The following is a 93412-nucleotide window of genomic DNA, read 5'->3' as shown; positions in this document are numbered from 1 at the left end:
GCCCCGCCGACAGCGCCACCACCCGCGGGGCCTCGACCACCCGGGTGGCCGCGGCGTGTACCGCGTCGACGTCGCGCTGATCCGGGACGACGACGAGCGCCGAGCGGCCCGCGTTCACCACCACGGCCGCGGCCTCGGCGATCCGGTCGGGCCACGACTCCCCCGGCAGCGCCTGCCAGACCGCCCGCGCGGCGCGGCCCTCCGCGAGAGCGCCGAGGAAGCCCGCGGCCTTGCCGTACGCCGACCACGCGGACAGGTCGGGTGCGGTCGGCACCAGCGCGGGCAGCTCCGGTGGGGGCTTCTTCTCGACGCTCGCGTGCCGCGGCGGGACGGCAAGGCGCAGCACGTCGGGGCGGGTGCCCGCATAGCGGGCGGCGACCGCCTCGGCGAGGCGTCGCACGTCCGGGGTGAGGACGGGCTCCGGGGAGACGACGCGGTCCAGCCAGCCGAGCTTGCCGACGTGGTCGGTGTCGGAGCGCCGTTCCAGGACGAACGCGTCGACGAGCCTGCCGTGGAAGCGCACCCGGGCCCGCACCCCGGGTTGGGCGTCGTCGGACTGGTCGGCGGTCACCAGGTAGTCGAACTCGCGGTCGAGGTGGGGTACCGACAGCATGGGCAGCACCCGCGCGATGGGCTCGTGCTCGGCGGCCCGGCGTTCGGCGGTCACTCTCGCGCGGCAGCGGCCCGCCCGAACAGCAGACCCGCGGTGATGAGCAGGATCGACGCCGCGTACGCCCACCAGATCGGGACGGCCAGCGCCTCGGAACCCAGCACGAACCGCCCGATGCCGATCATGGCGTCGGACACCGCGAAGCACACGGCGCCCAGCGCGGTCCACGGCGTCGGCAGCTCGGCGAGCAGCGCCGCGGCCACCATGGCGGCCAGGACTGCGATGTACACCGTGACGGGCACCGCCATGCCCTGGGCGCGCAGGCTCGGCCAGAACCACGCCAGCAGCGCGACGCACGCCACCACCACCCCGGCGCACGCCGCGAGGCGCGGCGGGCGGCGCCGCGCCAGCGGCAGCAGGGCGGCCAGGAAGCTCAGGTGCGCGACCAGGAACGCCCCGAGACCCAGCACGAACGACGGCGCCCACCACGGCATGGCCAGCAGCAGGTCACCCATCGCCGAGCACGCCAGCGCCGCCACCAGCCAGCGGCGCTCGCGCGGCACCCGGTGGCCCAGTGCCGCCACCGCGAGCAGCACCGCGGTCAGCGCCTTGGCGGCGGGCTGCAGGACGAACTGGCCGGTCAGTTCGGCGCCCGCCGGCACCCGGGTCGCCGTCACGATCAGGAAGCCGCCGTAGGCGACGGCCGTCACCGCGGCCGCGACCCACGCGGCCCGCGTGCGCACCGCAGCGGGCTCGCCGAGGGTCTCGGTGCCGGGGCCGGCCGTCGTCGACATTCCCAGCAACGTACTAGACGCCACCCACACCACTGCGGCTCCGCGGCGCTGGCTAGCGTGGGTGCCGTGACCGATCGCACACCGCTCGATCCCGTGCTGGAGCAGGTGCTCGCCGCCGTGCCCTTCCAGCTGACCACCGACGGCGGGGCCGAGGCCACGCGCCAGCGCTTCCGCGACCTGCCGCGGCCCCCGCTGTACCCCGACGTCCAGTCCGAGGACCGCACGATCGACGGGCCCGGCGGGCCGCTGCCCCTGCGGCTGTACCGACCCGCCGGCGCCGAGGGCCGACTGCCGGTGGTGCTGTTCTTCCACGGCGGCGGCTGGGTGGTCGGCGACCTGGACACCTACGACGTCACGGCGCGGCTGCACGCCGTCGAGACCGGCGCGCTGGTGGTCTCCGTCGACTACCGTCTGGCCCCCGAGCATCCCTACCCCGCGGCGGTCGACGACGTGTGGGCGGCCACGCAGTGGGTGGTGGCGCACGCCGACGAGATCGGCGCGGACGCCGATCGCGTTGCGGTGGCGGGTGATTCGGCTGGCGGCAACCTGGCCGCGGTGGTCGCGCTGCTCGCACGCGACGCCGGCGGACCCGCGCTGCGGATGCAGCTGCTGTGGTACCCGGCCACGACGTGGGACGTGACGTTGCCGTCGTTCGCCGAGAACGCCGACGCCCCGGTGCTGTCGACGGACGCCGTGGCGGGCCTGTCCCGCTGGTATGCCGGGCACGTCGACCTCGCGACGGCGCCCGCTACGCTGATCCCGGCACGCGCCGAGACCCTGGCGGGGGTGGCCCCGGCCTACGTGGCGGTGGCCGGTTACGACCCGCTGCGCGACGACGGCGTGCGCTACACCGAGATGTTGCGGGCCGCAGGCGTACCCGCGCAGCTGCACGTCGCCGACGCGCTGGTGCACGGCTACCTGGGGTACGCAGGGGTGGTGCCCGTCGCCACCGAGGCCGCCCAGGCGGCACTGGCCGCCCTGCGCGCAGCGCTGGCGTGACCCCATGACTAACCCGACGGCGCGGCCCGGGATCGATCCTGCGCTGCGGGCACTGCTGGATGCGGTGCCCATGGAGTTCACCATCGACGACGGTGTCGAGGTGGCCCGCGCCAAGCTGCGGGCCATGGCGCCGCCGCCGGACCGCTTGCCGCCGTTGCGCATCGAGAACCACACCGCGTCCGTCCCCGGCTTCCACGACGTGCCGGTGCGCGTCTACTGGCCTGCCACCGGCGGCGGAGACGACGATCGCGAAGCCCTGCCGGTCGTGGTGTTCTACCACGGCGGCGGCTGGTCGGTCGGCGACCTCGACACCCACGACCACGTGGCCCGTGCGCACGCCCTGGGGGCGGGGGCCATCGTGGTGTCGGTCGACTATCGGCTGGCCCCCGAGCATCCGTTCCCGCACGGTGTCGCAGACGCCTGGACCGCGCTGAACTGGGCCAGCGCCCACGCCGCCGACCTGGGGGGCGATCCCGCGCGCGTCGCGGTGGCCGGCGACTCGGCCGGCGGCAACCTGGCGGCCGTGATGGCGCTGCGGGCCCGCGATGCGGGCGGCCCGCCGCTGGCCTTCCAACTGCTGTGGTACCCGTGCGTGGTGGGCGACACCAGCGCACCGTCGTTCACCGAGAACGCCGCCGCCCCGATCCTGAACCCGGACGTCATCGCGGCCTTCCTGCACTGGTACGTGCCGGACTTCGACCTGTCCGATCCCGGGTGCCTGCCCACCGACTTCGCCCCGGCCAACGCAACGTCGCTGGCCGGGCTGCCGCCGGCCTACGTCGGCACGGCCGAACACGACCCGCTGCGCGACGACGGCGGTCGGTACGCCGAGTTGCTCGGTGAGGCAGGCGTTCCCGTCGAGCTGAGCAACGAGCCCACCATGGTGCACGGCTTCGTCAGCCTGGCCATGGCCTCCCCCGTCGCCGCGGACGCGACCCAGCGTGGCATCGCTGCCCTGCGGGCGGCGCTGCACCCGAAGGGATGACCCCATGACCAACGGCACCGGCGGCGCGGTCACACCCGACCACCACGTGGTGATCGTCGGCGCCGGCTTCTCCGGCATCGGCACCGCGATCGCGCTCGACCGGGCGGGCCTGTCGGACTACGTCGTGCTGGAGGCCGGTGACGCACCCGGCGGCACGTGGCATTGGAACACCTATCCCGGGATCGCCGTCGACATTCCGTCGTTCTCCTACCAGTTCTCGTTCGAGCAGAGCGCCGACTGGTCGCGCACCTACGCCCCGGGCCGGGAGCTGAAGCGCTACGCCGAGCACTGCGTCGCCAAGTACGGGCTGCGCGACCGCATCCGGTACGGCGTCCGGGTGACGGCGGCCAGGTACGACGAGGACGCGGCGGTGTGGCGGGTCGACCTCGACACGGGCGAGACCGTCGTGGCGCGCTTCCTGGTCAACGGCAGCGGCGTGCTCACCGTGCCGAAGCGGCCCGACATCCCCGGCGTCGACGACTTCGCGGGCATCACGATGCACACCGCCCGGTGGGACCACGACGTGGAGCTGGCGGGAAAGCGCGTCGGGATCATCGGCACCGGCGCCACCGCCGTGCAGGTCATCCCCGAGATCGCCCCCGTGGTGGGGCATCTGACCGTGTTCCAGCGCACTCCCATCTGGTGCTTCCCGAAGTTCGACGTGCGGTTGCCCGCCGCCGCGCGCTGGGCCATGCGGATCCCCGGCGGCAAGGCGGTACAGCGGGCGCTGAGCCAGGCGTACGTCGAGGTGACGTTTCCCATCTCGGCGCAGTACGCCACGTGGTTTCCGCTGGCGCGCTGGGCCGCCCGTATCGGCCGCGGCTACCTGCGGCGCCAAGTCGCCGATCCGGTGGTGCGCGACAAGCTCACCCCGCGCTACGCGGTCGGTTGCAAACGCCCGGGTTTCCACAACACGTACCTGTCCACCTACGGGCGCGACGACGTCGACCTGGTCACCGAACCCATCGAACGCATCACCGCCGGCGGTGTCACGACGGTCGACGGCGTCGCGCACGACGTCGACGTGCTGATCCTGGCGACCGGTTTCAAGGTGCTCGACACCGACGCCGTGACGTTCGACGTGGTCGGCCGCGGCGGCGTGGCGCTCGCCGACTTCTGGGAAACGCACCGGATGCAGGCCTACGAGGGCGTGAGCGTGCCGAACTTCCCCAACTTCTTCAACGTGATGGGTCCCTACGGTTACGTCGGCTCGTCCTACTTCGCGCTGATCGAGGCCCAGACCCGGCACATCGTGCGGTGCCTGCAGCGCGCTCGGGAGACGTCGGCGACGCGGGTCGAGGTGTCCCAGGAGGCCAACGACCGGTTCTTCGCCGAGATGCTCGGCAAGCGGCATCGCCAGGTCTTCTGGCAGGACAGCTGCACCCGGGCCAACAGCTACTACTTCGACCGCAACGGCGACGTGCCGCTGCGACCCGGCACCACGGTGCAGACCTACCTGCGCAGCCGCCGGTTCCCGCTCACGGACTACTCCTTCGGCTAGAACTGCACGCCGCGGGTCAACGCGCCGTCGACGAGCAGGTTGGTGCCGGTGATGAAGCCTGCGGCCGGGCTGGACAGGAAGACCACCGCGTTGGCCACTTCCTCGGCGGTGGCCATCCGGCCGGTGGGGTTGAGGGCGAGCGCCTTGGCGAACAACTCGGGATCGTCGCGTTCGATGGTCGGCCACACGCCGCCGGGAAAGTAGGTGTTGCCCGGGCTGACCGAGTTGGCGCGGACGCCGGTGGCGGCCTGGTTGAACGCGACGCCCTGCGTGTAGTGGATGATGGCGGCCTTCATGGTGCCGTACGGGCCTGCGGCGAAGTCGATCTCGCGGCCGGACACGCTGGAGATGGTCACGATGGATCCCGCGCCGCTGGCCACCAGATGCGGCAGCGCCGTCTCGACCAGCGTCACCGTGCCCATCAGGTCGACGTCGAAGCTGGACCGCCAGCTCTCCGGGGTGTCGGGGATGGCCAGCGCACTGACGTTGGCCACCACGCCGTCGATGCCGCCGAGGGCGTCGGCGCTGGCATTCACCCAATCGGCAAGGGCTGCACGGTCACCCACGTCGACCGCCGCGCCGAGCACGGTGGCGCCGTCGGCGGCCAGGTCGTCGCGGGCGGCCGCGACGGCGTCTGGCGTGCGGGCGCAGAACGCCACCGCCGCCCCCTCGGCCAGCAGGCCGGCCACGACGGCGCGGCCGATCCCGCGCGTGCCTCCGGTGACCAGGAATCGCTTGCCCGACAGCCCCAGATCCATGTCAGCCCTTCGCTTCAGTAGGAGATGGCGCCCAATGACCTTGCTGCGGAACGCAGTTCGTCGTGCACCGCACCGTACGCCGCTGCCGGCGGCAGCAGGCGCTTGTCGATCTTGGTGACCGCACTGTAGTTGGTGTCGACGACGTTCGCGATCGGAACCTGTGAGATCTGGGTCAGCAGCTGATAGGCGTCGAGTCGGTCGAGACCGTAGAGTTCCCCGAGCCAGGTGATCATCTCTACCTGGCCTGCGCGCCAGGCCTCCTCGAGGGGACGGCCCGATCCGATGGTCACCAGGTGCGTGTCGGTCTCCAGTCGGGGCCACGCCGGGCCGCCGCCCTTGATCAGGTCGACGATGGCCGTGACGTGCATGGCGCCCTCGACCGCGGTGCCGCACGACTCCCCCTCGCCCTGGCGGTAGTGGCCGTCGCCCAGGGAGAACAACGCGCCGTCGACGTTGACCCGCAGGTACGCGGTGGCGCCCGCCGTCATCTCGGGGGTGTCCATGTTGCCGCCGAAGTAGTCGGGCACCAGCGACGTGCGCACCTCCCGGCGGGCGGGCGCGACGCCGACGGTGCCCAGCATCGGGTTCGCGGGCAGCCGGACCGCGAAATCGCTGGCGTGCGCCTGGAATCCGACGGTATGGCTACCGGCGTCGTAGTCGTAGAGGTACGTGCGTTCGGGCAGCGGATCCTGCAGCGTGGGACTCACCGGGATGCTCGTCAGGCCCCCGAAGAACGGGATGAGCGTCGAGGCGCCCCACGTCCGCGCGGGCGTCAGGTCGACGAGGTGCACCGCCAGCGTGTCACCCGGCTGGGCGCCCTCGACGTAGAACGGGCCCGTCTGCGGGTTGAGGTCCTCGGTGTCCAGCGCGGTGCTGGCGACGTCGTCACGGCTGGTGATCCGGCCGCCATAGGCGTCCTCGGTCCACAGCTCGAGCACCGTGCGCGGCCGGATGCGCAGCACCGGCGCGGCGCCGCCGAAGGTGTAGTTCAGTTGGTCGACGGTCGGGACGAAGGTGACGTGCTCCATGCCCCCATCCTTGCCGAGCAGACACGAATGTGCCCGGACACTCGGCGTGTCCGGGCACTTCGTGTCTGCTCGCGGGGTTAGACGCTGGCCTTGAGGTCCTCGACCTTGTCGAGACGCTCCCACGGGAGGTCGACGTCGGTACGGCCGAAGTGGCCGTAGGCGGCCGTCTGCGCGTAGATCGGGCGCAGCAGGTCGAGATCGCGCACGATGGCGCCGGGGCGCAGGTCGAACACCGACGTGATGGCCTTCTCGATGCGAGCCGGATCGACGGTCTCGGTGCCGAACGTCTCGACGAACAGGCCCACCGGGGCCGCCTTGCCGATGGCGTAGGCGACCTGCACCTCGACGCGCTCGGCCAGGCCCGCCGCGACGACGTTCTTGGCGACCCAGCGCATGGCGTACGCCGCCGAGCGGTCGACCTTCGACGGGTCCTTGCCGGAGAACGCGCCGCCACCGTGGCGGGCCCAGCCGCCGTAGGTGTCGACGATGATCTTGCGGCCGGTGAGGCCGGCGTCGCCCATCGGGCCGCCCAGCACGAACTTGCCGGTGGGGTTCACCAGCAGCCGGAAGTCCGACGTGTCCAGGGTGTCGTGGTTCAGGTCGGCCAGGACCGTGTTGACGACCTTCTCCCGGATGTCGGGGGCCAGGGTCGCGTCCAGGTCGATGCCGTCGGCGTGCTGGGTGGAGAGCACCACGGTGTCGAGGCGGACCGGGGTGAACCCGTCGTACTGCACGGTCACCTGGGTCTTGCCGTCGGGCCGCAGGTAGTCGAGCACGCCGCTCTTGCGCACCTCGGTCAGCCGGCGCGAGAGCCGGTGGGCCAGGGCGATGGGCAGCGGCATGAACTCGGGGGTGTCGCGGATGGCGTAGCCGAACATCAGCCCCTGGTCGCCTGCGCCCTGCAGGTCCAGCGGGTCCGCGGCGCCCTCGACGCGCGTCTCGTGCGCGGTGTCGACACCTTGGGCGATGTCGGGCGACTGTGCGCCGATGCCGATGTTCACACCGGCGGTGGCGCCGTCGAAGCCCTTGTCCGACGAGTCGTAGCCGATGTCCAGGATGCGCTCGCGCACGGTGTTGGTGATGTCGGCGAAGGCCTCCTTGGCGCTCGTCGTCACCTCGCCCACCACGTGTACCTGGCCGGTGGTGACCAGCGTCTCGACGGCGACGCGCGACTTCGGATCCTGTGCGAGCAGAGCGTCGAGCACGGAGTCGCTGATGGCGTCGCAGATCTTGTCGGGGTGCCCCTCGGTCACCGACTCGCTGGTAAACAGCCGGGCTTTGCTCACGGTGTAATCCCTTTCCAATGCTTAGTCTTGCGAATCATATCGTCGCCCGGTAGCAGCCAAGCGTGCCACCGCGTCGCGCGCAACCCTTACGCGCAGTTGAGTTGGGTTGTCGGGTCACTCGCCACGGTGTCGAAGGAACGCTCCGATCGCGTCCACGATACGGCTTGCCATCAACGTCTTCGAGCCGTGCTCCAGCGCGACCTCGTTGCCGTCGGCCGAGAGCAGCCAGCCGTCGTTGTTGTCCACCTCGAAGGCCCGGCCCTCGCCGACGGCGTTGACGACCAGCAGGTCGCACCCCTTGCGGGCGAGCTTGGCACGGGCGTGGAACAGGACGTCGCCGTTGGCGTCGCCGGTCTCGGCGGCGAACCCGACGATGGCCCGCATGTTGGGCAGCAGGCCGTCGGCGCGGGCCGTGACGGCGCTGGCCAGCACGTCGTCGGTGCGGGTCAGTTCGATGACCGGCGCGTCGGTGCGGCCCGGCGTCTTCTTGATCTTGCTCGTCGCGACCTCGGTCGGACGGAAGTCGGCGACGGCGGCGGCCATCACCAACACGTGCGCCTCCGGCGCGTGCTTGGACACCGCGTCCTTGAGTTGGCCGGCCGAGCTGACGTGGACCAACTCGACGCCGGCCGGCGGGATGAGCCCGGCGGTGTGCCCCGACACCAGCGTGACCTCGGCGCCGCGCTGGGCGGCCACCCGCGCCACGGCATAGCCCTGCTTGCCGGAGCTGCGGTTGCCGATGAACCGCACCGGATCGAGCGGCTCCCGGGTACCGCCGGCGCTGACGAGCATCTTGACGCCTGCCAGGTCGTGCGGAAGCGCGTCCCCGCGTTCCAGCAGCAGCTCCGCGAAGGTGCTGATCTCCTCGGCCTCGGGCAGCCGGCCGGCGCCGCTGTCGGCGCCGGTGAGCCGGCCGCGCGCGGGCTCGAGGACCACGGCACCGCGGCTGCGCAGCGTCTCGACGTTCGCGACGGTCGCCGGGTGCAGCCACATCTCGGTGTGCATGGCGGGCGCGAACAGCACGGGGCAGCGCGCGGTGAGCAGGGTCGCGGTGAGCAGATCATCGGCGCGTCCGCTCGCGGCGCGGGCCAGCAGGTCCGCCGTCGCGGGGGCGACGACGACCAGATCGGCCTCCTGCCCGATGCGGACGTGCAGCACCTCGTCGACGCTCTCGAAGACGCCCGTCCGAACCGGGTGCCCCGAAAGCGCCTCGAACGTGGCGGCGCCGACGAACTTCAACGCGGCCTCGGTGGGTACCACCCGTACCGAATGGCCCGCCTCGGACAGCTGACGCACGACCGTGCAGGCCTTGTACGCGGCGATGCCGCCGGCGACACCGACGATGACTCGCTTGCGGTCGCTCACCTTCGCCCGCCCCCTCCGGGCCGCTACTCGCCCTCGGCGTGCTCGAGCAGGTCGGTGTGGATCTCGCGCATCGCGATCGAGAGCGGCTTCTCCTGCAGACCAGGTTCGACCAGAGGGCCGACGTACTCCAGGATGCCGTCGCCCAACTGGTTGTAGTAGTCGTTGATCTGACGGGCGCGCTTGGCCGCGTAGATCACCAGGGCGTACTTGCTCGACGCACGGCTCAGCAGCTCGTCGATGGGCGGATTGGTGATGCCCAGCGGCGTGTCGTAGGCGATGGCGGCGTCGGAGTCGGTGCTCTCGACAGGGGTGCTCACGAAGAATTCTCCTGCGTTTGGCGGTGGAGCCAAGTAGCTGTTGACATGGCGTGATGGGCTGGCGCGGCGGCCAGTCGCGGGGTGCTCAAGCGCCCGACGGTCGGTGGCCCACCAGCAAGGATAGCAATTCGGCGCAGGCCGACTCCAATTCCTCGTTCACGACCACGACGTCGAACGAGTCCTGAACCGCCAGTTCCTCGCGGGCGGTGCGGAGCCGACGCGCCTGAACGTCGGGGTCCTCGGTGCCGCGGCCGGTGAGCCGGGCCTCCAGCGCCGCCCAGCTGGGCGGGGCGAGGAAGACCGAGATGGCCTCGGGCATCGCGGCCTTGACGGCGCGGGCTCCGGCCAGATCCACCTCGATGAGGACCGGTCTGCCGGCCCGAACGGCCTCGCGGACCGGTCCGGCGGGCGTGCCCGAGCGGTGCAGACCACCGTGGATCTCGGCCCACTCGAGCAGTTCGCCGTCGTCGATCAGTTGCTGGAATCGACTCGGGCTGACGAATGCGTAATCCACCCCGTCGACTTCCCCGGGGCGGGGTGCCCGCGTCGTGGCGGACACGCTGAACATCAGGTCGGGAATGCGTTCGCGCAGACAGCGCACGACCGTCGACTTCCCGACGGCTGAGGGACCGGACAGCACGACCACGTTGGTCATCTCGACGCCGCGCTCACCGCAGCCTGGCTGCGCGTCACGGGGGCGCCGATCGCCGTCCGGCCCCACGGCCGGTCGTTCACTCAGCGGTGAAGTCGAACTTCTCCAGCAGCGCCTTGCGCTGCCGATCGCCGAGCCCGCGCAGGCGGCGGGTCGGGGCGATCTCGAGTTCGGTCATGATCTCCTGCGCCTTGACCTTGCCGACCTTGGGCAGTGCCTCCAGCAGAGCGGAGACCTTCATCTTGCCCAAGACCTCATCGGTCTCGGCGTCCTTGAGAACCTGCTTGAGGTTGGTGCCGCCGCGCTTGAGCCGGTCCTTGAGTTCGGCTCGGGCTCGACGTGCGGCAGCAGCCTTCTCCAACGCTGCCGCGCGCTGTTCGTCGGTCAACTGGGGAAGGGCCACGGGGTTCCTCCGTCTCTCGCCGTCATCTTCTGTGTCTTGACTGGTCGTTGAACCAGCCAGCGACGACGACCGTACCCACGCAGGCTGACGAAAGCTAACCCCACCCCCGCCGATGAGTGCCGTTTTCCCAGCGTGTAATGCATCAGCGAACTGCGGCGGTCGGTGCGCGCGCCCGCCCCGGACCCGCATCGTCACCACCGATCGGGCGGCTCACCAGCGGTTTTCCCAGCCGGCGGATGGTCGGCGCCGCGCCCCGGACGCGTCACGGACCCCCACGCCTGGCGTCGCTGCCCGCGGTGCGGAGAAATTTTCGCAGGTCACGGCGTGTCGGGCGTGTCGGAGGGGACCGTGCGACGCGTGCGACCCACCTCCGACCGACCCGAACGCGGTGCTCGGCCACCCCGGCGTCGTCTCGCGCGTCCCATCCGTCACCGAACGCTGCTTCCCACCGCCGCTCCAGCACCCTCACAGTGGCGCCGCCCAAGCTGGACTGCGCCGCACCCCGAGACCCGACACCGCGCGTGCGGCCGGTGACGAGCGTCGCCGGCCGCACGCCGCCCTCGCGGAGACGCCGCCTCGATGCCGTGACCGGTTCGTGATGGGACGCATAGCGGCCACCCACGTGGACCACAGAGCGCACCTAGAGCCGCTTCCTAGCGTCTGGTGCGTGCGGCGAACTCGCGCCGCACGCGGCCAGAGTGCAGAGATCAGAAAGTGGAGAGATCACGGTGAGAATCACGACAGCGCTGGGCACGACGATGACGGCCGCGGCGATCGGGCTGGCCGCCCTGTGCGGCGCCGGGACGGCGGCCGCCGATCCCGGGCCGCCGTGCAACGCCCCGGGCGCCCCCGCGTGCGTCAGCGGCCCGGGCGATCACGGCGGCGCCCCCGGCGACCACCCCGGCGACCACCCCGGCGACCATGGCGGCGGCAACCCCGGTGACCCCGCAGGCTGGCAGAACCGCGGCATCGACGCGGGCAGGCAGGATCACCAGCCGTTCAACTGGAACGGCCAGCAGGTGACGCCGATGCGCGCCGGTGACGGCAACGGATGGGGCTTCTGGTTCCTGGGGATGTGGATCCCGCTGTGATGTGGCCCGGTGGGTCACCGTGCCGGTGACCCACCGCAGGGTCGGGCGGGTGGTCAGGCCCGGTGGTCAGGCCAGGTGGTCAGGCCAGGTGGGCGACGGCGTCGCGCATCCGCCGGCCGGCGTCGCGCAGCGCGCCGACGTCCGGGCCCGCGCGCAGCACCTCACGGGACACCGCGGGCAGCAGCGTGCCCGGCGCGGCCCCGCCGAGTCCCGCCAGCGTGTCCGGCCTACCGCCCTGGGCACCCACGCCGGGCACCAGCACGGGCCCGCCGAGACGGCTCAGATCGGGCACCTCGGCCAGGGTGGCCCCGACGACCACCCCCACCGAGCCGGTCGCGTCCGCCGCCCCGGCGTTCCCCCCGGCGTTCTCCCTGGCGTTCTCCCTGGCGACCTGGTCGACGATGGACTGGGCCACCGACACCCCGTCGGCTCCGGAGCCGACGACGGCGCGCTGCACCGTCGCCCCCTCCGGATTGGACGTGGCCGCCAGGACGAAGACGCCACGGCCATGCGCGGCCGCGACGTCGAGCAGGGGCCGCAGCGACCCGAACCCCAGATAGGGCGACGCCGTCACCGCGTCGCACGCCAGCGGCGAGGACCCCGCCCACGCCGCCGCGTAGGCGGCCATGGTGGTGCCGATGTCGCCGCGCTTGGCGTCGGCCAGCACCAGCACCCCGGCGGCCCCCAGCGCCGCGATGGCGTCCTCGAGCACGGCGTAGCCCGCGGCGCCGTACGCCTCGAAGAACGCGACCTGCGGCTTGACGATCGCGAAGCCCGCGAAGGCCTCCACGCACGTCTCGGTGAACGCCCGCAGCCCGTGCGCGTCGCCCGGCAGACCCCACGCCGTCAACAGTTCGGGGTGCGGGTCGATGCCCAGGCACAGCGGGCCCCGATCCGTGGTCGCGGCGCGCAACCGCTCCCCGAACGGGGGCACCCTCAGCGCCCGTCCATCGCCGCGTGCAGTTCCTGCAGCGAGCGCACGCCGATGTCGCCGCGAATGCCCGCCTCGATGCCCTGCACCGCGGCCGACGCACCCTGCACGGTGGTGACGCACGGGATGTTCATGGCCACGGCCGCCGACCGGATCTCGTAGCCGTCGACGCGGGGGCCGGAGTTGCCGTAGGGGGTGTTGATCACCATGTCCACCTGACCGCCGCGGATCACGTCCACCGCCGACGGCAACGGCTGGTCCCCGCTGGGCTCCTCGTGCTGCTTACGCACCACGTCACACGGAATGCCGTTGCGGCGCAGCATCTCCGCCGTCCCCTCGGTGGCCAGCACGCGGAACCCGAGGTCGGCGAGCCGCTTGACGGGGAACACCAGCGAGCGCTTGTCGCGGTTGGCCACCGAGACGAACACCGTCCCGCTGGCCGGCAGCGAACCGTAGGCGGCGGTCTGGCTCTTGGCGAACGCCGTCCCGAAGTCGCGGTCGATGCCCATCACCTCACCGGTGGACTTCATCTCCGGGCCCAGCAGCGAATCGACCTGCGAGCCGTCGGCCTTGCGGAACCGGTTGAACGGCAGCACGGCCTCCTTCACCGCGATCGGCGCGCCCGCCGCGACGCTGGCCCCGTCGCCCGACGGCGCCAGCACGCCCTCGGCGCGCAGTTCGGCGATGGTGGCGCCCAACATGACCCGCGCGCACGCCTTCGCCAGCGGCACCGCCGTCGCCTTCGAGACGAACGGCACCGTGCGGCTGGCGCGCGGATTGGCCTCCAGCACGTAGAGCACGTCGTCCTTGAGGGCGTACTGCACGTTGAGCAGGCCGACGACGCCGACGCCGAACGCGATGGCCTCGGTGGCGCGCCGCACCGACTCGATGTCCTGGCGGCCCAACGTCACCGGCGGCAGCGCGCACGCCGAGTCACCGGAGTGGATCCCGGCCTCCTCGATGTGTTCCATGACGCCGCCGATGTAGACCTCGGTGCCGTCGCACAGCGCATCGACGTCGATCTCGATGGCGTCCTCCAGGAACCGGTCGACGAGCACGGGGTGCTCGGGCGACAGCTCCGTGGCCCTGCGGATGTACCCCTCCAGGGTCTGCTCGTCGTAGACGATCTCCATGCCGCGCCCGCCGAGCACGTAGGACGGCCGGACCAGCACAGGATAGCCGATGTCGGCGGCGATCTTGCGGGCCTGCTCGAAGCTCGTCGCCGTCCCGAACTTGGGTGCGGGCAACCCGGCGTTGGTGAGCACCTCGCCGAACGCGCCGCGGTCCTCGGCCAGGTCGATGGCCTTCGGCGGGGTGCCGACGATGGGGACGCCGGCGGCCTCGAGCCGTTCGGCCAACCCCAGCGGGGTCTGCCCGCCCAACTGGACGATGACACCGACGACGCCGGGGCCGCCTGCGCCCGAGAGCTGTTCGGCGTGGAACACCTCGAGCACGTCCTCGAACGTCAACGGCTCGAAGTACAGCCGGTCGGCGGTGTCGTAGTCGGTCGACACCGTCTCGGGGTTGCAGTTCACCATCACGGTCTCGAAGCCGGCGGCGCTCAGCGTCGTCGCGGCGTGCACGCAGCTGTAGTCGAACTCGATGCCCTGGCCGATGCGGTTGGGTCCCGAACCCAGGATGAGCACCTTGGGCTTCTCGGTCTGCGGGGCGACCTCGGTCTCGGCGGCGGGATCCAGCTCGTAGGTGCTGTAGTGGTACGGCGTGCGGGCCTCGAACTCGGCCGCACAGGTGTCGACGGTCTTGTACACCGGGTGGATGCCCAACCGCTGGCGCAGCGCCCGCACGCCCGCCTCGCCGGCGAGTTCGTCGCGCAGCGCGGCGATCTGGCGGTCCGACAGCCCGCTGTGCTTGGCGCGGCGCAGCAGGTCGGCGTCCAGGACCGGCGCCTCCCACAGTTCGGCACCCAACGTCACCAGGCCCGCGATCTGGTCGACGAACCACGGGTCGACGCCGGAGGCCTCGGCCACCTGCTCGACGGTCGCGCCGAGGCGCAACGCCAGCTCGATGTCGTAGAGCCTGCCGTCGACGGGGGTGCGCAGCCGGGCCAGCACGTCGTCGACCGCGAGGTCGGGGTCGGGCCCGGTCCAGAAACCGGCGCGGCCGGTCTCCAGCGAGCGCATCACCTTGCCCAGGGCCTCGACGAAGTTGCGGCCCAGCGACATGGCCTCGCCGACCGACTTCATCGTGGTGGTCAGCGTCGGGTCGGCGCCCGGGAACTTCTCGAACGCGAACCGCGGCGCCTTCACCACCACGTAGTCGAGCGTCGGCTCGAAACAGGCCGGGGTCTCCTTGGTGATGTCGTTGACGATCTCGTCGAGCGTGTACCCGATGGCGAGCTTGGCCGCGATCTTGGCGATCGGGAAACCGGTCGCCTTCGAGGCCAGCGCGCTCGAGCGCGAGACGCGCGGGTTCATCTCGATGACGATGAGCCTGCCGTCCTGCGGGTTCACCGCGAACTGGATGTTGCAGCCGCCGGTGTCGACGCCGACCTCGCGCAGGATCGCGATGCCCAGGTCGCGCATCGTCTGGTACTCGCGGTCGGTGAGGGTCATGGCGGGCGCCACGGTCACCGAGTCGCCGGTGTGCACGCCCATCGGGTCGAAGTTCTCGATCGAGCAGACCACCACCACGTTGTCGCGATGATCGCGCATCAACTCGAGTTCGTACTCCTTCCACCCGAAGATGGATTCCTCGATGAGTACGTTGGCGCTCGGCGACGCGGCGAGCCCGTCGCCGGCGATGCGCTCGATGTCCTCGGTCGAGTAGGCCATGCCCGAGCCCAGGCCACCCATCGTGAACGACGGGCGCACCACCACCGGCAGGCCCAGGTCGGCGACGGTCTCGCGCACTTCGTCCATCGTGAAACACACACGCGAGCGGGCGGATTCGCCCCCCACCTTGGCCACGATGTCCTTGAACCGCTGCCGGTCCTCGCCGCGCTGAATGGCGTCGAAGTCCGCACCGATCATCTCGACGCCGTACTTCTCCAGGATGCCCTGCTCGTGCAGCGCCACCGCGGTGTTGAGCGCCGTCTGCCCACCCAGCGTGGCGAGCAGCGCGTCGATCTTGTTGCCGCGCTCGGCCTGCTGCGCCAGCACCTTCTCCACGAACGCCGGCGTGATGGGCTCCACGTAGGTGTGGTCCGCGTACTCGGGGTCGGTCATGATCGTGGCCGGGTTCGAGTTCACCAGGCTCACCTCGAGGCCCTCGGCGCGCAACACGCGGCAGGCCTGGGTACCGGAGTAGTCGAATTCGCAGGCCTGGCCGATGACGATCGGGCCGGAGCCGATCACCAGCACGTGCTTGAGGTCTGAGCGACGCGGCATTACTTGCCCTCTCCCATCAGGTCGGCGAACTGGTCGAACAGATGGTTCGCATCGTGGGGACCGGCGGCGGCCTCCGGGTGGTACTGCACCGAGAAGGCGCGACCGTTGGCCAGCGTGATGCCCTCCACGGTGCCGTCGTTGGCGCAGGTGTGGCTGACGAGCGCCCGGCCGAAGGGCGTGTCGAACTCCTCGCCCGCCTCGCCCTGCAGCGCGAAACCGTGGTTCTGCGCGGTGATGGCGACGCGACCCGTGCGGTGGTCGATCACCGGGATGTTGATGCCGCGATGCCCGAAGACCATCTTGTAGGTCGAGCGGCCGAGCGCACGGCCCAGGATCTGGTTGCCGAAGCAGATGCCGAACAGCGGGATCCCGGCCTCCAGCACCTGTCGCGTGACGCCGACCATGTGGTCGGCGGTGGCCGGGTCACCGGGGCCGTTGGACAGGAACACGCCGTCGGGGTGGATCTCGGCGATCTGCTCGAACGTGGCGCTCGACGGCAGCACGTGGCTGCGGATGCCCCGCTGGGCGAAGTTGCGCGGCGTGTTGGTCTTGATGCCGAGATCCAGTGCCGCGATGGTGAAGCGACGTTCCCCGTCGGCCTCCACGACGTACCCGGCGTCGGTACTGACCTCACCGGCCAGGTCGGCGCCCAGCATCGACGGCTGGTTGCGCACCCGGCCCACCAACTCCTCGACGGGCGCGTCGGCGGCCGTACCGCTGAACACCCCGGCCTTCATCGACCCCGCGGTGCGCAGGTGGCGCACCAGCGCGCGGGTGTCGATGCCGGCGATCCCGACGATGCCCTGCCGGACCAACTCGTCCTCGAGGCTGCCGGTGGCGCGCCAGTTCGACGCCCGCGGCGAGGGATCGCGGACGGCATAACCGGCGACCCAGATCTTGTCCGAGCGGCTCTCCCCGTCCTCGTCGTTCCAACCCGTGTTGCCGATCTGCGGGGCCGTGGCCACCACGATCTGCCCGTGATAGCTCGGGTCGGTCAACGTCTCCTGATACCCGGACATGCCGGTGGAGAACACCGCCTCACCCAGCGTCTGTCCCACGGCGCCGAAGGCCGTGCCGGTGAACACCCGGCCGTCATCGGTCACCAGCACTGCGCGTTCCTTCATCATGCGCGATCCCGCTCCGCTTCTCGCTTTGGATGCCACTGCCACGTTCGCTCTGGATGCCACTGCCACCTCACGCGGCGTCCTCCTGTACCCACTTGGCCAATTCACGACGGTCGTCGCTGCGGAACCCGGTGTCGATCTCGGTGCCCGACGGCAGCGTCCAGCGGATCGCCAGGATGCCGTCGTGCGTCAGCGCCTTGCCCGCGATGCCCCGCTCGGTGCGGATGGCGGTGATGCACTCGTCGGGGATCCACAGCGGCCGGGCGCCGGTGCGCTGCATCATGATGCCCTCTGGGTACCGGGTCAGCACCGCCTTGCTGCGGAACCCCAGATCACCGACCGCGATCCGGTCCTGCCAGCTGGGGGCCATCGTGCTGCCGACGTAGAGCCCGCGGGTGGCGCCGATCAGCGTCGGGCCCACGGTGTCCGGCAGCGGGGGCAGGGTGCCGACGAGGTCGGCCTGCCGCTGCGCGCGGTGCAGCCATCCCCGCATCATCTGGCGGATCAGGAACGCGATGAGCACCGCGACCACCGCCGCCATCACCAGCGATCCGATCAGCGTCCCGGTGTTCACGCGCGGTCTCCATCCCGCGTCGCCACCTTGCCGTCGCGCGCCGTCACCGTGCCCCGCAGCATCGTCAGCGTCACCGTGGCCGGCAGCGTCATCTCCTCGAACGGGGTGTTGTCCGAACGGCTCGCGAGGTCGGGTCCGCTCACGGTCCACGTGGCGTCCGGATCAACCACGGTGAGGTTGGCGGGCTCGCCCACCTCGATGGGGCGGCCCTGGTCGGGCAGGCCCACGATGGTCGCGGGCGCCTCGCTCATCACGCGGGCGACGTCACGCCACGTCATCGCACCCGGGGCCACCATGGTCTGGACCACCACCGACAGCGCGGTCTGCAGACCCAGCATCCCCGGCCGCGCGGTGGCGAACTCGCACATCTTCTCGTGCTCGGCGTGCGGCGCATGATCGGTTGCCACGCAATCGATCACGCCGTCGGCGAGCGCTTGGCGCAGCGCCTCGGCGTCGGTGGCCTCGCGCAGCGGCGGGTTCACGCGGTTGCGGCCGTCGTAGCCCGACAGCCGGGTGTCGTCGAGCAGCAGGTGGTGCGGGGTCACCTCGGCGGTGATCGCGATGCCCTGTTCCTTGGCCCAGCGCACCAGCTCGACGGTGCCCGCGGTGGAGGCGTGACAGATGTGCACCCGGGCGCCGGCGTCGCGGGCCAGCAGCGCGTCGCGCGCGACGATGGACTCCTCGGCCGCCCGCGGCCACCCCGCCAGGCCCAGTCGCGCGGCGGTGGGACCCTCGTGCGCGACGGCACCGACGGTGAGGCGCGGCTCCTCGGCGTGCTGGGCGATCAGCACGCCCAGCCCGGTGGCGTACTCCAGTGCACGGCGCATCACCAGCGGATCCTCGACGCACACGCCGTCGTCGGAGAACATCCGCACGCGGCCGGCCCCGGCGGCCATCAGGCCCATCTCGGTGAGCTGCTTGCCCGCCAGGCCGACGGTGATGGCGCCCACGGGGTGCACGTCGACGAGCCCGACCTGCTGCCCGCGATGCCATACGTGGTCGGTGACGACGACGCCGTCGGCGACGGGGTCGGTGTTGGCCATCGCGAACACCGCGGTGTAGCCGCCCAGTGCGGCGGCGGCGGAACCGGTTTCGATGTCCTCGGCGTACTCGCGGCCCGGTTCGCGCAGGTGGGTGTGCAGGTCGACGAAGCCCGGCAGCAGCACGTGGCCGTGCGCCTCGACGACCTCGGCGTCGGCGCGCAGGTCCTGGCCGATCTCGGCGATCTGGCCGTCGGCCACCAGGACGTCGACGGGATCACCCTCGCCGTAGGGGCGCACACCGCGCAGCAGCACGCTCACGCGTTGACCTCCTGGTCCGCGCCGACCAACAAGTGAAACAGCACCGCCATCCTCACGTGAACTCCGTTGGAAACCTGTTGCAACACTGCCGAACTCGACGAATCGGCGACTGCCGACGCGATCTCCATGCCCCGCAGCATCGGGCCCGGGTGCAGCACCACCGCGCCGTCGGGCAGCTCGGCGAGGCGGCGATCCGACAACCCGTAGCGCACCGAGTACTCACGCGTCGACGGGAAGAACCCACCGTTCATGCGTTCGGCCTGCACCCGCAGCATCAGCACGGCGTCGGCGCCGGGCAACTCGGCGTCCAGGTCGTGCGAGACCGTCACGGGCCAGCCGGCGACGCCGGTGGGCAGCAGCGTCGGCGGCGCCACCAGCACCACCTCGGCGCCGAGGGTGTGCAGCAGCAGCACGTTCGACCGCGCCACCCGGCTGTGCAGCACGTCGCCGACGATCACCACGCGCCTGCCCTCGACGGACCCCAGCCGCTGCCGGATGGTCAGCGCGTCGAGCAGTGCCTGCGTGGGGTGCTCGTGCATGCCGTCACCGGCGTTGACGACGCACGGGCCGCCCGGCTCCCCCGAGGTGTGGGGTTCGGCCGTCCACTCCGCCAGCTGCTGGGCGGCGCCCGACGCGGGATGCCGGATGATCAGCGCATCGGCACCCGCCGCGCGCAACGTCAGCGCGGTGTCGCGCAGCGACTCGCCCTTGGCGACCGACGATCCCGACGAGCTGACGTTGATGACGTCGGCGCTCATCCACTTGCCTGCGACCTCGAAGGACACCCTGGTGCGCGTCGAGTTCTCGTAGAACATCGTGATGATGGTGCGCCCACGCAGCGTCGGGAGCTTCTTGACCTCGCGCCCCAGCAGCGCCTCGCGGAACCGATCGGCGTCGTCGAGGATCGCCGTCGCCTCGTCGCGCGTCAGGTCGGCGGCAGACAGCAGATGTCGACTCACCCGGGAAACCCTCCACTCATCGCGTGTCCGCCTCTCATCGCGCCGGTCCCCCGGTCCCGGCGATCCGCACGACGTCCTCGCCGTCGAGCTCGGCCAGCCGCACCGACACGTTCTCGCTGCGCGACGTCGGCACGTTCTTGCCGACGTAGTCCGCGCGGATGGGCAGCTCGCGGTGTCCGCGGTCGACGAACGCCGCCAGCTGCACCGCCCGTGGCCTGCCGACGTCGCGCAGGGCGTCCAGGGCCGCGCGTACGGTGCGGCCGGAGTACAGCACGTCGTCGACGAGCACCACGATGGCGTCGTCCACCCCGCCCTCGGGGATCGTGGTCGCGGCCAGCGCCCGCGGCGGCTTGCTCATCAGGTCGTCGCGGTAGAGCGTGACGTCGAGCGCGCCGTGTCCGACGGCCACGCCGGAGAACTCGGTGATCTGGTGCGCGAGCCGCGCGGCCAGGGTGACGCCCCTGGTCGGGATGCCCAGCAAAACCACCCGCGGGGCGTCGACGCCGCCCAGGGCGGTCTTCTCGATGATCTGATGCGCGATGCGCGAGATGGTGCGGTGCACGTCGGCGGCGGACAGCAGCTCCCGATCGGAGCCCGCGTCGGCGGCGCCGGCAGGTGTGGTGGGCACGGTGGAACCCGGACCTCCTTCTCCGCCTCTCTGGACGGATCGTTAAAGGACGTCGAACTGCGCCGAACTCTATCACCGCCGCGCGCGGCGACCCGACGGCGCCTGACTACCCTCGACCGGGTGAAGCTCGACGACAACCAGGCCTCGATCAAGGAGGTGATCGACGCCGGCGTGCTCGCCGGTGCCGTCACGCTCGTCTGGCAGGACGGGAAGATCCTGCAGGTCAACGAACTCGGTCACCGGGACGTGGCGGCCGGGCTCCCGATGCATCGCGACACGGTGTTCCGCATCGCGTCGATGAGCAAGCCGGTGACGGTGGCGGCCGCGATGGCCCTCGTCGACGAGGGCAAGCTCACACTCTCCGATCCCGTGGGCCCGTGGCTGCCGGAGCTGGACGGGCTGCGCGTGCTGGCCGACCCGGCGGGCCCGTTGGACCGCACCGTGCCGCTGCGCCGGCCGATCACCTTCGACGACTTGATGACGCACCGCAGCGGTCTGGCGTACGCGTTCTCCGTCGGCGCCCCGTTGAACAAGGCCTACGGCAAGCTGATGTTCCGGCAGAACCAGGATCGCTGGCTGGCCGACCTCGCCGCGCTGCCCCTGGCGCACCAGCCCGGTGAGCGCATGACGTACGGCCACTCGACCGACGTGCTGGGCATCGCGCTGTCGCGGATCGAGGGCAAGCCGCTCTCGGAGGTGCTCGTCGAGCGGATCACCGGTCCGCTGGGCATGTCCGACACGGGGTTCTCGGTGACGCTGGACGGTCGCCGCCGCGCCGCGACGATGTACCAGGTCCAGGAGACGGCGTCGGGTTTGGTGCTGCGCGACGACGCGATGGGTCCTCCCCACATCGTCGATCCCCCGTTCTGTGCGGGCGGGGCGGGACTCTGGTCGACGGCCGACGACTACCTGACCTTCGCGCGCATGCTGCTGTCCGGCGGAGCCGTCGACGGGGTCCGCGTGCTGTCGTCGGCGTCGGTGGCGGCGATGCGCACCAACCGCCTCACCGACGAGCAGAAACGCGTCCCGTTTCTCGGCATGCCGTTCTGGCGGGGCCGGGGTTTCGGGTTGAACCTGTCGGTGGTGACCGACGCCGAGCAGTCGCGGCAGCTCTACGGGCCGGGCGGGCTGGGCACGTTCAGCTGGCCGGGCGCCTACGGCACGTGGTGGCAGGCGGACCCGGAGGCCAACCGGATCATGCTCTACCTGATCCAGAACCTGCCGGATCTGAGCGCCGACGGTGCGGGCGCGGCGGTGGCCGGCAACACGTCGCTGCTGAAACTGCAAGCGGCGCAGCCGAAGTTCGTGCGCTCGACCTACCGGGCGCTGGAGGACTGACGCGCGGCGCCGGCGTGCCGCCGTTGCACCACGAGGCCGGCGACCACGATCACCACGGCCGAGATCGCCGAGGCCAGGATGGCCTGCTGCTGGTCCGGGTCGAAGGCCATCAGCACCAAGATGGCCACGATGCCGACGATGGTGGCGACGGTGAGGAACGGGAACAGCCACATCCGCACCGGCGCCCGCTCCCCCGCCGACCGCATGCGCTTGCCCAAGACCAGCTGGCTCGCCGCGATCGAGAGGTAGACGAACAGCGCCACGGCACCGCTGGTGGCCAACAGGTAGCCGAAGATCTTCTCCGGCAGCACGTAGTTGCCCGCGACGGCGAGGAAACCCACGACCATCGACGCCAGCACCGCGACCCACGGTGCTCCGTTGCCCGCGACGCGGCGCACGGTCGAGGGGGCGTCGCGGCGGGCCCCGAGTGAGTACAGCATCCGGGAGGCGGTGTAGAGCGCCGAGTTCAGGCACGACGCCACCGCGGTGAGGATCACCAGGTCCATGATGAGCTTGGACCCGGGGATGCCGATGGCCTCGAGGGTCGTCTGGTACGACCCGCCGGAGAGCTGATCGTACGGCATCAGCGCGACGATCACGAAGATCGAGCCCAGGTAGAACAGCGAGATGCGCCAGATGACGGAGTTCACGGCCCGTCCGATGCCCTTGACCGGGTTGGGCGACTCGGCCGCGGCGATGGTGACGATCTCGGTGCCCATGAACGAGAACATGGTGACCAGCAGGCCCGCGATCACGGCACCGAAGCCGTTGGGCATGAACCCGTCCGGTTCCCACAGGTGCTGGATGCCGCTGACCTGCGAGTCGGGGATGACCCCGAAGATGGCGGCGACGCCCACGCCGATGAAGGCGATGATGGCGACGACCTTGATCAGCGCGAACCAGAACTCGAACTCGCCGTAGTTCCCCACGCTGACCAGGTTGGTGATGGTGAGCAGCAGCGTCACCGCCAGCGCCCAGATCCACTGCTGGCCACCGATGAGGTTGGTGAGGATGGCCGCGGCGGCGGTCGCCTCCACCGGGATCACCAGCACCCAGAACCACCAGTACAGCCAGCCGACGGTGAAGCCCGCCCACCGCCCCAGCGCTCGGTCGCTGTACACCGAGAACGACCCGGTGTCCGGGTTCGCGGTGGCCATCTCGCCCAGCATGCGCATGACGAGCACCACCAGCGTGCCCGCGAGGAAGTAGGAGATGAGGACGGCCGGGCCGGCCTCCTTGATGGCGTTGGCCGAGCCCACGAAGAGGCCGGCGCCGATCACGCCTGCGATCGAGATCATGGTGATGTGACGGGATTTCAAGCTGGTTCCCAGCTGACTCCCAGGTTCCACGGCGGGCGCGACACCGGGTTCCGGACGCTCGGACACTCCACTCATGACGTCCCCCTCATCGGAAGCCGCGACCGTGGGTCGGCGTGGCCCACGACGACCTGGGATGCCCACGCGGGGGCGGGGCGAAACGCATCGTACGAGAGCCCCGCCGGATGTCTCGTCGCGGCCTAGTGTGTGCGCATGGGTGAGCGCATGACCGCACCGACGGTGCTCGTCAGCGGTGCGGGCATCGCCGGGCCCACGCTCGCCTTCTGGTTGCACCGGGCCGGCTACCGCACCATCGTGGTCGAGGCCGCCGACGGCATCCGCCCGGGCGGGCAGACCGTCGACCTGCGCGGCGCCAGCCGTGACGTCGTCGCGCGGATGGGCCTGCTCGACGCCATGCTCGACCGCACCGTGGATCAGGCCGGCGCCGCCTGGGTGCGCGCCGACGGCAGCCACCGCGCGGAGATGCCGGTGACGGCGTTCGGCGGCAACGGGCTGGTCAGCTCGGTGGAGATCCTGCGCGGCGACGTCGCCGAGGTGCTCTACGGCGCCACGGCCGCGACCACCGACTACCGCTTCGGCACCCGGATCATCGCGCTGGACCAGGACGACGACGGCGTGACGGCGACGCTGTCCGACGACTCGACCGTGCGGGCCGACCTCGTCGTCGGCGCCGACGGCACGCATTCGGCGGTCCGGCGGTTGGCGTTCGGCCCCGAGGACCGGTTCGTGCAGCGCCTCGGCGGCTATCACGCGTGGTTCAGCGCGCCCGACACCGTCGGCCTCGCGGGATGGTTCCTGATCTACCAGGAGCCCGGGCTGGTGGCTTCGCTGCGTCCCGACACCGTGCCGGGCTCGGCCAAGGCGGGCCTCGCCTTCCGCTCCGGCCCCCTGGACTACGACCGCAGAGACCTCGCCGCGCAGCGCAAGCTGCTCGCCGAGCGCTTCGCGGGCTGCGGGTGGGCCACGCCCGCCCTGCTCGAGGCCGCGGCGACCGCCGACGACTTCTACTTCGACGAGTTCGTCCAGGTGGTCGCGGACTCCTGGGCGCGCGGCCGGGTGACGCTGGTGGGCGACGCCGGGTACTGCGCGTCGCCGCTCAGCGGCATGGGCACGGCGTTGGCGCTCGTCGGCGCCTACCTGTTGGCGCACGCGCTGGGCCCGGCGGCGCGCGCCGGCGAGCACGATTGGCCGGGGCCTGCGCTACGGCGCTACGAGGCCGCCATGCGCCCGTTCGTGGCCAGGGCACAGAAGCTGCCGAACGGCCTCGACGGGTACGCCCCGAAGTCCCACGCCGACATCGTGATCACCGCCCAGGTGATGGCGTGGATGCAACGCTGGCCGTTCCGCATCCTCGCCGACCGGCTGTGGATGTCGAAGGCCGACGGCGTCGACCTGCCGGAATTCCAGCGTTAAGGCTGCGGCGTGGGCCCGCGCATGGCCGCGGCCGCCGCACGGATCTGCGGTGTCACCAGCATCACCTGGCCGAGCACGCCGTTGACGAACGCCGGCGAGTCGTCGGTGGACAGCTTCTTGGCCAACTCGACGGCCTCGTCGACCGCGACGGGCTCGGGCACGTCGTCGGCGTGCAGCAGCTCCCACACCGCCACGCGCAGGATCGCGCGGTCCACGGCGGGCAGCCGTTCCAGCGTCCACCCCTGCAGGTGCGCCGAGATCAGGTCGTCGACGTGGGCGGCGTGCTCGGTGACCCCGTTGACGACGGTCAGCGTGTAGGGATTGAGCGCCGAGACCTCCGGGTCCGAGCCGGCGAGCGCGTTGCGCGCGCCCGCCACCTCGGCGGCCGTCAAACCCCGGGCCTCGGCTTCGAAGAGCAGGTCGACGGCGCGCTTGCGGGCCTGGTGACGGCCCCGGTCCTGCCGGCGGTGTCCCCCGTCGTGTCGCTCGCCCTGCGGGTCAGGCATTAACCCTTCCCAGGTAGCTGGCGTCGCGGGAGTCGACCTTGATCTTGTCGCCGGTGTTGACGAACAACGGCACCTGGATCTCGGCACCGGTCTCGACGGTGGCGGGCTTGGTGCCCGCATTGGAACGGTCGCCCTGCAGGCCGGGCTCGGTGAAGGTGACCTCGAGTTCCACGGTGACGGGCAGTTCGAGGTACAGCGGCGCCCCGTCGTGGAAGGCGATCTGCACCGGCATGCTCTCCAACAGGAACTTGGCGGCGTCGCCGACGAGGGCCTCCGAGAGCGGATGCTGCTCGTAGTCCTGCGAGTCCATGAAGATGAAGTCGCTGCCGTCGCGGTACAGGTAGGTGGCGTCGCGGCGGTCGACGGTCGCGGTCTCGACCTTCACGCCGGCGTTGTAGGTCTTGTCGACGACCTTGCCCGACACCACGTTCTTGAGCTTGGTGCGCACGAAGGCCGGCCCCTTGCCGGGCTTGACGTGCTGGAACTCGGTGATCTGCCACAACTGGCCCTCGATCTGCAGGACGAGCCCGTTCTTGAAGTCTGCGGTCGATGCCACGTTAGGTACTACTCCTAGTTCTGGTGTGCCTAGAGAATCGCCAGGTCCTTGGGGAACCGGGTGAGCAACTCGGGAGCGGGTGACTCCACACCGCCCACCACGAGCGTGTCCTCGATGCGGACGCCGCCATGGCCGGGTAGGTAGACCCCGGGCTCTACGGTGACCGCGGAGCCAGCAAGCAGTGTACCGGCGGCGGACGCGCTGATTCCCGGCGCTTCGTGGATCTGCAGCCCCACGCCGTGCCCGAGCCCGTGCCCGAAGTTGTCGGCGAACCCGGCATCGGCGATGACCTGGCGCGATGCCGCGTCGACGTCGCGCAGCACCACCCCGGGCGCCAGCGCCTCCCGGCCTGCCCGCTGCGCGGTCGCCACCAGGTCGTAGACGTCGAGCTGCCACTGCGCCACCGGCGCCAGCACGAACGTGCGGGTCATGTCGGAGTGGTAGCCGGCGACCAGCGCACCGAAGTCGATCTTGACGAAGTCGCCCGCCGCCAGCACCGCGTCGGTGGGCCGATGGTGCGGGATGGCGGAGTTGGCCCCGGCGGCGACGATGGTCTCGAACGAGTTGCCGTCCGCGCCGTGGTCGAGCATGCGCGACTCGAGGTCGCGGGCGACGTCCTTCTCGGTGCGTCCGGCGCGCAGTCCGCCCGCGGCCACCAGATCGGCCAGCGCCGCGTCGGCAGCCTCGCAGGCCAGTCGCAGCAGCGCGATCTCCCCGGCGTCCTTGACCTCGCGCAGCGCCTCGACCGTGCCCGCGGCCCGCACGAACTCGACGTCGGCGCCCGCCGCGTGCTGCAGCCCCGTGAACGCGTCGACGGTGACGACGTGGCTCTCGTAGCCGAGACGACGGATGCCCGCCGCGGCGGCCCTGGCGGCGAGGTGCGGGCCCACCGCGCGCTCGATGACGCGCTCGGCGTCGGGTGCCTGGGCGGCGGCCTGGGTGACGTACCGTCCGTCGGTCGCCAGCACCGGCGTCTCGTCGTCGACACGCACGAGCAGCGCGCCGTTGGAACCGGTGAACCCCGACAGGTATCGGACGTTGACGAGGTCCGTCACCAGCATCGCGTCCAACCCGGCGGCGGCCAGCCTGCGCCGCAACGCCGCCCTACGATGGGAAATCGTCACAGCCCGTGACGGTACTCGCTACGCTGTGCCCCCATGAGCAAGTGGTTGCTGCGCGGACTGGTGTTCGCCGCGCTGATGGTCGTGGTCCGGCTGCTGCAGGGCGCCCTCATCAACGCGTGGGAATCCCAGGCCTTGGCGATCAGCATCACGCTGGTGGTGCTGTTCGCCATCGCGTCGTTCGTGTGGGGCAACCTCGACGGCCGGGCCGACGCCCGCGCCAACCCCGACCCCGACCGCCGTGGCGACCTGGCGATGACGTGGCTGCTCGCCGGGCTGTTCGCCGGCGTCGTCAGCGGTTTCGTGACGTGGTTCATCGCGTTGTTCTACTCGAACGTCTACGCCGAGTCGCTGATCCCCGAGGTCACCACGTTCGCGGCGTTCACCGCGCTGCTGATGTTCATCACCGCCATCGCGGGCGTGGCGCTCGGCCGCTTCCTGGTGGACCGCAAGGCGCCGCCGTTCACCCGGCGCGGCGCCGACGACGAGCGCGCGGACACCGACGTCTTCGCCGCGGTCGGCGGTGGCCGGACGGACGCGGACGCGCGCGACGAGCATCCCACCGAGACTCTGGGCAACGCCACCGAGACCACCGCCGAGCAGCCCAGGAATCAGGCCTGACCGGTCCCGGGCGTCACGCGCGGGGCTGGTCCGCCAGGTAGCGCAGCGCCAGCAGGTAACCCTGCACGCCGAGGCCGACGATGACGCCGGTGGCGATGCCGCTCAGGTAGGAGTGGTGCCGGAAGTCCTCGCGGGCATGCACGTTGGAGATGTGCACCTCGATCAGCGGCGCGGTGAGTTCCGCGCACGCGTCGCGCAGCGCGATCGACGTGTGGGTGAGTGCCCCGGCGTTGAGCACGACGGGCTCACCCGCGTCGGCGGCGTCGTGCACCCAGCCCAGCAGGTCGGCCTCGCTGTCGGATTGGCGTACCCGCACCGTCAGCCCCAGCTGGGCGGCCTCGCGTTCGATCAGCGCCACCAGGTCGTCGTGGGTGGTGTGGCCGTAGACGTCGGGTTGACGCTTGCCGAGCCTGCCCAGGTTGGGCCCGTTGAGGACGTTGACGGTGCGCACTACCGCGTCCCGATCTCGGAGTAGGCCGCCGCCAGCAGCGTCGGGTCGGGGCCCTCGAGCCGGCCCGGCTTGGCCAGCCCGTCGAGCACCACGAACCGCAGGATCCCGGAGCGCGTCTTCTTGTCGCCGGCCATGTACTCGACGAGCTGCCCGAAGGCGTCGCCATCGTAGGTGACCGGCAATCCGAGCGCGGTGAGCACGGTGCGGTGCCGGTCGGCGGTGGCGTCGTCCAGGCGGCCGGCGAGGCGGCCCAGTTCGGCGGCGAACACCAGCCCCACCGAGACGGCGGCACCGTGACGCCACCGGTACTGCTCGCGGCGTTCGATGGCGTGGGCCAGGGTGTGGCCGTAGTTGAGGATCTCCCGCAGCGCCGACTCCTTCTCGTCGGCGGCCACCACCTCGGCCTTGACCGCGATGGCGCGGCGGACGAGTTCGGGCAGCACCGTGCCCGCGGGGTCCAGCGCCGCGGCGGGATCGGCCTCGATGAGGTCGAGGATGACGGGGTCGGCGATGAACCCGGCCTTCACGACCTCGGCCATGCCCGCGACGATCTCGTTGCGCGGCAACGTCTCCAGCGTGGCCAGGTCGACGAGCACCGCCAGCGGTTGGTGGAACGCGCCGACGAGGTTCTTGCCGGCGTCGGTGTTGATGCCGGTCTTGCCGCCGACGGCGGCGTCGACCATGCCGAGCAGCGTCGTGGGCACGTGCACCACGTCGACGCCGCGCAGCCAGGTGGCCGCGGCGAACCCGGCGACGTCGGTGGCCGCACCGCCACCCAGGCTGACCACCGCGTCCTTGCGGCCGATCCCGATGCGCCCCAACACTTCCCAGATGAAGCCGAGCACGGGCAGGTCCTTGCCGGCCTCGGCGTCGGGGATCTCGATGCGGTGCGCGTCGATGCCGGTCTCGGCCAGCGCGGCCCGCACGGCCTCGGCGGTGACGGTCAGCGTCGGCTGATGCAGGATGGCCACCTTGTGCCTGCCCGCCAGCGTGCGCACCAGATCGTCGAGCAGTCCGGTGCCGATGATCACGGGGTAGGGCCGGTCGACCAGGACGTCGACGGTCACGGGTTCAGTCATTGCGCGCTTTCACTCGTGGCGGGATTCTGCTCGCCGGGCCAGCGCCGCGGGACTCGGCGGCGCCTCGGTGGTGGGTCCGGGGTTGAGGACGGTGGGCAGCCGACGCCACGACGGGCGGCGGCGGCGGCGCGACGACGTCTCGCCGGGTTTGCTCTCCAGGCGGTGCACGACGTGCCGCACCACCGCGCCCGGGTTGCGCCGATTGGTGTTCACCCGCATGGTGGCGACCTGGCGGAACAGCGGCACGCGCTGCGCCATCAGCGCGCGGTACTTGGCGGCGGGGTCACCCGCCAGCAGTGGGCGTCCGGAGCCGGTGGTGCGTCGAATGCCTTCGGAGGCACTGATTTCCAGGTAGATCACCACGTGGCCGGCCAGCGCCTCGCGCACCGCGGGTGTGGTCACCGCTCCCCCGCCGAGGGACACCACGCCGTCGTGTTCGGCCAGCGCCGCGCACACCACCTCGGCTTCGATGCGGCGGAACTCGGCCTCGCCGTCGACGAAGATGTCGGCGATGCTGCGCCCGGTGGTCTCGACGATCTTGACGTCGGTGTCGAGCAGCTCGACGCCGAGCGCCTTGGCCAACCGCCGCCCGATGGTGGACTTGCCGGACCCCGGCATGCCCACCAGAACGGCCTTGGGCGCCATCAGCCCGTGGCCTCGGCGGACTCCGCTTCGCTGCGGGTGTGCACCGCGTGCAGGTACGACGCGACGTTGGCGCGGGTCTCCGGCAGCGAGTCACCGCCGAACTTCTGCAGCGCCGCCCGCGCGAGCACCAGCGCCACCATGGCCTCCACCACGACGCCCGCCGCGGGCACCGCGCACACGTCGGAGCGCTGGTGGATCGCCACGGCCTCCTCGCCGGTCGCCATGTCGACGGTGGCCAGCGCGCGCGGCACGGTCGAGATGGGCTTCATGGCGGCCCGCACCCGCACGGCCTGACCGTTGGTCATGCCGCCCTCGAGACCGCCCGCGCGATTGGTGGACCGCAGCACGCCGCCGGGGCCGGGGTACATCTCGTCGTGGGCGACGCTGCCGCGACGGCGGGCCGTCTCGAACCCGTCACCGATCTCGACGCCCTTCATGGCCTGGATCCCCATGACCGCACCGGCCAGCTGGCTGTCGAGCCGCTCGGCGCCGCTGGTGAAGGAGCCCAACCCGACGGGCAGCCCGTCGGCGATCACCTCGACCACGCCGCCGAGGGTGTCGCCGTCCTTCTTGGCGTCCTCGATCTCGGCGATCATGGCCTGCTCGGCGTCCTTGTCGTACGCGCGCACGGGGCTGTCGTCGATGGCGTCGAGGTCGCCGGGCCCCGGCGGCGGCCCGTCGTAGGGGGCCGAGCCGCCGATCGAGATGACGTGCGAGAGCACCTCGACGTCGAGCGCCTGCCGCAGGAACGCGCGGGCAATGGTGCCTGCGGCCACGCGGGCGGCGGTCTCGCGGGCGCTGGCGCGCTCGAGGACGGGGCGCGCGTCGTCGAAGCCGTACTTGAGCATGCCCGCGTAGTCGGCGTGTCCGGGTCGCGGCCGGGTCAGCGGCGCGTTGCGGGCGACGTCGAGGTCCTCGGCGGGCACCGGGTCCGACGCCATCACGGTTTCCCACTTGGGCCACTCGGTGTTGCCGATCTGGATGGCGATGGGCCCGCCCATGGTGACGCCGTGGCGGACGCCGGCCAGGATGGTCACCTCGTCGGCCTCGAACTTCATCCGGGCGCCGCGGCCGTAGCCGAGGCGGCGCCGTTTCAGCTCGGCGGCGATGTCGTCGGAGGTCACGTGGACGCCCGCGACCATGCCCTCGATGACCGCCACCAACGCGCGTCCGTGTGATTCACCCGCAGTAGTCCAACGCAACACGCGCCCCATTCTCCCACGACGGGCCCCGGCCAGCGAAAACCACCGGCAGCGGCCCGCCGAGCGCGGGGGTTCCGCACGCGATTCGCGGGTCGAGGCGTCGAGAGACCACACCCTCGCCACCCTCGCCACCCTCGGCACCCTCGGCGCGCGGCGCTACACCAGGGCCAGCGTCACCGCACCGGCCGTCGCCACGCACATCGACAGCCCGTGCGGCACGGTGGTCCGGGCGCGGCGCAGCGCGGCGACGAGCGCCCACGCGCACGTCAGCAGCGGCGCGGCGACCGCGGCCACCGCCCAGACGTCGGCGCCGAACGCGCCGGTGAGCGCGCCCACGCCTGCGGCGAGCTTGACGTCACCCGCACCCAGGGCGGCCGCTGCCATCAGATGCACCGCGAGGTAGACGCCGAAGAGCGCGAGCATCCCCGCCACCGCAGGCGCGCCGCGGCCCTGGCACCCGGCGGCCACGGGGATCAGCACGGCGCCGGGCAGCGTCAGCCGATTCGGCAGCCGACGCGTGCGCACGTCCCAATGGCTCAGCGCCAACAGCCAGGCCGTCACTGCGACCAACTGCGCTGCGACCAACTGCGCCGCGACCGACTGCGCCACCCCCATGACTCCACGCTAGGACGCGTCGAGGGCCGCCCTCATCACCTCTTCGGGCGCGGGCCTGCCGGTGAACTGGGCCACCTGCGCGAACGCCTGGTGCAGCAGCATCTGCAGTCCGCCGACCGCACGCCCGCCCGCCGCCTCGACGGCCGTGGCCAGCGGGGTCGGCCACGGATCGTAGATGGCGTCGAGGAGCACGGGGGTGGTGGCCACCGACTCGGCGTGTGCCGCGGCGACGTCGGCCGGGACGGTGCTGACGACGACGGCGACGTCGCGCACCGGGGTGCCCAGCTCGACCCAGCGAGCGGTCACGTCCAGGCGCCGCGCCAGGGTCAGCAGGGGCGCGGCCCGCTCCGGGTTGCGCGCCACCACGGTGAGGTCGGTGACGCCGAGGTCGGCGAGCGCGACCACCGCGGCAGGTGCCGTGCCGCCCGAGCCCAGCACCGCGGCCGAGGGTCCGGCGACCCGGCCCAGCGCGCCCACGACGCCGTCGACGTCGGTGTTGTCGGCCCGCCAGCCCGCGGGGGTGCGCACCAGCGTGTTGGCCGACCCGACGAGGTCGGCACGCGTGGTGGTCTCGTCGGCGACGTGCAGTGCCGCGAACTTGCCGGGCATCGTGACCGAGAGGCCGACCCATTCCGGCCCCAGCCCGCCGACCAGGGTCGGCAGCTGTTCGGCCGTGCACTCGATGCGCTCGTAGGTCCAGTCGGTCAGGCCCAGGGCCCGGTAGGCGGCCAGGTGCAGCTGCGGGGATCGCGAGTGCGCGATGGGCGAGCCCAGGACGGCCGCCTTGCGGGCCGGCCCCGGCCCGGTCTGCGCCGGTTCAGCGGGCACTGTCGAGCACGCCGTTGCGGCGGGCGATCTCGATGTTGGCGAGGTGCTGCTGATAGTCGCGGGTGAACAGCGTCGTGCCCTGCAGGTCGACCGTCACGAAGTACAGCCAGTCCCCCGGTTCGGGACGTTCGGCCGCCGCCAGCGCCGGCGCGCCCGGCGAACAGATCGGCGAGGCCGGAAGCCCTTCGCGCACATAGGTGTTCCACGGCGTCATGCGTCCCCGGTCGGCGTCGGTGGTCGCCACTTCCTGCCGGTCCAGGGCGTAGTTCACCGTGGAGTCGAACTCGAGCCTGCGGTGCGTCGGATCGCCCAGCCGGTTGTAGATGACGCGGGCCACCTTGGCGAAGTCGGCGGGTAGCGACTCCTTCTGCACCAGTGAGGCGACGGTGAGGATCTCGTACGGCGTGAGGCCCTCGCCGGCCCCGGCGGTGAGCAGGCCGCCCGCCTCGTACTGGGCGACGCTGGCGCGGACGAGCGTGGCCAGGATCTGCGGCGCCGTCGAGGCCGGGTTGACGTTCCACGTGCCCGGTGCGATCAGTCCCTCGATGCGGCGGTGGTCGTTGGCGAGCGCCGAGATGGGCTGCACCGCCCACTGCGGGATGCCGAGCGCGGTCGGGGTACCCGTGGCGGCGGCCTGCTTGAGATCGTCGACGGTGACGCACTTCTGGTCGCCGTCGAGGTCCACGCAGGTGGCCTTCGAGATGAGCGAGAAGATGCCGTCGGTGACGGCGTTGGTCTTCACGTCGGTGGTGTCGTCGAGCTGTCGGCCCTCGGGGATGGTGAGCAGGCCGACGCGGTTGGCGGGGTCGGCCAGCCGGGTCACCGCGTTGGCCGCGGGGATCTCGGTGCGCACCTTGTAGAACCCGGGCTGGATGGCCGAGATGGCCGAGTTGCCCGACGCGGCCGAGACGAACGCCGACGCGGTGGCCACCACCTTGGCGTCCTGCAGCGTCTGGCCGATGGCGGTGGTCGAGTCGCCGTTGTGCACTTCGATGACGACGTCGTTCACGCCTGCCCCCGAGTAGTCGCCCTCATTGCCGAAGATGCCGTGCCACAGCCGCGACCCCAGGAACACCGCGCCGATCACGACCATGACGAGCGCCGCGATGGAGACGCCGGTGACCGTGCGCCGCCGGCGCTGGGTGCGCCGCGCGCGGGCCCGCTCGGTGCGGCTCATGGTGCGGCGCGGGCGCCCCACCGCGGTGGGTGCCGTGCGTTCGCTGCCCCACTGGTCTGTGTCGTCAGACATCCTCTGCTCCACGGTCGGTCAGCGCGTGTCGTCGTTGATCCAGCCAGTTCTGCAGGATGCCGACGGCGGCGGCCTGGTCGATCATCGCCTTCTGTCCCTTCGCGCGGATCCCGGCCTCGCGCAGTGAGCGGGCGGCGGTCACCGTCGTCAGTCGTTCGTCGGCCATCCGCACCGGCACGGGGTCGATGCGGGCGGCCAGGTCCTCGGCCAGCGCGATGGCGTCGCGGGCGGAGGACCCCGCGCGGTCGGCGAGGGTGCGGGGCAGGCCCACCACCACCTCGACGGCCTCGTGCTCGGTGACGAGCCGCGCCAGCCGTCGCACGTGCTTGTCGGTCTTGTCGCGGCGCACGGTCTCCACGGGGGTGGCCAGGATGCCGTCGGGGTCGGAGGCGGCGACGCCGATGCGGACGGTGCCGACGTCGATGCCGATCCGTCGCCCGCGGCCGGGGTCGGATGCCCCGGGCCGGTCGGGTTGACGATCCTGCGCGTCGCTCACCCAGCTAGCTCCGGCCTACCTCGGCACGCACGGCGGCCAGCGCCGCGTCGATCCCCGAGGCACCGGTGCCGGAGCCCTGAGCGAGGTCGGCCTTGCCGCCGCCGCGTCCGTCGACGGCCTGGCCGAGCACCTTCACCAGGTCCCCTGCCGACAGGCCCAGGTCCTGGGCGGCCGCGTTCACCGCGACCACGTAGGGCACCGTGCCGGTCTCGCCCGGTTCGGCGATCAGCGCCACGACGCCCGGCTCGGAGCCCAGCTTGCCGCGGATGTCGCCGACGAGGCTGCGCAGGTCGCCGCCGGACATGCCGCCGGCGATTCGTCGGGCCACCACACGCACCCTACCGACCAGCTCGGCGCCGGCCGCCGCGTCGGCCGCGGCCGCCCGGGCGTTGGCCAGGCGCATCTTGTCGAGTTCCTTCTCGGCGGCGCGCAGCCGGTCGACCAGGGTGGCGACGCGGGCGGGCACCTCCTCGGACGGCACCTTCAGCGACGACGCGAGCCCGGCCATCAGGGCACGCTCCTTGGCGAGGTGCTTGAAGGAGTCCAGCCCCACGTAGGCCTCGACGCGGCGCACGCCCGACCCGACCGACGATTCGCCGAGGATGGTGACGGGGCCGATCTGCGCCGAGTTGCGGACGTGGGTGCCGCCGCAGAGTTCCAGCGAGAAGGGACCGCCGATCTCGACGACGCGGACCTCGTCGGGGTAGTTCTCGCCGAACAGGGCCATGGCACCCATGGCCTTGGCCTGCTCGAGGGCGGTGTTGAAGGTGTGCACCTCGAAGTCGGCTTCGACGGCTTCGTTGGTGACCTCTTCGATCTGGGTCTTCTGCTCGTCGGAGAGCGCCCCCTGCCAGTTGAAGTCGAAGCGCAGGTAACCGGGACGGTTCAGCGACCCGGCCTGAACGGCGTTGGGCCCCAGCACCTGTCGCAGCGCCGCGTGCACCATGTGGGTGCCCGAGTGGCCCTGGGTGGCCCCGTGGCGCCACTTGGCGTCGACGGCGGCGGTCACGGTGTCGCCCTCGACGAACTCGCCGGACTCCACGTTGACGCGGTGCACGAACAGCGTCTTGGCGATCTTCTGCACGTCGGTGACGGCGGCCTTGGCGGCGTCCGAGGACCCGGTGCCCGAGATGGTGCCGACGTCGGCGATCTGGCCGCCAGACTCGGCGTAGAGCGGGGTGCGGTCGAGCACCAACTCGACGCGGTCGGCGGCGGTGGTCTCGGCGTCGTGCGACACCACCGGCACCCGCTTGCCGTCGACGAAGATGCCGAGAATCCGCGCCTCGGAAGACAATTCGTCGAATCCGGTGAACTCGGTGGGGCCGGCGTCCACCAGCTCGCGGTAGGCCGACAAGTCGGCGTGCGCGTGCTTGCGCGCGGCGGCGTCGGCCTTGGCGCGCCGGCGCTGCTCGGCCATCAGGCCACGAAAGCCCTCCTCGTCGACCGAGAGTCCGGCCTCGGCGGCCATCTCGAGCGTCAGCTCGATGGGGAAACCGTAGGTGTCGTGCAGCGTGAACGCGTCGGTGCCGGAGACCACGGTGGCACCGGCCGCGCGGGTGGCGTCCGCGGCGTCTTCGAAGAGCTTGGACCCCGCCGCCAGCGTGCGGTTGAAGGCCGTCTCCTCGGCGACCGCGATGCGCTGGATGCGGTCGAAGTCGGTGACCAGCTCGGGGTAGGACGGGCCCATGGCGTCGCGCACGGTGGCCATCAGGTCGGCCATGATGGCGCCCTCGATGCCCAGCAGCTTGGCCGCGCGGATGATGCGGCGCAGCAGCCGGCGCAGCACGTAGCCGCGTCCCTCGTTGCCGGGGCTCACCCCGTCGCCGATGATGATCGCCGCGGTGCGGCTGTGGTCGGCGATGATGCGGTAGCGGACGTCGTCCGCGTGGTTGCCCTGGCCGTACCCGCGTGGTGCGCGCGCCGCCATCAGGTCGATGGCGGGGCGCAGCAGGTCGGTCTCGTAGACGTTGTCGACGCCCTGCAGCAGACAGGCCACCCGCTCGACGCCCATGCCGGTGTCGATGTTCTTTCGCGGCAGCGGTCCCAGGATCTCGAAGTCCTCCTTGGAGGTGCCCTCGCCGCGCTCGTTCTGCATGAACACGAGATTCCAGATCTCGATGTAGCGGTCCTCGTTGGCCTCCGGGCCACCCTCGACGCCGTACTCGGGCCCGCGGTCGTAGTAGATCTCCGACGACGGCCCGCATGGTCCGGGGATGCCCATGGACCAGTAGTTGTCGGCCATGCCGCGGCGCTGGATGCGCTCGAGCGGCAGCCCGGCCACCTCCTGCCACAGCGCGATGGCCTCGTCGTCGTCCAGATACACGGTGGCCCAGAGGCGTTCGGGATCGAAGCCGTAACCACCCTGATCCTGCGGGTTGGTCAGCAGCGTCCACGCGAACTCGATGGCGCCCTTCTTGAAGTAGTCGCCGAAGCTGAAGTTGCCGGCCATCTGGAAGAAGGTGTTGTGCCGGGTCGTGATGCCGACCTCGTCGATGTCGGGCGTGCGGATGCACTTCTGCACGCTGACGGCCCGGTTCCACGGCGGGGTGCGCGCGCCGAGGAAGAAGGGCACGAACTGCACCATGCCGGCGTTGACGAACAACAGGTTCGGATCGTCGAGGATCACCGAGGCGCTGGGCACCTCGGCATGACCCGCCCTCACGAAGTGATCGAGGAACCGCTTCCTGATCTCGTGTGTCTGCACGTTGCCGTCATCCTTGATCGTGGGGTTTCTCGACCGCATCACAGTACCGGTCGGCGTCGGCGGGCCCGACATGCGTTCGCCTCGGCGGTGCGGGTGCGCCGATCGGCCCGCGCTCAGCCCGCGACGAAGCTCAGCCGCACCGACCGGCGCGGGTTGTCGCGGTTGAGGTCGACGAGCACGACGCTCTGCCACGTGCCCAGCAGCGGGGCGCCATCGGCGACCGGCAGCGTCACCGACGGCGCGACGAGGGCGGGTAGCACGTGATCGGCGCCGTGGCCCGGCGAGCCGTGGGCGTGCCGGTACAGCCGGTCGTCGCGGGGCAGCAGCCGCTCCAGGGCGTCCACCAGGTCGTCGTCGGAGCCCGCACCGGTCTCCACGATCGCCACCCCCGCGGTGGCGTGCGGCACGAACACGTTGCACAGCCCGTCGCCGCGGCCCGCGCAGAACTCGCGCACCCGGGCCGTGAGATCCACGGTCCGCCTGCGGGTGGTGTCCACGTCGAGAACGTCGCTCAGCACGCCTCGAGCCTACGTGCGGCTCGACGCTTGACGCCGGTGTTTATTCGGGTGTGGGTGCGGCTACTGCTGTTTCACCACTCACCCGCTGGAGGCAGACATGACCATCACCGGCATCATCACCGCGATTCTCATCGGCATCGTGGTCGGCGCACTCGGACGGCTCGTCGTCCCCGGCCGGCAGAGCATCGGCGTGCTCGTCACGATCGTCGTCGGCATCGTCTCGGCGCTCGTCGGCACCGCCATCGCCCGCGCGCTGGGCATCCCGACCGCGACCGGCGGGATCGACTGGATGGAGTTGCTCGTCCAGGTGATCGTCGCCGCGCTGGGCGTCGCCCTGGTGGCGTCGCTGATGGGACGCAGGCGCACCGGAGCCATCCGCCGCTAACCGTCGGAGAACCCCGACCGAGAACTCCGGTCCGAGAACCCCGGTCCGAGAACCCCCGTGCAGCCAGGCCCTCCCCAGGCTGGATGACTGCACCACCTCACGTTGCCGCCGGGATCCGTCGGGCGTGCGCTCCCCCGCACCGCCGACACCGATCCCGGCGGCAACGTCACGTCCGGGGTGGTTCGGGCCCCCGCGGCCATGTCCTGGCGGATGATGGTCGCCATGACGATGCGGGCGTGGCGGGTACGCCGACCCGGGCCGATCGCGGACCACCCACTGGAGTTCGTGGCCACCGACGTGCCGCGCCCCGGCAGCGACGAGGTGCTGATCGCGGTGTCGGTCTGCGGGGTGTGTCGCACCGACCTGCACGTGGCCGAGGGCGACCTGCCGGTCCACCGCCAGCACGTGACGCCGGGCCACGAGGTGGTCGGCGAGGTGGTCGCCCTGGGCGCCGAGGTGGCACGGCACCCCGGCGCCGGGGAGGCGGTCCGCGTCGGCGACCGGGTGGGCGTGGCATGGCTGCGACACACGTGCGGGCAGTGCAGGTTCTGCCGCAGCGGACGGGAGAACCTCTGCCCCCGATCCACCTATACCGGCTGGGACGCCGACGGCGGGTACGCCGAATTCATCACGGCGCCAGCCGCATTCGTTCACCGGCTGCCCTCCGGGTACACCGACGCCGAGCTGGCGCCGCTGCTGTGCGCGGGCATCATCGGGTACCGGTCGCTGATGCGGGCCGAGCTGCCGGCCGGGGGTCGCCTCGGCATCTACGGCTTCGGGGGCAGCGCACACATCACCGCCCAGGTGGCCCTGGCGCGCGGCGCCGAGGTACACGTGATGACGCGCGGCGCCGCCGCGCGCGACCTCGCGCTGGCCCTCGGTGCGGCCTCGGCGCAGGACGCGGCCGATCCACCGCCGGTGCCCTTGGACTCGGCGATCCTGTTCGCGCCGGTGGGCGATCTGGTGCTCCCCGCGCTCGAGGCACTCGACCGGGGCGGCACCCTGGCCATCGCCGGAATCCACCTCACCGACGTGCCCGCTTTGGACTATCAGCGCCACCTGTTCCAGGAACGGCAGCTGCGCTCGGTCACGTCGAACACCCGAGCCGACGCCCGCGAGTTCCTCGCCTTCGCCGAAGATCACCACATCGAGGTCACCACGCCGGCGTACCCGCTGGACCGGGCCGCGGCGGCCTTGGCCGACCTCGCGTCCGGCGAGATCTCCGGGGCCGCGGTGCTGCACGTGCGGCCGTAACCGGGTTGGCAGCGTCGGACGGGCTCGCTATCGTCGGCACCGTGCACATCCGAGTCGAGGAGGTCGTCGGCGCTCGCGCCGACATCAGATGACCGCGCCCCGTCGCCGTCCCCGCGGGGTCGGCGGCACTGTCGTGCCCTCGGTCAGCTGATCTCCCACTCGCCGCGCGCCTCGTCGTGCGTGCCCTCCCAGGATGGTGTCACCCATGCAGTCCCTCACCCGTGCCCAGATTCTCGCCGCGTTCCGCGGCGCCACCCGCAGCGAGGTCAAGAAGGTCACCTTCGCCGCCGACTTCGACGGCGTCGACTTCGACGCCTTGGACTACTACGGCTGGACGGACCCGAAGATCCCGCGGCGGGCGTACGTCGTCGTCGACGGCACACCCACCCGTCCGGACCACCCCGTCACCCTGCTGCTCGCCCGCGCCGCGGCCACCCCACGGGGCCGCGCCATGTGTTCGTGGTGTTCCGACGTGAACCTCACCGACGAGGCGGTGCTCTACACCGTGCGCAGAGGTGGTGCGGCAGGCCGCAAGGGCGACACCATCGGAACGATGGTGTGTGCGACGTTCGGCTGCTCCCGCAACGTGCGGGCGCTCCCGCCCGCCTTCCACGCGGGCACCGACCTGGCTCGCATCCGCGAGGAGCGGGTGGCGGACCTGCGCCGCACGGTGACCGCGTTCGTGGACAAGGTGCTCTCGACGGAGGACTGAGGCGGGGCCGGCGGTCGGTGCCGCCCCGACCGGCCGCCGGCGGTCAGTGCCGTCCCGACCGGCTGCCGCCGATCAGCGTCGCCTGCGGATGATGGCCCGCAGCCGCTCCACGCGGGTCGCGATGTCCCGTTCGGCACCGTGGGTGGTGGGCCGGTAGTAGTCCGTGCCCACCACCTCGTCGGGCGGGTACTGCTGCGGCACGACGCCGCCGGGATCGTCGTGCGGGTAGGCGTACCCCTGTGCATGGCCCAGCGCGGCCGCACCGGAGTAGTGCCCGTCACGCAGGTGCGGGGGCACCATGCCGGCCTTGCCCGCGCGGATGTCGGCCATGGCGGCCCCGATCGCGGTGGTGACGGCGTTGGACTTCGGCGCGGTCGCCAGGTGCACGGTGGCGTGCGCCAGCGTCAACCGTCCTTCGGGCATGCCGATCAGCGCCACCGTCTGCGCGGCGGCCACCGCCATGGGCAGCGCCGTCGGGTCGGCCATGCCCACGTCCTCGCTGGCGAGGATCATCAGTCGCCGCGCGATGAAGCGCGGGTCCTCCCCCGCGGTGAGCATGCGCGCCAGGTAGTGCAGCGCGGCGTCGACGTCGGATCCGCGCACCGACTTGATGAACGCACTGATCACGTCGTAGTGCTGGTCGCCGTCGCGGTCGTAGCGCACGGCCGCCTTGTCCAGCGACTGCTCGATGACCTCGACGGTGACGCGCTCGCCCGCCTCGGCGGCGACCTCGAGCGCCGTCAGGGCCCGCCGCGCGTCTCCGGCGGCCAGCGAGACCAGCAGCTCCACGGCGGCGGCGTCGACCTCGACCGCGCCGCCCAGTCCCCTCGGGTCCTCGATGGCGCGGGTGACGACGGTGCGCACGGCGTCGGGACCCAGCGGCTGCAGCTGCAGGATCAGCGAACGCGACAGCAGCGGCGCCACCACGGAGAACGAGGGGTTCTCGGTGGTCGCGGCGACCAACAGCACCACGCGGTTCTCGACGGCGGCCAGCAGCGCGTCCTGCTGCGTCTTGGAGAAGCGGTGCACCTCGTCGATGAACAGCACCGTCTGCTGTCCCCGCAGCAGCGCGACGCGGGCCTGCTCGACGACGGCCCGGACCTCCTTGACCCCCGCCGTCAACGCCGACAGCGCTTCGAACCGCCGGCCGGTGGCGCCCGAGATCAGCGACGCGAGCGTGGTCTTGCCGGTGCCGGGCGGTCCGTAGAGCACCACCGACGCCGCACCGGAACCCTCGGCCAGCCGGCGCAGCGGCGAGCCCGGCCGCAGCAGGTGGTCCTGGCCCACCACCTCGTCGAGGTTGGCCGGCCGCATGCGCACCGCCAGGGGCACCAGGCCGCCGGGTGCCGCGTGAAAGCCCGCGCCGGGGCCCGCGCCCCGGCCCGCGTCTGGGCCCACGTCTGGGCCCACGTCCAAGCCCGCGTGAACCCCCGAATGGGGCTCCGGGTCATCGAACAGGCTGTCGGACACGCCTTCTGCTTACCACGTCCGCCCCGCCGCCCGACGGGCGCGGGCGCGCGGTCAATCGGCGGGTGCGGTCACGAAGTCGATGAGTTCCTCGACGCGACCGATCAGTTCGGGTTCCAGATCGGTCCAGTCGCGCACGCGGCCGCGGATGCGTTGCCAGGCCCTGGAGATGTCGGCCTGGTCGCGGTGCGGCCACCGCAACGCCTCGCACACGCCGTGCTTCCACTCGGTGCCGCGAGGCACCACCGGCCACGCCGAGACCCCGATGCGGGCCGGCTTGACGGCCTGCCAGATGTCGATGAACGGGTGCCCGACGACCAGGGTGTGCGCCCCGCCCGGGCCGTTGGCCACCTCGGCGGCGATGCGCGCCTCCTTGGAACCGGCGACCAGGTGGTCGACGAGCACGCCGAGACGGCGTCCGGGACCGGGCTGGAATTCGTCGACGATGCCGACGAGATCGTCGACGCCGCCCAGGTATTCGACGACGACGCCCTCGACGCGCAGGTCGTGCCCCCACACCTGTTCGACGAGTTCGGCGTCGTGGCGGCCCTCGACGTAGATCCGGCTGGGCAGCGCGGTGCGGGCCCTCAGACCCTGCACGGCCACGGATCCGGACGCCGACCGCGCGGGTCCGGTCTGCGCGGGCCGGCGCAGCGGCTTGACCAGGATGACGGGGCTGCCGTCGATGAGGTAGCCCGGTCCCAGCGGGAAGGACTTCCGCCGCCCGTGGCGGTCTTCGAGGATGACGGTGGTGTACTCGACCTTGACGATCTCGCCGACGTATCCGGTCTGGGCGTCCTCGACCACCAGTCCGACGTCGGCGGCGCGATCCTTGGACTTCGGCCGCCTGCCGGCGTGGGGGTTGCTGGCGAGCACGTCGGAGCCGTAGCGATCTGTCACCCGAGCATCCTTGCCCGCACGGCGGTCGCGCCGGAAGCCGACACGCCGCGCGCCTGCGGCCTCAGCCGGTGGGCGTCAGGCCGCTCAGTTCGAACGTCGCGTATTCGCCTTGGACGTCCAGCACGGTCATGTGCGCCACGTACCTGGTGTTCTCGGGTCCGACGAACGTGCAGTCGAAGGTGGTTCCGGCCTTGGCCTCGAGGTTCTGCGGGCAGGTGACGCCGGTGGGCGTGAAGGCGTTCTGCTCCGACACCGTGTCGGTGACGAACTTGGCGGCCTCGTCGGCCTTGAGCGTGCTGGTGCCGCAGGCCGACACCATCTCCGTCACCACGGCCGTCACCGCCAACGTCATCGCCGCTGTTCGAGTTCGTCGTGGGCAACTCATGTGCGGTGATGGTGCGCGACGTGCCCGCCGAGGTCAAGCGTCAGCCCAACGCGTCGAGCACCTCGTGGACGAAACGCATCTTCTCCAGCACCGGCGGCGGCAGCACGAACGGGTAGAGATCGTCCTTGCCCATGGACCGGTTCACCATGTTGAGCGCCCACGCCAGCGGCAGCCACATGTCGATGATGGTGTCGAAGGCGCTGGGCCCCAGCACTCGCCGCTCCAGCGTGGCGCCCGAGGGGGCGAATCCGAAGGCGGCCGAGGTGTCCAGGGTGTCGCGGACGTGCAGGTAGTGCGCGAACGTCTCGGCCCAGTCCTCGGCGGGGTGCATCGTGGCGTACGAGGACACGAACCGGTCTTCCCATCCCGGCGGGGCGCCCTCGGCGTAGTGGCGGTCCAGCGCTGCCTGGTAGTCGGCGTCGGGGTCGCCGAACAGGTCGGTGAACCGGCCGACGTAGTCGGCCGACGGGCTCACCAGACGGTAGAAGTAGTAGTGGCCGATCTCGTGGCGGAAGTGGCCGAGCAGCGTGCGGTAGGGCTCGGCCATCTCGACGCGCAGCTGCTCGCGGTGCACGTCGTCACCCTCGGCGAGATCCAGGGTGATGACGCCGTTCTGGTGCCCGGTGAACACTTGCTCGTGGGCGCTGGACAGCAGGTCGAAGGCCAGTCCGTAGTCGGGATCCTCGTCGCGGCCGACGATCGGCAGCTTCAGCTCGCTCAGCTCGAGCATGAGGCGGCGCTTGGCGGCCTCGGCACTCGCGAACGCCGCCAGCGCGTCGCCGTCGTCGTCGCGGGGCCGGGTACGGGTCAGGCGGCACGAGGCGCACAGCAGCCCCGGTTCGCCGGGCGGGGTCACCGGCACCAGCCAGTTGCACGTGGCCAGGTGGCGGTTGGCGCACAGCTCGTAGTCGTCGGCGTCCACCGCACCGGCGTAACCCCCTTCCCGAGCCGGGGCGATCACCAGCAGCGCGCGATCCTCGAGCGAAAACCCCAGCGCGCTTCCGCAATTGAGGCAAAGCGAGTTCTCGAAGGACAATCGCTGACCGCACTTGGGGCAGGTGAAGTCACGCACTCGCGGCACCCTCGAGCGGCGCGACGTCCACCGAGACGTCGATGACGCTGCTGCTCGAGTCGGTGTAGATGATGCCGCGCAGCGGGGGCACGTCGGCGTAGTCGCGGCCGAAGGCCACCGCGACGTAGCGTTCGTCGATCAGCTGGTCGTTGGTCGGGTCCAGGGACAGCCACTGTCCCTGGGGTGTCCAAACCGCGGCCCACGCGTGCGTCGCGTCGATGCCCACCATGCGTTCCCTTCCTGGAGGTGGGTCCGTCGCGAGGTATCCCGACACGTAGCTCGCGGCCAGACCATGTGCGCGTAGGCAGGCGATCGCCAACCGAGCGAAGTCCTGACATACCCCGACGCGGGCCGCCAAAACGTCGGCGACCTGCGTCGACACCGTCGTCGACCCCGAACGGTAGGTGAAGTCGCGAAAGATCCTGGCGTTGAGGTCGGTGAGCACCTCGATGAGCGGGCGCTCCGGCTCGAAACTCGGTGCGGCGTAGGCGCGCACCTCGTCGGTGATCTCCGCGGGCCGCAGGTCGAGGACGAACTCGCATGCCAGCGCCCCGTCGGGGCCCACCGGCCGGGCCAGCTCCCACGGTGCACGCGCCGAGCCGCCGCCGTAGAGCTGCTCGGCCGGTGCGTCGACCTCGACCACCGAGCGGCTGGTGAGCGAGAGCCGGCGGTGTGGTTCGGTGACGTGGAAGTAGGTGCTGGTGTTGCCGTACGCGTCGGCACTGGTGGACAGGTCGGCGGGCACGGGGTCGACGGCCAGTTCATGGCTCAGGCAGCGCTGCCGCGCCAGGTCCCGCGGGGTGAGGAAGCCCCGCCCGTAGGAACTGGTCACCACGTCGGAGTACCGGTAGGTGGTGCGGTGGGTGATCTCGTAGCGCCGGGTCACGGCAGCACCCTGCGCTCGTCGGGACCCCACAGCGGCTGCATCCCCCCGGGCAACGCCAGATGCGTCGCGGTGATCGACCGGGACAGCTCGCACAGGTCGGCGTGGAGCGTGTCGAGCAGGGCCGCGAACTCGGCTCGGCGGCCCTCGGCGGTCACCTCCTCCAGCTCGGCCGGGTCGGTACGGCGCAGACGCCCCGCCGTCTCGTCGAGCAGTCGCTCGGGGCGCGAGGATCCCGAGGATGCGGGCAGGGCCTTGAGATCCGCACGCAGCCGGTCGAATTGGAAGGCCAGTGCCCGCGGGTTCTGCTCGTCGAACAGCAGCAGGTCGGCGACGGCGGCCACGCTGACGGCGCCCAGCGTCCGGCGCCGGTAACTCACCGACGACTCGCACGCCACCAACGTGGACTCGGTGATGGTCTGCTCGGCGCCGGGCGCACGCCGCACGGTGAGCGTGGCCCGCAGCAGTGCCGTCAACCAGATGCCACGCTCGAGCCGCCTGCCGATGTCCATCATGATCCAGCCCGCATCGCGCACCATCGACTCGCCGATCACGCCGGAGAGCGCCAGCATGCCCGCCAGCGTCTGGCTGTGCGCCGTCGCCAGGTAGGTCTCACCCTCGGCCTGCGAGTCGGGAGGTTCGACCGACGTCGTCGTCACGGCCCGTTCCACGGCGGCGAGCACCATCCAGGTGTCGTTGGACATCTGGTCGCGCACCGCACGCGAGACCTGCCCGAGGCGTTCGACCGACTGGGCGAGCGATCCCGCGCGGTTCCGGTCGGCCGTCAGGGACCACAGCGTGGTGGGCGTGGTGGCGACCACCTCGGCGGCGTCGGCCCCGGCCGCGGTGTCCTGTCCCGTGATCTCCCCGAGCGCGGCCAGCAGCACGGGCACGCACTCGCTGTCGGGCAGTGCCTGGCGGTATCGGAATTCGTGGTAGCGCTCGCGGGTCACCACGAGCAACCGGGCCATTGCCTCGGCGCGCTCGGCATAGCGGCCCAGCCAGAACTGGTCGGAGAGCACGCGGGGCGAGCTGACGGCGCGGATCGGGCTGGGCGACATGGCGGGCAGCTCGGGGGTGGCCGTGCGCTCGGTGAGTTCGGTCACCGCAGAGGCGGTGGTGCGCACCCAGACGTCCTTGGCGGCAACGGTCTTGAGCTGGTAGGCCGCGGCGCCGGGGGCCATGAGGTACCCGAGCCCGCCGATCATCGGCGCGTAGCCCCCGCGCTGGGCCACCGTGAACAACCGCATCCCCACCTTGGCCGCCGACAGTCCGCCGCGGCCGCGGGCGGTGGGGGCCGAGGAGAACTCCGGGAGGTCCTGACCGATGAATCGCCATGGTGCAGAGAGGATCTGGGCGGTGAGGTCGGCGAGTTCACGCTTGCTCAACGCAGGCCCGACGACGGGGGCGCCGCCGTCCACGCGCTTGATCACCAGCGCGTGCAGTCGGCTGAGCAGGTGCGAGCGCTCGACGTCGATGCCGCCCCAGTAGGTGGGCGCCGTGCGCAGCGAGGGCGCCTCGCCCAGCAGCAGTTCCGACAACTCGGGCAGGAACCGCAGCAGCGCAGGGCTTTCCAAGATGCCGCTACCCAGGGTGTTGACCACGGTCACCGCCCCCCGGCGCAGCACCTCGACCAAACCGACGACGCCCAGGCGCGAGTCGGGTCGCAGATCGAGCGGATCGAGATAGTCGGCGTCCACGCGGCGCAGCACCACGTCGACGCGCTTGAGCGTGCCCAGCGAGCGCATCCAGAGGGTGCCGTCTCGAACCACCAGGTCGGCGCTCTCCACCAGGGGGAACCCCAGCACGCTCGCCAGGTAGGCCTGGTCGAAGGACGTCTCGGAGTGGATGCCCGGGCTGAGCACGACCACCACCGGCTTCTCCGCGGCGGCGGGCGCGGCGTCGATGAGCGCCGACCGCAGCGCCTCGGCCCAGGGCGAGGCGGGCCGCGGGCCGATGCGTTCGTAGAGGTCGGGGAACGCGTGCGCCACCACGCGCCGGTCGGCCAGCGCATACCCCGCGCCCGACGGCGCCTGCGTCCAGTCGGCGTGCACCGTGAACTCACCGCGAGCGCCGCGGCTGACGTCGCAGCCATGCAGGAACAGTTGGTGCCTGCCGGTGGTCTCGATGCCCCGCGCGGCGTTGAGGTAGCCGGGGTGCGCGAAGACCAGGCGCGCGGGCAGCACGCCGCTGGTGATGGCGCGCCGCTCCCCGTAGAGGTCGGCGAGCACGGCGTCCAGCAGGCGCGAGCGCTGCACCAGACCGGCCTCCAGGGTGTCCCAGTCCGTCGCCGACAGGATCAGCGGCAGCGCGTCGAGGTGCCACGGTCCGGGCGCGGGCACACCGTCGCGGGACCTTTCGTCGCCGAGGACCGCCCCCTGCCCGTCGACGCGCACATAGGTGATGCCGTCGTTGTCGACGAGCCCACGCACGCCGGCGCGCAGGCGTTCCAGGCCGCCGTGGCCGCGCTCGGCGACGCATTCGGCGAGTTCCTGCCACGCGGGTCGGACGCCGCCGCCGTCGTCGATGAACTCGTCGTAGGTGCTGGCGGGTCCGCGCACGTCGAACAGCGCCGGTTGAGCACGGGCCGCGCGGTACCTCGCGAGTACGTCGCCTGCGGCCTCGGCCCTACCGGACGCAGCAGGGGCGGCCCCCGTCGGGCCGGTCGTTCCAAGCACCATCACCGCGAAACGGTACGCACTGCGACCGCGCTCGGCGCTCGGAGCACCCACCGGCGGTCAGTGGGGGCATCGGGGCCGGGTCGTCGGGTCGGCCGGCGGGGGCCGCCGGGGCGGCCGGGCGCCCCCGACGACCCGCCGAAATTGGTGCGAAGAAATTTCGTCGCAAGTGTGGGCAATCCACATGATGGTGTTATAGATTCACATCGCTTGCGGGTCCGGATGACCGCTTCGTGCATGTTTCGGGAATGTTTCCTGTCATTCCTGTGAATTTTCAACAGCAACGACGAGTGTTCGCCTCTCGGCGACCAGAACGGAGCGGCGGTCCAGGTGGATGCGAAGACGCGGCGGGACCGCATCGCGGCGCGGGTTCGTGCCGCCAGCGAGGTCGCATTCGCCGAATTGGCAGCCGAGTTCGACGTCTCCGAGATGACCATCCGGCGCGACGTCGAGTCACTGGAGTCCGCAGGCCTGGTCCGACGCGTGGTCGGTGGCGCCATTTCCCTGTCGCGCAAGGACTCCGAGCCGTCGTTCGCGACGCGCGTGGCGATCGCCGCCGAGGAGAAGCGGCACATCGCCGACGCCGTCGCCGCGCTCATCGGCCGCTCCGAGACCGTGATCCTCGATTCGGGGAGCACGGCGCTGGCCGTGGCGCGCTCGCTCAAGGGCCGTGAGCTGGGCCTGACCGTGGTGACGCCGAGCCTGCTCGTCGCCCTCGAACTGGTCGACGAGCCCGCGACCACCGTGGTCCTCACCGGCGGCGAACTGCGGCCGGGCGAGTTGAGCCTCAACGGCCCACTCGCCGAGGACTCCCTGAACAACTACAACTGCGACACGTTCGTCATGGGTGTCGCCGGCATCGACGGCGACCGCGGCATCTCCGACTACCACCAGGGCGAGAGCCGCGTGAAGCGGGCGTCGAGCAGGCGTGCCGATCGCGTCATCGTCGCCGCCGACAAGAGCAAGCTGGGCCGCGTCACGTTCGTCAGCATCGCCGCACTCGCCGACGTCGACGTGGTGATCACCGACGGCCCGAGTGATCACCCGACGTTGGTGGCGGCGAGGGCGGCGGGAGTCGAGGTGATCACCGTGGCGAGCCACGAGACAGCCGAAATGGCGAGCCACGAGACAGCCGACGCGGCGAGCCACGAGACAGCCGACGTGGCGAGCCACGGGACAACCGACGTGGCGAGCCACGAGACAGGCACCGTGGCGGGCGACGGGTCGCGGACCGCGCGGATCGAGGTGGCCCGGTGACGCACACCATCGGCATCGACATCGGCACCACCGGCACGAAGACCGTGCTGCTGGACACGGCGTCGGGCATCGTCGCGCAGGCCGGACGCGAGTCGGCGCTGCACTCCCCCATCCCCGGCGCCGCGGAGGCCGATCCGGCGCAGTGGCACGCGAACGTCGTCGACTCGATCCGCGAGGTGCTGCACACCAGTGGCGTCGCCCCGGCCGACGTGACGGCCATCGCGACGTCGGGCATGGTGCCCGCGGTCATCCCCGTCGACGAACACGCACGCCCGCTGCGGCACGCCATCTTGCAGAACGATGCACGCGCCACCGACGAGCTGCGCACGCTGGCGGCGGCGTTGGCGGACACCGATCTGGTGGCGCTCACCGGGTCGGCGCTCACCCAGCAGTCGGTGGCACCCACCATCGCGTGGCTGCGCACCCACGAGCCCGACGTCGAGTCCGCTACCGCGCACTACGTGGGGTCCTACGACTGGGTGCTGGCGGCGCTGGGTGCGGCCGTGCACGTCGAGCAGAACTGGGCGCTGGAGTCCGGCCTGTTCACCATCGACGGCGCCGTCGCCGCTCCGGTGCTCGCCGCGGCCGCGCTGGACCCGCAGACCCTGGCCCCGGTACACCGTCCGGGTACCGTGGTGGGCGAGTTGTCCACGGCGGCAGCCGAACTGACGGGACTGCGCCCGGGCACGGCGCTGGTGGTCGGCGGCGCCGACCACGTGCTGTCGGCGTACGCCGCCGGCGTGAACGGGCCGGGCGACGCGTTGGTGAAGCTCGGCGGCGCCGGAGACATCCTGGTCGCCACCGACAACCAGGTGGTCGACGAGCGGCTCTACCTGGACGCGCATCCCGTGCCCGGGCACTGGCTGCCCAACGGCTGCATGGCCACGAGCGGCAGCCTGATCCGCTGGTTCCAGACGCTGGTCGGCGGAACGGATCTGCTGGCGCTCGACGAGGAGGCCGCGGTGCGGTCGCCCGCCGAGGTGCTGTGCCTGCCGTACTTCCTCGGCGAGAAGAGCCCGTTGCACGATCCCGATCTGCGCGGCGTGTTCGCCGGCATGCACCTGGGCCACACGCGGGCGGACCTGTACCGGTCGGTGCTCGAGGCCATCGCCTTCGGGTTCCGCCATCACGTCGACGTGTTCGGCGACATCGGCCTGACTCTGAGCCGCGTCATGATCACCAATGGCGGCTCGAAGTCGACACTGTGGAAGCAGATCCACGCCGACGTGCTGGGGTTCGAGATGCGCCCGGTGCGAGGCCATCCCGGCGCCTCGCTGGGCGCGGCGGTGATCGCGGCCATCGGCGTCGGCGCGCTCGACGATTGGGCGGACACCGCGCGCTTCACCACGCTGGACGCGCCCGTGGTGCCGGACGCCGCCCGGCGGGCGGTCTACGACGACGCCTACGCGACCTGGCGCGAACTCGGCGACGCGGTGGCCCCGACGTCGCACCGCCTGGCCCGGCGCGGCCACCCCGAGTGACGAGAGAACCGATCGAGGAAGGGACCCGAGTATGAAAGGAACGTTGCCGCAGGTGAATACGACATCCACGACACGTACGTCCGCGCGGAGGGGGCCGACCCTGCGCACGGTACTACTGGCGCTGCTCGCGGCCCTCGCACTGGTGCTCAGCGCCTGTGCAGGCAGCGGCGGACCGGACAAGCCCGAGGCCACCGGAACCGGCGAGGTCGGCAAGGACACCTCGGGCACGGTGCGCATCCTCATGGAGAACGTCCCCGACACCGACATCGTCAAGTCGATGGTGGGCGAGTTCAACAAGGACTACCCCAACGTCAAGATCGACATCGAGACGCTGACCTACGACCAGATGCGCGACAAGCTGGTGTCGTCGTTCCAGTCGTCGTCGCCCACGTATGACCTGATCGTGGTGGACAACCCGTGGATGGTGGACTTCGCCGACGCGAAGTTCCTGCAGCCGTTGGACGCTCGCATCGACAGCACGCCCGACTACGACGCGGCCGACTTCTTCAAGCCGCTCACCGACATCACCACCGTCGACGGCGTGCGCTACGGCGTGCCGTTCTACAACTACGCCCTGGGCTACCTCTACAACGCCGACGACATGGCTCAGGCCAACCAGCAGGTGCCCACCACGCTGGATCAGCTGGTCGCCACGTCGAAGGCGCTGAAGACGGCCGATCGGGCCGGTATCGCCATGCAGCCGCAGCGCGGCTACAAGATCTTCGAGGAGTGGGGCAACTGGCTGTTCGCCGCGGGCGGTTCGATCTACGGCCCCGACGGCAAGCCGACGCTGAACACCCCCGAGGCCAAGCGGGCTCTGGAGGCCTACGTCGACACGTACAAGACCGCCGCGCCCGCCAACAGCCTGAACTGGAGCATGGACGAGGCCCAGCGTTCGGTGGCGGCCAACCAGTCGGCGTCGATGATCAACTACAACTGGCAGCTGCCCGCACTCAACGAGCCCGGATCCGGGCCCGCCGCAGGCAAGATCAAGCTGGCCACCATCCCTGGCGGCAAGCAGGTGCTGGGTTCGTGGAGCTGGGCCATCCCGGCCAACTCGGCGACCTCGGACGCCGCATGGGCCTTCGCGTCGTGGATCACGTCCAAGCCCATCGACGTGCAGCGCACCGAGAAGGGCGGCGCCGCCATCCGGCAGAGCACGCTTTCGGATCCCGCCGTGCTGGCCGGCCCGCTGGGCGCCGACTACTACGACGTGGTGAAGAAGCTGCTGGCCAACGCGGCACCGCTGAGCCAGGGCCCCAGCGGCGAGGAGATGATCCAAGCCGTCGGCACCGAACTCAACGAGGCCGTCGCCGGCACCAAGAGCGTCGACGACGCACTGGCCGCCGCACAGGCCGCCGCCGAGAAGATCCAAGGTTGAGCCCCTCCCCCCAGGGCTGAACCTCTCATGAAACCGACCACCCCGCGAAAGGAGCGCAGGCCATGAAGTTCAAGTACGGCATGGTCACCCCCCTCATCGCGCTGTTCGTCGGGGTGGTCGGTTTCCCCCTGGCGTACGCGCTCTACCTGTCCGTCACCGACTACAAGCTCACCGATCGCGGCACCCCCGCGATCGTCGGGGCGGACAATTACGCCGCGACGCTGACCAACTCGTCGTTCTGGCACGCCTTCGGCACCACCGCCACCTACGTGGTGGTGGCGGTGGGCCTGGAGTTGCTGGTCGGCCTGGCGTTGGCGCTGGCGCTGCAGAAGCAACGGTGGGTGCGCGATCTGACGCGCTCGATGTTGTTGGCGCCCATGTTCATCACGCCCATCGCGGTGGGCCTGGTGTTCCGGTTCCTGCTCAACGATCAACTCGGTGCCATTCCCCACATGCTGCAGGCAGTGGGTCTCGACTACGACTTCTTCGGGCCGGGCAAGGCCTTGTTCACGCTGGCGCTCATCGACGTCTGGCAGTGGACGCCGTTCATGGTGCTGCTGCTGCTCGCCGGCCTGCAGTCGATTCCGGCCGAGCCCCTGGAGGCGGCCCGGGTGGACGGCGCGTCCGGGTGGTACGTGTTCCGCCGCGTCACGCTGCCCCTGCTGGCCCCCGTGCTGGTGGTGGCGATCCTGCTGCGGTCGCTGGACGCCATGAAGGTCTTCGAGTACGTGTTCGCCACCACCCGCGGCGGACCGGGCACCGAAACCGAGACCATCCAATACTTCGTGTACCAGACCGGTATTCAGTTCTTCCGGCTCGGCTCGGCGTCGTCGATGGCGTTCGTCGTGCTGCTGGTGGTGCTGGCGATCATCGTGTTCGCGTTCCGGCGCATGGACAAGGCGCGTGCCGGAGCGGAGACGCGGTCATGAGCAAGACGGCGACGGGCAAGACGGCGCTGGGCAAGACGGCGCTGGGCAAGACGGCGCTGGGCAAGACGGCGCTGCGGGATTCCCCGCTGCTGACGGTGTGCCGCATCGCGCTGCTGTGGGCGGCCGCGATCACGGTGCTGTTCCCGATCGTGTGGGTGGCGCTGGCCAGTGTGAAGACGCCCGAACAGCTCAACGAGCCGTTCCTGCTCGCGTTCACGCCCACGTTCGAGAGCTGGCGCACGGTGTTGTCGTCGGACATCCTCGCCGCCGCGGGCCGCAGTGCGATCGTGGCGGGCACCACCGTCGCGGTCAGCGTCGTGGTGGGCAGCATGGGCGCCTACGCCATCGCGCGGTTCCGCGCGGGCGGGACGTTGACGCGGTTCGGCATGCTCGCCGCGCAGGTGCTGCCCCCGGCCGTGCTGGTGTTCCCGTTCCTCACGATGGCCTATGCGTTGCGGCTCAACGACACCCTGGTACCGGTCATCTTCGCGCACCTGAGTTTCGTGCTGCCGGTGGTCACCTGGTTCCTCATCGGCTTCTTCGAGGCGGTGCCCCGCTCGCTGGAGGAGCAGGCGCAGGTCGACGGCTTCACCCGCTGGCAGGCGTTCCGCATGGTGGTGCTGCCGCAGGTGCTCCCCGGTATCGGCGCCGCCGCGATCTTCGGTTTCACGCTGTCGTGGAACGACTTGTTCTACGGGCTCATCCTCGCCCCGGGCAAGGCGGCCATCCTGCCGGTGGCGATCGCCGGGTTCAACACGTTCCGCGGGGTGCAGATCGGCGCCATGAGCGCCGCGATCCTCATCGCCGTCGTCCCCGTCGTCATCGCGAGCTTCTTCATCCAGCGCAAGTTGGTGCAGGGCATCAGCGGCGGCGCGGTCAAGTTCTGAAAGGGATCATGTCTTCGGTTCGATTCTCCGGCGTCACGAAGTCGTATGGCACGACCTCGGTGGTGGCCGACCTCGACCTCGAGTTGCCCGACGGGTCGTTCACGGTCCTCGTCGGCCCGTCCGGTTGCGGCAAGTCGACGTCGCTGCGGATGCTGGCCGGTCTGGAGACCGTCACGTCGGGCACCATCACGATCGGCGACCGCGACGTCACGCACCTGCAGCCGCGCGACCGCGACATCGCCATGGTGTTCCAGAACTACGCGCTCTACCCGCATCTCACGGTGCGGGAGAACATCGCGTTCCCGCTGCGCGCCACGAAGACGCCCCGCGGCGACGCGCTCGCGCGCGCCGACGAGGTGGCCGAGTCGCTGGGGCTCGGCGCGCTGGTGGGACGAAAGCCCAAGGACCTCAGCGGCGGTCAGCAGCAGCGCGTCGCCATCGGCCGCGCCATCGTGCGTGAGCCGTCGGTGTTCCTGTTCGACGAGCCGTTGAGCAACCTCGACGCCAAGCTGCGCGTCGAGACCCGCACCGAGCTGCTGCAGATCCAGCGCAGGCTGGGCATCACCTCGCTCTACGTCACCCACGACCAGGAAGAGGCGATGACGCTGTCGGACCGCATGGTGGTCATGCGCGACGGTCGCGCGGCCCAGATCGGCACGCCCATGGAGGTTTACGCGTCACCGGTCGACACGTTCGTCGCCGCGTTCGTCGGCAGCCCCAAGATGAACCTCCTCGACGGTGAGCTGACGGGCGGCGAACTCGTCACCCCCGCGGGCCTGCGGCTGGCGGTCGACGGCGTGGGCGTCGGCGGGCGCGTGACGCTGGGCGTGCGCCCCGACGACCTGTTGCCGACGCCCGCCCCCGATGGCCGGGCCCGTGTCACGCTGATCGAGCTGCTGGGCCCACGCGCCATCGTCACGATCACCGCCGACGGTGCGGTGTTGACCAGTGTCGTGGAGGCACAACGCCTTTCCGGCATCTCCGAGGGCGCCACCGTGGCGCTGGCCGTGCGGCCCGGTGCCGCACACGTATTCGACGCCGAGACCGGCCGACGCCTCGTCGGCGCCAACGGGACGTCGGCGACTATCAAGGATGGGAAGAAGTGACCAAGACAGTGGTGGTGACCGGAGCGGGCTCCGGCATCGGGCGGGCCATCGCGCGCACGCTGGCCGAGCGCGGCTGGCGCGTGGTGGTGACCGACGTCGATGCCGACGCCGCGGCCGCCGTCGCCGCGGACCTGCCGGGCGCCGACGTGGGACACGAGTCGGCGGCGCTGGACGTGCGGTCGCCGTCGGACGCCACGGCGTTGGCGTTCGGCGTCACCGACCGTGTGGGGCTGGACGCCTGGGTGAGCAATGCGGGCATCTCGTTCATGCACCGCTTCCTCGACGCGCCGATCGAGCGCTACGACCAGACCATGGACGTGAACCTCAAGGGCGTGTTCGTGTGCGGCCAGGCCGCCGCGCGGGCCATGGTGCGCAGCGGGACCAAGGGTGCCATCGTGAACACCGCGTCGATGGCGGGCAAGCAGGGCCGCGTGCCGTTCCTGAGCGACTACGTGGCATCCAAGTTCGGCGTCGTGGGCCTGACCCAGGCCATGGCCTACGAGCTGGGCGAGCACGACATCACGGTGAACTGCGTGTGCCCCGGCTACGTCGCCACCCCGATGCAGTCCCGGGAGTTGCTGTGGGAGGCCGAACTTCGCGGCACCACCCCCGAGGGCGTGCAGCAGATGATGCTCGACGACACCCCGCTGCGGCGCCTCGAGCAGCCCGAGGACGTAGCCCGTGCCGTCGCATTCCTGCTGTCGGCCGATGCCCGCTTCATCACCGGGGAAGCGCTCGCCGTCAACGGCGGCGCCTACATGGACTAGCCCGCGCCGGCCCGCCCCACCACCCGGCCGCTGCCGGAACCGACCTCCCGCGACCGTCGTCACCGTCGCGAACCGCACAGAAGGGAACGACCTTGACCACCACCCACGACGCCACCCGCGCCGCCACCACCTGGCTCGACGAGGTGTTCGCCGTCCGCAAGCCCGTCATCGCCATGCTGCACCTGGCCGCCCTGCCGGGTGACCCCGGCTATGACGGTGCGGCGGGTATCGCCGCCATCGTCGACCGCGCCAAGGAGGAGCTGGAGGCTCTGCAGTCCGGCGGCGTCGACGGCGTGATGATCTCCAACGAGTTCAGCCTGCCCTACCTGACGAAGACCGAACCGATCACCGCGATCACGATGGCCCGCATCATCGGCGAGTTGTTCGACGACATCCGGGTGCCGTTCGGCGTCAACGTGCTGTGGGACGGCCGGGCGTCGATCGACCTGGCCGTCGCCACCGGCGCCCGCTTCGTCCGCGAGATCTTCACCGGCGTCTACGCCAGCGACTTCGGCTTGTGGGACACCAACGTCGGCGAGGTCGCGCGGCACCGCTCCCGCGTCGGCGGCGCCGGCGTCAAGCTGCTGTTCAACATCGTTCCCGAGTCCGCGGTCTACCTCGCCAAGCGCGACCTGGCGTCGATCACCCGCACCACCGTCTTCGCCACCGCGCCGGACGCGATCTGCGTCTCGGGCGCGACGGCCGGGTCACCGACCGACATCGAGGCGCTGCGCGTCGTGAAGAACGCGGCAGGCGACGTGCCGGTGTTCGTCAACACGGGGGTGCGGGCGGAGAACGTCGCCACCCAGCTGTCGATCGCCGACGGCGCCGTCGTGGGCACCTACTTCAAGAAGGACGGCGTCTTCGCCAACCGCGCGCAGCGCGGCCGCGTCGAGGAGCTGATGTCGGCGGCCAAGGAGTTCCGCGGCCAGTTGGGGTAGCGCCGCTCCCGGTCACGTCGGCGAACTCGGCGGGCGCCCCTCATAGCGCACGCCGAGTTCGTCGGGTGGCACCGGATGGCCCTTGCTGCACCGGATCTCGACGGTCGCGTCGGCGCCGCAGCCGACGTGTTGCAGGCGCAGCGGCGTGTCGCCGTCGGGCAGGTGTGTGCGGCCCCACTCGAACATCGCCCACACCACCGGCATGAAGTCGCGGCCGGCGTCGGTGAGCACGTACTCGTCGCGGCTGCGCTGCCCCGGTTCGCGGTAGGGACGTCGCTGGAGCATGCCCAGCTCCACCAGCTCGGTGAGCCGCGCGGACATCGCCGCCTTGGTCACGCCGACGCGGCGGGCGAAGTCGTCGAACCGCGTGGTGCCGTAGTACGCCTCGCGCATCACGAGCATGGCCGACTTCGTGCCGAGCACGCCCATGGTCTTCTCGACCGGACATCGCCCGATGGCCGACCAGGCGTCGCGGTCGGCGAGCACGCCCTGCAGCATTGTCATGCAGATCACTCCCCCAGCTGGGTTCTCGTTGGCATGTCTGGGTGTTACACCTGAGTATAGAAGGCAGTACTCAGCGACGAGTCACCAGGAGTGATCATGGCTCAATTCTCCGACCGCGACGCATTGATCGTCAGCGCCGTCCGCACGCCCGTCGGCAAGGGCAAGCCCAGTGGGGCCCTGCACGGCGTGCTGCCCGCCGACCTGCTGGCACACGGCCTGCGCGAGGTCGTCGAGCGCGCAGGCATCGACGCCGGTGACGTCGACGACGTCATCGCGGGCGCGGTGACGCAGGTCGGCGACCAGGCGGTCAACGTCGCCCGCAACGCGCTGTTGGGCGCCGGGTTCCCCGAGAGCGTGCCCGGCACCACCGTCGACCGGCAGTGCGGCAGCAGCCAGCAGGCGATCCACTTCGCCGCCCAGGGCATCCAGTCCGGTTCCTACGACGTCGCGATCGCCGCAGGCGTCGAATCGATGTCGCGCGTGCCGATGGGGTCGAACGTGCTGCCCGGCACCAACCCGTTCGGTGCGGGCATGGCGGCGCGCTACCCCGAAGGACTGGTGCCGCAGGGCATCAGCGCGGAGCTGATCGCCGCGAAGTGGGGCTTCTCCCGAGCCGAACTCGACGAGTTCTCCGCGAACAGCCACGACAAGGCCGCCCGCGCCACCAAGGAGGGGCGCTTCGACGCCGAACTGGCTCCCGTCGCCGGGTTGAGCACCGACGAGATCATCCGGCCGGGCACCACGGTCGAGACGCTGGCGGGACTGCGACCGGCGTTCTTCGACGAGGCCGTGGCACGACGCTTCCCACAGATCGGGTGGCACGTCACGCCGGGCAATTCCTCGCCGCTGTCGGACGGCAGCGCGGCGGTGCTGCTCACCAGCGGCGCCGCGGCCCGCCGCCTCGGTCTCACCCCGCTGGCCCGCATCCACACCATGACGGTGGTGGGCTCGGACCCGCTGTACATGCTCACCGGCGTCATCCCGGCCACCGAGAGGGTGTTGGCACGCTCCGGGCTGTCGCTGTCGGACATCGACCTGTTCGAGGTCAACGAGGCGTTCGCGCCCGTGGTGCTGGCGTGGGCGCGCGACACCGGTGCGGACCTGGCCAAGACCAACGTCAACGGCGGCGCCATCGCCATCGGCCACCCCCTCGGCGCGTCCGGCGCCCGTATCGCCACCACGTTGGTCAACGCCCTGCATCAGACCGGTGGCCGCTACGGCCTGCAGACCATGTGCGAGGGCGGCGGCATGGCCAACGCGATGATCGTCGAGCGGTTGTGACGGCGTGACGAACCGGTGACGTCGCGAAATCGGCGAGTTTGCATTCATTCTCGGCGGTGAACCTAGGACGCATGACGAACTCGCACCGCGCGGCTGCGGCGCTGGCGGCCCTGGCGGTCGCCGGCGCCGTGGTCGGCTGCAGCAGCAACGACTCCGACGCCCCGACCACCACGGAATCCAGCACGCCGACCACCAGCACCGAGGTCAGCACCGGCCCCGCCACCACCACCATGGCGCCTGCCCCGAGTTCGGCACCCGCCCAGAGCACCGCGCCCGGCGGCGCGGGCGGCGGCACCGAGACGGGCAGTCAGACCACGCAGCAGACCCCCGGCCCCAGCATGACGGTCAGCGGCGGGCCGTCGGCGTCGCCGCCGCCGGTGCAGGGCACGACGTCGCCGCCCACCGGCAAGAACCTACCCGGCGAGAACGCGGGCCCCCAGGGCATTCCGGGAGCCCCTGGCCGCAACTGATCGACGGTGCGGGAGGCCGAGTGTGCGTCCTCGGACGCGACACGCCGGGTGGGCGTTCCCATCCGCACACTCGCGCCCTCACCGGCCCGAGTTCCCATCGAACCGGGTGCGCCTCAGGCGCGCAGCAACTCGAACACCGGGATCACGCGGTCGGTCTTCGCCTGGTAGTCGGCGAACACCGGCGCCAGCTCCACGATCCGTGGGTAGATGGCGTCCCGCTCGGCGGCGGGCAGCTCGCGGGCGGTGACCGCGTATTCCTCGGTGCCCACCTCGACGCGCGCGGGACCGCCCGCGCGTAGGTTGTGCACCCACGCCGGGTCCTTGGGCGCACCGGCGTACGACCCGACGATCAGCATCTTGCCGTCGAGCGGCAGGTAGGCCAGCGGCGACAGCCGCGGCGCACCCGATTTCGCGCCCGTGGTGTGCAACAGCAGCATCGGCCGACCCTCGAACGGGCCACCGACCCGACCCCCATTCGCCCGGAACTCCTCCACCACGCCGCGGTTGAAGTCGTTGAGTGCCGCGGTGTCGGTGACCAGTCGGTCCCGGTCGGGTCGCTCGCTCATGGTGTCGCTCCCTCTTCTCGAGCGATTTCGGCGCGCTCGCGTTCGGTGAGCGAACGAATGCGCGCCGAAATCACGCCTTGGCGGCGGCCTTGGCGTTGGGCTCGTGATCGATGCCGGATTCCTTGCGCTGCTGCGCGGTGATGGGTGCAGGCGCATCGGTCAGCGGGTCGACGCCGCCGCCGGACTTCGGGAACGCGATCACCTCGCGGATCGAGTCGACGCCGGCCAGCAGGGCGACGATGCGGTCCCAGCCGAACGCAATGCCACCGTGCGGCGGGGCGCCGAAGGTGAACGCGTCGAGTAGGAAGCCGAACTTGTCGGCGGCCTCGTCGTGGTCGATGCCCATCATCGCGAACACGCGCTCCTGTACGTCGCGGCGATGGATGCGGATGGAGCCGCCGCCAATCTCGTTGCCGTTGCAGACGATGTCGTAGGCGTTGGCCAGGGCGGCGCCGGGGTCGGTGTCGAACGTCGCCTCCGAGGCCGGCTGCGGCGAGGTGAACGCGTGGTGCACCGCCGTCCACGCCCCGGAACCCACGGCCACGTCGCCGGACGCGGTGGCCTCGTCGGCGGCCTCGAACAGCGGCCAATCGACGACCCACGTGAACGCCCACGCGTTCGGATCGATCAGGTCGAGGCGCTTGGCGATCTCGATGCGGGTGGCGCCGAGCAGCGCCCGCGCCGCCTTGGCCGGGCCCGCGGCGAAGAACACGCAGTCCCCCGGCTGCGCGCCGACATGGGCGGCCAGCCCGTCGCGCTCGGCGTCGGACAGGTTCTTGGCGACCGGACCGCCCAGCGTGCCGTCCTCGCCGAGCAGCACGTACGCCAGTCCCTTGTGCCCGCGCTGCTTGGCGAACTCCTGCCACCCGTCGAGCGTGCGGCGCGGCTGCGACGCCCCGCCCGGCATGACGACCGCACCCACGTGCGGCGCCTGGAAGACGCGAAACGTGGTGTCCGCGAAGTACTCCGTGCAATCGACGAGTTCCACGCCGAAGCGCAGGTCGGGCTTGTCGGAACCGAAGCGGCGCATGGCGTCGGCGTAGCTGATCCGCGGCAGCGGCGTCGGCAGGTCGTAGCCGACGAGCGCCCACAGGGCCTTGAGGACCTCCTCGGAGATCGCCATCACGTCGTCGGCCTCGACGAAGCTCATCTCCATGTCGAGCTGGGTGAACTCGGGCTGACGGTCGGCGCGGAAGTCCTCGTCGCGGTAACACCGCGCAATCTGGTAGTAGCGCTCCATGCCCGCCACCATGAGCAGCTGCTTGAACAGCTGGGGGCTCTGCGGCAGCGCGTAGAACGAGCCGGGCTGCAGCCGGGCGGGCACCAGGAAGTCCCGCGCCCCCTCCGGCGTCGAACGCGTCAACGTCGGCGTCTCGATCTCCACGAAGTCGTGAGCGGCCAGCACGCCGCGGGCGGCGGCGTTGACCTTGGACCGCAGGCGCAGCGCGTGACCCGGGCCCTCGCGCCGCAAATCCAGGTAGCGGTACTTCAACCGGGCTTCCTCGCCCGCGGTCTCGTCGAGCTGGAACGGCAGCGGCGCGCTCTCCGAGAGCACCTGCAACGAGGTCGCGTTGACCTCGATCTCCCCGGTGGGGATGTCGGGGTTGGCATTGCCCTCCGGACGCACCTCGACGACCCCGGTGACGGCGACGCAGAACTCGGCGCGCAGCCGGTGCGCCTGCTCCAGCACCGCCGCGTCGCGGAACACCACCTGCGCGAGGCCCTGCCAGTTCCCCCCGTCGCTGCGCTCCTGCCCGCCGGACTGCCAGTTCCCCCCGTCGCTGCCCTCCTGCCCGCCGGCAGCGTCCCGCAGGTCGATGAAGATGACGCCGCCGTGGTCGCGGCGGCGCGCCACCCATCCGGCCAGCGTCACCGTCTGACCGGCATCGGTGGACCGCAACGAACCGGCGGCATGGCTGCGCAACACGAAGACTCCTCGAGAACGGGGGATGACCGGCTGTCGAGTCTAGTGGTGCCGGCATCGGCGGCATTCGCGCACCGGCGCGTACGTTCGCCATCGTGGACATCGCACTCGTGGGCCCTGGCGCCATCGGTTCGACCATCGCCGCGCTGCTGTACGACGCCGGCCACCACGTCGCGGCGTACGGGCGCAGCCCGCGCCCGGCGATCGAATTGCGGCCCGACGACGGTGCCGCCGTCACGGTGCCCCATCCGGTGCGTACCGACCTGGCCGACGCGAAGGGCCCCGTCGACGTGGTGCTGCTCGGCGTGAAGGACACCCAGAACGCCGCGGCGGCACCGTGGTTGCAGCGGTTGTGCGACGAGCGCACGCTGGTGCTGGCCTTGCAGAACGGCGTGGAACAGGTGCAGCGGGTGGGGCGGTTCTGCCCGGGTTCGACGGTGGTGCCTGCCGTGGTGTGGTTCTCGGCCGAGAACCAGCCGCAGGGCTGGACGCGGCTGCGGACGCCGGCGCGCGTCGTGCTGCCCGACGACGACGCGGGTCGCCGCCTGGCCGAGGCGTTGCGGACGCCGCGGTTGTCGATCGACGTCGACGCCGACTTCGTCACGGCGGCCTGGCACAAGTTGCTGGTCAACGCCGTGGCGGGGCTGATGGTGCTGACGGGTCGCACGTCGGGGATGTTCCGCCGCGCCGACGTGGCCGAGCTGGCGCGCGCCTACCTGCGCGAATGCCTGGACGTCGCCCGGGCGGAGGGGGCGCACCTCGCCGACGCGGTGGTCGAGGAGATCCTGAGCCTGTTCACCGAGGTGCCCGAGGACCTGACGACGTCGATCCTCACCGACCGGCAGCTGGGGCGTCCGCTGGAATGGGACATCCGCAACGGCGTCGTCGTGCGCCTGGCGCGGCGGCACGGGTTGGCCACGCCCATCGGCGACGTCGTGGTGCCGCTGCTGGCCGCCGCGGGCGAGGGCCCCGGCTAGACGTCACCGCATAGAGTGTCCACCCATGGCCCGCCGCTACCCCTGTGAACCCGTCGACGCATCGTTCGTGGAGTCGGCGCCGTTCCGCTTCATCAGCACCGCGGACCTCGCCATCACCCCGGCGCAACTGTTCGACGTGCTGGCCGACGCCGAGGCGTGGCCGCGGTGGGCAACCGTGATCACCGACGTCGAGTGGACCAGCCCCGAGCCGTACGGCGTGGGTACCACCCGCACCGTCACCATGCGGGGCGGCATCGTCGCCGATGAGGAGTTCCTCGCGTGGGAGCCGTTCTCGCGCATGGTCTTCCGGTTCAACACCAGCACGTCGAACGCCATCGCGGCGTTCGCCGAGGAGTACCGCGTGATCGACACGGGCACCGGCTGCCACCTCACCTGGATCATGGCAGTCGCACCGCGCGGCGCCGCCGCCCGGCTGGGCATGACCTACGGCGCCCCCGTCATGCGGTGGATGTTCCAGCGGTTCATGCACAACCTGCGCGTCCTCACCGACGAGCGGTACGCGGTGGGGCGCCCCTGACCGACCGGGCCCGGCTCTACGCGGCCCGGGACGACGCCCCTCGATCGCTGCCGGTCTGCGACGATGGGGCCGGGAGGAGGCCGATCGAGCATGCATCCTCGACTCGTAGACGCGGTCCAGGCACTGGTCGACCAGTTGGCCGAGCGCATTCGGCAGTCGGTCGCCGTGGACGACCCGGCCGGCAACCTGATCGTCGTGAGCCGTCACTACGGAGACGCCGACCCCTACCGCATGCGTCTGATGCTGGATCGCCGCATCCCGCCGGGCTACCGGGAGTACTTCACGAAGTTCACCCGTGATGCACACGGCGACGAGCCGATACACGTGCCTGCCAATCCCGACCTGGCCCTGTCTGCGCGGACGTGCTTTCCCATCCGGCACGACGGCGACATCATCGCCTTCCTGTGGGTCATCAAGCGATCGCGGCCGCTACCCGAGGACGTGATAGCGAAGTACTGCAGTCGCCTCGCCAATCACCTGGCATCTCGCCGTCAGGCACCGGCACTCGACCCCGGAACCACCATCGGGGCCACCGTATTGCGCCTGCTGTCCGGTCAGGCCGCCACGGCATCGCCGACACCTCTGGCCGTCGAGGAGCACGGCGACGCGGAATTCGTCGTGCTGGCGCGTTACGGCGTCGCCGCCCAGGACATCCACGACGAGGTGGTCGAGCGCGTCATCCGTCCGGCGGCCCGCAACGCCGCGGACGTCGGTGCGTCGTTGGCGTGCACCACCGAACGCGACGGCTGCACGGTGGCAGTCTTCCAGCTGACGGGGTCGAGTCATCGGGTGCGGCGCGACTCGGCCGGATGGCTGGAGGACGAGGTGCAGCGGATTGCCGGTGACTCCGATCTCGGCAGCGCCTTCGGCATCAGCCCTTCGAAACCGTTGCGCAACGTCAGACGCTGTTTCGCCAAGGCGGCGCTGACCGCATTCGTAGGAGCGCAGCTCTACCGCCAGGAAGGCGTGCTGACGTGGCGACAGGTCCGACCGTTCGCGATGGGTCTGCTTGCCTCCGATCACCTGGCCGGCGCGCGCGTCTCCTCGTTGAACGCCATGTTCGACGAGGCGGACGGCTTCGCCTTCGACACGGTGGCTGCCGTGCTGCGATCAGACCGCGGTTGCAGCCCCGCCGATCTCCTGCACGTCCACCGCACCACGCTGCACTACCGGCTGCAGCAGATCACCGAAACCACGGGTCTGGACCTAGCCGTGCCCGCCGATCGCTTCCTGGTGTTCTGCGCCTGGCTTCGGGCGGCGTTGCTGCGGTCGCCGGTGGGGGCACTCGTCGACGACGCCGGTCTGCACTAGTTCGCGCGACCCGCACGACCCGTGCGACCCGTGCGACCGATGTCGCAGAGACGTGTTCGGCATTCCGACGACGGCTGCAAGACCGGGCGGTCGATTCGTCCAATACTTGCTGGAGATTCCTCGGCCGCCCGCCCTCGTCACGGCGGAGCCGCCACGCATGGAGAGCGAGACGTGATGACATCACACGCTGGTCAGCAGGTCACCGGCCCACCCACCATGGACGACGCCAAGTGGAATCGGTTGCACACGCTCGCGGCCTTCTGCACGCTCGGCGGCACGGCACTCGACGGATACATCCTGGGCGTCGTCGGAGGCGCGATCGGCGCCGCCACCGACGAGATGCACTTCACCCCGCTTGGGCAGGGGCTGGTCGGTGCCAGCGCGTTGATCGGCATCTTCATCGGCGGCATGTTCTTCGGCAGGGCCGCCGACCGATGGGGACGCCGGGTCGTGTTCCGGTGGAACTTGATCGCGTTCGTCGCGCTGTCGCTCGTGCAGTACTTCGCGATCAGCACGTGGGATCTGACCGCCTATCGCATCCTGATCGGCGTCGCCATCGGCGTGGAGTACGCCGTCGGCGCGGCGCTGCTTGCCGAGTTCCTGCCAACCCGCTACCGCGGCCCACTACTGGCGACCTTGCAGACCACGTGGTTCGTCGGCTTCGTGGGGGCCAACTTCGTGGCGTTGGCGTGGGCTCAGGACAACTGGCGTCTGGTGTTGGCCAGCAGCGCGCTACCCGCCATCGTGATCGCGCTCGCCCGCATCCGATTGCCCGAGTCGCCACGCTGGCTGCGGTCCCGCGGCCGCGACGCCGAAGCACGGCGAATCGTCGAGTCCCACTTCCCACCTGGCACCGCGCTTCCCGAGATGGAGGCGTCCAGCGACGACGGCGGCATCAAGGAACTGTTCGGTAGGGCGCACCGGCGCAAGACCGCGTACGCCGGTGTGTTCTGGGCATGTCAGGTGGGGCCGCTGTTTGCGATCTTCACCTTCATCACCCCCGTCCTCGACGACCTGGGTTTGCCGTCGGGCTTCGCGCGCGACTTCATCATGAACATGCTCCAGTTCGCCGGCGCCCTGGTGTTCATCTGGGTGCTCGCGGTGTCCAAGCGCCGCAGCCTCGCCATCTGGACGTTCGGCGTGACACTGGCGGCACTGCTGCTCTTGGGCATCTTCCCCACCGCGCCGTTGATCGTGCTGGCGACCGTCATCGGCGTCTATCTCTTCGTCGCGTCGGGAGCCTCCAATCTGCAATTCGTCTATCCCTCCGAGATGTTCCCCACCCGGCTGCGGACGTCCGGCGTCGGATTCGCAGCCTCGATGAGCCGAGTCGGTGCTGCGCTGGCCACCTACCTACTGCCGGTGCTGATCTCGTCCATCGGCGTCAACGCGTCCCTGTTGGCCCTGGCCGCGTTTCCGTTGGTCGGTTTCGTGGCGTCCCTGGCCTGGGCCCCCGAGACCAGCAAGGCTGCGATCCATTGACCCCCGTCTCGACACCGCGTCGTCACGATCATCGAAGGGACCTCAACGTGACTCAGATCCTCAAGGGCACGGAGTTGCTCTACCTGTCCAAGGCCGACGTCGTGGGCCTCGACATCTCGCACGACACCGTCCTGGACGCCGTTCGCCGCGCCCTGATCGAGCACGGACACAAGCGCTATGAGATGCCGGCCAAGATCGGCGTGCATCCGTACGACGACGTCTTCTACCACGCCATGCCGGCGTTCCTGCCGGAACTCAACGTGGTGGGCGCCAAGTGGATCGAGTGTTACCCCCGCAATCCACGCGAGTTCGGTCTTCCGCAGACCACCGGCCTGCTCTGCCTGAACGACGTGGAAACCGGTGTGCCCCTGGCGATGATGGACTGCAGCTGGCTGACCGCGGTGCGCACCCCGGCCGTCACGGTACTGATGGCCGAACACCTGGCCGGAGATGCCGCACGTTTCGGGATGTTCGGTGCGGGGGTGCAGGGCCGAGAGCACGTCTCCTACGCGGCGCATCACCTGAAGAATCTCGAAGAGATCGTGGTGTTCGACAAGTTCCCGGACGTGGCGGAACGGCTGGTCACCGATCTCCAGCGACGAGTCGACGTCCCGCTCCGCGTCGGCGACTCGGTGGAGCAGATGGTCAAGGAGTGCGAGGTGCTGAGTTCGGCCACCATCGTCGTCCGCGAGCCCCAGCGCGTCGTCCGGGATGAATGGGTGTCCAAGGGACAGACCATCATTCCCTGCGACCTCAACTCGTTCTGGGATCCGGCGACCGCGTTGCGCGCCGATCGGTACATCACCGATTCCATCGACGAGCACGACCTGTTCGTCGAGATGGGTTACTACCCGGGCGGGTCACCGACGATCGCGGCCGAGACTGGCGAGGTCCTCGCGGGACTCAAGCCCGGTCGGACGTCCTCCGACCAACTGATCGTCAACAGCAACATTGGGATGGCGGTGTGCGACATGGCGGTGGCACAGGCGATCCTCGAGGCCGCGCTGGCCGCAGGCGCTGGAACCACCCTGCGGCTCTGAGCCGCGGTCGGTGGCCCCTAGATCAGGCCCTGCCAGGCCTCGCGCCGCTGGCGGTCCGGATCCAGCACGGTCTCGTCGCGGGTGGAGCGGATGACGCGCGTGGGCCGCTCGACGGTGTCGTAGAGCGGCCACATGCCGCCCTCATCGACGCCGAGGCGGCCCTTGGCGAACTCCAGCCAGGTGCGTTGCATGCGCCTGCCGACGGCGGGCTGCACGTGCCTGCCCAGCGGGTGGATCTTGCGGCCCAGGTAGGACGAGTAGCTGTGCTGGACGTGCACGATCTCGCTGCCGTGCGTGGCGCCCAGGCCCAGCGCCCGCAGCGTCCAGGTGGTGTGGTCGAAGCGGTAGACGTGGGTGGGCCCGCGGTCGGCGTAGGCGTCGGCGAACGCCCACGTGGGCGCGCCGAACATGGCATCCGAGCCGAAGCGCACCAGCGCGCTGCGGCGCGGGTAGGCCGGGTAGGCGGCCAGCACGCCGGGCTTCGCGTCGGGTGCGGTGCGCGCGAAGTAGGAGTCGACGCCCGCCACGGTGGTGGGCAGCATGGGCGGCTTGCCCCAGGCGAACATCGACGCCTCGTGGCTGTTGGTGCCGACGATCAGCGGCACGCCGGACACCGCCCCGGCGCGCGCCGCTTCGATCGGATGCTGCGGCAGCAGATCCGTACCGTGGGTCAAACCGTAGGCCAGCGTGGGGGTTTCGGCTGCGCTCTCGGCTTGCATCCGGCCCGCCGTGCGACGCAAGTGCCGCTGCGGCAGCGACGCCACGTCGGCGGCCGCGACACCGAGGCGGGCCAGGAACTCCCTGGCGCGGCGCGCCCGGGTCTCGCGGTCGGCGATCAGCGGCAGCGCGGGACTCTGCGCGATGGCACGGGTGAACAGTCCGCGGGCCGCCGGGCTGGCCAGCAGCGCCAGCACCGACGTCGCGCCCGCGGACTCGCCGAACACCGTCACCCGCTCGGGGTCGCCGCCGAAGGCCGCGACGTTGTCCCGTACCCACTCCAGGGCGGCCAGCTGATCGCGCAGGCACAGGTTGTCGTCGAAACCCGTTCCCAGGTCCCCCAACTCGAAGCCGCCGAAGACGCCGAGCCGGTAGGTGACGTTCACCACGACGACGTCGCCGTTGGCGGCCAGCCGCGACCCGTTGTAGAGCTGCAGCTGTCCCGCGCCGTAGACGAACGCACCGCCGGGAATCCACACCATCACCGGCAGCGACCCGTGGGGGTCCGGCGACCACACCGTCACCGTCAGGCACGCCTCGTCACGGATCTTCGGATCGTCGCGGCCACCACCCACGAACGAGCGACCCTGCGGCGGCAGCGGACCGTGGTCGACGGCCTCGCGCACGCCCGTCCACGAATCCAGGGGCGCAGGCGCCAGGAAGCGTCGCGCTCCCACCGGCTGCTGGGCGTACGGCACGCCGCGCCAGACGGTCACACCGCTCTCCACGGTGCCGCGCAGGGCCCCGTGCACGGTGTGCGCGACGGTGGCTTCGGGGGCTGATCGACGGGCTGGGCGGCGGGCTGGTCGGCGGGCGGTTTCGCGCTGTGCGGCCACCGGGCAATCCTAGTGTGGGAGGCTGGGAAAGCCGACCTACGGCCGGGCGGACGGAGCGTGGAATGACCTTCAACGAAGGCATGCAGATCGACACCAGCACCACCACCAGCAGTGGGCGCGGCGGCGGAGGCGGCCGGGGCATCGCGATCGGTGGCGGCGTCGGCGGACTGCTGATCGTGGTGGTGGCCCTGTTCCTCGGCGTCGACCCCGGCACCGTACTCAATCAGGGCGGCGGCGCCGGCCAGTACGACACCCAGGGCGTCCAGGCGCCCGGTTTCGACCTGAGCCAGTGCAAGACCGGCGCGGACGCCAACGCCATCGTGCAGTGCCGCGTGGTGGCGACCGGCAACTCGGTCGACGGCGTCTGGGCGCAGCTGATCGACGGTTACACCCGGCCCAAGGTGCGGTTGTTCGAGGGGCGGGTGGACACCGCGTGCGGTCCCGCCACCGCCGACGTCGGCCCCTTCTACTGCCCCGGCGACGGCACCGCCTACTTCGACACCTCGTTCTTCGACGTGCTGACCACGCAGTTCGGCTCCAGTGGCGGCCCGCTGGCCCAGGAGTACGTCGTGGCCCACGAGTTCGGGCACCACGTCCAGGACCTGATGGGCAATCTGGGCCGCGCGCAACGGGATCCGACCGGTCCCGAGGGTGGCGGCGTGCGCACCGAACTGCAGGCGGACTGCTACGCCGGGGTCTGGGCGCACTACGCGGCGATCACCAAGCAGGAGAGCACCGGCGAGCCGTTCCTGCAGCCGCTGACCGACAAGGACATCGCCGACGCGCTGTCGGCCGCGGCGTCGGTCGGCGATGACCGCATCCAGCAGGCCGCCACGGGCCGGGTGAACCCCGAGTCCTGGACGCACGGTTCGGCCGCGGGCAGGCAGTACTGGTTCACCGAGGGCTACCGCACCGGCGACCCCAACAAGTGCGACACCTTCACCGCCACGGACCTGCACCAGGGCTGATCGTCGCGTCAGGCGCGGTGGGCACCCCAGAACTCGGTGAGCAGGGCCGCCGCCCCCGCCGGATCCTGGGTCATCCACCAGTGCCCCAGCCCGTCGAGTTCGGCGATCCGCGCTCCGGCGCGTCCGGCCGCACGCCGCTTCTGCTCGGCCGTCCCCACGTAGTCGTCCTCGCTGGGCAGCAGGGCCAAACCTGGTCGAGCGGCGGCCCTTTCCAAGCCGTGACCGGCCTGCGCCGCCAGCGGCTGGGCCGCCGAGCGGTACAGCGTGAGGATGCACCGGCCCATGGCGTCGTCGACGCCGGGCGCCACCCGTTCGGCGATCTCGGGCGCCATTCCCGCGCCGGCCAGGAATGCCACGCGGTCGCCCAGCGGCGTCGCCGCGAGGCCGGCCACCACCTGCTCCCCCACCTCGGGGGTCTGCCACTGCTGGGCGAGGTCGTGCCAGACGTACTCGGCGTCGAAGACGCCCGGCACGTCCGAGGCCCAGGTGGCCACCAGCTCCGGTCGCGCCATCACCAGGTTCAGCACGTGACCCCCACCCCAGTCGTGGCCCACGAGGTCGACGGGCTCGCCGATCGCCTCGAGTTCGGCGGCCAGCCAGTCGCGGTAGCCGTGCATGGTGGCCACGAACCCGTCCGGCACCGGTGCCCCGAACCCGGGTGGCGACAGGCGCCGCACGTCCGTCTCGCCGAGCGCGGCGAGTTCATCCGCCAACGGGTCCCACACCGCGGCGGTCTCGGGCACCCCGTGCACCAGGACGACGGTCATGCGCACTCCTCGTCGAGTCGATCGGCAGTCGCGATCGAACTTAGCCCGCCTCAGCGCTGCCGGGTGGGGCGCACCACGATCTCGTTGACGTCGACGCCCTCGGGTTGCCCCACGGCGTAGGCCACCGCGTCGGCGATGGCCTCCGGCGGGATCGCGTTGCGCCGGTACTCGGCCATCGCGCGCTGCGCCTGCGGATCCGAGATCGATTCCGCCAGCTCCGAGTCCACGACGCCGGGCGAGATGGTGGTCACCCGGATGCCGGGAGGGGACTCCAATCGCAGACCTTCGGTGATGGCCCACGCGGCGTGCTTGGTGCCGCAGTAGACCGCGGCGGTGGCCACCACCTCGTGCGCACCGACGGAGGCGACGGTGACCACGTGCCCGCGGTCCTGGGCGGTGAAGTGCGGTAGCACCGCGGCGATCGAGTTGAGCAGGCCCCGCACGTTGACGTCGATCATGCGGTGCCACTCGTCGACCAACAGCGCGTCGAGCCGCGACAGCGGCATCACCCCGGCGTTGGCGACCAGCACGTCGACCCCGCCGTACCGCGCGACGACGTCGTCGACCACCGCGAGCACCGCCGCGGTGTCGGTGACGTCGAGGGTCACCGGTTCGATCCCGGGGTGCTCGTCGGCCAGCGCGCGCAACCGGTCCGTGCGGCGGGCCGCCGCGATCACGCGTTGCCCGTCGCCGGCCAGGCGCACCGCCACCGCGCGCCCGATCCCGCTGCTCGCACCCGTCACCACGGCCACCTGTCGGCGTGCTGTCATCGACTCTGCTCCTCCTCGATCGGCGTGTCACCCGAGTCTTCGCGCGCACCGCCCGTCGCGGCAGGGCGCGGCGTGCCCGGGTGCCCCACACCCAGGCACGCGGCCGGGCCGGGGCCTACGGTGGTGGCGTGGCCAGTGAACTCGGCGACTTCCTGCGCGCCGCCCGGGCGCGCGTCACCCCCGAGCAGGCCGGCGTGCACGACCACGGCACCCGGCGGGTTCCCGGCTTGCGCCGCGAAGAGGTCGCGCTGCTGGCCGGTGTCAGCGTCGACTACTACACCCGCCTGGAACAGGGCCGCGAGCGGCATCCGTCGACCCAGGTGCTCGACGTGCTGACCGTGGTACTACGCATGGACGCCGACGCCAGGGCGCACGCCTTCCGCATCGCCGGGGTGAGCGCACCCCCGCGGGAGGGCCCGAGCGGCGTCGTGGCACCCGAACTCGTCGACCTGATGGCGACCTGGCCCGACAGCCCCGCGATGATCTTCGACCGCGCCTACGACGTGCTGGCCTCCAACGTGATGGCCGATGCCCTGTTCTGCCGATGGCGGCATTCCCGCAACCTGCTGGGCATCGTGTTCACCGATCCCGATGCCCGCACCTTCTACCGCGACTGGCACGAGGTGGCCGCCGACGCGGTGGCCGGCTTCCGCCTGAACCACGGTCACGATCCCGGCCATCCCCGCGTGCAGGAGGTGCTCACCGACATGTTGGCCACCAGCCCGGCTTTCGCCGAGCTGTGGCAGACCCACCGGGTGCGCGGAAAGTCACTGCAACGCAAGCGCTTCCACCATCCCGAGGTGGGCGACCTGGAGCTGACGATGCAGGCGTTCGACGTCCGCTCGGGCGCCGGCCAGGAGTTGGTGGTCTATCACGCGGCCGCTGGATCCGACAGCGCTCGCGCGCTCGCCCTGCTGGGCTCGCTCGCGGCGACCAACGCGGAGTGACCCCCTCTCAGAACAGCGTGGCCTGCGCCGCAGCGCCAACCTGCCCGGCCACCGGCACCGCAGCGGGCGCCGGCCCGCGGAACGGACGCCGCTCCCCCGACAGCCCGTGGGCGGCCAGCAGCGGCGCCACGCGTCGCCGGAGGTCGTCGCGGTACCGCTGCGGCAGGTAGGCGCCGCGGCCGTACAGTTCGCGGTACCGCGGCACCAGATCGGGGCGGGTACGCCCCAGCCACGCCATGAACCACCCCCGCGTACTGCCCCGCAGGTGCAGGCCGAACACCGTGACCGCCGTGGCACCCGCGGCGGCGACGTCGCCGAGCAACGCGTCGAGATGGGCGTCGGAGTCCGTCAGGTACGGCAGCACCGGTGCCACCATCACGTGGCAGTCGAGACCCGCCTCGCGCACCGCCCGGATCAACGCCAACCGGGCCCGCGGGGCGGGCGTGCCCGGCTCGACGAGCCGGTGCAGATCCGCGTCACCGACGGCCAGCGAGATCGCGACGCCGACGTCGACGTGGCGCGCCGCATCGGTGAGCAACGGCAGGTCCCGCTGCAGCAGCGTGCCCTTGGTCAGGATCGAGAACGGCGTGCCGCTGTCCGCGAGCGCCGACACGATCCCCGGCATCAGCGCATACCGACCCTCGGCGCGCTGATACGGATCGGTGTTGGTACCCAGGGCCACCGTCTCCCTGGTCCACGAGCGGCGCGCCAGCTCGCGCCGCAGCACCTCGACCACGTTGGTCTTCACCACCAGCTGACCGTCGAAGTCCTCCCCGGGGTCGAAGTCCAGGTATTCGTGCGTCGGCCTGGCGAAGCAGTACCGGCACGCGTGACTGCACCCGCGGTAGGCGTTCACCGTGAACCGGAAGGGCAGCCGCGAGGCATCGGGCACCCGGTTGAGCGCCGACTTGCAGAGGATCTCGTGGAACGTGATGCCCTCGAACTGCGGGGTGCGCACCGAACGGACGAGGCCCAGCCGGCGCAGCCCCGGCAGCGCGCCGTCGTCGACGTCGACCGCCTGACCGTCCCATCGCATGCCCCTATTCGAACGCCTGTTCGACGTTCTGTCAAGGCGCGGCGGCCAGCGTCAGGACCACGACGTTGGTGAGCGTGCCCGCCACGATGGACAGCAGCGCGCTGCGGCGCCACAGGTGCACCCCGACGGTCACGGCCAGCGCCGCCACCGCCGCCCAGCGCGGCACGGCGCCGCTGCCGGGGATCTCGCGCAACGTGTAGATCGCCAGCACGACCATGATGCCGAGCGGCATGTGCAGGCCGAGATAGCGCACCGCAGGCGACCGTCGCATGGGTGCGAGCACCGCGAACGGCAACGCCCGCAGGGCCCACGTGATGGCCGCACCGACCACCACCAGCGCGGCCACGTGACCGGTGTCAGCCATCGGCACGACCCCGCCGGGCGGCGAGCCTTCCGAGCAGGATCGCGGTGTACGCCGCGAACGCCGCGGGCAGCATCGCGCCGGGCACGACGACGGCCGCCAACACCGCGCAGCCGGCCGCGCAGCCGGCGAACCAGGGCTCGGGGCGGGCCCGATAGGCGTCGATGGCCAGCACCACGAACAGTGCCGTCAACGCGAAGTCCACGCCGTGGACCCGCTCGATGGGCAGCACCGACCCGGCCAGCGCGCCGACCGTGCCACCGGCCACCCAGGCCACCTGGAACAGCACCTGGATGCCCACGATGGCGCGCGAGGACCAGGCGCGCGGCGCCACGGCGGTGACCGCGTATGCCTCGTCGGTGAGCGCGAACGTGGCGTAGGCCTTGGCCAGCCTGCCGTCGACGCGGTCGAGGGGGAACGACAGGGCATAGAACACGTGCCGCAGGTTCACGATGAGCGTGGTCGCGGCGACCAGCGGCAGCGGCGTCGCCGCGACCGCCATGCCCACCAACAGGAACTCCAGCGAGCCCGCGTAGACCACGGCGGTGAACACCGTCGCCCACCACCACGACAGCCCGGCGTGCACCACCACCAGACCGAAGGCCACCCCCAGGGAGAACAGGCCGAGACCTACGGGGGCGGCGACCGCCGGCATCCCGTCGCGTCGCGTCACCCAGGAGATCCTAGGGTCGGCGGATCACCACTTCGTCAGCTGGCACCGCGGGTTGTAGGGCGCGTCCTGCTGCACGGCGACCTGGCCGTCGACGGCGATGTCGCAGTGCGGGTTGGGGGCCGCACGGCCACCGTGGGTGGTGCTGCTCACCGAGAGGATGGCCCACTGCGGGTCGGCCAGCGCGGTCTCGAAGACCCACGGCTGCCCCGGTGCCAGCGGCACGGTCTCCCGCTTGACGAAGGCGTAGGGATCGGCGTTGTAGGCGTCCATGCTCGGCGGCTGATTCACCAGGTAGAACAGTTCGACGTCCGACGGGTCCGTCACCGTGACCGTGTATCGCACCTGCTGGCCTGCCGGCTCCGCCGAGGCGATCCCCGTCCCCACGCCGGCGCCGAGCGCCGCGGACGACATCACGACTGCGGCGCCCAGCGCCGCCATGACCCTTGCTCGTTCGGTTCGCATGATCGTCACATCGCCGGACGCTACCGGATCGTTACGGCGCGCCGGGGCGCCCGCCCACCCGGGCAGCGGGTGGCCGAACGCCGGGCCAACGGCTCCTTAATCTGATCGTGACGCCCAGACATCGCCTGGAAACAAAGCCTCTCTAACGTCCCGAGACGACGCTCGACCCGGTGCCCAACCCGGCGCCGCCATCGGTTGATGCGCCCCGAAAGGCACTCGGGGACGGCTCTTTTCGGTACGACGAGAGGTATTCCATGGGACGATTCACGCACGCTCGGCGCGGCCGGGGGGCCTTCGTCGTGACGAGCCTGCTGGCCACCACCGCGCTGGTCCTGGCGGGCTGCGGCAGCAAGGCCACCGAGACCGACGCCACCAACGCCCAGTCGTGCGTGGACACCTCCGGGCCCACGGTCAAGGTCGGCTCCCTGAACTCGCTGTCGGGCACCATGGCCATCTCCGAGGTCACCGTGCGGGACGCGATCAAGCTCGCCGTCGACGAGATCAACGGTGCCGGCGGCGTGCTGGGCAAGCAGATCCAGATCGTGGGCGAGGACGGCGCGTCGGAGCCCACGGTCTTCGCCGAGAAGGCCGAGAAGCTGATCAGCAGCGACTGCGTGGCCGCGGTGTTCGGCGGCTGGACCTCATCGAGCCGCAAGGCCATGCTGCCGGTGTTCGAGAGCAACGACGCGCTGCTGTACTACCCGGTGCAGTACGAGGGCCTGGAGTCCAGCAAGAACATCTTCTACACCGGCGCCACCACCAACCAGCAGATCGTCCCTGCCCTGGACTACCTCAAGGAGAAGGGCGTCAGGTCGCTCTACCTCGTCGGCAGCGACTACGTGTTCCCGCAGACCGCCAACCGCATCATCAAGGCCTACGCCGCCGCCAACGGCATCGAGATCAAGGGCGAGGACTACACGCCGCTGGGATCCACGGACTTCTCCACCATCGTCAACAAGGTGCGCACCGCCGGCGCCGACGCCGTGTTCAACACGCTCAACGGCGACTCCAACGTCGCGTTCTTCCGGGAGTACCGCAACGTCGGCCTCACCCCGGACGAGATGCCCGTGGTGTCGGTCTCGATCGCCGAGGAGGAGATCGGCGGCATCGGCGTGCAGAACGTCACCGGCCAGCTCACGGCCTGGAACTACTACGAGACGGTCGACAACCCCGTCAACGCCAAGTTCGTCGCCGCCTACAAGAAGGCCTACGGCGCCAACAAGCCGACGTCGGACCCGATGGAGGCCGCCTACACGTCGGTGTACCTGTGGAAGAACACCGTGGAGAAGGCGAAGTCGTTCGACGTCAAGGCCATTCAAGACAACGCAGGCGGGGTCACGTTCGACGCCCCCGAGGGCCTGGTCACCATCGACGGTGAGAACCACCACATCACCAAGACCGCGCGCATCGGCGAGATCCGGCCCGACGGCCTGATCTACACCATCTGGCAGTCGCCGGGCCCGATCCAGCCGGACCCCTACCTCAAGTCCTACCCCTGGGCCGCGGGCCTGTCGGGCTGACCCGGCTCGCGACGGGAGGTCGACGACGCAATGGACGTCCTCATCGGGCAGCTGGCAACGGGTTTGAGCCTGGGCTCGATCCTGTTGCTGGCCGCACTGGGCCTGTCCCTGACGTTCGGGCAGATGGGCGTCATCAACATGGCCCACGGCGAGTTCATCATGGCGGGCTGTTACACCGCGTACGTCACCCAGCAGGTGATCGCGAACACCGGTGTCGCGCTGCTGGTCTCGCTGCTCATCGGGTTCGTGGTCGGCGGCCTGATGGGCGTACTGCTCGAGACCACGTTGATCCGCCGGATGTACCACCGCCCCCTGGACACCCTGCTGGTGACCTTCGGCCTGGGCCTCATCCTCCAGCAGGTGGCGCGGGACGTGTTCGGTGCGCCCGCCGTCAACGTCGTCGCACCGTCGTGGCTGGGTGGAGGCGTCGAGATGTTCGGTGCCGTCGTGCCCAAGACGCGCATCTTCATCCTGGTGTTGGCCGCGGCGTGCGTGGTCGCCCTGGCCACCGCGCTCAAGGCCAGCCCCATGGGCCGTCGCATCCGCGCGGTCGTGCAGAACCGCGACCTCGCCGAAACCAGCGGCATCTCGTCCCGCACGACCGACGTCACCACGTTCTTCCTGGGCTCCGGGCTCGCCGGGATCGCGGGTGTGGCGTTGACGCTCATCGGGTCCACCAGCCCCACCACCGGGCAGAGCTACCTCATCGACGCGTTCCTGGTGGTCGTGGTGGGCGGACTGGGCCAGATCAAGGGCACCGTGATCGCCGCACTGGGCATCGGGTTCTGCAACGCCTTCATCGAATACAACACCACCGCCTCGCTGGCCAAGGTGGTGCTGTTCGTGATCATCGTGTTCTTCCTGCAGGTGCGCCCGCAGGGCCTGTTCACCGTGAGGACCAGGAGCTTGGCATGACGCGCACCAGATCTTCCGGCCTGGTGGGCCGCTGGCAGACGTGGGTCGGATTCGGCGCCGCCGCGGTGGCGCTGTTCGCGGTGGCGCCCGCCGTGCTGTCGGACTTCCGCCTGAACCTGCTGGCCAAGTTCCTGTGCTTCGCCATCGTCGCCGTCGGCATCGGATTGGCATGGGGCCGTGGCGGAATGCTCGTCCTGGGCCAGGGCGTGTTCTTCGGCATCGGCGGCTACCTCATGGGCATGCACCTCAAGATCGCCGACGCCGCGCTGGCCAAACAGGCGGTGCCGGATTTCATGCAGATCGCCGGCGTGCGCGAACTCCCCTCCTACTGGGAGCCGTTCGCCTCGCCTTTCGTGACGTGCGCGGCCATCGTGGTACTGCCCACCGGCATCGCCGCCCTGCTCGGGTTCGGCGTGTTCAAGCGACGGGTCAAGGGCGCCTACTTCGCCATCCTGTCCCAAGCCCTCGCCGCGGCGCTGGCCATCCTGCTGATCGGGCAGACCGGCCTGGGGGGCAGCAACGGCCTCACCAACTTCCGCACGTTCTTCGGATTCGCGCTCAAGGATCCGGTGAACAAGCAGATGCTGTTCTTCATCGCCGCGGGCGTCCTGCTCGTCGTCGTGGCCATCGCACGGCAGCTGATGCACAGCCGCTACGGCGAGCTGCTGGTCGCGGTGCGCGACGGCGAGGAGCGCGTCCGCTTCCTCGGCTACGACCCCGCCAACGTCAAGGTGGTCGCCTACACCGTGGCGGCGCTGTTCGCGAGCATCGGTGGCGCCCTGTTCACCCCCATCGTCGGCTTCATCGCCCCGTCGCAGGTGGGCATCCTGCCCTCGATCGCGTTCCTCATCGGCGTTGCCATCGGCGGGCGCACCACGCTGCTGGGTCCCATCCTCGGCGCCATCGGCGTGGCCTGGGCGCAAACACTGTTCTCCGAACGCTTTCCGTCGGAGTGGACCTACGCCCAGGGGCTGCTGTTCGTCGTCGTGGTGGGTTTCTTCCCCGCCGGCCTCGCGGGGTTGAGCGTGGTGTTCCGTCGCCGACGGCCACGGGCCGCGTCCGGGCCGGTCGCCGCATCGGTCCCCGACCCCGATCCCGATCCCGACCCCGATCCCGGTGTCGAGACCCAGACCGCCGGAGCCCGCACGTGACCGACACGACCCAGCACGGCCCGGTGGCAGGCGGCAACGTCGGCATGGGCACGCAGTACCTCGAAGTCCGCGGTCTCACCGTGCAATTCGACGGCTTCACCGCGGTGGGCGGGGTGGACCTCACCCTGTTCCAGGGCGACCTGCGCTTCCTCATCGGCCCCAACGGGGCGGGCAAGACCACCGTCATCGACGCGATCACCGGGCTGGTGCCCGCCACCGGATCGGTGAACAAGTCCGGTGTCGAACTGTTGGGCAAGAAGGTGCACCAGATCGCCCGGCTCGGCGTGGGCCGCACGTTCCAGACCGCCAGCGTGTTCGAGCAGCTGAGCGTGCTGCAGAACCTCGACATCGCCGCGGGCGCCGGACGATCCGTGTGGACCATGCTGCGCAGACGCCCCGGCGTGCCCGCGGCCATCGAGGAGGCGCTCGAGATCACCGGCCTGAGCGCTCTCGCCGACCGACCCGCGGGCGTGCTCGCCCACGGCCAGAAGCAGTGGCTCGAGATCGGCATGCTGCTGGTGCAGAACGCCGACGTGCTGCTGCTCGACGAGCCCGTCGCAGGCATGAGCCACGAGGAGCGCGAACAGACCGGAGAGTTGTTGCGGCTCATCGGAACCGAACGCACCGTCGTCGTGGTCGAGCACGACATGGACTTCATGCGGGCCTTCGCCACCTCGGTGACCGTGCTGGCCCGCGGCCAGGTCATCGCCGAGGGCACCGTCGCCGAGGTGCAGGCCAACGAACGCGTCCAGGAGGTGTATCTCGGCACCGCCGCCGCAGGCACGTCCGACGTACCGGACGAACTACGCGAGGAGGCGTGATGCTCGAGATCTCGGACCTGCGCACCGGTTACGGGCGCGCCGAGGTGATCCACGGCGTCAGCCTCCAGGTGCCGTCCGACGGCGTGGCGGCCATCATGGGCCACAACGGCGCAGGCAAGACCACGCTGCTGCGCGCCGCCGTCGGCCTGCTGAAGTGCACGGCCGGCACCGTGCGGTTCGACGGCGCCGACGTGACCAAGCTGCGGCCCAGCGCGCGGGTGGCGCGTGGCATCGCCTACGTCCCCCAGGGCCAGCAGTCGTTCCCGCAGTTGACCACGTTCGAGAACCTGCAGGTGGTGGCCGACGGACGTGCGCGCGGCAAGGACCTCATCGACGAGCAGCTCGACCTGTTCCCCGCGCTCAAGGAACTGCTCACGCGACGCGCCGGTCTGCTCTCGGGGGGCCAGCGGCAACAGCTCGCCATCGCCCGCGCCCTCATCACCTCGCCCAGGTGCCTCATCCTCGACGAGCCCACCGAGGGCATCCAACCGTCGGTGGTCGCCGAGATCGAGGCCGCCATCACGGCGCTGGTCGGACGCGGCGGTCTCGGCGTGCTGCTGGTCGAGCAGCACATCGGATTCGCGCTCGAATCCGCGCAGCGCTACTACGTCCTGGAAGCCGGCCGCATCACGTCAAGCGGCGCCGGCGGGTCCGCGTCGGAGGCCGACGTGCGCGCGGCCATGACCATCTAGGGCCGCGCCTCACGACTCCAACAGGACCGTCACCGGTCCGTCATTGGTCAGGCTCACCTGCATGTCCGCGCCGAAGATCCCCGTCTGAACGTGTGCCCCCTGTGCGCGCAACGCTGCGACGAACTCCTCGACCAGCGGTTCGGCCACCGCGCCGGGCGCGGCCGCGTTCCACGACGGCCTGCGCCCCTTGGCGGTATCGGCATACAGCGTGAACTGGCTGACCGCCAGGATGGGGGCCGCCGCGTCCGCGGCACTGCGTTCGGCGTCGAGAATGCGCAGCCGCCACAGCTTCTCGGCCATGCGCCGCGCCACGCCCGCGTCATCGGAGTGCGTCACGCCGACCAACGCGAGCAACCCCTGGGCCGTCGGCTCGATGGCTCCGACCGTACGGCCGTCCACCGTCACCGAGGCGCCCCGCACGCGCTGCACCAGAACTCGCACGCGGTCGAGTTTGCCACAGCGGCGGGCACCCAAAAGTCGCGCGCCGCAGCCGTCGGGGGTATATCTGACAGACGTGGACCAGCCCCCACCGCAGCGCCCTCGCGCCGCCGTCACCCGCCGCTCCGTCCTCGCAGGCGCTGCCGCCGTTACGGCGTTCCTCGCCGTCGATCTCGGCGCCGTCGCCTACGCCAACGACTGGATCGGCCGCAGGCACCTCACCCGAGAGGCGTTCATCGACCGCTTCCAGAGCATCTTCGGCAACCATCCCGGGTTCCGGCGCAACCATGCCAAGGGCGTGGCGGTGACCGGCCGGTTCAAGAGCACCGGTGCGGCCGCCGAGCTGTCGGCCGCCGCGGTCCTCGCCGAGGGCACACAACCCGTGATCGGCCGCTTCTCGCTGGGCGGCGGCAACCCGACGGCGACCGACGCGCCCGGCGTGGTGCGCGGGCTGGGCCTGGCGATCGGCTTCGCCGGGAGGCACCAGTGGCGGACTGCGATGGTGAATCTGCCGGTGTTCCCGGTCAACTCGCCGGACGCGTTCTTCGACCAGCTGCAGGCGTCCAAGCCCGATCCGGCCACCGGCAAGCCGGATCCTGACGCCATGGCAGCCTTCCTGGCCAAGTACCCGGCGAGCAAGGCGGCCACGGCGATCCTCTCGGCGCAGCCGCCCACCCCCGGCTTCGCCGACAGCACGTTCTCAGGACTCAACGTGTTCTACCTGGTGTCGGGCTCCGGCACCCGCACCCCCGTGCGCTGGTCGTTCGTCCCGCGCCAGCGGGCGCTGCCCGCCGGAACCGGCCGCGACGCGCTGTTCGACGCACTCGTCCGGCAAATCCGAACCCAGCCGCTGCAGTGGGATCTGCGCTTCGTCGTCGGCACGGCCGACGACACCATCGACCCCACCGTGCCCTGGCCCGCCGACCGCCGGGTCGTCGAGGCGGGCGTGCTGACACTCGAGGCGGCCGAGACCGAGCGCGCGGGCAATGCCCGCGACGTCAACTTCGATCCGCTGACCCTGCCCGACGGCATCGAGCCGTCGGCCGATCCCCTCCTGAGCGCACGCTCGGCCGTCTACGCGGCGTCCTACCGCGCCCGCACCGGCGAGCCGAAGTCGCCGTCGGCGATCCAGGTCGACGAGGTGGCATCGTGACCGAGCGCTTCCCGGTCCGCTCCCGAATCCTGCACTGGCTGACCGCCATCCTGGTCGTCGCCGCGCTGCTCATCGGCTTCACGATGGTCAACTCCCTGGGGTCCTACGGCGCCCTGGTCGGCGTCCACATGACCATCGGCATCACCGTGCTGGTGGTCATGGTGGTGCGCCTGGTGAACCGCTTCACCGCCGCGCTGCCGAACTGGCCACCGACCGTCGGCAGGGTCGAAGGCAAGCTCATCCACTACTCCGAGCTGGGCATGTACGCCCTGCTGCTGGCCCAGCCGCTGATCGGATGGGCCATGGTGTCCGCAGGCGGCAGGCCCGCGGTCGTCTTCGGCGGGTTCGCGTTGCCGCGGATCGCCCCGTTCGACGCCGACGTGTTCTTCGTGCTGCGCCAAGCACATTCGGTGGCGGCCTACCTGCTGGTCGCGGCGATCGCCGTGCACGTCAGCATGGTGCTGCTGCACACCGTCACGCTGCGCGACCGCATGGCCTCGCGAATGCTGTTCGGGCGCAACCGAACCTGACGTCTGCTCAGCCGAGCTTGGCGCGCACGGTGGTGACGACGGTGTCGACCACCTGCGCAGCGGGCACGTCGACCTGCTCTCCCGTAGTCAGATCCTTGACACCCACGGTGCCCGCCTCGACGTCACGGTCACCGGCGATCAGCGCCACCGCGGCACCAGAGCGGTCGGCCGCCTTCATCGCGCCCTTCATCCCGCGGTCACCGTAGGCCAGGTCGGCACGCACGCCGGCCGCGCGCAGGGCGGCAACCAGCTTCACCAACTCCAGCTTGGCGGCGGCGCCGAGCGGCACCGCGAACACGTCCACGGCGCTGGTCACGCCGACCGACTTGCCCTCGGCCCGCAACGCCAGCAACGTGCGGTCGACGCCGAGCCCGAAGCCGATGCCCGACAGATCGCGCCCCCCGAGCTGGCGCATCAGCCCGTCGTAGCGGCCCCCACCGCCGATGCCCGACTGGGCACCCAACCCGTCGTGCACGAACTCGAACGTCGTCTTCGTGTAGTAATCCAGGCCGCGGACCATCCGCGGGTTCACCACGTACGGCACGCCGAGGGCGTCCAGATAACCCAGGACGGCGTCGAAGTGGCCACGCGCGGTGTCCGAGAGATGATCCAGCATGAGCGGGGCGTCGGCAGTCATCTCCCGCACGTGCGGGCGCTTGTCGTCCAGGACGCGCAGCGGGTTGATCTCGGCGCGCCGCCGGGTGTCCTCGTCGAGGTCGAGGCCGAACAGGAAGGCCTGTAGCAACTCCCGGTACTGGGGGCGACACGTGTCGTCACCCAGCGACGTGATCTCCAGACGGAATCCGTCGAGCCCCAGCCCGCGGAAGCCGGCGTCGGCCACCGCGATCACCTCGGCGTCGAGCGCCGGGTCGTCGACGCCGATGGCCTCGACCCCCACCTGCTGCAGTTGCCGGTAACGACCGGCCTGGGGGCGTTCGTACCGGAAGAACGGCCCCGAGTAACAGAGCTTCGCCGGCAGCGCGCCCCGGTCGATGCCGTGCTCGATCACCGCCCGCATCACGCCCGCGGTGCCCTCGGGGCGCAACGTCACCGAGCGCTCGCCGCGATCGGCGAACGTGTACATCTCCTTGGAGACCACGTCGGTGGACTCCCCCACGCCGCGCGCGAACAGCGCCGTGTCCTCGAAGATGGGCAACTCGACGTCGCCGTAGCCCGCCCGCCGCGCGGCACCGAGCAGACCGTCGCGCACCGCGACGAACGCCGCGGAGTCGGGGGGCAGGTAATCGGGGACGCCCTTGGGCGCCTGGAAGTCACTCACGACAGACCTTCGAGGAATGGGTTGCACCGACGCTCGTCGCCGATGGTGGTCTTGGGACCGTGACCAGGTAGTACCACGGTGGAGTCGTCGAGCACCAACAGTTTGTCGACGATGGAGCCCAGCAGCGCGCGACCGCTGCCGCCCAGCAGGTCGGTGCGGCCGATCGACTGTTTGAACAGCGTGTCCCCGGTGAGGGCCAACTGCGCGGGCCCCTGATCCAGGCGGTACACCACCGACCCCGCCGTGTGCCCCGGCGTGTGGTCCACGGTGACGGTCATGCCGGCGAGGTCCAGCTTGCCGCCGTCGCGCTCCAATTCGACCACCTGCCGCGGCTCGGAGAACAGCGTGCCCACCGCCAGCTGCGCCAGCCGCGGACCCATGCCCTTGATGGGATCGGTGAGCATCGCCCGGTCCTCGGGATGCACGAACACCGGGCAGCCGTAGGTGTCGCCCACCTTCTGCGCCGACCACATGTGATCGATGTGACCGTGGGTGAGCAGCACGGCAGCCGGCGTCAGCCGGTGCTCGTCGAGGATCTTGCGCAGTCGCGGCATGGCCTTCTGCCCCGGGTCGACCACGATGGCGTCGCCGCCCTGGGCGGGCGCGAGCACGTAGCAGTTGCATTGCAACCACCCAGCCGGGAACCCCGTGACCAACACGGCGACCAGTTTCCCACCCCGCGCTCGCGCGGGTCGCAGCACCCACGCTCAGCATCTGCTGGCACACTCGGTGCCGAACTGACCGGGATTCTTCAGGAGGACAGCGGCGGTGCCGACCAACGAACAACGCCGGGCCACGGCCAAGCGCAAGCTCGAACGTCAACTCGAGCGCCGGGCGGCGCGCGCCAAGCGCAACCGCATGCTCGCCATCGGCGGGGGCGTCGCGGGTGCCGTCGTCGTGATCGCGGCGATCGTCGCGGGCGTCGTCTTCTTCACCAAGGATTCCGGCGACACGACCGCGGCGGCGTCGGGGTCGGGGTCGGAGTCGACCACCAGCGCGGCACCCGGCGCGACCGCGCCCGACGGCACGCCTGCGCTGCCGGCGTTTGCCGCACCGGCCGACCTGGGCGCCAACTGCCAGTACCCGGCGGCCAAGGAGGCCAGCCGCAAGGTCAACCCACCGCGCAGCGGCAAGGTGCCCACCGACCCGGCCATGGTCAGTGCGAGCATGGAGACGACGCAGGGCAATCTGGGCCTGCAGCTCGACAACGCCAAGGCCCCCTGCACCGTCAACAGCTTCGCCAGCCTGGCGCAGCAGGGGTACTTCAACAACACCCCGTGCCACCGTCTCACCACCGGGAGCTTGTCGGTGCTGCAGTGCGGCGATCCCACCGGCACCGGAACCGGGGGCCCGGGCTACGAATTCGCCAACGAGTACCCCACCAACCAGTACCGCCCCGACGATCCGGCGCTGCAGTCGCCCGTGATCTACCCGCGCGGCACGCTGGCGATGGCCAACGCCGGACCCGGCACCAACGGCAGCCAGTTCTTCCTGGTGTACAAGGACTCACAGCTCCCCCCCGGCTACACGGTGTTCGGCACCGTCGACAAGACCGGTCTCGACACGCTCGACAAGATCGCCGCGGCCGGCGTCGAGGGCGGCGGTGGCGACGGCAAGCCCGCCAACCCGGTGCAGATCAAGCAGCTGATGTTGGACTGATGATCCGCACGGGCGCGTCCCGATGACGGTTCCGCCACCGCCACTGCCACCGCCGTACGCGTCGCCGCCGGCAGGCGCGCGCACCAACGGCATGGCCATCGCCGCCCTGGTGTGCGCGTTCGTTTGCGCGCCCCTGGGCATCGTCTTCGGCCACGTCTCGCTGGCACAGCTCAAGCGCACCGGTGAACAGGGCCGCGGGTTGGCCGTCGCCGGGCTCGTCATCGGCTACGTGCTGACGGCGACGGCGATGCTCGCCGTCGCCGCGCTGGTGGTCCTGGTCGCGTTGGCGGTCCGCTTCGGCGACGTCCGAGGCTGGGCGCCGACGACGCCCGACGGGCCCGTCACGCAGCTCTCCACCACGACGCTGCCGCCGTTCCGCGCGCCCGCGACGCTCGGCTCGAACTGCCAGTACCCCGCCACCGCCGAGCCCGCGACCCGGCCCGTGGCACCGCCGCCCGCGGGCCGCACCCCCACCACCCCGGCCACCATCGCCGCCCAGCTCGACACCGACGCCGGCGTCGTCGGCCTGAGGCTCGACAACGCCAAGGCGCCGTGCACGGTGAACAGCTTCACCAGCCTGGCACGGCAGGGTTTCTACGACGGCACCCGCTGCCACCGGCTGGCGACGTCGCCGGTGCTCGGCCTGCTGCAGTGCGGCGATCCGAGCGGCACCGGCACGGGCGGACCGGGCTACCGGTTCCCCAACGAATACCCCACCAACCAGTACCGGCTCTCGGATCCGGCCCTCACCCAACCCGTCCGGTACCCGCGGGGCACGCTGGCGATGGCCAACGTGGGCCCGGGCACCAACGGCAGCCAGTTCCTGCTGGTGTACGCGGACTCGGCGCTGCCCCCCACGTACACGGCATTCGGCACCATCGACGCGCCGGGGCTGGCCATCGTCGAGCGCATCGCCGCCGAGGGGGTGCGCGACGGCTCCGAGGGAGTGCGCGACGGCGCGCCCCGGCGGGACCTGACCATCGAGACGGTGCGGGCGGGCTGACGGAGCGCTGCGGCCGTCGGGCTAGCTAGCGCGCAGCGTCCCGGTTCGCCGTGGCGATGACGGCGTCGAGCAGGCCGGGCGCGGCGGCCTCGACGTCGGCGGTGCGCAACCTCTGGTGGATCTGCCCGCCGAGCACCAGGCGTTCCAGCAGACCGGCCTCCCGCAGCGTCTTGAAGTGGTGCGTGGCCGTCGACTTGTTGATGCCGTCGTACAGCCGCGCACACGGGGTCGGCACGCCCGCATTGCCGAGCCGCCGCACCATCTCCAGGCGCACGGGGTCCGCCAGGGCCGCCAAGATCTGCTGCAGCCCCGCCACGGGGGTGGTCTCCTCGGCACTCACGTCGTGCCGTCGACCACAAAGGGTTTGATGGTCATCGAACCCCAGCGTACTCTCGAGCGGGTTCGACGTTCGTCAAACTCGGGAGGACACCGTGTCGGTGGTCACCACCACGCCTCGGATGCAGGGCTCCCAGCGCTGGGCCTACTCACTGTTGCTCGTGCTCTCCGGAGTCGCCCTCGGCGTCTCCGGCCTGCCCGCCCCGCTCTACCACATGTACGAAGAGGTGTGGCATCTCTCGCCGCTGGCGACCACGATCGTCTTCGCCGTCTACGCCGTCGCCGCACTCGGCGCCGTCCTGGTGGCCGGCCGCATCTCGGACGTCGTCGGCCGCAAGCCCGTACTCCTGGGCGCCCTCGTCGCCATGATCGTCGGCCTCGGCGTCTTCCTCGTCGCCGACGACATGGCGCTGCTGATCGTCGCGCGGGCCATCCACGGCGCCGCCGTGGGCTCCATCGTCGTCGCCGGTGCCGCAGCCCTGCTGGACCTCCGACCCGAACACGGCGCACGTTCCGGCCAACTCAGCGGCGTCGCGTTCAACGTCGGCATGACCGTCGCCATCCTCGGCTCGGCCCTGCTCGCGCAGTACGCACCCCACCCCATGCGCACCCCCTACGCCGTGGTCGCCGTGGCCTGCGCCGCCATCGGCGTCGGCGTCCTCGCCCTGCGCGAGCCGCACCCCACCCGCACCGGCGGACCCATCCGCATCGCCAGGCCGGCGGTGCCTCGTCAGATCCGCAGCGACTTCTGGTTCTCGGCCCTGGGCGCCATGGCGTCGTGGTCGGTCCTGGGCGTCCTGCTCTCGCTGTACCCCTCACTGGCCGCCCAACGCACCGGCGTCCACAATCTGGTCTTCGGCGGCGGCGTCGTCGCAGTCACCGCGTTCGCCGCAGCCGTCGCCCAACTGCTCGCCACCCGCGTGCCCGCCCACCGCGCCGCCATCATCGGCGACGTCGGCATGGCGATCGCCCTCGCCGTCACCGTCCCCGCACTGGCAACCCACCAATGGCACCTGGTGCTCGCCGCCGCCGCCCTGCTGGGCGCGACCTTCGGGCTGGGTTTCGGCGGCTCGCTACGGCACCTGTCCCACGTCGTGCCCGCCGACCGCCGCGGCGAGACGATGTCGGCCTTCTACCTGCTGGCCTACACCGCGATGGCCGTGCCGACCGTCGTGGCAGGCTGGGCCGCCACGCGCTGGGCACTGGGCTCGGTGTGGCCGTGGTTCGCCGGCGCGGTCGCGGCGGCCTGCCTGCTCGCCGCAGCGATCGGCGCGCTGAGCACGCGCCGCTACGCCGCGGACGTCACGCGATAGACGTCGTACACGCCCTCCACGTTGCGCACCACGTTGAGCACGTGCCCCAGGTGCTTGGGGTCACCCATCTCGAACGTGAACCGGCTGATCGCCACGCGGTCGTTCGACGTCGTCACCGACGCCGACAGGATGTTGACCTTCTCGTCGGCCAGCACCCTGGTGACGTCGGACAGCAACCGGTGCCGGTCGAGTGCCTCGACCTGGATCGCCACCAGGAACACCGACGACGGCGACGGCGCCCACTTCACCTCGATGATGCGCTCCGACTGCTGCTTGAGCGACTCGGCGTTGGTGCAGTCGGTGCGGTGCACGCTCACGCCACCGCCGCGCGTGACGAAGCCCATGATGTTGTCCCCGGGGACCGGCGTGCAGCACTTCGCCAGCTTGGTCAGCACGCCCGACGCCCCGGGAACCGCCACGCCCACGTCGTCGCTGGTGCGCTGGCGTACGGGCATGGTCGCCGGCGTGGACCGCTCGGCGATCTCGTCCTCGGCCTCGGCCTCCCCGCCGAACAGCGCCACCAGCCGCTGCACCACGTGGCGCGCCGACACGTGCCCCTCGCCGACGGCGGTGTAGAGCGCCGAGACGTCGGCGTAGTGCAGCTCACGCGCCAGCGATGCCATGGACTCGGCGTTCATCAAGCGCTGCAACGGAAGTCCACCGCGGCGCACTTCCTTGGCGATGGCGTCCTTGCCGGACTCCAACGCCTCCTCGCGCCGCTCCTTGGCGAACCACTGCCGGATCTTCGCCTTGGCCCGCGGCGACACCACGAACGACTGCCAGTCGCGTGACGGTCCGGCATTGGGGGCCTTGGAGGTGAACACCTCGACGGCCTCGCCGTTCTCGAGCTTGCGCTCCAGCGCCACCAACCGACCGTTCACGCGGGCGCCGATGCAGCGGTGACCGACCTCGGTGTGTACCGCGTACGCGAAGTCGACCGGCGTCGACCCGGTGGGCAGCGTGATCACGTCGCCCTTCGGCGTGAAGACGAAGATCTCCTGCACCGCGAGGTCGTAGCGCAACGACTCGAGGAACTCCCCGGGATCGGCGGCCTCCCGCTGCCAGTCGAGCAACTGCCGCATCCACGCCATGTCGTCGATCTCGGCGGCGGTGTGACCCGCGGGCAATCCGTTGCGGCCCTTGGCCTCCTTGTACCGCCAGTGCGCGGCGATGCCGAACTCGGCGGTCTTGTGCATCCCCTGCGTGCGGATCTGCACCTCCAGCGGCTTGCCCTCCGGTCCGATGACCGTGGTGTGCAGCGACTGGTAGACGCCGTACCGCGGCTGCGCGATGTAGTCCTTGAACCGGCCGGCCATGGGCTGCCACAGCGAGTGCACCACGCCGACGGCGGCGTAACAGTCCCTGATCTCGTCGCACAGGATGCGCACGCCCACCAGGTCGTGGATGTCGTCGAAGTCGCGGCCCTTGACGATCATCTTCTGGTAGATCGACCAGTAGTGCTTGGGTCTGCCCTCCACCACGGCGTTGATCTTCGAACTGGTCAACGACGCGACGATCTGCGCGCGCACCTTCGCCAGGTAGGTGTCCCGCGACGGCGCCCGATCGGCCACCAGCCGCACGATCTCCTCGTACTTCTTGGGATGCAGGATCGCGAACGACAGGTCTTCGAGTTCCCACTTCACGGTGGCCATACCGAGCCGATGGGCCAGTGGGGCAATGACTTCCAGCGTCTCTCGGGCCTTGCGGGCCTGCTTCTCCGGCGGCAGGAACCGCATCGTGCGCATGTTGTGCAGGCGGTCGGCGACCTTGATCACCAGCACGCGCGGATCGCGCGCCATCGCGATGATCATCTTGCGGATGGTCTCGCCCTCGGCCGCGGACCCCAGCGCCACCTTGTCGAGCTTGGTCACCCCGTCCACGAGGTGGCCCACCTCGGCGCCGAACTCCGCCGTCAGCGCCTCCAGCGTGTAGCCGGTGTCCTCCACGGTGTCGTGCAGCAGCGCCGCGATCAGCGTCGTGGTGTCCATGCCGAGTTCGGCGAGGATGTTCGCCACGGCCAACGGGTGGGTGATGTAGGGGTCCCCGGAACGGCGCAACTGATCGGCGTGCCGCTCCTCGGCGACCTCGTAACTGCGCTGCAGCAGGGTGAGATTGGCCTTCGGATAGAACTCCCGGTGCACCGCCACCAGCGGCTCCAGCACCGGGTTGATCGCACTGCGCTGTGCCGTCATCCGGCGGGCCAGCCGAGCGCGTACCCGACGCGAGGCACTCGTCGACTTGGGCGCCTCGACGGCATCGGCGGGCACGACCGGCATGGGCTGGGTCTGGGTCAGTGCATCCGGGCCCTGATCCACCCGCTCGTCGGTGCGAGGTTCCAGGCGCGCATCGTCGAGGGCCACAGCGCGTACCTCCCGTCCACCGGCGTCGGCCGCCGGCTCAGCCGGCACGAGACTCGAGGCCGGCGTGATGTTCGAGGATAGTCCCTCAGATCACCGACAGACTCGTGACCGGCAGCGGCGCCACCACGTCGCGCCCGCCCAGCGCCGGCAGTTCCAGGACCACCGCCGCACCCACCACGTCGGCGCCCGCACGCGACAGCAGTCGCCGCGCCGCGGCCAGCGTCCCGCCCGTGGCCAGGACGTCGTCGATGATCAGCACGCGACGGCCCGTCAGGTCGATGCCCTCGGCCGGGATCTCCAGCGTGGCGGTGCCGTACTCCAGCACGTAGGACTCGCCGAACACCGGCGGCGGCAGCTTGCCGCCCTTGCGGACCGCCAGCACCCCCGTGCCCAAGGACGTGGCCACCGCGGCACCCAGCAGGAAGCCGCGCGCATCGATGCCCGCGATCAGGTCGGACCCGTCGGCGACGGCCGCGAGCGCCCCCGTCACGGCGGCCAACCCGGCGGCGTCGGCCAGCACCGGCGTCAGGTCCTTGAACTGGACCCCCGGTTCCGGGAAGTCGGGCACCTCCCGGATCAGCCCGGAGATCACCCCTGCGACGTCGGTCACGACTTGCGCACCCAGCGGTCCATGTTCCAGCCTGCTCCCCATCGAGTCGGATTGCTGCTCACGGCGTCCATCTTCGTCGAGGTCACCAGCATGCGCTGCTGACGGTAAAGCGGCAGCGTCGGCATGCCGTCCCACAGCACGCGGCTGCCCTCGCCGAGCAGGCGCGCGGCCTCCTTCGGATCGGACGTCACGGCCAGCGTGGCGATGATGCCGTCGACCTGCTCGTTGGCGTAGCCGGACAGGTTGTTGCCGTTGCCGGCGTGCAGGTCGTAGGCGTCCATCGCCGAGGATCCCGTGGACCCGCTGCCCGCCGCGCCCCCGGTGCTGGCGAGCAGCGCGTCGACCTGACCGTCGCGCAACGTCTGGGGACCCACCGTGTCGCCACCGGCGTCGGTGACCGTGATGCCCGCGGCCTGACAGGACGTCGCGATGGTGCCGACGATGGCCGCCAGCCGCGCATTGGGGCTCTGGTAGCCGATCCGCACCGTCAGCGGTCGGCCCGCGACGGCGTCCCGGGCGGCGGCGGGGTTCGCGGTGACGAACTGGTCGCCGGCACCCGAGTTCTCGGCCGCGGTGATGGAGTCGTCGGCCACTGGGTTGAGGCGACTGTTGGCGATGGAGAGGTTCGCATTGCGTGCGATGACGTCGCGCGGCGTGCAGAACGCCAGCGCACGCCGCGCCGCTGGATCGGCCAGCGGCCCCTGGGCACCGAAGATCACCTGCTCGATGCCCGCCGACGGACTCTCGCTGCGCCGGTAGTCGTTCGACAGCGTCAGCGTCCCCGACGACCCCGCTGCGACGTCGATGACGTCGTAGAAGCCGTCGTTCACCCGATCCTGGATGTCGGCCGAGCGCGGCCACACCGTGATGCGCGGCGTCACCGGCGGTGCACCCCACCACTTGTCGTTGGCCGCCAGCACCACCGAGCCGTCGTCGCCCACCGAGTCGAGCTTGTAGGGCCCCGACGACGGGAACTTCTTCACGTCGACCCCCGGCTTCAGGTCCCACGTCTGATTCCAGGCGGCGGCGATCCGCCCGACGGCCGCCGGGTCACCGGTCTGCAGCGCGGTCGTGACGCCGCCGTCGCCCAGCCCGAGTTCGTCGGCGAGCACGTGCGAGGGCATCAGCGACGTGGCCGCGAACAGCTGGCCGTAGTCCACGAACGCCCGATCCTGCGCGAACGTCACCCGGGCGCGCTTGGCGCCGGGCACGCAGTCGACGGTCGCGACGTCGGCGTAACCGGCCCGGCTGGCGGCGTCGAACGCGGGGAACCGCCCCGACTGCGCCGCCCACGCCAGCACCATGTCGTCGCACGTGACCGGCTTGCCGTCGGAGTACACCGCGGCATCGTCGATCTGGTAGTCGAGCACCTGCGGGGTGCGCCCCACCACCGAGACCGAGCCGAAGTCGCGATCGCCCACGATCTGCCCGTCGGGACCGCGATAGGTGAACCCCGTGAGCACGCGGGCGAACGCCTGCGGCCCGCCCGAGGCCGCTCCGACCACCGTGTTGGTGTTGTAGGTCGACAGTGGCCCGTCGACGACGTAGTCGATCGCGTCGGCGTGGCTGGAGCACGACACCGACGCACCGACGACGGCGAGCGTGGCCGCCAGGATCGCGGCACGCCGAGACCATGGCTGCACTGGTCTACCGCCTGGTGTTGCGCTTACCCGACGGCCGGGTCGGCTTGGCTCCCGGTTGCGGCTTGTCGGGGGCGGGTACGGCGGGGGTGGCCGCCGAGACCGTGACCGGTTCGGCGGCGCCCACCTCGTCGGCGGTGCCGCCGTCGACGGTCGCCGAGCCCGCCGCAGCGGCCTTGGCCGCGGCGTTCTTGCGCCGGTTCAGCACGCGCCGCGTGTGGTTGCGCACCAGCTCGGTGCGCTCGCGCATCGACACCAGCAGCGGCGTGGCGAAGTAGATCGACGAGTAGGTACCCACCACGACGCCGACGAGCTGGACCAGCGCCAGGTCCTGCAGTGTGCCCACGCCGAGCATCCACACCGCGATCACCATCAGCGCGATGATCGGCAGCACCGAGATCAAGCTGGTGTTGATCGAGCGCATGAAGGTCTGGTTGATGGCCAGGTTCGCCTGTTCGGCGAACGTGCGACGCGTCGTGTGCTCGAAGCCGTGGGTGTTCTCCTCCACCTTGTCGAACACGATCACCGTGTCATAGAGGGAGAAGCCCAGGATCGTCAGCAGGCCGATCACGGTTGCCGGGGTGACCTCGAAGCCCACCAGCGAGTACACGCCGGCCGTGACCACCAGGTCGAACACCACGGTCGCCAGCGCGGCGATGGCCATGTAGCGCTCGTAGCGCAGCGTGATGTAGATGGCCGCGAGCACCAGGAAGACGCCGAGCGCGATCAACGCCTTCTGCGTGATCTGGCCGCCCCAGGTCTCCGACACCGCGGAGTCGCTGATGGCCTGCCTGCTGGGCTGGCCGTCGGGACCCTTGGGCTGGAATGCGTCGAACAGCGCCGAGCGCAGCTGCTCGGTCTGGTCGTTGTCGAGTGCCTCCGAACGGATCTGCACGGTGGCGGTGTTGCCGGTGCCGACGATCACCACCGACTCCGGTGCGCGGCCGATGGTGTTGGCGAACACGTCCTCGACCTGCGACGTCGACACCGGTCCCCCGACACCCTGAGCGGGCAGCGACATCTTGGTGCCGCCTTCGAAGTCGATGCCGAAGGTGAACCCACGCAGGATCATGCTGCCGAGGCAGATCGCGACGATGACGCCGCTGATCCCGTACCAGAGCTTGCGCTTGCCGATGACGTCGAAGGCGCCGGTGCCGGTGTACAGCCGGACGAAGAAGCCGTGCTGCGGGCCGGACGGGCCCGTACCCAACTCGGAGCCGGTCGACACGGCGTCGACGGTCGCGTCGTCCTCGAGTTCGACGTCGCTCGTGTCCTGCTTGTCGTGCTTGGCCATGCGTTACCTCGATCCTGCCGACGCGGCGGCGGCGCGTCGTTCGCGGGCGATCTGCTGGACGGCGCCCAGACCGTTGAGGCCCGGCTTCGCCAGCATCGTGGACTTCGAGGACAGGTACACCAGCGGCCACGTGACCAGGAAGACCACGACGACGTCGAGGATCGTGGTGAGGCCGAGCGTGAACGCGAAGCCCTTCACCTGGCCCACGGCGAGCACGTAGAGCACCGCGGCGGCCAGGAACGTCACGGCGTTGCCGGACAGGATGGTCTTGCGGGCACGGGCCCAGCCTCGCGGCACGGCCGACCGGAACGACCTGCCCTCGCGGATCTCGTCCTTGATGCGTTCGAAGAACACGACGAACGAGTCGGCGGTGGTGCCGATGCCGATGATCAGACCGGCGATGCCGGCCAGGTCCAGCGTGTAGTTGATGTAGCGGCCCAGCAGCACCAGGATCGCGAACACCATGGCGCCGGACGCCACCAGCGACAGCGCCGTCAACAGGCCGAGCACGCGGTAGTAGATCAGGGAGTACAGCAGCACCAGGCCCAGGCCGACGGCGCCTGCGATGAGCCCGGCCCGCAGCGACGTCAGACCCAGCGTCGCCGAGACCGTCTCGGCCTCCGACGACTCGAACGACAGCGGCAGCGAGCCGTACTTCAGCACGTTGGCCAATTCCTTGGCGCTGTCGGCGTTGAACTGGCCCGTGATCTGCGTACGCCCGCCCGGGATGGGCTCGTTGATCTGCGGCGCGCTGACCACCTGTGAGTCCAGCGTGAACGCGGTCTGCGTGCCCACGTTGGCAGCGGTGAAGTCGGCCCACACCTTCGCCGCGTCACCCTTGAACTGCAGGTCGACGACGTACTCGCCGCGCTGGGAATCCAGCCCCGACGTGGCGTTCTCGATCTGCTCGCCGCTGATGATCGACTTGTCCAGCAGATAGACGGTCTTGTGGTCGGTGGAGCAGGTGACCAGCGGCAGGTTCGGATCGTCGTTGCCGGCGAGGACGTCCTCGTCGTTGCAGCGGGTCGCCTGGAACTGCAGCGCCAGCATCTGGATCTGCTGATCGGCGCTCTGACGCAGCGCCTTCTCGTCCTTGATCCGCTGCGCCAGCTGGGCGCGTGGATCGGCGTTGGCGGGTGGGGCGCCCGGGGCCGGCGGCTGGCCGGGAGCGGGCGTCTGACCCGGCGCGGGAGCCGGGGCGCCCGGCGTCGGGCTGGGTGCCGGGGTGGGTGCCGGAGTGGGCTCGGGCGC

91 protein-coding genes and 1 pseudogene are annotated in these 93412 nt (G+C 70.9%); 37 read left to right on the top strand and 55 right to left on the bottom strand.

The features are described 5' to 3' along the window. Together AC30CM_RS11355 and AC30CM_RS11350 are read right to left on the bottom strand one after the other, a co-directional pair. Nucleotides 1–613, bottom strand: a 613-nt coding sequence (locus AC30CM_RS11355) for a primosomal protein N' family DNA-binding protein (RefSeq protein ID WP_490116972.1), incomplete at its 3' end; no start/stop codon positions are given. 50 nt (nt 614–663) lie between these two features. Continuing rightward, nucleotides 664–1404: a lysoplasmalogenase gene (locus AC30CM_RS11350; protein WP_490116962.1), complete on the bottom strand. Its 741-nt coding sequence runs from the start codon at nt 1402–1404 to the stop codon at nt 664–666. Between the two features lie 57 nt (nt 1405–1461). On the opposite strand from AC30CM_RS11350, the gene AC30CM_RS11345 reads away from it, so the two are divergent. The 3 genes from AC30CM_RS11345 to AC30CM_RS11335 are packed head-to-tail and all read left to right on the top strand — an operon-like array spanning nt 1462 to nt 4889. Then, entirely contained in the window at nt 1462–2403 is a 942-nt protein-coding gene (locus AC30CM_RS11345; protein ID WP_490116961.1) for an alpha/beta hydrolase, read from the top strand. A gap of 4 nt (nt 2404–2407) precedes the next feature. Further along, nucleotides 2408–3388: an alpha/beta hydrolase gene (locus AC30CM_RS11340; protein WP_490116960.1), complete on the top strand. Its 981-nt coding sequence runs from the start codon at nt 2408–2410 to the stop codon at nt 3386–3388. A 4-nt stretch (nt 3389–3392) separates the two neighbouring features. After that, nucleotides 3393–4889 (top strand): flavin-containing monooxygenase, encoded by a 1497-nt coding sequence (locus AC30CM_RS11335; protein ID WP_490116959.1) that lies wholly within the window; start codon nt 3393–3395, stop codon nt 4887–4889. Here the strand turns inward: AC30CM_RS11335 and AC30CM_RS11330 are convergent. The 7 genes from AC30CM_RS11330 to mihF form a co-directional block, all read right to left on the bottom strand. Further along, on the bottom strand, nt 4886–5647 hold the full coding sequence (locus AC30CM_RS11330; protein ID WP_490116958.1) for an SDR family NAD(P)-dependent oxidoreductase: 762 nt from the start codon (nt 5645–5647) through the stop codon (nt 4886–4888). The genes AC30CM_RS11335 and AC30CM_RS11330 overlap by 4 nt on opposite strands. A 14-nt stretch (nt 5648–5661) precedes the next feature. Continuing rightward, nucleotides 5662–6675 carry an acetamidase/formamidase family protein gene (locus AC30CM_RS11325; protein WP_490116957.1) on the bottom strand — a complete coding sequence of 338 codons (1014 nt, stop codon included), beginning with the start codon at nt 6673–6675 and terminating at the stop codon, nt 5662–5664. Between the two features lie 77 nt (nt 6676–6752). After that, nucleotides 6753–7961 carry a methionine adenosyltransferase gene (metK, locus tag AC30CM_RS11320; RefSeq protein WP_490116956.1) on the bottom strand — a complete coding sequence of 403 codons (1209 nt, stop codon included), beginning with the start codon at nt 7959–7961 and terminating at the stop codon, nt 6753–6755. Nucleotides 7962–8075: 114 nt separating this feature from the next. Next, nucleotides 8076–9326 carry a bifunctional phosphopantothenoylcysteine decarboxylase/phosphopantothenate--cysteine ligase CoaBC gene (gene coaBC, locus AC30CM_RS11315; RefSeq protein ID WP_490116955.1) on the bottom strand — a complete coding sequence of 417 codons (1251 nt, stop codon included), beginning with the start codon at nt 9324–9326 and terminating at the stop codon, nt 8076–8078. Between the two features lie 23 nt (nt 9327–9349). Next, on the bottom strand, nt 9350–9676 hold the full coding sequence (gene rpoZ / locus AC30CM_RS11310) for a DNA-directed RNA polymerase subunit omega (RefSeq protein ID WP_490116954.1): 327 nt from the start codon (nt 9674–9676) through the stop codon (nt 9350–9352). A 52-nt stretch (nt 9677–9728) separates the two neighbouring features. After that, on the bottom strand, nt 9729–10298 hold the full coding sequence (gmk, locus tag AC30CM_RS11305) for a guanylate kinase (protein ID WP_490116953.1): 570 nt from the start codon (nt 10296–10298) through the stop codon (nt 9729–9731). A 76-nt stretch (nt 10299–10374) separates the two neighbouring features. Next, nucleotides 10375–10698, bottom strand: coding sequence for an integration host factor, actinobacterial type (mihF, locus tag AC30CM_RS11300; protein ID WP_490116952.1), 324 nt, complete (start codon nt 10696–10698; stop codon nt 10375–10377). 728 nt (nt 10699–11426) lie between these two features. Here mihF and AC30CM_RS11295 point away from each other — a divergent pair. Continuing rightward, a complete protein-coding gene (locus AC30CM_RS11295) occupies nt 11427–11789 on the top strand; it encodes a hypothetical protein (protein WP_490116951.1) in 363 nt (120 codons plus the stop codon). Nucleotides 11790–11868: 79 nt separating this feature from the next. Here the strand turns inward: AC30CM_RS11295 and pyrF are convergent, their stop codons facing one another. From pyrF to pyrR, 7 genes are all read right to left on the bottom strand, one after another. Next, nucleotides 11869–12723: an orotidine-5'-phosphate decarboxylase gene (gene pyrF, locus AC30CM_RS11290; RefSeq protein ID WP_490116950.1), complete on the bottom strand. Its 855-nt coding sequence runs from the start codon at nt 12721–12723 to the stop codon at nt 11869–11871. Between the two features lie 2 nt (nt 12724–12725). Further along, nucleotides 12726–16067, bottom strand: a complete 3342-nt coding sequence (gene carB, locus AC30CM_RS11285) for a carbamoyl-phosphate synthase large subunit (RefSeq protein WP_490116949.1) — start codon at nt 16065–16067, stop codon at nt 12726–12728. After that, nucleotides 16067–17191, bottom strand: coding sequence for a glutamine-hydrolyzing carbamoyl-phosphate synthase small subunit (gene carA / locus AC30CM_RS11280; RefSeq protein ID WP_490116971.1), 1125 nt, complete (start codon nt 17189–17191; stop codon nt 16067–16069). Before carA ends, carB begins: the two co-directional genes overlap by 1 nt. A 70-nt stretch (nt 17192–17261) precedes the next feature. Next, nucleotides 17262–17765, bottom strand: a complete 504-nt coding sequence (locus AC30CM_RS11275) for a PH-like domain-containing protein (RefSeq protein WP_490116948.1) — start codon at nt 17763–17765, stop codon at nt 17262–17264. Further along, nucleotides 17762–19066 carry a dihydroorotase gene (locus AC30CM_RS11270; protein ID WP_490116947.1) on the bottom strand — a complete coding sequence of 435 codons (1305 nt, stop codon included), beginning with the start codon at nt 19064–19066 and terminating at the stop codon, nt 17762–17764. Before AC30CM_RS11270 ends, AC30CM_RS11275 begins: the two co-directional genes overlap by 4 nt. Further along, nucleotides 19063–20025, bottom strand: coding sequence for an aspartate carbamoyltransferase catalytic subunit (locus tag AC30CM_RS11265; protein ID WP_490116946.1), 963 nt, complete (start codon nt 20023–20025; stop codon nt 19063–19065). Before AC30CM_RS11265 ends, AC30CM_RS11270 begins: the two co-directional genes overlap by 4 nt. Nucleotides 20026–20059: 34 nt before the next feature. After that, a complete protein-coding gene (pyrR, locus tag AC30CM_RS11260) occupies nt 20060–20653 on the bottom strand; it encodes a bifunctional pyr operon transcriptional regulator/uracil phosphoribosyltransferase PyrR (protein ID WP_490116945.1) in 594 nt (197 codons plus the stop codon). A gap of 120 nt (nt 20654–20773) precedes the next feature. On the opposite strand from pyrR, the gene AC30CM_RS11255 reads away from it, so the two are divergent. Continuing rightward, entirely contained in the window at nt 20774–21991 is a 1218-nt protein-coding gene (locus tag AC30CM_RS11255) for a serine hydrolase domain-containing protein (RefSeq protein ID WP_490116944.1), read from the top strand. Here the strand turns inward: AC30CM_RS11255 and AC30CM_RS11250 are convergent. After that, a complete protein-coding gene (locus tag AC30CM_RS11250; RefSeq protein ID WP_490116970.1) occupies nt 21970–23289 on the bottom strand; it encodes an amino acid permease in 1320 nt (439 codons plus the stop codon). The two genes, AC30CM_RS11255 and AC30CM_RS11250, sit on opposite strands and share 22 nt — an antisense overlap. Nucleotides 23290–23532: 243 nt before the next feature. On the opposite strand from AC30CM_RS11250, the gene AC30CM_RS11245 reads away from it, so the two are divergent. Next, nucleotides 23533–24741 carry an FAD-dependent monooxygenase gene (locus AC30CM_RS11245; protein ID WP_490116969.1) on the top strand — a complete coding sequence of 403 codons (1209 nt, stop codon included), beginning with the start codon at nt 23533–23535 and terminating at the stop codon, nt 24739–24741. Here AC30CM_RS11245 and nusB read toward each other — a convergent pair. Genes nusB through AC30CM_RS11230 form a run of 3 tightly spaced genes read right to left on the bottom strand, consistent with a single transcriptional unit; the run spans nt 24738 to nt 26927 of the window. Next, nucleotides 24738–25247: a transcription antitermination factor NusB gene (gene nusB / locus AC30CM_RS11240; protein ID WP_490116943.1), complete on the bottom strand. Its 510-nt coding sequence runs from the start codon at nt 25245–25247 to the stop codon at nt 24738–24740. The two genes, AC30CM_RS11245 and nusB, sit on opposite strands and share 4 nt — an antisense overlap. Then, complete coding sequence (gene efp / locus AC30CM_RS11235; protein WP_490116942.1) at nt 25240–25803, bottom strand: elongation factor P; 564 nt, start codon at nt 25801–25803, stop codon at nt 25240–25242. The genes nusB and efp overlap by 8 nt, the downstream gene beginning before the upstream one ends. A 29-nt stretch (nt 25804–25832) precedes the next feature. Then, the gene (locus AC30CM_RS11230; protein WP_490116941.1) at nt 25833–26927 is read right to left on the bottom strand and encodes an aminopeptidase P family protein; all 1095 of its coding nucleotides are present in this window, start codon (nt 26925–26927) and stop codon (nt 25833–25835) included. Nucleotides 26928–26960: 33 nt separating this feature from the next. On the opposite strand from AC30CM_RS11230, the gene AC30CM_RS11225 reads away from it, so the two are divergent. Further along, on the top strand, nt 26961–27545 hold the full coding sequence (locus AC30CM_RS11225) for a B-4DMT family transporter (protein ID WP_490116940.1): 585 nt from the start codon (nt 26961–26963) through the stop codon (nt 27543–27545). A gap of 13 nt (nt 27546–27558) precedes the next feature. Here the strand turns inward: AC30CM_RS11225 and aroQ are convergent, their stop codons facing one another. The 10 genes and pseudogenes from aroQ to AC30CM_RS11175 form a co-directional block, all read right to left on the bottom strand. Then, nucleotides 27559–27996 carry a type II 3-dehydroquinate dehydratase gene (gene aroQ / locus AC30CM_RS11220; RefSeq protein ID WP_490116939.1) on the bottom strand — a complete coding sequence of 146 codons (438 nt, stop codon included), beginning with the start codon at nt 27994–27996 and terminating at the stop codon, nt 27559–27561. Continuing rightward, nucleotides 27996–29075 (bottom strand): 3-dehydroquinate synthase, encoded by a 1080-nt coding sequence (gene aroB / locus AC30CM_RS11215; RefSeq protein WP_490116938.1) that lies wholly within the window; start codon nt 29073–29075, stop codon nt 27996–27998. Before aroB ends, aroQ begins: the two co-directional genes overlap by 1 nt. 129 nt (nt 29076–29204) lie before the next feature. Continuing rightward, a pseudogene (locus AC30CM_RS11210) lies at nt 29205–29720 on the bottom strand (shikimate kinase); the annotation flags it as partial. Beyond that, nucleotides 29720–30925, bottom strand: a complete 1206-nt coding sequence (gene aroC / locus AC30CM_RS11205) for a chorismate synthase (RefSeq protein WP_490116937.1) — start codon at nt 30923–30925, stop codon at nt 29720–29722. The gene aroC and the pseudogene AC30CM_RS11210, both read right to left, overlap by 1 nt. A 153-nt stretch (nt 30926–31078) precedes the next feature. Beyond that, complete coding sequence (locus AC30CM_RS11200) at nt 31079–31537, bottom strand: prepilin peptidase (protein ID WP_490116936.1); 459 nt, start codon at nt 31535–31537, stop codon at nt 31079–31081. A gap of 9 nt (nt 31538–31546) precedes the next feature. Then, on the bottom strand, nt 31547–32365 hold the full coding sequence (locus AC30CM_RS11195) for a shikimate dehydrogenase (RefSeq protein WP_490116935.1): 819 nt from the start codon (nt 32363–32365) through the stop codon (nt 31547–31549). Further along, a complete protein-coding gene (gene mltG, locus AC30CM_RS11190) occupies nt 32355–33614 on the bottom strand; it encodes an endolytic transglycosylase MltG (protein ID WP_490116934.1) in 1260 nt (419 codons plus the stop codon). Before mltG ends, AC30CM_RS11195 begins: the two co-directional genes overlap by 11 nt. Beyond that, nucleotides 33607–34110, bottom strand: a complete 504-nt coding sequence (gene ruvX / locus AC30CM_RS11185; RefSeq protein ID WP_490116933.1) for a Holliday junction resolvase RuvX — start codon at nt 34108–34110, stop codon at nt 33607–33609. Before ruvX ends, mltG begins: the two co-directional genes overlap by 8 nt. Before the next feature lie 4 nt (nt 34111–34114). Continuing rightward, entirely contained in the window at nt 34115–36814 is a 2700-nt protein-coding gene (gene alaS / locus AC30CM_RS11180) for an alanine--tRNA ligase (RefSeq protein ID WP_490116932.1), read from the bottom strand. 113 nt (nt 36815–36927) lie between these two features. Continuing rightward, the gene (locus AC30CM_RS11175; RefSeq protein WP_490116931.1) at nt 36928–37332 is read right to left on the bottom strand and encodes a secondary thiamine-phosphate synthase enzyme YjbQ; all 405 of its coding nucleotides are present in this window, start codon (nt 37330–37332) and stop codon (nt 36928–36930) included. Between the two features lie 97 nt (nt 37333–37429). On the opposite strand from AC30CM_RS11175, the gene AC30CM_RS11170 reads away from it, so the two are divergent. The 3 genes from AC30CM_RS11170 (at nt 37430) to AC30CM_RS11160 (ending at nt 39683) form a co-directional block, all read left to right on the top strand. Then, complete coding sequence (locus AC30CM_RS11170; RefSeq protein ID WP_490116930.1) at nt 37430–37717, top strand: GlsB/YeaQ/YmgE family stress response membrane protein; 288 nt, start codon at nt 37430–37432, stop codon at nt 37715–37717. A gap of 213 nt (nt 37718–37930) precedes the next feature. Continuing rightward, on the top strand, nt 37931–38971 hold the full coding sequence (locus AC30CM_RS11165) for a zinc-binding alcohol dehydrogenase family protein (RefSeq protein WP_490116968.1): 1041 nt from the start codon (nt 37931–37933) through the stop codon (nt 38969–38971). A gap of 205 nt (nt 38972–39176) precedes the next feature. Then, entirely contained in the window at nt 39177–39683 is a 507-nt protein-coding gene (locus AC30CM_RS11160; RefSeq protein ID WP_490116929.1) for an FBP domain-containing protein, read from the top strand. A gap of 72 nt (nt 39684–39755) precedes the next feature. On the opposite strand, the gene AC30CM_RS11155 is transcribed toward AC30CM_RS11160, so the two are convergent. The 6 genes from AC30CM_RS11155 to AC30CM_RS11130 form a co-directional block, all read right to left on the bottom strand. Continuing rightward, entirely contained in the window at nt 39756–41153 is a 1398-nt protein-coding gene (locus AC30CM_RS11155) for a replication-associated recombination protein A (RefSeq protein ID WP_490116928.1), read from the bottom strand. A 51-nt stretch (nt 41154–41204) separates the two neighbouring features. Further along, nucleotides 41205–42050: a DUF3097 domain-containing protein gene (locus AC30CM_RS11150; RefSeq protein WP_490116927.1), complete on the bottom strand. Its 846-nt coding sequence runs from the start codon at nt 42048–42050 to the stop codon at nt 41205–41207. A gap of 61 nt (nt 42051–42111) precedes the next feature. Continuing rightward, on the bottom strand, nt 42112–42402 hold the full coding sequence (locus AC30CM_RS11145) for a DUF4333 domain-containing protein (RefSeq protein ID WP_490116926.1): 291 nt from the start codon (nt 42400–42402) through the stop codon (nt 42112–42114). Between the two features lie 73 nt (nt 42403–42475). Next, nucleotides 42476–43507, bottom strand: a complete 1032-nt coding sequence (locus AC30CM_RS11140) for a zinc-binding metallopeptidase family protein (protein ID WP_490116925.1) — start codon at nt 43505–43507, stop codon at nt 42476–42478. After that, a complete protein-coding gene (locus AC30CM_RS11135) occupies nt 43500–44393 on the bottom strand; it encodes a transglutaminase family protein (RefSeq protein ID WP_490116924.1) in 894 nt (297 codons plus the stop codon). Before AC30CM_RS11135 ends, AC30CM_RS11140 begins: the two co-directional genes overlap by 8 nt. Next, entirely contained in the window at nt 44390–47071 is a 2682-nt protein-coding gene (locus AC30CM_RS11130) for a circularly permuted type 2 ATP-grasp protein (RefSeq protein WP_490116923.1), read from the bottom strand. The genes AC30CM_RS11135 and AC30CM_RS11130 overlap by 4 nt, the downstream gene beginning before the upstream one ends. A 327-nt stretch (nt 47072–47398) precedes the next feature. Between AC30CM_RS11130 and AC30CM_RS11125 the strand changes: the two genes are divergently transcribed. The 8 genes from AC30CM_RS11125 to AC30CM_RS11090 all read left to right on the top strand — a co-directional run bounded on the left by AC30CM_RS11125 (nt 47399) and on the right by AC30CM_RS11090 (nt 55817). Beyond that, nucleotides 47399–48325 (top strand): DeoR/GlpR family DNA-binding transcription regulator, encoded by a 927-nt coding sequence (locus tag AC30CM_RS11125; RefSeq protein WP_490116922.1) that lies wholly within the window; start codon nt 47399–47401, stop codon nt 48323–48325. Next, nucleotides 48322–49806: an FGGY-family carbohydrate kinase gene (locus AC30CM_RS11120; protein WP_490116921.1), complete on the top strand. Its 1485-nt coding sequence runs from the start codon at nt 48322–48324 to the stop codon at nt 49804–49806. The genes AC30CM_RS11125 and AC30CM_RS11120 overlap by 4 nt, the downstream gene beginning before the upstream one ends. Nucleotides 49807–49858: 52 nt before the next feature. Continuing rightward, nucleotides 49859–51187, top strand: coding sequence for an ABC transporter substrate-binding protein (locus AC30CM_RS11115; RefSeq protein WP_490116920.1), 1329 nt, complete (start codon nt 49859–49861; stop codon nt 51185–51187). A 62-nt stretch (nt 51188–51249) separates the two neighbouring features. Continuing rightward, nucleotides 51250–52116, top strand: coding sequence for a carbohydrate ABC transporter permease (locus AC30CM_RS11110; RefSeq protein ID WP_490116919.1), 867 nt, complete (start codon nt 51250–51252; stop codon nt 52114–52116). A gap of 86 nt (nt 52117–52202) precedes the next feature. Continuing rightward, nucleotides 52203–53003 carry a carbohydrate ABC transporter permease gene (locus tag AC30CM_RS11105; protein WP_490116967.1) on the top strand — a complete coding sequence of 267 codons (801 nt, stop codon included), beginning with the start codon at nt 52203–52205 and terminating at the stop codon, nt 53001–53003. 8 nt (nt 53004–53011) lie between these two features. After that, nucleotides 53012–54109, top strand: a complete 1098-nt coding sequence (locus AC30CM_RS11100) for an ABC transporter ATP-binding protein (protein WP_490116918.1) — start codon at nt 53012–53014, stop codon at nt 54107–54109. Further along, a complete protein-coding gene (locus AC30CM_RS11095) occupies nt 54106–54876 on the top strand; it encodes an SDR family NAD(P)-dependent oxidoreductase (protein WP_490116917.1) in 771 nt (256 codons plus the stop codon). Before AC30CM_RS11100 ends, AC30CM_RS11095 begins: the two co-directional genes overlap by 4 nt. Nucleotides 54877–54968: 92 nt before the next feature. Then, nucleotides 54969–55817, top strand: a complete 849-nt coding sequence (locus tag AC30CM_RS11090) for a BtpA/SgcQ family protein (RefSeq protein ID WP_490116916.1) — start codon at nt 54969–54971, stop codon at nt 55815–55817. Nucleotides 55818–55829: 12 nt separating this feature from the next. Here the strand turns inward: AC30CM_RS11090 and AC30CM_RS11085 are convergent, their stop codons facing one another. Next, the gene (locus tag AC30CM_RS11085) at nt 55830–56321 is read right to left on the bottom strand and encodes a winged helix-turn-helix transcriptional regulator (protein WP_490116915.1); all 492 of its coding nucleotides are present in this window, start codon (nt 56319–56321) and stop codon (nt 55830–55832) included. Between the two features lie 96 nt (nt 56322–56417). Here AC30CM_RS11085 and AC30CM_RS11080 point away from each other — a divergent pair, with 96 nt between their 5' ends. Both AC30CM_RS11080 and AC30CM_RS11075 read left to right on the top strand, forming a co-directional pair. Next, nucleotides 56418–57602, top strand: coding sequence for a thiolase family protein (locus AC30CM_RS11080; RefSeq protein WP_490116914.1), 1185 nt, complete (start codon nt 56418–56420; stop codon nt 57600–57602). A gap of 71 nt (nt 57603–57673) precedes the next feature. Then, the gene (locus tag AC30CM_RS11075) at nt 57674–58072 is read left to right on the top strand and encodes a hypothetical protein (RefSeq protein WP_490116913.1); all 399 of its coding nucleotides are present in this window, start codon (nt 57674–57676) and stop codon (nt 58070–58072) included. A gap of 113 nt (nt 58073–58185) precedes the next feature. Here the strand turns inward: AC30CM_RS11075 and AC30CM_RS11070 are convergent, their stop codons facing one another. Both AC30CM_RS11070 and aspS read right to left on the bottom strand, forming a co-directional pair. Next, nucleotides 58186–58638 (bottom strand): nitroreductase family deazaflavin-dependent oxidoreductase, encoded by a 453-nt coding sequence (locus AC30CM_RS11070; protein WP_490116912.1) that lies wholly within the window; start codon nt 58636–58638, stop codon nt 58186–58188. 70 nt (nt 58639–58708) lie between these two features. After that, the gene (gene aspS / locus AC30CM_RS11065) at nt 58709–60565 is read right to left on the bottom strand and encodes an aspartate--tRNA ligase (RefSeq protein WP_490116911.1); all 1857 of its coding nucleotides are present in this window, start codon (nt 60563–60565) and stop codon (nt 58709–58711) included. Between the two features lie 92 nt (nt 60566–60657). On the opposite strand from aspS, the gene AC30CM_RS11060 reads away from it, so the two are divergent. The 5 genes from AC30CM_RS11060 (at nt 60658) to AC30CM_RS11040 (ending at nt 65910) form a co-directional block, all read left to right on the top strand. Continuing rightward, the gene (locus AC30CM_RS11060) at nt 60658–61539 is read left to right on the top strand and encodes an oxidoreductase (protein ID WP_490116910.1); all 882 of its coding nucleotides are present in this window, start codon (nt 60658–60660) and stop codon (nt 61537–61539) included. A gap of 25 nt (nt 61540–61564) precedes the next feature. Next, on the top strand, nt 61565–62077 hold the full coding sequence (locus AC30CM_RS11055) for an SRPBCC family protein (RefSeq protein ID WP_490116909.1): 513 nt from the start codon (nt 61565–61567) through the stop codon (nt 62075–62077). A 90-nt stretch (nt 62078–62167) separates the two neighbouring features. Then, nucleotides 62168–63388: a PucR family transcriptional regulator gene (locus tag AC30CM_RS11050; RefSeq protein WP_490116908.1), complete on the top strand. Its 1221-nt coding sequence runs from the start codon at nt 62168–62170 to the stop codon at nt 63386–63388. A gap of 174 nt (nt 63389–63562) precedes the next feature. Further along, nucleotides 63563–64870 carry an MFS transporter gene (locus tag AC30CM_RS11045; protein ID WP_490116907.1) on the top strand — a complete coding sequence of 436 codons (1308 nt, stop codon included), beginning with the start codon at nt 63563–63565 and terminating at the stop codon, nt 64868–64870. Between the two features lie 47 nt (nt 64871–64917). After that, nucleotides 64918–65910 carry an ornithine cyclodeaminase family protein gene (locus AC30CM_RS11040; RefSeq protein ID WP_490116906.1) on the top strand — a complete coding sequence of 331 codons (993 nt, stop codon included), beginning with the start codon at nt 64918–64920 and terminating at the stop codon, nt 65908–65910. A gap of 17 nt (nt 65911–65927) precedes the next feature. Here the strand turns inward: AC30CM_RS11040 and AC30CM_RS11035 are convergent, their stop codons facing one another. After that, nucleotides 65928–67379, bottom strand: coding sequence for a carboxylesterase/lipase family protein (locus tag AC30CM_RS11035; protein WP_490116905.1), 1452 nt, complete (start codon nt 67377–67379; stop codon nt 65928–65930). A gap of 146 nt (nt 67380–67525) precedes the next feature. Between AC30CM_RS11035 and ypfJ the strand changes: the two genes are divergently transcribed. Next, on the top strand, nt 67526–68431 hold the full coding sequence (gene ypfJ, locus AC30CM_RS11030; RefSeq protein WP_490116904.1) for a KPN_02809 family neutral zinc metallopeptidase: 906 nt from the start codon (nt 67526–67528) through the stop codon (nt 68429–68431). Nucleotides 68432–68439: 8 nt separating this feature from the next. Here the strand turns inward: ypfJ and AC30CM_RS11025 are convergent, their stop codons facing one another. Continuing rightward, complete coding sequence (locus AC30CM_RS11025) at nt 68440–69198, bottom strand: alpha/beta fold hydrolase (RefSeq protein WP_490116903.1); 759 nt, start codon at nt 69196–69198, stop codon at nt 68440–68442. A 50-nt stretch (nt 69199–69248) separates the two neighbouring features. Beyond that, a complete protein-coding gene (locus tag AC30CM_RS11020) occupies nt 69249–69968 on the bottom strand; it encodes an SDR family oxidoreductase (protein ID WP_490116902.1) in 720 nt (239 codons plus the stop codon). Between the two features lie 128 nt (nt 69969–70096). Between AC30CM_RS11020 and AC30CM_RS11015 the strand changes: the two genes are divergently transcribed. Further along, on the top strand, nt 70097–70915 hold the full coding sequence (locus AC30CM_RS11015; RefSeq protein WP_490116901.1) for a helix-turn-helix transcriptional regulator: 819 nt from the start codon (nt 70097–70099) through the stop codon (nt 70913–70915). Nucleotides 70916–70922: 7 nt separating this feature from the next. On the opposite strand, the gene AC30CM_RS11010 is transcribed toward AC30CM_RS11015, so the two are convergent. The 4 genes from AC30CM_RS11010 to AC30CM_RS10995 are packed head-to-tail and all read right to left on the bottom strand — an operon-like array spanning nt 70923 to nt 73447. Then, nucleotides 70923–71951, bottom strand: a complete 1029-nt coding sequence (locus tag AC30CM_RS11010; protein ID WP_490116900.1) for an Rv2578c family radical SAM protein — start codon at nt 71949–71951, stop codon at nt 70923–70925. Between the two features lie 31 nt (nt 71952–71982). Continuing rightward, nucleotides 71983–72315 (bottom strand): branched-chain amino acid transporter permease, encoded by a 333-nt coding sequence (locus tag AC30CM_RS11005; RefSeq protein WP_490116899.1) that lies wholly within the window; start codon nt 72313–72315, stop codon nt 71983–71985. Next, the gene (locus AC30CM_RS11000) at nt 72308–72967 is read right to left on the bottom strand and encodes an AzlC family ABC transporter permease (protein WP_490116966.1); all 660 of its coding nucleotides are present in this window, start codon (nt 72965–72967) and stop codon (nt 72308–72310) included. The genes AC30CM_RS11005 and AC30CM_RS11000 overlap by 8 nt, the downstream gene beginning before the upstream one ends. Nucleotides 72968–73009: 42 nt before the next feature. After that, a complete protein-coding gene (locus AC30CM_RS10995; RefSeq protein WP_490116898.1) occupies nt 73010–73447 on the bottom strand; it encodes a hypothetical protein in 438 nt (145 codons plus the stop codon). Nucleotides 73448–73701: 254 nt separating this feature from the next. On the opposite strand from AC30CM_RS10995, the gene urtA reads away from it, so the two are divergent. The 5 genes from urtA to urtE are packed head-to-tail and all read left to right on the top strand — an operon-like array spanning nt 73702 to nt 78546. Next, nucleotides 73702–74967: an urea ABC transporter substrate-binding protein gene (gene urtA / locus AC30CM_RS10990; RefSeq protein WP_490116897.1), complete on the top strand. Its 1266-nt coding sequence runs from the start codon at nt 73702–73704 to the stop codon at nt 74965–74967. A 30-nt stretch (nt 74968–74997) separates the two neighbouring features. Continuing rightward, complete coding sequence (urtB, locus tag AC30CM_RS10985) at nt 74998–75882, top strand: urea ABC transporter permease subunit UrtB (RefSeq protein WP_490116896.1); 885 nt, start codon at nt 74998–75000, stop codon at nt 75880–75882. Further along, nucleotides 75879–77033, top strand: coding sequence for an urea ABC transporter permease subunit UrtC (urtC, locus tag AC30CM_RS10980; protein WP_490116895.1), 1155 nt, complete (start codon nt 75879–75881; stop codon nt 77031–77033). Before urtB ends, urtC begins: the two co-directional genes overlap by 4 nt. Before the next feature lie 44 nt (nt 77034–77077). Continuing rightward, complete coding sequence (gene urtD / locus AC30CM_RS10975) at nt 77078–77854, top strand: urea ABC transporter ATP-binding protein UrtD (RefSeq protein WP_490116965.1); 777 nt, start codon at nt 77078–77080, stop codon at nt 77852–77854. Beyond that, nucleotides 77854–78546 carry an urea ABC transporter ATP-binding subunit UrtE gene (urtE, locus tag AC30CM_RS10970; RefSeq protein WP_490116894.1) on the top strand — a complete coding sequence of 231 codons (693 nt, stop codon included), beginning with the start codon at nt 77854–77856 and terminating at the stop codon, nt 78544–78546. Before urtD ends, urtE begins: the two co-directional genes overlap by 1 nt. 9 nt (nt 78547–78555) lie before the next feature. On the opposite strand, the gene dtd is transcribed toward urtE, so the two are convergent. Next, complete coding sequence (gene dtd, locus AC30CM_RS10965) at nt 78556–78987, bottom strand: D-aminoacyl-tRNA deacylase (RefSeq protein ID WP_490116893.1); 432 nt, start codon at nt 78985–78987, stop codon at nt 78556–78558. A 73-nt stretch (nt 78988–79060) separates the two neighbouring features. Between dtd and AC30CM_RS10960 the strand changes: the two genes are divergently transcribed. Both AC30CM_RS10960 and AC30CM_RS10955 read left to right on the top strand, forming a co-directional pair. Beyond that, nucleotides 79061–80137: a catalase family peroxidase gene (locus AC30CM_RS10960; RefSeq protein WP_490116892.1), complete on the top strand. Its 1077-nt coding sequence runs from the start codon at nt 79061–79063 to the stop codon at nt 80135–80137. Next, complete coding sequence (locus tag AC30CM_RS10955) at nt 80134–80667, top strand: cytochrome b (RefSeq protein WP_490116891.1); 534 nt, start codon at nt 80134–80136, stop codon at nt 80665–80667. Before AC30CM_RS10960 ends, AC30CM_RS10955 begins: the two co-directional genes overlap by 4 nt. Nucleotides 80668–80674: 7 nt before the next feature. Here AC30CM_RS10955 and hisS read toward each other — a convergent pair whose 3' ends face one another. Both hisS and AC30CM_RS10945 read right to left on the bottom strand, forming a co-directional pair. Then, a complete protein-coding gene (hisS, locus tag AC30CM_RS10950; protein ID WP_490116890.1) occupies nt 80675–81946 on the bottom strand; it encodes a histidine--tRNA ligase in 1272 nt (423 codons plus the stop codon). After that, complete coding sequence (locus AC30CM_RS10945) at nt 81943–82605, bottom strand: MBL fold metallo-hydrolase (protein ID WP_490116889.1); 663 nt, start codon at nt 82603–82605, stop codon at nt 81943–81945. The genes hisS and AC30CM_RS10945 overlap by 4 nt, the downstream gene beginning before the upstream one ends. 109 nt (nt 82606–82714) lie before the next feature. Between AC30CM_RS10945 and AC30CM_RS10940 the strand changes: the two genes are divergently transcribed. Both AC30CM_RS10940 and AC30CM_RS10935 read left to right on the top strand, forming a co-directional pair. Then, entirely contained in the window at nt 82715–83605 is an 891-nt protein-coding gene (locus AC30CM_RS10940; RefSeq protein ID WP_490116888.1) for a peptidylprolyl isomerase, read from the top strand. A gap of 22 nt (nt 83606–83627) precedes the next feature. Continuing rightward, nucleotides 83628–84608 (top strand): peptidylprolyl isomerase, encoded by a 981-nt coding sequence (locus tag AC30CM_RS10935; RefSeq protein WP_490116887.1) that lies wholly within the window; start codon nt 83628–83630, stop codon nt 84606–84608. A gap of 25 nt (nt 84609–84633) precedes the next feature. Here AC30CM_RS10935 and AC30CM_RS10930 read toward each other — a convergent pair whose 3' ends face one another. Next, nucleotides 84634–84948 (bottom strand): ArsR/SmtB family transcription factor, encoded by a 315-nt coding sequence (locus AC30CM_RS10930; protein WP_490116886.1) that lies wholly within the window; start codon nt 84946–84948, stop codon nt 84634–84636. A gap of 118 nt (nt 84949–85066) precedes the next feature. Between AC30CM_RS10930 and AC30CM_RS10925 the strand changes: the two genes are divergently transcribed. Next, nucleotides 85067–86257, top strand: coding sequence for an MFS transporter (locus AC30CM_RS10925; RefSeq protein ID WP_490116964.1), 1191 nt, complete (start codon nt 85067–85069; stop codon nt 86255–86257). Here the strand turns inward: AC30CM_RS10925 and AC30CM_RS10920 are convergent. The 5 genes from AC30CM_RS10920 to secD all read right to left on the bottom strand — a co-directional run. Then, nucleotides 86233–88533 (bottom strand): RelA/SpoT family protein, encoded by a 2301-nt coding sequence (locus AC30CM_RS10920; RefSeq protein WP_490116963.1) that lies wholly within the window; start codon nt 88531–88533, stop codon nt 86233–86235. The two genes, AC30CM_RS10925 and AC30CM_RS10920, sit on opposite strands and share 25 nt — an antisense overlap. Nucleotides 88534–88702: 169 nt before the next feature. Further along, nucleotides 88703–89227 (bottom strand): adenine phosphoribosyltransferase, encoded by a 525-nt coding sequence (locus tag AC30CM_RS10915; RefSeq protein ID WP_490116885.1) that lies wholly within the window; start codon nt 89225–89227, stop codon nt 88703–88705. Further along, nucleotides 89224–90870: an ABC transporter substrate-binding protein gene (locus tag AC30CM_RS10910; RefSeq protein ID WP_490116884.1), complete on the bottom strand. Its 1647-nt coding sequence runs from the start codon at nt 90868–90870 to the stop codon at nt 89224–89226. Before AC30CM_RS10910 ends, AC30CM_RS10915 begins: the two co-directional genes overlap by 4 nt. A 4-nt stretch (nt 90871–90874) precedes the next feature. Continuing rightward, the gene (secF, locus tag AC30CM_RS10905; protein ID WP_490116883.1) at nt 90875–92161 is read right to left on the bottom strand and encodes a protein translocase subunit SecF; all 1287 of its coding nucleotides are present in this window, start codon (nt 92159–92161) and stop codon (nt 90875–90877) included. Between the two features lie 3 nt (nt 92162–92164). Next, on the bottom strand, nt 92165–93412 hold a 1248-nt coding region (gene secD, locus AC30CM_RS10900; protein WP_490116882.1), incomplete at its 5' end, for a protein translocase subunit SecD.

The sequence above is a fragment of the Mycobacterium sp. DHQP2018-32-09 genome, from assembly GCF_058148405.1.
The sequence above is the reverse complement of the archived record's forward strand: the minus strand, read 5'-3'. Positions and strand labels throughout refer to the sequence as shown.

Excerpts from the sequence above, each read along its gene's own strand:
- AC30CM_RS11330 (WP_490116958.1), bottom strand. The coding sequence starts at position 5,647 with ATGGATCTGGGGCTGTCGGGCAAGCGATTCCTGGTCACCGGAGGCACG.
- AC30CM_RS11080 (WP_490116914.1), top strand. The coding sequence starts at position 56,418 with ATGGCTCAATTCTCCGACCGCGACGCATTGATCGTCAGCGCCGTCCGC.
- AC30CM_RS11005 (WP_490116899.1), bottom strand. The coding sequence starts at position 72,315 with ATGGCTGACACCGGTCACGTGGCCGCGCTGGTGGTGGTCGGTGCGGCC.
- AC30CM_RS11110 (WP_490116919.1), top strand. The coding sequence starts at position 51,250 with ATGAAGTTCAAGTACGGCATGGTCACCCCCCTCATCGCGCTGTTCGTC.
- AC30CM_RS11170 (WP_490116930.1), top strand. The coding sequence starts at position 37,430 with ATGACCATCACCGGCATCATCACCGCGATTCTCATCGGCATCGTGGTC.
- AC30CM_RS10925 (WP_490116964.1), top strand. The coding sequence starts at position 85,067 with ATGCAGGGCTCCCAGCGCTGGGCCTACTCACTGTTGCTCGTGCTCTCC.
- AC30CM_RS10995 (WP_490116898.1), bottom strand. The coding sequence starts at position 73,447 with ATGCGAACCGAACGAGCAAGGGTCATGGCGGCGCTGGGCGCCGCAGTC.
- urtE (WP_490116894.1), top strand. The coding sequence starts at position 77,854 with ATGCTCGAGATCTCGGACCTGCGCACCGGTTACGGGCGCGCCGAGGTG.
- AC30CM_RS11335 (WP_490116959.1), top strand. The coding sequence starts at position 3,393 with ATGACCAACGGCACCGGCGGCGCGGTCACACCCGACCACCACGTGGTG.
- aroB (WP_490116938.1), bottom strand. The coding sequence starts at position 29,075 with ATGACTGAACCCGTGACCGTCGACGTCCTGGTCGACCGGCCCTACCCC.
- AC30CM_RS11160 (WP_490116929.1), top strand. The coding sequence starts at position 39,177 with ATGCAGTCCCTCACCCGTGCCCAGATTCTCGCCGCGTTCCGCGGCGCC.
- AC30CM_RS11045 (WP_490116907.1), top strand. The coding sequence starts at position 63,563 with ATGACATCACACGCTGGTCAGCAGGTCACCGGCCCACCCACCATGGAC.
- AC30CM_RS10920 (WP_490116963.1), bottom strand. The coding sequence starts at position 88,533 with ATGCCGGTCGTGCCCGCCGATGCCGTCGAGGCGCCCAAGTCGACGAGT.
- AC30CM_RS11245 (WP_490116969.1), top strand. The coding sequence starts at position 23,533 with ATGACCGCACCGACGGTGCTCGTCAGCGGTGCGGGCATCGCCGGGCCC.
- AC30CM_RS11250 (WP_490116970.1), bottom strand. The coding sequence starts at position 23,289 with ATGATCTCGATCGCAGGCGTGATCGGCGCCGGCCTCTTCGTGGGCTCG.
- AC30CM_RS11350 (WP_490116962.1), bottom strand. The coding sequence starts at position 1,404 with ATGTCGACGACGGCCGGCCCCGGCACCGAGACCCTCGGCGAGCCCGCT.
- carB (WP_490116949.1), bottom strand. The coding sequence starts at position 16,067 with ATGCCGCGTCGCTCAGACCTCAAGCACGTGCTGGTGATCGGCTCCGGC.
- AC30CM_RS11165 (WP_490116968.1), top strand. The coding sequence starts at position 37,931 with ATGGTCGCCATGACGATGCGGGCGTGGCGGGTACGCCGACCCGGGCCG.
- AC30CM_RS11020 (WP_490116902.1), bottom strand. The coding sequence starts at position 69,968 with ATGACAGCACGCCGACAGGTGGCCGTGGTGACGGGTGCGAGCAGCGGG.
- AC30CM_RS11050 (WP_490116908.1), top strand. The coding sequence starts at position 62,168 with ATGCATCCTCGACTCGTAGACGCGGTCCAGGCACTGGTCGACCAGTTG.
- AC30CM_RS11225 (WP_490116940.1), top strand. The coding sequence starts at position 26,961 with ATGAGCAAGTGGTTGCTGCGCGGACTGGTGTTCGCCGCGCTGATGGTC.
- AC30CM_RS11145 (WP_490116926.1), bottom strand. The coding sequence starts at position 42,402 with ATGACGTTGGCGGTGACGGCCGTGGTGACGGAGATGGTGTCGGCCTGC.
- mltG (WP_490116934.1), bottom strand. The coding sequence starts at position 33,614 with ATGTCTGACGACACAGACCAGTGGGGCAGCGAACGCACGGCACCCACC.
- AC30CM_RS11025 (WP_490116903.1), bottom strand. The coding sequence starts at position 69,198 with ATGACCGTCGTCCTGGTGCACGGGGTGCCCGAGACCGCCGCGGTGTGG.
- nusB (WP_490116943.1), bottom strand. The coding sequence starts at position 25,247 with ATGCCTGACCCGCAGGGCGAGCGACACGACGGGGGACACCGCCGGCAG.
- AC30CM_RS11130 (WP_490116923.1), bottom strand. The coding sequence starts at position 47,071 with ATGGTGCTTGGAACGACCGGCCCGACGGGGGCCGCCCCTGCTGCGTCC.
- AC30CM_RS11100 (WP_490116918.1), top strand. The coding sequence starts at position 53,012 with ATGTCTTCGGTTCGATTCTCCGGCGTCACGAAGTCGTATGGCACGACC.
- gmk (WP_490116953.1), bottom strand. The coding sequence starts at position 10,298 with ATGACCAACGTGGTCGTGCTGTCCGGTCCCTCAGCCGTCGGGAAGTCG.
- AC30CM_RS11070 (WP_490116912.1), bottom strand. The coding sequence starts at position 58,638 with ATGAGCGAGCGACCCGACCGGGACCGACTGGTCACCGACACCGCGGCA.
- AC30CM_RS11075 (WP_490116913.1), top strand. The coding sequence starts at position 57,674 with ATGACGAACTCGCACCGCGCGGCTGCGGCGCTGGCGGCCCTGGCGGTC.
- AC30CM_RS11340 (WP_490116960.1), top strand. The coding sequence starts at position 2,408 with ATGACTAACCCGACGGCGCGGCCCGGGATCGATCCTGCGCTGCGGGCA.
- AC30CM_RS11085 (WP_490116915.1), bottom strand. The coding sequence starts at position 56,321 with ATGACAATGCTGCAGGGCGTGCTCGCCGACCGCGACGCCTGGTCGGCC.
- AC30CM_RS11055 (WP_490116909.1), top strand. The coding sequence starts at position 61,565 with ATGGCCCGCCGCTACCCCTGTGAACCCGTCGACGCATCGTTCGTGGAG.
- AC30CM_RS10935 (WP_490116887.1), top strand. The coding sequence starts at position 83,628 with ATGACGGTTCCGCCACCGCCACTGCCACCGCCGTACGCGTCGCCGCCG.
- carA (WP_490116971.1), bottom strand. The coding sequence starts at position 17,191 with ATGAAGGAACGCGCAGTGCTGGTGACCGATGACGGCCGGGTGTTCACC.
- AC30CM_RS11000 (WP_490116966.1), bottom strand. The coding sequence starts at position 72,967 with ATGCCGGCGGTCGCCGCCCCCGTAGGTCTCGGCCTGTTCTCCCTGGGG.
- AC30CM_RS11200 (WP_490116936.1), bottom strand. The coding sequence starts at position 31,537 with ATGGGGGTGGCGCAGTCGGTCGCGGCGCAGTTGGTCGCAGCGCAGTTG.
- ypfJ (WP_490116904.1), top strand. The coding sequence starts at position 67,526 with ATGACCTTCAACGAAGGCATGCAGATCGACACCAGCACCACCACCAGC.
- AC30CM_RS11325 (WP_490116957.1), bottom strand. The coding sequence starts at position 6,675 with ATGGAGCACGTCACCTTCGTCCCGACCGTCGACCAACTGAACTACACC.
- AC30CM_RS11010 (WP_490116900.1), bottom strand. The coding sequence starts at position 71,951 with ATGCGATGGGACGGTCAGGCGGTCGACGTCGACGACGGCGCGCTGCCG.
- urtD (WP_490116965.1), top strand. The coding sequence starts at position 77,078 with ATGGGCACGCAGTACCTCGAAGTCCGCGGTCTCACCGTGCAATTCGAC.
- secF (WP_490116883.1), bottom strand. The coding sequence starts at position 92,161 with ATGGCCAAGCACGACAAGCAGGACACGAGCGACGTCGAACTCGAGGAC.
- urtA (WP_490116897.1), top strand. The coding sequence starts at position 73,702 with ATGGGACGATTCACGCACGCTCGGCGCGGCCGGGGGGCCTTCGTCGTG.
- urtB (WP_490116896.1), top strand. The coding sequence starts at position 74,998 with ATGGACGTCCTCATCGGGCAGCTGGCAACGGGTTTGAGCCTGGGCTCG.
- urtC (WP_490116895.1), top strand. The coding sequence starts at position 75,879 with ATGACGCGCACCAGATCTTCCGGCCTGGTGGGCCGCTGGCAGACGTGG.